Annotated in this window: 111 protein-coding genes, 1 other RNA gene and 1 pseudogene (2 of these 113 only partly in view); 48 read left to right on the top strand and 65 right to left on the bottom strand. The window is 69.9% G+C overall.

Going from position 1 to position 112839, the window contains the following annotated elements; translation table 11 throughout:
• The 6 genes from ABS78_RS07740 to purL form a co-directional block, all read left to right on the top strand.
• Nucleotides 1-655, top strand: the 3' portion of a protein-coding gene (locus tag ABS78_RS07740) for a flagellin (protein ID WP_293376741.1). It extends 179 nt beyond the left edge of the window; only the last 655 of its 834 coding nucleotides appear in the window; its start codon lies beyond the left edge, outside the window; the stop codon is at nt 653-655.
• Between the two features lie 111 nt (nt 656-766).
• Nucleotides 767-2203 carry an MFS transporter gene (locus tag ABS78_RS07735; protein ID WP_293376739.1) on the top strand — a complete coding sequence of 479 codons (1437 nt, stop codon included), beginning with the start codon at nt 767-769 and terminating at the stop codon, nt 2201-2203.
• A 72-nt stretch (nt 2204-2275) separates the two neighbouring features.
• A complete protein-coding gene (locus ABS78_RS07730) occupies nt 2276-3325 on the top strand; it encodes a phosphotransferase family protein (RefSeq protein WP_293376737.1) in 1050 nt (349 codons plus the stop codon).
• Nucleotides 3326-3406: 81 nt separating this feature from the next.
• On the top strand, nt 3407-4180 hold the full coding sequence (locus tag ABS78_RS07725) for an SDR family oxidoreductase (RefSeq protein ID WP_293376735.1): 774 nt from the start codon (nt 3407-3409) through the stop codon (nt 4178-4180).
• A gap of 200 nt (nt 4181-4380) precedes the next feature.
• On the top strand, nt 4381-5229 hold the full coding sequence (locus ABS78_RS07720) for an endonuclease/exonuclease/phosphatase family protein (protein ID WP_363082887.1): 849 nt from the start codon (nt 4381-4383) through the stop codon (nt 5227-5229).
• Between the two features lie 51 nt (nt 5230-5280).
• Nucleotides 5281-7500, top strand: a complete 2220-nt coding sequence (gene purL / locus ABS78_RS07715; RefSeq protein ID WP_293376731.1) for a phosphoribosylformylglycinamidine synthase subunit PurL — start codon at nt 5281-5283, stop codon at nt 7498-7500.
• A gap of 6 nt (nt 7501-7506) precedes the next feature.
• Here the strand turns inward: purL and ABS78_RS07710 are convergent, their stop codons facing one another.
• Nucleotides 7507-8163, bottom strand: a complete 657-nt coding sequence (locus ABS78_RS07710) for a hypothetical protein (RefSeq protein WP_293376729.1) — start codon at nt 8161-8163, stop codon at nt 7507-7509.
• A gap of 341 nt (nt 8164-8504) precedes the next feature.
• On the opposite strand from ABS78_RS07710, the gene ahpC reads away from it, so the two are divergent.
• Nucleotides 8505-9068 (top strand): alkyl hydroperoxide reductase subunit C, encoded by a 564-nt coding sequence (gene ahpC, locus ABS78_RS07705; RefSeq protein ID WP_293376727.1) that lies wholly within the window; start codon nt 8505-8507, stop codon nt 9066-9068.
• A 184-nt stretch (nt 9069-9252) separates the two neighbouring features.
• Nucleotides 9253-10845, top strand: a complete 1593-nt coding sequence (gene ahpF, locus ABS78_RS07700) for an alkyl hydroperoxide reductase subunit F (protein WP_293376725.1) — start codon at nt 9253-9255, stop codon at nt 10843-10845.
• A gap of 14 nt (nt 10846-10859) precedes the next feature.
• On the opposite strand, the gene ABS78_RS07695 is transcribed toward ahpF, so the two are convergent.
• Both ABS78_RS07695 and ABS78_RS07690 read right to left on the bottom strand, forming a co-directional pair.
• Nucleotides 10860-11669 carry an SDR family oxidoreductase gene (locus ABS78_RS07695; RefSeq protein ID WP_293376723.1) on the bottom strand — a complete coding sequence of 270 codons (810 nt, stop codon included), beginning with the start codon at nt 11667-11669 and terminating at the stop codon, nt 10860-10862.
• Nucleotides 11670-11738: 69 nt separating this feature from the next.
• On the bottom strand, nt 11739-12305 hold the full coding sequence (locus ABS78_RS07690) for a TetR/AcrR family transcriptional regulator (RefSeq protein ID WP_293376721.1): 567 nt from the start codon (nt 12303-12305) through the stop codon (nt 11739-11741).
• An 87-nt stretch (nt 12306-12392) separates the two neighbouring features.
• Between ABS78_RS07690 and ABS78_RS07685 the strand changes: the two genes are divergently transcribed.
• The 3 genes from ABS78_RS07685 (at nt 12393) to ABS78_RS07675 (ending at nt 15117) form a co-directional block, all read left to right on the top strand.
• Complete coding sequence (locus ABS78_RS07685; protein ID WP_293376719.1) at nt 12393-13571, top strand: alanine racemase; 1179 nt, start codon at nt 12393-12395, stop codon at nt 13569-13571.
• Nucleotides 13572-13663: 92 nt separating this feature from the next.
• Nucleotides 13664-14089 carry a globin gene (locus ABS78_RS07680; RefSeq protein WP_293376717.1) on the top strand — a complete coding sequence of 142 codons (426 nt, stop codon included), beginning with the start codon at nt 13664-13666 and terminating at the stop codon, nt 14087-14089.
• The gene (locus tag ABS78_RS07675; RefSeq protein ID WP_293376715.1) at nt 14086-15117 is read left to right on the top strand and encodes an NADP-dependent oxidoreductase; all 1032 of its coding nucleotides are present in this window, start codon (nt 14086-14088) and stop codon (nt 15115-15117) included. The genes ABS78_RS07680 and ABS78_RS07675 overlap by 4 nt, the downstream gene beginning before the upstream one ends.
• Before the next feature lie 29 nt (nt 15118-15146).
• Here the strand turns inward: ABS78_RS07675 and ABS78_RS07670 are convergent, their stop codons facing one another.
• On the bottom strand, nt 15147-15626 hold the full coding sequence (locus ABS78_RS07670; protein WP_293376713.1) for a CinA family protein: 480 nt from the start codon (nt 15624-15626) through the stop codon (nt 15147-15149).
• Nucleotides 15627-15711: 85 nt separating this feature from the next.
• Here ABS78_RS07670 and ABS78_RS07665 point away from each other — a divergent pair, with 85 nt between their 5' ends.
• From ABS78_RS07665 to ABS78_RS07645, 5 genes are read left to right on the top strand one after another with little or no spacing between them, the layout of a single operon-like run.
• A complete protein-coding gene (locus ABS78_RS07665) occupies nt 15712-16944 on the top strand; it encodes a serine hydrolase domain-containing protein (RefSeq protein WP_293376711.1) in 1233 nt (410 codons plus the stop codon).
• 54 nt (nt 16945-16998) lie between these two features.
• Nucleotides 16999-17232 (top strand): BolA family transcriptional regulator, encoded by a 234-nt coding sequence (locus ABS78_RS07660; protein WP_293376709.1) that lies wholly within the window; start codon nt 16999-17001, stop codon nt 17230-17232.
• 59 nt (nt 17233-17291) lie between these two features.
• Entirely contained in the window at nt 17292-17636 is a 345-nt protein-coding gene (gene grxD / locus ABS78_RS07655; protein ID WP_293376707.1) for a Grx4 family monothiol glutaredoxin, read from the top strand.
• Nucleotides 17633-18052: a thioesterase family protein gene (locus tag ABS78_RS07650; RefSeq protein ID WP_293376705.1), complete on the top strand. Its 420-nt coding sequence runs from the start codon at nt 17633-17635 to the stop codon at nt 18050-18052. Before grxD ends, ABS78_RS07650 begins: the two co-directional genes overlap by 4 nt.
• Nucleotides 18053-18092: 40 nt before the next feature.
• Nucleotides 18093-19238, top strand: coding sequence for a mechanosensitive ion channel domain-containing protein (locus tag ABS78_RS07645; RefSeq protein ID WP_293376703.1), 1146 nt, complete (start codon nt 18093-18095; stop codon nt 19236-19238).
• On the opposite strand, the gene ABS78_RS07640 is transcribed toward ABS78_RS07645, so the two are convergent.
• The 7 genes from ABS78_RS07640 to ABS78_RS07610 form a co-directional block, all read right to left on the bottom strand.
• Nucleotides 19173-19538: a hypothetical protein gene (locus ABS78_RS07640; RefSeq protein WP_293376701.1), complete on the bottom strand. Its 366-nt coding sequence runs from the start codon at nt 19536-19538 to the stop codon at nt 19173-19175. The genes ABS78_RS07645 and ABS78_RS07640 overlap by 66 nt on opposite strands.
• A gap of 88 nt (nt 19539-19626) precedes the next feature.
• Nucleotides 19627-20244 carry a 30S ribosomal protein S4 gene (rpsD, locus tag ABS78_RS07635; protein WP_293376699.1) on the bottom strand — a complete coding sequence of 206 codons (618 nt, stop codon included), beginning with the start codon at nt 20242-20244 and terminating at the stop codon, nt 19627-19629.
• Between the two features lie 177 nt (nt 20245-20421).
• Entirely contained in the window at nt 20422-21897 is a 1476-nt protein-coding gene (locus tag ABS78_RS07630; RefSeq protein WP_293376697.1) for a serine hydrolase domain-containing protein, read from the bottom strand.
• 61 nt (nt 21898-21958) lie between these two features.
• Nucleotides 21959-23281 carry a DUF1254 domain-containing protein gene (locus ABS78_RS07625; RefSeq protein WP_293376695.1) on the bottom strand — a complete coding sequence of 441 codons (1323 nt, stop codon included), beginning with the start codon at nt 23279-23281 and terminating at the stop codon, nt 21959-21961.
• Nucleotides 23282-23328: 47 nt separating this feature from the next.
• A complete protein-coding gene (locus tag ABS78_RS07620; RefSeq protein WP_293376693.1) occupies nt 23329-24570 on the bottom strand; it encodes a DUF1254 domain-containing protein in 1242 nt (413 codons plus the stop codon).
• Entirely contained in the window at nt 24567-25613 is a 1047-nt protein-coding gene (locus tag ABS78_RS07615; protein WP_293376856.1) for a nitronate monooxygenase, read from the bottom strand. The genes ABS78_RS07620 and ABS78_RS07615 overlap by 4 nt, the downstream gene beginning before the upstream one ends.
• 110 nt (nt 25614-25723) lie before the next feature.
• On the bottom strand, nt 25724-26521 hold the full coding sequence (locus tag ABS78_RS07610) for an RNA methyltransferase (RefSeq protein ID WP_293376691.1): 798 nt from the start codon (nt 26519-26521) through the stop codon (nt 25724-25726).
• 252 nt (nt 26522-26773) lie between these two features.
• Here ABS78_RS07610 and ABS78_RS07605 point away from each other — a divergent pair, with 252 nt between their 5' ends.
• The gene (locus ABS78_RS07605; RefSeq protein WP_293376689.1) at nt 26774-27988 is read left to right on the top strand and encodes an NADP-dependent isocitrate dehydrogenase; all 1215 of its coding nucleotides are present in this window, start codon (nt 26774-26776) and stop codon (nt 27986-27988) included.
• Between the two features lie 78 nt (nt 27989-28066).
• Here ABS78_RS07605 and ABS78_RS07600 read toward each other — a convergent pair whose 3' ends face one another.
• Nucleotides 28067-28327: a hypothetical protein gene (locus ABS78_RS07600; RefSeq protein ID WP_293376687.1), complete on the bottom strand. Its 261-nt coding sequence runs from the start codon at nt 28325-28327 to the stop codon at nt 28067-28069.
• A 120-nt stretch (nt 28328-28447) separates the two neighbouring features.
• Between ABS78_RS07600 and ABS78_RS07595 the strand changes: the two genes are divergently transcribed.
• A complete protein-coding gene (locus tag ABS78_RS07595; protein WP_293376685.1) occupies nt 28448-28831 on the top strand; it encodes a VOC family protein in 384 nt (127 codons plus the stop codon).
• An 89-nt stretch (nt 28832-28920) separates the two neighbouring features.
• On the opposite strand, the gene ABS78_RS07590 is transcribed toward ABS78_RS07595, so the two are convergent.
• From ABS78_RS07590 to recA, 3 genes are all read right to left on the bottom strand, one after another.
• A complete protein-coding gene (locus ABS78_RS07590; RefSeq protein ID WP_293376683.1) occupies nt 28921-29583 on the bottom strand; it encodes a PEPxxWA-CTERM sorting domain-containing protein in 663 nt (220 codons plus the stop codon).
• Between the two features lie 108 nt (nt 29584-29691).
• Nucleotides 29692-32337, bottom strand: a complete 2646-nt coding sequence (gene alaS, locus ABS78_RS07585; protein ID WP_293376681.1) for an alanine--tRNA ligase — start codon at nt 32335-32337, stop codon at nt 29692-29694.
• Between the two features lie 430 nt (nt 32338-32767).
• Nucleotides 32768-33850 carry a recombinase RecA gene (recA, locus tag ABS78_RS07580; RefSeq protein ID WP_293376655.1) on the bottom strand — a complete coding sequence of 361 codons (1083 nt, stop codon included), beginning with the start codon at nt 33848-33850 and terminating at the stop codon, nt 32768-32770.
• Nucleotides 33851-34269: 419 nt separating this feature from the next.
• On the opposite strand from recA, the gene ABS78_RS07575 reads away from it, so the two are divergent.
• The gene (locus tag ABS78_RS07575; RefSeq protein ID WP_293376653.1) at nt 34270-36039 is read left to right on the top strand and encodes a tetratricopeptide repeat-containing protein; all 1770 of its coding nucleotides are present in this window, start codon (nt 34270-34272) and stop codon (nt 36037-36039) included.
• A gap of 51 nt (nt 36040-36090) precedes the next feature.
• On the opposite strand, the gene ABS78_RS07570 is transcribed toward ABS78_RS07575, so the two are convergent.
• Both ABS78_RS07570 and ABS78_RS07565 read right to left on the bottom strand, forming a co-directional pair.
• Nucleotides 36091-38049, bottom strand: a complete 1959-nt coding sequence (locus tag ABS78_RS07570; protein WP_293376651.1) for a toll/interleukin-1 receptor domain-containing protein — start codon at nt 38047-38049, stop codon at nt 36091-36093.
• Nucleotides 38050-38053: 4 nt separating this feature from the next.
• On the bottom strand, nt 38054-39139 hold the full coding sequence (locus ABS78_RS07565) for a PEPxxWA-CTERM sorting domain-containing protein (RefSeq protein WP_293376649.1): 1086 nt from the start codon (nt 39137-39139) through the stop codon (nt 38054-38056).
• A 275-nt stretch (nt 39140-39414) separates the two neighbouring features.
• Here ABS78_RS07565 and ABS78_RS07560 point away from each other — a divergent pair, with 275 nt between their 5' ends.
• From ABS78_RS07560 to ABS78_RS07500, 13 genes are all read left to right on the top strand, one after another.
• Nucleotides 39415-39990, top strand: a complete 576-nt coding sequence (locus ABS78_RS07560; protein ID WP_293376647.1) for an XRE family transcriptional regulator — start codon at nt 39415-39417, stop codon at nt 39988-39990.
• Nucleotides 39991-40320: 330 nt separating this feature from the next.
• On the top strand, nt 40321-42234 hold the full coding sequence (locus ABS78_RS07555) for a methyl-accepting chemotaxis protein (RefSeq protein WP_293376645.1): 1914 nt from the start codon (nt 40321-40323) through the stop codon (nt 42232-42234).
• Nucleotides 42235-42236: 2 nt separating this feature from the next.
• A complete protein-coding gene (locus tag ABS78_RS07550) occupies nt 42237-42533 on the top strand; it encodes an STAS domain-containing protein (RefSeq protein ID WP_293376643.1) in 297 nt (98 codons plus the stop codon).
• Between the two features lie 4 nt (nt 42534-42537).
• Nucleotides 42538-42909 (top strand): response regulator, encoded by a 372-nt coding sequence (locus tag ABS78_RS07545; protein WP_293376641.1) that lies wholly within the window; start codon nt 42538-42540, stop codon nt 42907-42909.
• Between the two features lie 41 nt (nt 42910-42950).
• Nucleotides 42951-45155, top strand: coding sequence for a chemotaxis protein CheA (locus tag ABS78_RS07540; protein WP_293376639.1), 2205 nt, complete (start codon nt 42951-42953; stop codon nt 45153-45155).
• A gap of 2 nt (nt 45156-45157) precedes the next feature.
• On the top strand, nt 45158-45634 hold the full coding sequence (locus ABS78_RS07535) for a chemotaxis protein CheW (protein ID WP_293376637.1): 477 nt from the start codon (nt 45158-45160) through the stop codon (nt 45632-45634).
• Entirely contained in the window at nt 45634-46530 is an 897-nt protein-coding gene (locus ABS78_RS07530; protein ID WP_293376635.1) for a protein-glutamate O-methyltransferase, read from the top strand. The genes ABS78_RS07535 and ABS78_RS07530 overlap by 1 nt, the downstream gene beginning before the upstream one ends.
• The gene (locus ABS78_RS07525; protein WP_293376633.1) at nt 46527-47561 is read left to right on the top strand and encodes a chemotaxis response regulator protein-glutamate methylesterase; all 1035 of its coding nucleotides are present in this window, start codon (nt 46527-46529) and stop codon (nt 47559-47561) included. The genes ABS78_RS07530 and ABS78_RS07525 overlap by 4 nt, the downstream gene beginning before the upstream one ends.
• A 1-nt stretch (nt 47562) precedes the next feature.
• Nucleotides 47563-47952 carry a response regulator gene (locus ABS78_RS07520; RefSeq protein WP_293376631.1) on the top strand — a complete coding sequence of 130 codons (390 nt, stop codon included), beginning with the start codon at nt 47563-47565 and terminating at the stop codon, nt 47950-47952.
• Nucleotides 47949-48512: a chemotaxis protein CheD gene (locus ABS78_RS07515; RefSeq protein ID WP_363082848.1), complete on the top strand. Its 564-nt coding sequence runs from the start codon at nt 47949-47951 to the stop codon at nt 48510-48512. The genes ABS78_RS07520 and ABS78_RS07515 overlap by 4 nt, the downstream gene beginning before the upstream one ends.
• On the top strand, nt 48512-48889 hold the full coding sequence (locus ABS78_RS07510) for a hypothetical protein (protein ID WP_293376629.1): 378 nt from the start codon (nt 48512-48514) through the stop codon (nt 48887-48889). Before ABS78_RS07515 ends, ABS78_RS07510 begins: the two co-directional genes overlap by 1 nt.
• Before the next feature lie 4 nt (nt 48890-48893).
• Nucleotides 48894-49496, top strand: a complete 603-nt coding sequence (locus tag ABS78_RS07505) for a response regulator (RefSeq protein ID WP_293376627.1) — start codon at nt 48894-48896, stop codon at nt 49494-49496.
• The gene (locus tag ABS78_RS07500; RefSeq protein WP_293376625.1) at nt 49493-49969 is read left to right on the top strand and encodes a hypothetical protein; all 477 of its coding nucleotides are present in this window, start codon (nt 49493-49495) and stop codon (nt 49967-49969) included. The genes ABS78_RS07505 and ABS78_RS07500 overlap by 4 nt, the downstream gene beginning before the upstream one ends.
• On the opposite strand, the gene ABS78_RS07495 is transcribed toward ABS78_RS07500, so the two are convergent.
• Nucleotides 49952-50317, bottom strand: coding sequence for a hypothetical protein (locus ABS78_RS07495; protein WP_293376623.1), 366 nt, complete (start codon nt 50315-50317; stop codon nt 49952-49954). The two genes, ABS78_RS07500 and ABS78_RS07495, sit on opposite strands and share 18 nt — an antisense overlap.
• 553 nt (nt 50318-50870) lie before the next feature.
• The gene (locus ABS78_RS07490; RefSeq protein ID WP_293376621.1) at nt 50871-52106 is read right to left on the bottom strand and encodes an acyl-CoA dehydrogenase family protein; all 1236 of its coding nucleotides are present in this window, start codon (nt 52104-52106) and stop codon (nt 50871-50873) included.
• Between the two features lie 122 nt (nt 52107-52228).
• Here ABS78_RS07490 and tauD point away from each other — a divergent pair, with 122 nt between their 5' ends.
• Nucleotides 52229-53101 carry a taurine dioxygenase gene (gene tauD, locus ABS78_RS07485; RefSeq protein ID WP_293376619.1) on the top strand — a complete coding sequence of 291 codons (873 nt, stop codon included), beginning with the start codon at nt 52229-52231 and terminating at the stop codon, nt 53099-53101.
• Between the two features lie 3 nt (nt 53102-53104).
• On the opposite strand, the gene ABS78_RS07480 is transcribed toward tauD, so the two are convergent.
• The gene (locus ABS78_RS07480) at nt 53105-53323 is read right to left on the bottom strand and encodes a hypothetical protein (protein WP_293376617.1); all 219 of its coding nucleotides are present in this window, start codon (nt 53321-53323) and stop codon (nt 53105-53107) included.
• Between the two features lie 72 nt (nt 53324-53395).
• Complete coding sequence (locus tag ABS78_RS07475; protein ID WP_293376615.1) at nt 53396-53830, bottom strand: nuclear transport factor 2 family protein; 435 nt, start codon at nt 53828-53830, stop codon at nt 53396-53398.
• Nucleotides 53831-53992: 162 nt separating this feature from the next.
• Here ABS78_RS07475 and ABS78_RS07470 point away from each other — a divergent pair, with 162 nt between their 5' ends.
• The 6 genes from ABS78_RS07470 to ABS78_RS07445 all read left to right on the top strand — a co-directional run bounded on the left by ABS78_RS07470 (nt 53993) and on the right by ABS78_RS07445 (nt 60392).
• The gene (locus ABS78_RS07470; protein ID WP_293376613.1) at nt 53993-54367 is read left to right on the top strand and encodes a BlaI/MecI/CopY family transcriptional regulator; all 375 of its coding nucleotides are present in this window, start codon (nt 53993-53995) and stop codon (nt 54365-54367) included.
• Nucleotides 54357-55292, top strand: coding sequence for a M56 family metallopeptidase (locus ABS78_RS07465; protein WP_293376611.1), 936 nt, complete (start codon nt 54357-54359; stop codon nt 55290-55292). Before ABS78_RS07470 ends, ABS78_RS07465 begins: the two co-directional genes overlap by 11 nt.
• 139 nt (nt 55293-55431) lie before the next feature.
• A complete protein-coding gene (locus ABS78_RS07460; protein ID WP_293376609.1) occupies nt 55432-56463 on the top strand; it encodes an amidohydrolase family protein in 1032 nt (343 codons plus the stop codon).
• Between the two features lie 75 nt (nt 56464-56538).
• Nucleotides 56539-58881 (top strand): UvrD-helicase domain-containing protein, encoded by a 2343-nt coding sequence (locus tag ABS78_RS07455; RefSeq protein ID WP_293376607.1) that lies wholly within the window; start codon nt 56539-56541, stop codon nt 58879-58881.
• Between the two features lie 108 nt (nt 58882-58989).
• Entirely contained in the window at nt 58990-59481 is a 492-nt protein-coding gene (locus ABS78_RS07450) for a hypothetical protein (protein ID WP_293376604.1), read from the top strand.
• A gap of 44 nt (nt 59482-59525) precedes the next feature.
• Nucleotides 59526-60392, top strand: a complete 867-nt coding sequence (locus ABS78_RS07445; protein WP_293376602.1) for a 50S ribosomal protein L11 methyltransferase — start codon at nt 59526-59528, stop codon at nt 60390-60392.
• 16 nt (nt 60393-60408) lie between these two features.
• Here ABS78_RS07445 and ABS78_RS07440 read toward each other — a convergent pair whose 3' ends face one another.
• Nucleotides 60409-60753: a GIY-YIG nuclease family protein gene (locus ABS78_RS07440; RefSeq protein WP_293376600.1), complete on the bottom strand. Its 345-nt coding sequence runs from the start codon at nt 60751-60753 to the stop codon at nt 60409-60411.
• 89 nt (nt 60754-60842) lie between these two features.
• On the opposite strand from ABS78_RS07440, the gene ABS78_RS07435 reads away from it, so the two are divergent.
• The gene (locus ABS78_RS07435; protein ID WP_293376854.1) at nt 60843-62657 is read left to right on the top strand and encodes an aminopeptidase P family protein; all 1815 of its coding nucleotides are present in this window, start codon (nt 60843-60845) and stop codon (nt 62655-62657) included.
• Nucleotides 62657-63496, top strand: a complete 840-nt coding sequence (locus ABS78_RS07430; RefSeq protein ID WP_293376598.1) for a methyltransferase domain-containing protein — start codon at nt 62657-62659, stop codon at nt 63494-63496. Before ABS78_RS07435 ends, ABS78_RS07430 begins: the two co-directional genes overlap by 1 nt.
• Here the strand turns inward: ABS78_RS07430 and ABS78_RS07425 are convergent, their stop codons facing one another.
• The 14 genes and pseudogenes from ABS78_RS07425 to ABS78_RS07360 form a co-directional block, all read right to left on the bottom strand.
• On the bottom strand, nt 63497-64672 hold the full coding sequence (locus ABS78_RS07425; RefSeq protein WP_293376596.1) for a class I SAM-dependent methyltransferase: 1176 nt from the start codon (nt 64670-64672) through the stop codon (nt 63497-63499). It lies immediately after the preceding gene.
• A gap of 4 nt (nt 64673-64676) precedes the next feature.
• Nucleotides 64677-67010: an NAD-dependent DNA ligase LigA gene (gene ligA, locus ABS78_RS07420; RefSeq protein WP_293376594.1), complete on the bottom strand. Its 2334-nt coding sequence runs from the start codon at nt 67008-67010 to the stop codon at nt 64677-64679.
• A gap of 108 nt (nt 67011-67118) precedes the next feature.
• Nucleotides 67119-68834 carry a DNA repair protein RecN gene (recN, locus tag ABS78_RS07415; RefSeq protein ID WP_293376592.1) on the bottom strand — a complete coding sequence of 572 codons (1716 nt, stop codon included), beginning with the start codon at nt 68832-68834 and terminating at the stop codon, nt 67119-67121.
• Nucleotides 68835-69021: 187 nt separating this feature from the next.
• Nucleotides 69022-69891 (bottom strand): annotated as a pseudogene (locus ABS78_RS07410) (outer membrane protein assembly factor BamD); the annotation flags it as partial.
• Between the two features lie 84 nt (nt 69892-69975).
• Nucleotides 69976-70587 carry an MSMEG_1061 family FMN-dependent PPOX-type flavoprotein gene (locus ABS78_RS07405; protein ID WP_293376590.1) on the bottom strand — a complete coding sequence of 204 codons (612 nt, stop codon included), beginning with the start codon at nt 70585-70587 and terminating at the stop codon, nt 69976-69978.
• Nucleotides 70588-70690: 103 nt separating this feature from the next.
• Complete coding sequence (lpxC, locus tag ABS78_RS07400; RefSeq protein WP_293376588.1) at nt 70691-71578, bottom strand: UDP-3-O-acyl-N-acetylglucosamine deacetylase; 888 nt, start codon at nt 71576-71578, stop codon at nt 70691-70693.
• A 277-nt stretch (nt 71579-71855) separates the two neighbouring features.
• A complete protein-coding gene (locus ABS78_RS07395; protein ID WP_293376586.1) occupies nt 71856-72074 on the bottom strand; it encodes a hypothetical protein in 219 nt (72 codons plus the stop codon).
• Between the two features lie 145 nt (nt 72075-72219).
• Nucleotides 72220-73995, bottom strand: a complete 1776-nt coding sequence (locus tag ABS78_RS07390) for a hypothetical protein (RefSeq protein ID WP_293376584.1) — start codon at nt 73993-73995, stop codon at nt 72220-72222.
• A 160-nt stretch (nt 73996-74155) separates the two neighbouring features.
• Nucleotides 74156-75670: a cell division protein FtsZ gene (gene ftsZ, locus ABS78_RS07385; RefSeq protein WP_293376582.1), complete on the bottom strand. Its 1515-nt coding sequence runs from the start codon at nt 75668-75670 to the stop codon at nt 74156-74158.
• A gap of 306 nt (nt 75671-75976) precedes the next feature.
• Nucleotides 75977-76381: a hypothetical protein gene (locus tag ABS78_RS07380; protein WP_293376580.1), complete on the bottom strand. Its 405-nt coding sequence runs from the start codon at nt 76379-76381 to the stop codon at nt 75977-75979.
• A 157-nt stretch (nt 76382-76538) separates the two neighbouring features.
• Complete coding sequence (ftsA, locus tag ABS78_RS07375; RefSeq protein WP_293376578.1) at nt 76539-77990, bottom strand: cell division protein FtsA; 1452 nt, start codon at nt 77988-77990, stop codon at nt 76539-76541.
• 19 nt (nt 77991-78009) lie between these two features.
• Nucleotides 78010-78957, bottom strand: a complete 948-nt coding sequence (locus tag ABS78_RS07370; protein ID WP_293376576.1) for a cell division protein FtsQ/DivIB — start codon at nt 78955-78957, stop codon at nt 78010-78012.
• A gap of 13 nt (nt 78958-78970) precedes the next feature.
• Complete coding sequence (locus tag ABS78_RS07365; RefSeq protein ID WP_293376574.1) at nt 78971-79945, bottom strand: D-alanine--D-alanine ligase; 975 nt, start codon at nt 79943-79945, stop codon at nt 78971-78973.
• Nucleotides 79946-80003: 58 nt separating this feature from the next.
• Nucleotides 80004-81284, bottom strand: coding sequence for a SulP family inorganic anion transporter (locus ABS78_RS07360; RefSeq protein ID WP_293376572.1), 1281 nt, complete (start codon nt 81282-81284; stop codon nt 80004-80006).
• A 143-nt stretch (nt 81285-81427) separates the two neighbouring features.
• Here ABS78_RS07360 and ABS78_RS07355 point away from each other — a divergent pair, with 143 nt between their 5' ends.
• Nucleotides 81428-81853, top strand: coding sequence for a PaaI family thioesterase (locus ABS78_RS07355; protein WP_293376570.1), 426 nt, complete (start codon nt 81428-81430; stop codon nt 81851-81853).
• Between the two features lie 27 nt (nt 81854-81880).
• Here ABS78_RS07355 and ABS78_RS07350 read toward each other — a convergent pair whose 3' ends face one another.
• The 23 genes from ABS78_RS07350 to ABS78_RS07240 form a co-directional block, all read right to left on the bottom strand.
• Nucleotides 81881-82426, bottom strand: a complete 546-nt coding sequence (locus tag ABS78_RS07350; protein ID WP_293376568.1) for a histidine phosphatase family protein — start codon at nt 82424-82426, stop codon at nt 81881-81883.
• Between the two features lie 2 nt (nt 82427-82428).
• Entirely contained in the window at nt 82429-83325 is an 897-nt protein-coding gene (gene murB, locus ABS78_RS07345; protein WP_293376566.1) for a UDP-N-acetylmuramate dehydrogenase, read from the bottom strand.
• Between the two features lie 337 nt (nt 83326-83662).
• Complete coding sequence (gene murC / locus ABS78_RS07340) at nt 83663-85072, bottom strand: UDP-N-acetylmuramate--L-alanine ligase (RefSeq protein ID WP_293376564.1); 1410 nt, start codon at nt 85070-85072, stop codon at nt 83663-83665.
• A 163-nt stretch (nt 85073-85235) separates the two neighbouring features.
• Nucleotides 85236-85586, bottom strand: coding sequence for a HepT-like ribonuclease domain-containing protein (locus ABS78_RS07335; protein ID WP_293376562.1), 351 nt, complete (start codon nt 85584-85586; stop codon nt 85236-85238).
• A 36-nt stretch (nt 85587-85622) separates the two neighbouring features.
• The gene (locus ABS78_RS07330) at nt 85623-85889 is read right to left on the bottom strand and encodes a nucleotidyltransferase domain-containing protein (RefSeq protein ID WP_293376560.1); all 267 of its coding nucleotides are present in this window, start codon (nt 85887-85889) and stop codon (nt 85623-85625) included.
• Nucleotides 85890-85931: 42 nt separating this feature from the next.
• Nucleotides 85932-87032: an undecaprenyldiphospho-muramoylpentapeptide beta-N-acetylglucosaminyltransferase gene (gene murG, locus ABS78_RS07325; RefSeq protein WP_293376558.1), complete on the bottom strand. Its 1101-nt coding sequence runs from the start codon at nt 87030-87032 to the stop codon at nt 85932-85934.
• A gap of 24 nt (nt 87033-87056) precedes the next feature.
• Entirely contained in the window at nt 87057-88238 is a 1182-nt protein-coding gene (gene ftsW, locus ABS78_RS07320) for a putative lipid II flippase FtsW (RefSeq protein ID WP_293376556.1), read from the bottom strand.
• A gap of 145 nt (nt 88239-88383) precedes the next feature.
• Complete coding sequence (gene murD / locus ABS78_RS07315) at nt 88384-89799, bottom strand: UDP-N-acetylmuramoyl-L-alanine--D-glutamate ligase (RefSeq protein ID WP_293376554.1); 1416 nt, start codon at nt 89797-89799, stop codon at nt 88384-88386.
• Nucleotides 89800-89817: 18 nt separating this feature from the next.
• The gene (mraY, locus tag ABS78_RS07310; RefSeq protein ID WP_293376552.1) at nt 89818-90927 is read right to left on the bottom strand and encodes a phospho-N-acetylmuramoyl-pentapeptide-transferase; all 1110 of its coding nucleotides are present in this window, start codon (nt 90925-90927) and stop codon (nt 89818-89820) included.
• Nucleotides 90927-92330, bottom strand: a complete 1404-nt coding sequence (gene murF / locus ABS78_RS07305) for a UDP-N-acetylmuramoyl-tripeptide--D-alanyl-D-alanine ligase (RefSeq protein ID WP_293376550.1) — start codon at nt 92328-92330, stop codon at nt 90927-90929. The genes mraY and murF overlap by 1 nt, the downstream gene beginning before the upstream one ends.
• Nucleotides 92323-93777, bottom strand: coding sequence for a UDP-N-acetylmuramoyl-L-alanyl-D-glutamate--2,6-diaminopimelate ligase (locus ABS78_RS07300; protein ID WP_293376548.1), 1455 nt, complete (start codon nt 93775-93777; stop codon nt 92323-92325). Before ABS78_RS07300 ends, murF begins: the two co-directional genes overlap by 8 nt.
• A complete protein-coding gene (locus ABS78_RS07295) occupies nt 93774-95525 on the bottom strand; it encodes a penicillin-binding protein 2 (protein ID WP_293376852.1) in 1752 nt (583 codons plus the stop codon). Before ABS78_RS07295 ends, ABS78_RS07300 begins: the two co-directional genes overlap by 4 nt.
• Before the next feature lie 2 nt (nt 95526-95527).
• Complete coding sequence (locus ABS78_RS07290) at nt 95528-95986, bottom strand: cell division protein (RefSeq protein ID WP_293376546.1); 459 nt, start codon at nt 95984-95986, stop codon at nt 95528-95530.
• Nucleotides 95983-96927 carry a 16S rRNA (cytosine(1402)-N(4))-methyltransferase RsmH gene (rsmH, locus tag ABS78_RS07285; protein WP_293376544.1) on the bottom strand — a complete coding sequence of 315 codons (945 nt, stop codon included), beginning with the start codon at nt 96925-96927 and terminating at the stop codon, nt 95983-95985. Before rsmH ends, ABS78_RS07290 begins: the two co-directional genes overlap by 4 nt.
• Nucleotides 96924-97391 (bottom strand): division/cell wall cluster transcriptional repressor MraZ, encoded by a 468-nt coding sequence (locus tag ABS78_RS07280; protein WP_293376542.1) that lies wholly within the window; start codon nt 97389-97391, stop codon nt 96924-96926. The genes rsmH and ABS78_RS07280 overlap by 4 nt, the downstream gene beginning before the upstream one ends.
• A 387-nt stretch (nt 97392-97778) precedes the next feature.
• Nucleotides 97779-98174, bottom strand: an RNA gene (rnpB, locus tag ABS78_RS07275) — RNase P RNA component class A.
• 51 nt (nt 98175-98225) lie between these two features.
• Nucleotides 98226-98954: an N-acetylmuramoyl-L-alanine amidase gene (locus ABS78_RS07270; protein WP_293376540.1), complete on the bottom strand. Its 729-nt coding sequence runs from the start codon at nt 98952-98954 to the stop codon at nt 98226-98228.
• Nucleotides 98951-99844, bottom strand: coding sequence for a DMT family transporter (locus ABS78_RS07265; RefSeq protein ID WP_293376538.1), 894 nt, complete (start codon nt 99842-99844; stop codon nt 98951-98953). Before ABS78_RS07265 ends, ABS78_RS07270 begins: the two co-directional genes overlap by 4 nt.
• 193 nt (nt 99845-100037) lie before the next feature.
• Nucleotides 100038-101180 (bottom strand): acyl-CoA dehydrogenase family protein, encoded by a 1143-nt coding sequence (locus tag ABS78_RS07260; RefSeq protein ID WP_293376536.1) that lies wholly within the window; start codon nt 101178-101180, stop codon nt 100038-100040.
• Between the two features lie 7 nt (nt 101181-101187).
• Nucleotides 101188-101598 carry an endonuclease domain-containing protein gene (locus ABS78_RS07255; RefSeq protein WP_293376534.1) on the bottom strand — a complete coding sequence of 137 codons (411 nt, stop codon included), beginning with the start codon at nt 101596-101598 and terminating at the stop codon, nt 101188-101190.
• 146 nt (nt 101599-101744) lie between these two features.
• On the bottom strand, nt 101745-102950 hold the full coding sequence (locus ABS78_RS07250; RefSeq protein ID WP_293376532.1) for an acyl-CoA dehydrogenase family protein: 1206 nt from the start codon (nt 102948-102950) through the stop codon (nt 101745-101747).
• 330 nt (nt 102951-103280) lie between these two features.
• The gene (locus ABS78_RS07245) at nt 103281-103967 is read right to left on the bottom strand and encodes an energy transducer TonB (RefSeq protein ID WP_293376530.1); all 687 of its coding nucleotides are present in this window, start codon (nt 103965-103967) and stop codon (nt 103281-103283) included.
• 111 nt (nt 103968-104078) lie between these two features.
• Nucleotides 104079-104732, bottom strand: a complete 654-nt coding sequence (locus tag ABS78_RS07240) for a hypothetical protein (protein ID WP_293376528.1) — start codon at nt 104730-104732, stop codon at nt 104079-104081.
• Nucleotides 104733-104886: 154 nt separating this feature from the next.
• On the opposite strand from ABS78_RS07240, the gene ABS78_RS07235 reads away from it, so the two are divergent.
• Both ABS78_RS07235 and ABS78_RS07230 read left to right on the top strand, forming a co-directional pair.
• A complete protein-coding gene (locus ABS78_RS07235) occupies nt 104887-105546 on the top strand; it encodes a hypothetical protein (RefSeq protein ID WP_293376526.1) in 660 nt (219 codons plus the stop codon).
• A gap of 283 nt (nt 105547-105829) precedes the next feature.
• A complete protein-coding gene (locus ABS78_RS07230) occupies nt 105830-106561 on the top strand; it encodes an endonuclease/exonuclease/phosphatase family protein (RefSeq protein ID WP_293376524.1) in 732 nt (243 codons plus the stop codon).
• Here the strand turns inward: ABS78_RS07230 and ABS78_RS07225 are convergent.
• Together ABS78_RS07225 and ABS78_RS07220 are read right to left on the bottom strand one after the other, a co-directional pair.
• A complete protein-coding gene (locus ABS78_RS07225) occupies nt 106525-108003 on the bottom strand; it encodes a phospholipase D-like domain-containing protein (protein ID WP_293376522.1) in 1479 nt (492 codons plus the stop codon). The two genes, ABS78_RS07230 and ABS78_RS07225, sit on opposite strands and share 37 nt — an antisense overlap.
• A gap of 160 nt (nt 108004-108163) precedes the next feature.
• Complete coding sequence (locus ABS78_RS07220; RefSeq protein WP_293376520.1) at nt 108164-108511, bottom strand: hypothetical protein; 348 nt, start codon at nt 108509-108511, stop codon at nt 108164-108166.
• Between the two features lie 171 nt (nt 108512-108682).
• On the opposite strand from ABS78_RS07220, the gene ABS78_RS07215 reads away from it, so the two are divergent.
• The 3 genes from ABS78_RS07215 (at nt 108683) to ABS78_RS07205 (ending at nt 109992) form a co-directional block, all read left to right on the top strand.
• Nucleotides 108683-109111 (top strand): PaaI family thioesterase, encoded by a 429-nt coding sequence (locus ABS78_RS07215; protein ID WP_293376518.1) that lies wholly within the window; start codon nt 108683-108685, stop codon nt 109109-109111.
• Nucleotides 109108-109314, top strand: a complete 207-nt coding sequence (locus ABS78_RS07210) for a DUF1289 domain-containing protein (RefSeq protein ID WP_293376516.1) — start codon at nt 109108-109110, stop codon at nt 109312-109314. The genes ABS78_RS07215 and ABS78_RS07210 overlap by 4 nt, the downstream gene beginning before the upstream one ends.
• Before the next feature lie 129 nt (nt 109315-109443).
• Nucleotides 109444-109992, top strand: coding sequence for a TIGR02281 family clan AA aspartic protease (locus ABS78_RS07205; protein ID WP_293376514.1), 549 nt, complete (start codon nt 109444-109446; stop codon nt 109990-109992).
• Here ABS78_RS07205 and dusA read toward each other — a convergent pair.
• The 4 genes from dusA to ABS78_RS07185 form a co-directional block, all read right to left on the bottom strand.
• Nucleotides 109936-110979, bottom strand: coding sequence for a tRNA dihydrouridine(20/20a) synthase DusA (gene dusA, locus ABS78_RS07200; RefSeq protein WP_293376512.1), 1044 nt, complete (start codon nt 110977-110979; stop codon nt 109936-109938). The genes ABS78_RS07205 and dusA overlap by 57 nt on opposite strands.
• Before the next feature lie 170 nt (nt 110980-111149).
• Nucleotides 111150-111611, bottom strand: a complete 462-nt coding sequence (locus ABS78_RS07195) for a PaaI family thioesterase (RefSeq protein WP_293376510.1) — start codon at nt 111609-111611, stop codon at nt 111150-111152.
• Between the two features lie 3 nt (nt 111612-111614).
• A complete protein-coding gene (locus ABS78_RS07190) occupies nt 111615-111947 on the bottom strand; it encodes a cupin domain-containing protein (protein WP_293376508.1) in 333 nt (110 codons plus the stop codon).
• The gene (locus ABS78_RS07185; protein ID WP_293376506.1) at nt 111944-112540 is read right to left on the bottom strand and encodes a TetR/AcrR family transcriptional regulator; all 597 of its coding nucleotides are present in this window, start codon (nt 112538-112540) and stop codon (nt 111944-111946) included. The genes ABS78_RS07190 and ABS78_RS07185 overlap by 4 nt, the downstream gene beginning before the upstream one ends.
• 126 nt (nt 112541-112666) lie before the next feature.
• On the opposite strand from ABS78_RS07185, the gene ABS78_RS07180 reads away from it, so the two are divergent.
• Nucleotides 112667-112839, top strand: partial view of an alpha/beta hydrolase gene (locus tag ABS78_RS07180; protein WP_293376504.1) — the beginning only. Its footprint extends 745 nt past the window's final position; 173 of the gene's 918 nt are visible here — the first part of the coding sequence; the start codon lies at nt 112667-112669; its stop codon lies beyond the right edge, outside the window.

Here is a 112839-nt window from a genome sequence, read left to right as displayed (position 1 = left end):
CAGCCTCGATGCGGTGAAGGGCTCGCTCCAGCGCGGGCGATCGATCGTCGACGTGGCGATGAGCGCCGCAGAGACGGTGTCCGACCTGCTGAACGAGATACGGGCGCTCGCGGTCTCCGCGGCGGACTTCCCGTTGGGCGATGCGTCGCGAGCGGCCCTCAACGACCAGTACCTGGCGCTCCGCAAGCAGATCGACATCACCGTGGCCAACGCCGGCTTCAACGGCGTCAACCTCCTCGCGGCGGGCGGCGGCGACCGGGTGCGCGCGCTGGCCAACACCTCCGCCACCTCGACCATCGACGTTGATCCCGTGGACATGTCCACGGGCGGCGCATTGCTGGCCGGCCTGCCGGCCGATCTCCTGGGCGGGCTGGGCGCGACCAGCATCGCCGACATCAAGGCCGCCACCGATCGGGTGAACGGCGCCATCGGCAAGCTCGGGACCGGGGCCAAGGCGCTGGACAACCACCTCAAGTTCGTCGTCAAGCAGCAGGACACCCTGGAGGCGGCGATCGGAAATCTGGTCGATGCCGATCTGGCGCGCGAATCAGCGCGCCTCCAAGCTCTCCAGGTGCGCCAGCAGCTGGCTCTGATGGCGATGCAGATCGCCAACCGACAGCCCTCCTACCTGCTGCAGCTCTTCCAATTCCGCTGAGGCATCACCTGGGCGACACGCGCATGGGCATGGCCCGTTGCGGCCCTATCAAAGCGTCAGTAGGTTCGCGCGCCACTCGGGGGCGGAATAATCCGGGGGCTGGAGGACTGCATGACCACGACGACGGGCGCGACGACGGCTACGGACGGCCATATCCACGGTTTCGGCTCGAAGGCCTACCGCAGCTACGTCCTCACCGCCCTGCTGGTCATCTACATCCTCAACTTCGTGGATCGGCAGCTCCTGTCGGTCGTGGCGCCGCAGATGAAGCCCGAACTGGGCATCTCCGACACCGCGTTCGGCCTCCTGACCGGCTTCGGCTTCGCGCTGCTCTACACGGTGGTCGGCATTCCCCTGGCCCAGGTCTCCGAGACCCGGCACAGGGTCTGGATCATGACCATCTGCGTGGCGCTTTGGTCGTTCATGACCGCGCTTTGCGGCCTGGCCGCGCCCATCGTCATCGGCGGCGCGACCATCGGCGCCTTCTGGGTCCTGCTGGCCTGCCGGGTCGGCGTGGGCATCGGCGAAGCGGGCTGCACGCCGCCCGCGAACTCCCTGATCGCGGACTACTTCCCGCCCCAGAACCGCGCGGCGGCGCTGGGCTACTACGCCATGGGTGTGACCCTGGGCGGCGTGCTGGCCAACGTCATCGGCGGGCCGGTGACCGACGCGTTCGGCTGGCGCTGGGCGTTCTTCATCGTCGGCATGCCGGGCGTGCTGATCGCCGTCGTCCTCAAGCTCACCGTCAAGGAGCCGCCGAGGGGCTATACCGACCCGCCCGGCACGATCCGCAGGGCCAAGGCCAGCTTCCGCGACGGACTGGGCGAGATCGCGTCGAAGCCGTCGTTCTGGGCCATGACCGCCGGCGCCACCATCGCCGCCTTCTGCGGCTATGGCATCGCCACCTTCCAGTCACTCTTCCTGAACCGCTCGTTCGGCCTGTCCGCCGGCGACGCCGCGGTCATGATCAACGCGCCGGTGGGCGTCATCTCGGCCTTCGGCACCGTCGCCACCGGCTGGATCGTCCAGCGCCTGACCCCGCGACATCCCAACGCCATCGGCTGGCTGCCGGGCCTGGGCATGATCGTCAGCGTGCCGTTCTACATCCTGGCGTTCACGACCCATAACCTCTGGCTGTGCCTGGTCGGCCTGTGCATCGGCGGCATGTCGAAGTACGGCTACCTCACGGGCCAGTACACGATCGGCCAGGGCGTGGTGAGCGCCCAGTTCCGCGCCGTCTCCATCGCGATCCTGCTGTTCGTGGTGAACCTGTTGGGCTACGGCCTGGGGCCGCTGTTCATCGGCGCGCTGAGCGATTTCCTGTTCCATCTCCAGGCGAACGCGATGGGCGCGGCGGAACTGACCCGCAAGGCCTGCGAAGGTGCGGGACCCGCCTCGCTGTCTGCCGAGCTCCAGGCGGTCTGCAAGGTGGTCCACCCCCAGAGCCTCCAGCGTTCGATGCTGATAACCTCGGCCATGTACGCGGTGGGCGGCGGCTGCTTCATCCTCTCCTGCCGCTGGCTTCAACGCGACATGGTGGCGAAGTAGGTCCGGAAACCGCACGGGGCTTACGCAGGGTCCCCGTTGACCGGGGACGGCGCCTTGGCGGCAATTGGCGTCATGAGCGCCGCCACCGATCCGCCCGTCCGAGACGTCGTCGAGAAACATCGTTTCGACGAAGCGCGCCTGCATGCCTGGCTGAAGGCGGCCGTGCCCGAGGTGGGCGACACTCTGCGGGTCCAGCAGTTCCAGGGCGGAGCGTCTAACCCGACCTTTCTGCTCACCAACGGCGAAGGCCGCCGCTACGTGCTGCGCAAGAAGCCCCCGGGCCAGCTCCTGGCCAGCGCCCACCAGGTTGACCGCGAGTATCGGGTGATGAAGGCCCTCGACGACCTTATCCCCGTCCCCAGGATGCGGGCGCTCTGCGAGGACCCCGAGGTCATCGGCACCGCCTTCTATGTCATGGACTACCTGCAAGGCCGGATCTTCCGCAACGCCGCCCTGCCGGGCCTGGACCCCGCCGAACGCGCGGCGATCTACGACGACCTGAACGCCACGCTCGCCAAGCTTCACAAGGTAGACTTCGAGGCCGTGGGCCTGGGCGACTACGGCCGGCCGGGAAACTACTTCGAGCGCCAGGTCGCGCGATGGACGCGCCAGTATCGGGACGCGGCGACCCAGGACATCCCGGCGATGGACGCCCTGATCGCCAAACTGCCCACCCGCATCCCGGCGGACCAATCGGTTGCGATCGCCCACGGCGACTACCGCCTGGAAAACGTCATGTACCATCCCACCGAACCCCGGATCATCGCGGTTCTGGACTGGGAGTTGTCCACCATCGGCCATCCGCTGGCCGACATCGCCTACAACGGCTTCATCTGGCGCTCGCACTCGCCGCATTGGGGCAGCCTGGACGGCGTCGACTTCGCCACCAGCGGCATTCCGACCGAGGCCGAGTATGTCGCCCGCTACTGCGAGCGTGTGGGCCGCGACACGATCGAGGACTGGCCCTTCCTCATGGCGTTCTCGATCTTCCGCCTCGCCTCGATCGGCCAGGGCGTCTATGCACGCACCCTGGCCGGCGTGCTGGCCAGCGAACGCGAGGCCGTCAACGGATGCCCGCCCCTCGCGGAGCAGGCTCTCGCGATCCTCGAAGGCCGGGAATGACGACCGCGTCCACGCCGGCGCGAGCGTGACGGTCTCCAACCAAGAAGCGAACGCCGCCGCCGTGCGGCCTCTGGGGGTGACATGCATCTGCAACTCGACGGCAAGGTGATCTTCGTGGCCGGCGCCAGCCGGGGTATCGGCATGGGGATCGTGGAAGCCTGCCTCGCCGAGGGCGCCAAGGTGGTCATCACGGCCCGCGGAGCCGAGGCGCTGGAGGAACAGCGCGCCCGCCTCGCCGAGGCCTACGGCGTGGACCGGCTGCTGGCCATCTCGGGCGATCTGCGCGACACGGCCGTCATCGACGCCGCCGTAGCCCGAACCGAGGACACCTTCGGCCCGATCTTCGGCGCGGTGGCCAATGTGGGGCTGCATCCCTGCCCGCCCGGCATCGAGGTGGACGACGCCACCTGGGACGCCGGCTTCACGCAGAATCTCGACTCGGCGTGGCGTCTGTCACGCGCGGTCCTGCGCCGCATGACTCCGCGCGGCGACGGCTCGGTGCTGCTCATCTCGTCCATCGCCGGCCTGGGCGCACTGGGCACGCCCCTGACCTACGGCACGGCCAAGGCGGCGATGAACCACCTGACCAAGGAGTTGGCCCGCATCAGCGGTCCCTCCAACGTGCGCGTGAACGCCATCGCGCCCGGCAACATCATCTTCCCCGGCGGATCCTGGGAAACCAACTCCACGGGGCCCCGCTCGGACGCCTGGGCCCGCTGGATCAAGCGCGAAGTGCCTCTCAACCGCTACGGCCGACCCGAGGAGATCGGCGCCGTGGCGGCCTTCCTGATGAGCCCGCTGGCCAGCTTCGTCACCGGCGCCGTCGTTCCGGTGGACGGCGGCCAGACCCGCTGAACCGCCTGCGCCCTCCGTCCGCTTGCCACAACCTCGGCGCAGGGAGATGCTTCCCTGGGTAGAGGCGAGGAAGCGAACGGATGCCCGACATCACCGATCCGGCGCCTCAGGCCGTGCGGGACGATCTGGCCCGGCTCGATCTCCGCCTCGCCCACGTCCCGGCCCGGGCGGGCGACAATCTGCTTATCGCCACCTAGAACATCCGCGCCTTCGGCGATCTCACCTCGAAATGGGCCAGCGCGGCCGGCGACAGCCCGCGCCGCGACCTCCACGCCGGCGTCCTGATCGCAGAGATCCTGTCGCGGTTCGACGTGATCGCGGTGCAGGAGGTGAAGGCCAACCTCCGCGCCCTGCGCCACGTGCTGAAGAAGCTGGGACCCGACTACAACTTCCTGCTTACCGACGTCACCCTGGGCGATCCGGGCAACGGCGAGCGGCTGGCTTTCCTGTTCGACACCCGCCGCGTGCGCCCCTCGGGCCTCGCCTGCGAACTGGTGGTGCCCGAGATCGGCGATCCGAACCACGCCATCCCGGTGAACCGGCTCCAGCGGCAGTTCGCCCGGACGCCCTACGCCGTCAGCTTCCTCCGAGGCGAGAAGACGTTCGTCCTCGTCACGCTGCACGTGAACTATGGCGGCTCGCCCGCCGATCTCGTGGGCGAACTGGTCGGAATCGCCCGCTGGCTGCGCAACTGGGCCGAGCGCATGGACGACTACGGCCAGAACCTCATCTGCATGGGCGACTTCAATATCGACCGTCGGGGCGATCCGCTCTGGCAGGCCTTCACCTCCACCGGGCTGACGCCTGCGCCCGGCCTGGACCGCTTTCCGCGAACCCTCTTCTCGTCGCTGGAGAAGCCCGACCTGAAGAGCTTCTACGACCAGATCGCCTGGTTCGAAACCGTGCGCGGAAAGCCCTATCTCACGCTGGATTTCCGTGCTTCGGGCCATGTCGATTTCCAGGGCGCCGTGCTGACCGGCCTGGATCGCAACCAGTTGTCCTGGCGGATGAGCGATCATTATCCCCTGTGGGTCGAGTTCGGCGTCTGAACCCGCCCGCGCCTATCGCCCTCTCCCGAGAGTCCCGCTAGAAGGCGCGCCATGAGCGCCCAGCCTTCCAAGACCCTGGCCGAGAAGGCCGCCGAGTACGGCCTGAAGGCCGACGAATACGACCTGATCGTGCGCCGGCTGAACCGCGAGCCGAACGACGTCGAGCTGGGCGTCTTCTCGGTGATGTGGTCCGAGCACTGTTCCTACAAGTCCAGCCGCAAGCACCTCGGCAAGTTCCCCACCACGGGGCCGAAAGTGATCCAGGGACCGGGCGAGAACGCCGGCGTCATCGACATCGGCGACGGCGACGCCTGCATCTTCAAGATGGAGAGCCACAACCACCCGTCCTACATCGAGCCCTACCAGGGCGCGGCCACGGGCGTGGGCGGCATCATGCGCGACGTCTTCACCATGGGCGCGCGGCCCGTCGCGCTGCTGAACGCGCTCCGCTTCGGCGATCCGTCGCACCCGAAGACGAAGCGTCTCGTCTCGGGCGTGGTGGCCGGCATCGGCGGTTACGGCAACTGCGTGGGCGTGCCCACCGTGGCGGGCGAGACCAATTTCCACCGGGGCTACGACGGCAACATCCTGGTCAACGCCATGTGCGTGGGCCTGGCCGACGCAGACAAGATCTTCTATTCGGCCGCCCCGGCGGCGGGCCTGTCGGTCGTCTACTTCGGCTCCAAGACCGGCCGCGACGGCATTCACGGCGCCACCATGGCGTCCGCCGAGTTCACCGAGGACGCCGAGGAGAAGCGCCCCACGGTACAGGTCGGCGACCCCTTCGCCGAGAAGCTTCTGATCGAGGCCACGCTGGAGCTGATGGCCACCGGCGCCGTCGCCGCCATCCAGGACATGGGCGCCGCCGGCCTCACCTCTTCCTCGGTCGAAATGGCCGGCAAGGGCGGCGTAGGCATCGAGCTCGACCTCGATCATGTGCCCCAGCGCGAAGAGGGCATGACCGCCTATGAGATGATGCTCAGCGAAAGCCAGGAGCGGATGCTGGCGATCCTGAAGCCTGGGCGCGAAGCCGACGGCCATCGCGTGTTCGAGAAGTGGGGCCTGGACGCCGCCGTCATCGGCCGGACCACGGACACCGGCCATCTGGTGCTGAAGCACCACGGCGAGGTGGTGGCCGACGTGCCGCTGGCCCCGCTGTTCGACGACGCCCCGCTCTACGACCGCCCCTGGGTCGCGCCGGCGCCTCAGCCCCGGCTCGACCCCGCGGCCGTACCTGCGCCGGGCGACTGGACGGCCGCGATCCTGAAGCTAATGTCGTGCCCCGACATGGCGTCGAAGCGCTGGCTCTGGGAGCAGTACGACCGCCACGTCATGGCCGACACACTGGAGGACTCGGCCACCGGCGCCGACGCCGGCGTGGTCCGCGTGCACGGGAGCCGCAAGGCGCTGGCCATGACCTCCGACGTCACGCCCCGCTACGTCCAGAACGATCCCTACGAAGGCGGCAAGCAGGCCGTCGCCGAGGCCTGGCGCAACCTGACCGCCGTGGGGGCCGACCCCATCGCCATCACCGACAACCTCAACTTCGGCAATCCCGAGCGGCCCGAGATCATGGGCCAGATCGTCCGCGCCATCGACGGCATGGCCGAGGCCTGCGCGGCCCTCGACTTCCCGGTCGTGAGCGGCAACGTCAGCCTCTACAACGAGACCAACGGCGCGGCCATTCCACCCACGCCCACGGTCGGCGGCGTGGGCCTGATCCCCGACTATGCACAGCGCGCCGACTTCGCGGGCCTGAAACCCGGCGACGCCCTGGTCCTGCTCGGAGAGACGGCCGGCGATCTGGGCGCCTCGATGTACCTGCGCGAGATCCTGGGCCGCGAGGACGGCGCACCCCCGCCGGTGGACCTCGCCGTCGAGCGCCGCAACGGCGACCTCGTGCGCGACCTGATCCGGTCGGGCCTCACCTCGACCGTCCACGACCTGTCCGACGGCGGACTGGCTGCCGCCGCCATCGAGATGGCCCTGGCCTCGGGCGTCGGCGCGGCCCTGAACGTCCAACTCGGCCCGCCCGACCACGCCGCCCTCTTCGGCGAGGATCAGGGGCGATATCTCATCGCCCTCCCCGGCGACCGCCTGGACCAGCTCGACGCCCGCGCCACCGCCGCCGGCGTCCCCTACGAAGTGATCGGCCAGGCCGGCGGCGACGAGGTGTCGTTCACCGGCGCCGGCGGCCTGCTGGCGGCGATCCAACTCGACGAACTCCGCGCCGCCAACGAAGGCTGGATGCCGGCCTTCATGGGCGACTGAGCGAGCTTATGGACTGATGCCTCGGCTCAGATAGTCGTTGGCGACCGAAGGCTCCAGCCTTGTCGCGGTCGCCAGGTCAGCGCGTCCATCCGCTTCATTCCCGAGCCGGATGTTGGCGATCCCTCTGCCGAACAGGGAGCTGGCGAGCTTTTTGCGCAAGCTCAGAGCCTTATCGTAGTCAGCTCGTGCGAGTTCGAACTCCGCTCTGCGCAAATGGAGAAAGCCCCGCGCGTCGTAAGCTGCGAACGCACGCTTCCTGGACCTGGAGACGGCTTGATCGCAGTATGTGAGGGCCAAATCTAACTGTGTGCTCGCTATCGCGCGAACCCAGCAAGCATTGGTCAGTGCGCCCGGGTCGTCAGGGGTGATTTTCAGGACCAAATCGTGATCGGCTAACGCCAAATCATATCGACCCAAGTATTGTTGAGCGGTTCCTCTCACGGCCAAGGCAACGGGATCGTTCGGCCTCTCGACTACGGCGGCTTCGCTCTTAGCCAGAGCCTGCTGGTATTCACCCCGCTTGATAAGGATCCAAGCTCGAAGCGACTTTTCGCTGAAGGGATATGGCTGCGCGATGGTTTGGGTCGGACCGAAAGAGCCGATCGCGATGACGCCCGAAATGACCGCTCCGACCGCGCCACGAACCATCGTTCTCGCTTTCATGCCGTCACCAAGCGAGAACCTACGCGATAAACACGCGTGGCACGACGCCGCGAACGTCTGCAACAGATGAAAGCGACATATCTTGCCGCCCTTGCAGGGGTCGCTCTGGACGTAGCGGGGTGGCGGCATCGTGTTCCCACGTTTTCAGCGGTTCTGCCTCCCGACGTTCCCGCGCCCGCCGCGCCTTCCTCCTGTGCGCTGCACCCCAAGCCCGGCCTGGGATTCCGATACCCACGTTCGGCGGCGCGTCATAGATAATTTCGATGCTTCTGCACTGCAAAAATCAATTTTGCTGATGGCGGATCAGGGCCTAGATGGAGCGTCTCATTCAGGAGTGCTCCATGTCCCTCATCAACACCACGGTGAAGCCGTTTTCCGCCCAGGCCTACAAGGAAGGCAAGTTCGTCGCCGTCAGCGACGCCGACCTGAAGGGCAAGTGGTCGGTCGTCTTCTTCTATCCCGCCGACTTCACCTTCGTCTGCCCGACCGAGCTCGAGGATCTGGCCGACACCTATGCCGAATTCCAGAAGCTGGGCGTGGAAGTCTATTCGGTGTCCACCGACACCCACTTCTCGCACAAGGCATGGGCCGACACCTCGCCGGCCATTGGCAAGATCAAGTACTTCATGGTGGGCGACCCCTCGGGCGACATCACCAACAACTTCGGCGTCATGCGTGAAGGCCAGGGCCTGGCCGACCGCGGCACCTTCCTGGTCGATCCGGACGGCGTGATCCAGTTCACGGAAGTCACCGCCGAGGGCATCGGCCGCAACGCCGCCGAACTGCTGCGCAAGGTCAAGGCCGCCCAGTACGTCCGCAACCATCCCGGCGAAGTCTGCCCGGCGAAGTGGGAAGAAGGCGAGAAGACCCTGGCCCCGTCGCTGGACCTCGTCGGCAAGATCTGAGGCCTTTCACGCCCCCTCCGCCTCGGCCCTGCGGGCCGATCCACCTCCCCCGTTTCACGGGGGAGGAGCCAGAATCCTCGCTCCTCCCCTGCTTGCGGGGGAGGAGCGCCCCGGACCCGATCCGGGGTGACGGAGGGGGCGCAAGCCCCTGCGTAAACCCTCCCCCCAGTCCCCCGGAGCCGTCATGCTGGACGCGAACCTGAAATCCCAGTTGCAGGGCTACCTACAGAACGTCAGAGAGCCGGTCGAACTGGTCGCCTCGCTCGACGAGGGCGCGAAGTCGCGTGAGCTCCTGGCCCTTCTGGAAGACATCGCCTCGGTCTCGGATGGCAAGGTCACGGTCTCCACGGCCGGCGACGACGCGCGCCGCCCCTCTTTCGAGATCCGCCGCAGGGGTTCGGACGTCGGCGTGACCTTCGCCGGCATTCCCCTGGGCCACGAGTTCACCTCGCTGGTGCTCGCTCTGCTCCAGGTGGGCGGCCACCCGCCCCGGGTCGAGCCCGAGGTGATCGAGCAGATCCGCAGCCTCGACGGCGACTTCCGCTTCGAGACCTATTTCTCGCTCTCGTGCCAGAACTGCCCCGACGTGGTGCAGGCGCTGAACCTGATGAGCGTGGTCAATCCGAGGATCCGCCACATCTCCATCGACGGCGCCCTGTTCCAGGACGAGGTCGAGGCGCGCCAGGTCATGGCCGTGCCCACCACCCTGCTGAACGGCCAGCCCTTCGCCCAGGGCCGGATGACCGTGGAACAGATCCTGGCCCAGCTCGACACCGGCGCCGCGGCGCGCGCGGCCGAAAAGATCAAGGCCAAGGACGCCTTCGACGTCCTGGTGATCGGCGGCGGCCCCGCCGGCGCCGCGGCGGCCATCTACGCCGCGCGGAAGGGGATCCGCACCGGCCTCGCCGCCGAGCGCTTCGGCGGACAGGTGCTGGACACCATGTCCATCGAGAACTTCATCTCGGTCCCCCACACCGAGGGGCCGAAGCTGGTCTCGGGCCTGGAGCAGCACGTCAAGGACTACGATGTCGACGTGATGAACCTCCAGCGCGCCGCCAGACTGATCCCCGCCGCCGCGCCGGGCGGCCTGATCGAGGTCGAACTCGAGAACGGCGCCAGTCTGAAGTCGCGCACCGTCATCCTGGCCACCGGCGCCCGCTGGCGGCAGATGGGCGTGCCGGGCGAGGACGATTACCGCAACAAGGGCGTGGCCTACTGCCCCCACTGCGACGGCCCCCTCTTCAAGGGAAAGCGCGTCGCGGTGATCGGCGGCGGCAACTCGGGCGTCGAGGCCGCCATCGACCTGGCGGGCATCGTCGCCCATGTGACCCTGATCGAATACGACAGCCAGCTCCGCGCCGACGCGGTGCTTCAGCGCAAGCTGGCCAGCCTGCCCAACGTCCGCATCGTCACCTCGGCGCTGACCACCGAAGTGCACGGCGACGGCGTCCGGGTCACCGGCCTCACCTACAAGGACCGGAACAGCGACGATGTTCATCGCGTCGATCTGGAAGGTGTGTTCGTGCAGATCGGCTTGGTCCCGAACACGGAGTGGCTCAAGGATTCGGTGACGCTCAGCCGGCATGGCGAGATCGAGACCGACCATCGCGGCGCGACCTCCTTGCCCGGGGTCTTCGCCGGCGGCGACGCCACGACCACGCCCTACAAGCAGATCGTCATCGCCATGGGCGAAGGCTCGAAGGCCGCGCTGTCGGCCTTCGACTACCTTATCCGCCTGCCAGCGGCGGATTCCGCCGAGGCCCAGGCCGCCGCCTGACCCTTCGACGGCGGCTATCCGCCCAGGAACTGCGTCCGGACGGCCTTGCGGAAGGCGTCGATCCCGTCCGCGAGACGGCGGGCGTAGAGCGCGCGTGCGTCGTCGCCCGCCACGTGCGTGACGCCGTCACCCTCGTCATTCACCGCCGCCCACACCTCTTCGGCGATCTGTTCGGCCGTCGAGCCGCCCGAGCGACGGCCGGGGTCCGAGAAGGTCGCCATGACCTTGCCGATCGCATCCATGTAGGCGGGATGCAGGGTGCGCACGATCGAACGGCCGGCGAAGTCGGTGTGGATCAGGCCGGGCGCGACGGTCTTCACCTTGACCCCGAACGGCGCGAGTTCGAAGGCGAGGCTCTCGCTCCATCCTTCGAGGCCCCACTTCGTGGCGTGATAGACGGAGTTGAACGGGAAGGTGACCAGGCCGCCGATCGACGTCGTGGTGACGATGGTCCCCTTCCTGCGCTCGCGCATCGCCGGCAGGAACGCCTGGGTCACACGCATCACACCCAGCAGGTTGGTGGCGAGCTGGTCCTGAAGCTGGTCGTCGGTCGCCCCCTCGAACGCCCCGGCGAGGCCATAGCCGGCGTTGTTGAACAGGACGTCCACCGGACCCAGCGCCAGCGCCGCCCTCGCCGCCTCGCCGATCTGGACGGGGTCGGTCACGTCCAGGGGCATCACGGTGACACCATGGCCCTGCAGCTCGGTATCGGCCGCGGGATTGCGCATGGTGGCGATCGCGTTCCAACCCTTCTGGGCGAACAGCAGCGCTGTAGCGCGGCCCAGGCCCGTGGAACTTCCGGTGATGAAGATGGTCTTGCTCATATCCGCCTCCTCTAAAATGAATTAGAAATCACCTTTGGCCCGTGACGCGGCCAAACTAGGTGTCGCCGGTCAGGCTTTCAGCGCATCCCAGCAGAGGGTCGCCACCGTGTCCTGGAACGCCAAGCGCTGATCCATCGGCATATTTGCCGCCAGGGCGGCCATCGCCTTCAAGGTTTCGCTCAGGAACGTCATCATCCAGGTCGTGTCGAGGTCCTTCAGCAATTGCTCGGCCTTGCCGCGTTCCAGCAGAGCCGTCACGGGACGGGCCCCAAGCGCCGAGACCTCGCGCGACGCGTCGGTCATGTATGGCGAGTTCGCCAACTGCCGGACGAAGACAATTTCTGCATTATTTTGAATGACATAATCCATATAGGATTTGCTCATTCGGAAGAACGTGGCCTTGAGGGGCAGCCCGTCGTCACGCAGCACAAAGTCGGAGAACGCCAGTTTCACCTGACGGTACAGCGCCTCCAGAAGGGCCTCCTTGCCTTTGAAGTAGATATAGACGGTGCCGGTGGCCACGCCGGCGCGCCGCGCCACCGCCTCGATCGACAGCCCGGCGAGCCCGACCGACTGGATCTCGTCCAGCGCCGCCCGAAGGATGTCGTGCGCCTTGGCCTCGTCCTTTTGCCTCATCCTGATATAGTGAATTCATATTCATTATCCTGCAAGCCTAACAGCGGCCCTTTTCTTCCGGGCGATCTTCCCGGAGTTTGGCGCGCCATGAGCCGAACGCCAGACGAGATCCGCGCCGACCTGGGCCCACTCGCCGAGAGGCCTCACATCGCCTTCGCCCTGTCGAGCCTGGGCCACCCCGGCTCCGCCGCCCTCATCCCGACGCCGGCGGTCACCATCGACCTGGACGCCTTCGACCGGAACGTCGCCAAGATGGCCGACCGAGCGCAGTCCGCCGGACTGGCGCTTCGCCCGCACGCCAAATCCCATAAGTGCGCCGCCCTGGCGCTGCGTCAGGTCCAGGCCGGCGCCGTCGGCGTCTGCTGCGCCAAGCTGGCCGAGGCAGAGGCGCTGGCCGCGCGAGGGATCGGCCACATCCTGATCACGTCGCCCGTCGCGGGAGCCGGGAAAGCCGCCCGCGCCGCGCGCCTGGCGGCCGCCCTTCCCGACTTCCGCATCGTTCTGGACCATCCGGACGGCGCCGCCGAACTGGCCGCCGCGACCACCGCGCCCCTGCAGGTGCTGATCGACATCGACGTCGGGCTGGGACGCACGGGTTGCCACGACCCCGCCCAGGCGGCGGAGACGGCGCGCGCGATTCTCGCCCATCCGAACCTCCGACTGCTGGGGGTCCAGGGCTATGGCGGCGCATGGCAGCACATGGAAGGCGCGAACACCCGCGCCGCCGCTGTGGCCGACGGCATGGCGAAACTCACCGCCGCCATCGCCGCGATCCGCGCCGTCGGGGGAACCGTGGAGGTCGTGACCGGCGGCGGCACCGGCACGTTCACCGCCGATGCAGCCCAGGGCGTGCTGACCGAGATCCAGCCCGGCTCCTACGCCTTCATGGATAAGGAGTACCGCGACGCGCTCGGGGAAGATCCCGAAGGCGCCTTCGAGCAGAGCGCCACGGTGGTCACCACCGTGATTTCCGCCAATCATCCCAAGTGGGTGTCCACCGATGCGGGCCTTAAGGCGTTCAACACCGACGGGCCGCTCCCCCAGCCCCTGACCCCGAAGTTCGGCGGTTGCGCCTATCGCTTCTTCGGGGACGAGCAGGGCCTCCTGATGCGACCCAAGGCGGAATCCGTGCTCCGGGGCGAACGGCTCGCACTGGCCCCCGGGCACATCGACCCGACCCTGGACCGTTACGACGTCTTCCACCTGGTGCGGGGCGATGTGCTGGTCGACATCGTCCGCGTCGACGCCCGCGGCGCGTCGCAATAGCCGCCCCCCGCGTCCCGCCGCTTGCCTCGGCGATCCGCCCCGCCGATGGTGAGGGGACGCCCGCGGCAGACCGGGCGAGAGGAGGACGTCGAATGGCCTACAGCTATTCCGCCGCCGTCGAGGCCAGTCTTGAGCGGATCGCCGAATTGGGGATCGATCCCACCTCGCACGTCTACGATCGCCTGTTCGCCACGCATCCCGACATGAAGCCCCATTTCTGGCGCGACCAGGACGGCGCGATCCGCGGCGAGATGCTGGCCAAGGTGTTCGAGGCGATCCTCGATTTCATCGGCGAGCGCCGCTACGCCAGCCACATGATCCGCAACGAGATCATCACCCACGAAGGCTACGACGTGCCGCGCGACATCTTCGCCACCTTCTTCGCCACGGTGGGCCGGACGCTGAAAGATCTGCTGGGCGACGACTGGACCGCGGAGACCGACCACGCCTGGTCCGCCATGCTGAACGACATCGACGCCTACGTCCGCGCCACGCCTCGCGTGGGGGCCGCCGCATGAGCGGAACCTACCGGTACTGGACCCAGGCGAAGCGCCCACCCCCGCCCTGGCCCGACGACGGGACCTTCGAAATGCGCATCGCCCCGATCCCCACGCCGGGACCGGGCCAGGCGCTGACCCGGACGATCTACGTCTCTCTCGATCCCTACCAGTGGGGCTACAAGCGCCGCGGCGTCGAACCCGAGGGCGCGCCCTGCCACGCCCGCACGGTGGCTCAGATCGTCGAAAGCCGGATCGACGGCCTGTCGCCGGGCGACTTCGTCTTCAACACCAACGGCTGGGCCGAGTATGGGCTGATGGGCGAAGGGGTCCCCAGGCCGGGCTACATGATTCCGCGAAGGCTCGACCCCGCCCGGGGGAAGATCAGCCATGCGGTCGGCGTCCTGGGCATGCTGGGGCTCACGGCCTACGCCGGCATGATCCTCCAGTGCCAGCCAAAGCCGGGTGAGACGGTCGTGGTCTCGGCGGCCTCGGGCGGCGTGGGCCAGATCGCCGGCCAACTCGCGCGCCAGCGTGGCGCCCGGGTGGTGGGGATCGCCGGCAAGCCCGAGAAATGCCGCTTCGTCCTGGAAAACCTGCGCTTCGACGCCTGCGTCAGCCACCTGTCGCCCACCTTCGCCGACGACCTGCGCGCCGCCTGTCCCGACGGCGTGGACGCCTACTTCGAGAACGTGGGAGGCGCCGTGTTCCAGGCGGTGCTGCCGCTGTTCCGTCCGGGCGCCCGCATGACCATCTGCGGCCTGATCTCCCACTACGGCGATGAGTCCGGCGACGCCGGCGCGGCCGAGCGCGCCGCCGCCGAAGCCCGCGGCGTCCAGGTCTCGAACCTGTTCGTAGGCGAGTATGTGGAAGGCCATCACGACGCCTTCCTCACCGAGGTGGCCCCCTGGGTGGCCGAGGGAAAGGTGCGCTATCTGGAAGACATCCGCGAAGGCTTCGACGCCGTTCCCGCTGCTTTCGCGCAGATGCTGAAGGGCGGAAATTTCGGGAAGACCCTGGTCAGGATCGCGCCCGACCCGACGCTCTGAACCTTTCCCCGCCCCCCTCGCGAGCCCTCCTATCCCAGCGCCTTGTCGAACAGCCTCAGGCAGGCCGCTGCGAACGCGCGCATGTTGGCGCTGCGATCCTCCGAACCCGTCTCGACCGTCAGCACGGCCTCGACCGGCCCCGACACCGCCACGCAGGTATGGCCGGGGGCGTCGCCGTAGCCGTTGCCCGTCGGTCCCGCCGCCCCGGTCTCCGAGATTCCCCAGGTCGCGCCGTAACGCTCGCAGGCGTTTCGGGCCAGGAGCAGGGCGTAGGGCTCGCTGGACGATCGTATCCCCTCCAGCGCCTCGCGGGGGATGTCGGTCAGCAGCACCCGCGCCTTGGGCGTGTAAACCACCGCCCCACCCAGGAAGTAGGCGCTGGCGCCCGGCACGCTCAGCAGCGCCGCCGACACCAGTCCGCCCGACGAGCTTTCGTTGATCGCGACCTTCTCCCCGCGCGCCTTGAGCTTCTCGCCGATCTCCGCCGCCAGGGCCTCGAGTTCGTCCATACCCGTCCTTCCACTTGGCCAAACGCCCGTTCGGCGCCCATGATGCCGTCATTCAAGCAAGACGCCATACTGTCGGGAGGATTTCATGGACGCCCAGTCGCAATGGACCGGCCTGGACGCCGGACGCCTGGAACGGATCGGCGAACACCTGGAGCGAAACTACATCGGCCCCGGCAAGATCGCCGGCTGTCAGGTCAGCGTCGCCCGCCACGGCCACCTGGCCTATTTCAAGTCGTTCGGCGCGATGGATCTGGAGCGCGGCAAGACCACCCGCGACGACACCATCTATCGCATCTATTCGATGACCAAGCCGGTCACCTCGGTGGCGCTGATGACGCTGTACGAGCGGGGCTATTTTCAGCTCAACGACCCGGTCAGCCGCTACGTCCCCTCGTGGAAGAATCACCGCGTCTGGGTGTCGGGCGAGGGCGAGGCCATGCAGACCGAGGCGCCGCATCGGCCCATCACTTTCCGCGACGTGCTGAGCCACACCGCCGGCCTGACCTATGGCGGCGGCCTGCCGGGCGTGGGCATCCAGCATCCGATCGACAAGGTCTACCGCGAACTGAAGATCCGCTCGTTCGACGCGCCCGACACGATGGACGGCTTCATGGAGAAGCTTTCGAAGGTGCCGCTCCGCTACCAGCCGGGTACGGCCTGGATGTACTCCCTGGCCACCGACGTCTGCGGCGCCCTGGTCGAGATCATCTCCGGCAAGCCCTTCGCCCAGTATCTCCAGGAGGAGATCTTCGAGCCCCTGGGCATGAAGGACACCGCCTTCCAGGTCGCGCCCGAGAAGGTGGATCGTTTCGCCGCCAACTATCAGCGCGGCCCCGACAAGACGCTGAAGCTCATCGACGACCCGGCCAACAGCGCCTTCGCGAAGGAGCCGGGCTTCAAGTCGGGCGGCGGCGGGCTCACCGGCACGTCCGCAGACTACCTCCGCTTCTGCGAGATGCTGCGCCGGGGCGGCGAACTGGATGGGGCCCGCATCCTGGGGCCGCGCACCGTCGCCCTGATGCACATGAACCACCTGCCCGGCGGCAAGCAGCTCACCGACCTGGCCATCGGCGGCTTCTCCGAGACCGCCTACGACGGCGTGGGTTTCGGCCTGGGCTTCGCCTCGACGCTGGGCGAGGTGGAGTCCGGCGGCCTGGGCGCCGGGGACTACTATTGGGGCGGCGCGGCCTCGACCATCTTCTGGGTCGATCCGAAGGAAGACCTGTGCGTCGTCTTCATGACCCAGCTCATGCCGTCGGGCACCTTCAACTTCCGAGGGCAGCTCAAGAGCATCATCTATTCGGCGATCATCGATTGAGCCGTGCGGCCCGCGCCGCTTGAGGCGCGGGCCCGTTCGTCCTAAGCCCTCCCCATGCCGATGTCCCAGCCCGATCTCGAAGCCGCCCTGCGCGAGGGTTTTCCCGACGCCGAGATCGAGATCACCGACCTCGCCGGCGACGGAGACCACTACAAGGCCAGGATCGTATCGACCGCCTTCTCCGGCCTGCCGCGCGTCCGCCAGCACCAGCTCGTCTACGCCGCGCTCAAGGGCAAGATGGGCGGGGAACTCCACGCGCTGGCGCTGGAGACCAGCGCGCCCGCTTGACCCGGGAACCCGGCGTCCCTAGCTCTTGGCCTGCACCTCTTCGCCGAAAGGGCGACCCGATGTCCGAAGCCGCCGCCGCCAACCCCGTCCATGACTGGATCGCCAAGTCCGTGGCCGAGCATCCTGTGATCCTGTTCATGAAGGGCGCGCCGGAACAGCCCCGCTGCGGCTTCTCGGCCGTGACGGTCCAGGTGCTCGATCATCTGGGCGTGGACTTCGTCGGCGTCGATGTCCTCCAGAGCGACGCGCTGCGCGATGGCATCAAGACCTTCTCCGACTGGCCGACCATCCCTCAGCTCTATGTGAAGGGCGAGTTCGTGGGCGGGTGCGACATCGTCCGCGAGATGTTCGAGTCCGGCGAACTGAAGACCTTCCTGCAGGAACAGGGCGTCCTGGACGCGTGAGCCGTCAGCTCGAACCGCCGGAGGGCCGGCAGGTCTTCCGCCTGACGTTCGAGCCGTCCCCCGAGGACATCGACGAGAACGGCCACGTCAACAACGTGGTCTATCTGCGCTGGGCTCAGGACCTCGGCGTCGCCCACTGGCAAAGCCGCGCCAGCGCCGAGACGCAGGCGACGTGGGCCTGGGTCGCGCTGCGCCACGAGATCGATTATCGCCGCGAACTCAAGCTGGGCGAGACCGCCCAAGGGCGCACCTGGGTGGCGGATGCGCCCGAAGGCCCGCGCTTCGACCGCTTCATCCGCATCGACGGACCGGACGGCGCCATGTGCGCCCAGGTCCGCACGACCTGGGTCCTGATCGAACAGGCCACGGGCCGCCCGCGCCGCGTCCCCGACTGGATCCCGGAAGTTTTCACATAGGCGCGGAACCGCTCGTTCTTTTGCGCGTTAAAACGCGCTCATGCCCATCGATACTTTTCTGGCCGCCGCGCGGCAGCATCTGGGCTGGGCGCCATCCTGGCTGCTCGGCCTCATCCTCATCGCACTTGCCCTGGCCGCAGCGCTGGCGGCGTACGGCGGCATCGTGCGGGTTCTCCGAAAGCGGCTGACGGCAGAGGATTCGTTCTGGCGCCCGCTTCTGCTACGCACGCGCCGTACGGCTCGGCTGGCGCTCTGCATCGGCGCCGTCGCCTGGGCGGTGCATGTCGCGCCCATGCCCGAGCGGCAGGAGGCGCTGGCGCATCACGGCCTGCTGGTCGCCTTCATCGTTCTGGTCGGCATGGCCGCCATGTCGGCCCTCGACATCGCTTCGACGCTCTACCTCGACCGCTACCGGATCGACGTCAGCGACAATCTGGAAGCCCGCAAGCACCAGACCCAGGTGCGCATCCTGCGCCGCGCCGCCGCGACGCTGGTCGTGATGCTCACCATCGCCTTCGCCCTCATGACCGTGCCAGGCGTTCGCCAGCTGGGCGTCAGCCTGCTGGCTGCGGGCGGCGCGGCCGGCATCATCGTGGGCCTCGCCCTCCAGCCGGTGCTGTCGAACCTGCTGGCCGGGGTGCAGATCGCGCTGACCCAGCCCATCCGCATCGACGACGCCCTGATCGTCGAGGGCGAGTGGGGGCGCGTCGAGGAGATCACCTCGACCTATGTCGTCATCCGCATCTGGGACCTGCGCCGCCTGATCGTGCCGCTGAAGTACTTCATGGAGAAGCCGTTCCAGAACTGGACGCGGGAGTCGGCCGAGCTTCTGGGGGTGGTGATGCTCTATCTCGACTATCGCGCGCCGGTGGAGGCGATCCGCGAGCGACTGGCCGAAATTCTGTCGGGGACGGAACTCTGGGACGGCAAGGTCTCGGTCGTGCAGGTGACCGACGCGCGCGAACGGGTCATGGAGGTGCGCATCCTGGCCAGCGCCCGCAGTTCGGGCGAGGCGTTCGACCTGCGCTGCCTGGTCCGCGAGAAGATGATCGGCTGGCTCCGCGAGGCCCATCCCGAAGCGCTGCCGCACACGCGGCTCCAGCTCTCTCCGGTCGAATCCCTATCGAAGGGCCGCGATCGGGTTGAGCAGGAGGATCGACTCGTCCGGGCGCAGGCCGAGGCCTGACCAGGGGAAGGTGACGGTGAGTTCGCCCCGTCCCGCGCCCGGCGGACAGGGTCGCACACGCCGGCGAGCGATCGACAGCGTGGCTGGCCGCCGGCTCCGATCCACGTAGGGGACATAGTCCTCGGCCGGCGTGCACCCATCGGCCTCGACACGCACCACCAGGCCCTGCCGCATGGCCTGGAAGCCGTAAAGGGTCTCCAGTTCGGCGAACGGCTTGGCCGCCGCCCGAACCTTCGGCGTCCGCAGCGTCGCGCAGGCGCCGAGCGACAGTCCGGCGAGGAGGAAGACGCGGCGGTCCATGCCGGCCACTTCGCCACACCCGGCGCCCAAGCAAAAGGCCCCGGATCGCTCCGGGGCCTTCGCACAGATCTTCGATGATCGGCGTCGCTTACGACGCGTAGAATTCGACCACGAGGTTCGGCTCCATCTTCACCGGGTACGGCACTTCGGCCAGTTCCGGCGCGCGGACGAAGGTGGCGGACATGCTCTTCGCGTCCACGGTGATGTAGTCGGGGGTGTCGCGCTCGGACGACCCCAGGGCTTCCAGCACCAGGGCCATGTGGCGCGAACGCTCGCGCACCGACACGACGTCGCCCGGCTTCACGCGGTACGACGCGATGTTCACGCGCTTGCCGTTCACCAGCACATGGCCGTGGTTGACGAACTGACGGGCGGCGAAGGGCGTCGGCACGAACTTGGAACGATAGACCACCGCATCCAGGCGCGACTCGAGCAGCGCGATCAGGTTCTCCGAAGTGTTGCCCTTGCGGCGCGCGGCTTCGGTATAGATGCGGACGAACTGCTTTTCGGTGATGTTGCCGTAGTAGCCCTTGAGCTTCTGCTTGGCGCGAAGCTGGAGGCCGAAGTCCGAAACCTTGGACTTGCGGCGCTGGCCGTGCTGACCGGGGCCGTAGGCGCGGCTGTTGATGGGAGACTTCGGGCGACCCCAGACGTTTTCGCCCATCCGGCGGTCGAGTTTGTACTTGGCGCTATGGCGCTTCGACATGATCCACTCTCTTGCGACGCGGGCCGGCGACCTCTCGAAAAGGAGATCGCGATTTCAACGGCGGCCTTGCATCAACCCGTCATAGGCTTCCGGCCACACGGGCAGGCCCGGCGGCTGGAAGGCGCGGTGTATGGCGGCCGAGAACCGCCGAGTCAAGCTGCGGCCCCGCGGCGGCGCCTACGGCAGCTTCGGGCGCACGTTGCTGAACGTGAGCATGCCCGTGACCTTGCCGGCCTTGTCGCGCTGGAAGATCACCTCCTCGGCCTCGCCGCCGTCCTGGCGGACCCGGACGAAGACATCGCCGCCCTTGGCCTTCAGGATCTGCAGGTCGTCGGATGGCGTGCGCGACGGCAGGCGCAGCACCGCCAGCCCGCCCGCCCACGGCGAGACCAGGATCTCGGCCGCGAACGGCTGGCCGCCATAGCGCCCGGCGTAGTCCTCCAGCGGAACGCCCCTGGCCGCCGCCGGCGCCTTGAACGCGAAGCCCTCCCGTTTCTGCAACAGGCCGAACACGCCCGCCCCCAGGTCGCCAGGCCGATCGGGCGTGTTCTGCATCACGATCACAGCCGTCTGGCTGTCCATGTGCAGCCGGAGCAGAGTCTCATAGCCGGGGCATGAGCCACCGTGGCCCACGTAGGTGCGATTGCCAGCCCGTCCCACCTGGAAGCCCAGGCCCCAGTAGGTGCGCCAGTCGGGATCGACGAACTGCACCCGCTGCATCTCGTGCAAGGTGGACGCCTTCAGGATCTCAGGTGTCTCGGTGCGCGCCAGCCGGAACTGCCACGAGGCGAACCGGCCCAGATCCTCCACCGTCGACGTGAAGCCCGCGGCGGGAGCGATCCCGCGGGTGTCGAAGGTGTTCAGCAGGTCCCGGGTCCCGTCGCGCTTCCGCGCCCCCCAGCCCACCGCCATGTCCTTGCCCAGCCGCGCGGTCGGGAAGCTGGGCTGCGTATCCTTCAGCCCCAGCGGCCCCAGGATCGAGGCCTGAACATACGCCGCGTAGGACTGACCCGACGTGGCCTCGACGGCCTCGCCGGCCAGTGTGATCCCGAGATTGGAGTACTGGAACCACCGTCCGGGCGGGAACAGCGCAGCCTGCTCAGGCGTCTTCGCCCGCATCTGGGCCTGGGTGGGAAACGGATAGGTTTCGCCGATCCAGTAGGGGAAGTCGCTTTCCCGCGGCAGGCCGGCCGAATGGGTCAGCAGACCGCGCAGGGTGACCGGCCCGCTGTCGCCCTGCGCCGGCTTCAGGGTCGCCCAGGAAAGGTAGCTGGTGAGCGGCTGGTCGATGGAGAGCCGCCCGGCCTCCTGCTCGCGCATCACCGCCACAGCGGTGAAAACCTTGGAGATCGAGCAGATGGAGTAGACGGTCTTCGGCGTCGCCGGGATCTTCCGGGCGGCGTCCAGCGTTCCGTAGCCCTTCGCCCAGATGAGGTCGTCGCCCACCACCACGCCGGCGGTCAGGGCGGGGATATCCTCGAAATCGCGCACACCCGCGAGCCAGCCATCGACCACGCGCAGCGCCTCCGTACGAGCCGCCTTGCGGGCGGCCTCGGCCGAGGCCGGAGGCTGCGCCAGCGCCGTCACTGGAGCCCAGCCAACTGTCGCCGCCAGCCCGATGGCGACAGCCCGCCGCATCCGGATCGTGTCCATCTCGTCTCACCCCCTCTGCAGGGAGACGACCCTAGCGGTGCGGGCTCGGGCGCGCCAAGACCTACGCCGTCTCCAGCGCAGGCAGCCGGTAGCGACCGTCGCGGAATTCGTCGTTGGGCAGATAGGCGCGGAAGCTCAGGCTGAACGGTCCCTGGGGCGGGGCGGGCAGCCAGTTGGGCGACCGGTCGCCGCCGGGATCGCTGCGGGCGATCCACAGCGTCAGCGATCCGTCGGCGTTCTTACGCAGGCCGGGCGTCCGGTCGCCGATCGAATAGCGCCGGATCGGGTTCTCCACGAGGAAGAACTGCCCATCGGGCGTGGCCTCGTACATGGTCAGCGACCAGAAGGCGTCGACGGCGGGCAGTCTGTCGGCGGGGAAGTGCAGGCGATACGGCCCCGCCCCCGTGATCATTCGCCCCTGCTCGGCCACGGGCTGCATGTACATCGCCTCGGCCGGCGGCAGGGCGGCCAGCCCGCCCAGCGCCACCGCCGCGCGGAACAGATAGTCCTGGTTGAAGTCGCCGAGCGTCGTCCGGGGATAGCTCCAGCCCTGGACCGCCGCGCCAGGCCGCATGCCCCTCAAGGCGCGCTGCGCCTCGGCCACGCCCGCTGCGATCTCGGCCATCGCCGCCGCGTCGAAGCGCTTGGGATCGAATCCGCCTCGCGCCGTCAGGCCCAGGGCCGCCGTACGGCCGAACAGCGCCCCATCGGTGGCGGGCGGCGGGTTGGCCTTCAGCAGCCGGGCCACCGAGGCGAAATACTCCAGGGGCGGCGCCGCGCGCTCGGCGAAGGCGGCGAGGGCCGCCGCGGCCGGACCGCTCATGCGAAGGCCGTCCTGAAGCTTGTGGACGGCGGGCAGGTCGTCTGGACCATCGACGAGAATCCGCACCAGCACCCAGCCCTCCGGCGTCTTCAGTCTTACGACGTCCGGCCCCTCGCCGGCCTGTCCCGGCCCGACGATGGTGTAGCGCCCGCCGGCGCCGCCCGTGGTCCGCGTGCCCAGGACGAAGTCGTTGTCGGTGAACATGTTCATGCCCGCCACCGAGATGTAGCGATCCCCTGTGGGCGGAATCTCCATCGTCACCGGCCCGCGGCTCAGGTCTACCCACGCCCGCGAATAGAGGGTGTCGTTGTTGGGTGTGGTGACGCTCCGCGACTGCGGCCCGGCGAGATGGCGGCCATGTCCGAACGTGTTGAGGCGCTTCAGCACCGCGTCCGGGCCGGCCAGCGCGCGGGCCCGCGCGGTGGCCATCTCGATGAGCGGCAGTCCGTAGAGCCACGCCTCGCGAGCCGCCGACCTCAGGTCGCCGCTCGCCGCATGCGCCCGCGCCGCCGGGATCGCCCCGATCACCGCCAGCGCCGCCAAAATCTCACGCCTGTTCACCGTGCCGCCTCCATCAACGCGGAGCCTGATTGGCGGCCACGCGCGCGTCAGACAACCTCCAGCGGAGGCATACGGTAATAGCCCTGGAGCAACTCGGCGCGCGGCAGGTAGGCCCGCATGAACACGGCGAACGGCGCAGGCGGCGCGGGCAGCCAGTTGGCCTCGCGCTCGGCCCCGGGGCTCTCGTTCCCGATCCAGATGTCCAGCGAACCGTCCGCGTTGGCCACGAGGCCCGGCGAGCGGTCGCCGATGGCGTAGCGGTTCAACGGATTGTCCCAGAAGAAGTACTGCCCGTCGTCGGTCGCCTCGTAGAGGCTGAGGGACCAGAAGGAATCCACCGGCAGGTGGCCGTCCGCCGGAAAGTGCAGCCGCCAGGCCTTGCGGCCGTCGAACAGCTTGCCGGGCTCGGGCCCCTGCCCCTGAAGGTACATGGCCTCGGTCGGCGGAAGGGCGGCCAGGCCGCCCAGGGCGACCGCGGCGCGCAGCCCGTAGTCCTGCTCGAAATCGCCCAGCTTGGCGCTGGGATACGACCAGCCCTGGATGGACGCCCCGCCGCCCAGGCCGCCGCCGCCGCGCACCGCCTTGCGGCCGTCCTCGAGCCCGGCGGCGATCTCCGCCGCCTCGTCGGCCGAGAAGCGGCCAGGGTCGAAGCCTTCCAGGAGCCCGAGCGGCGCCAGCCCCTGGAGATAGCCCAGGTCGGTCACCGGCGGCGGATTGGCGGCCATCAGCTTGGCGGCGCTCGCGAAATATTCCGCCCAGTCCGCCTTGCGCCCCGCGTAGGGCCCGGGCGGCGCCGCGGCCGGCGCCTGGAGAGAGACGCCCGCCTGGACCTGGCGCGCGGCGTCCAGGTCGTGCGGCCCCTCCACCAGGACTCGGGCCAGCGCCCAGACGTGATCTGTCGGCGAACGGATGAGGTTCCACCCCTCGGCCGCCTCGCGCGGCCCCACCAGTCGGAACGTCCCGCCGTCGGGCCCGGTGGTCCGCGTGCCCAGGACGGCGAAGTTATTGGTGTAGGCGTCCATCAGCGCCAGCGAGAGATAGCGCTCGCCGGCGGGCGGCAGGGTGATCGTCACCGGCCCCGCCGAGAGGTCGATGTGGGCGGTGGAATAAAGCGTGTCGGTGTTGGGCGTCGTCACGGCGCGATGCTTGGGCGTCGCCAGGTTCCGGACATGGGTGATGGTCCCCATCGTCTGTCCCAGTCCCAGGCCCCGCTGGCGCGTCGTCGCCACCTCGATCAGCGGCAAGGTGTAGATGTAGGCGTCCCGCGCCGCCGTCCTCAGGTCGCTCAAGATCCGTCCTTCCGCTCCGTCCGGCTCGCCAGCATCCGGGCGGCCTCGCCGGCCTCGTCCCACCACGCTCGCAGCATCCCGGCCGCCTGGCCGGGCCGCGCGAGGGCCACGCCCTGACCGGCCCAGAGCGAAATCATCTCGGGCTCGTCGGCCTGGGCGGCGGCGGCGCGCAGCGGCTGGGTCAGCCTGTTCTGGACAGGATAGGCTGGGACCTCGTCCTGGACCCCATGCATCAGACGCATGAACCTGTTCTCGATGCCGCGGGCGTGACGGCCGGTGAACGCCCGCGTCAGGCGCGTGGCGTCGTCGCCCGCCCTCTCGATCGCCCCTCGCCAGGGCCTGGACGTCGTGGCCTCGTCCGCGAGCAGGAACGCCGTCCCCATCTGCGCCGCCGCCGCCCCCAGGGCGAGCACCGCCGCCACCCCCCGCCCGTCCATGATTCCCCCGGCGGCGATGACCGGCAGGTCCACGGCCGACCGGATCGTCGCCACCAGGGCCAGCGTCCCCACGAGGCTGGCCTCCGGATCGGCCAGGAAGTGCCCGCGATGCCCCCCGGCCTCGAAACCCTGAGCGCAGATTCCGTCGGCGCCCGCCTCGGCCCAGGCCCGCGCCTCGGCGACCGTTGTCGCCGTCCCGATGACGAGGGTTCCTCGCGCCCGGAGACGCGCCACCCGCGGCCGGTCCAGAATGCCGAAGGTGAACGATGCGGCGGGCGGCGACGCCGCGATGACCGCCTCCAGCTGGGCGTCGAAGTCCGGCGCGAAACTGTTCGGAGCCTCGGGAGGCTCCAGGCCCAGTTGAGCGTACCACGGCGTCAGCTGCGCCAGGGCCGCGGCCACCTCGCCGGGCGCCGGATCGCCCCGCGGCGCCATGAGCAGATTGACCGCGAACGGGGCGTCGGTCGCCGCCCGCACGCGCGCCACCGCCGGTCCGATCGCCTCGGGCGCCAGGGCGCCCGCCGCGAGGGCGCCCATCCCGCCGGCCGCGCTCACCGCCGCCGCCAGGCCGTCCAGGGACGCGCCCACCATCGGCGCCTGGAGAATCGGAATCGGCAGCGCCGCCAGCAGACGCGCCAGACCTTCTCCCGGCCTTCCTGCGCCAGGTATTCCTTCGCCGGGCCCTCCTTCGCCGGCCCCTCCTTCACCGGACGGCGTCACGCCTCGCCCTCGCCCCGCTTGCGGGCGATCTTCTCCAGCACCTTGCCCCGTCCCCGGCTGAGGGCGGTGATCACCCCGCGAAGCGTGCGCACCTCCTGATCGGTGAAGCGCGCCTTGCCCAGCGCGGACCGCAGGTTCTGGACCATGTTCGGCGTCTTCTCGGGCGGATGGAAGAAGCCCGCGGTCTCCAGTTCGCGCTCGAGGTGCTGGTAGAGGCCCAGCAGGGCCTCGCCCGAGGCTGGCTCCGGTCCCTCGCGGAAGGCGGGCGGCGCAGCGTCGGCGACCGTCGTGCGCCACTCATAGGCGTTGATGGCCACCGCCTGGGCGAGATTCAGCGAGCGAAAACGCGGATCGATCGGAATGGTCACCACCGCCTGGCAAAGCGCGATGTCGGCGGTCTCGAGCCCCGCGCGTTCCCCGCCGAACAACAGGCCCACGCGCCGCCCTTCGGCGGCCGCGCCCGCCAGTTCCGCCGCGGCGGCCCGCGGCGTCAGCACCGGCAGGGTCAGCTCTCGCGGACGCGCGGTCGTGGCGAAGACGAGTTGCAGGTCTGCGACCGCCTCGGCCACGGTGTCGTGCACCCGGGCGGCGTTCAGCGGCCATTCCGCCCCCGAAGCCAGGGCCCAAGCACGCTCCTGGGGCCAGCCGTCGCGAGGATTCACCAGGCGAAGATCCGACAGGCCGAAGTTGGCCATGATGCGCGCAACGGCCCCGATGTTCTCGGCGAGCTGGGGCGTGGTCAGGATGACGGCCGGCGCGGAAAGGGTGGGTGCGGAGAGGGCGGCGTTGGCCATGCCCCGTCTTAGAGGCGCCCGCCCGCCGGAAGGCAACCCTCGCCGATGGAAACGCCACCGCGACGGAACCTCCAGACGACGCGTCCGACGGCGCCGATCGCTCGCGTCGCACAGCCTCCGGCCGTCGCCTGCCTGTTGCGAAGCCGGAGAGGCGTCCGTGCCGTAAGGTGACCCCTCGCGAGCCTTTGCGTTGGCGCTCCCGGCGGCTATACGGCCCTTAAGACATTCTATCGCCCGGAGCCCCCGCCCCTCATGGCCAAGATCAAAGTCACCAACCCCGTCGTAGACCTCGACGGGGACGAGATGACCCGCATCATCTGGAAACTGATCAAGGAAAAGCTGATCCTCCCCTACCTCGACCTGAAGATCGAGTACTACGACCTGGGGATGGAGCACCGCGACGCCACCGACGACAAGGTGACGGTCGAAGCGGCCGAGGCGATCAAGAAGTACGGCGTCGGCATCAAGTGCGCGACCATCACGCCCGACGAAGCCCGGGTGAAGGAATTCGGCCTCAAGAAGATGTGGAAGTCGCCGAACGGCACGATCCGCAACATCCTGGGCGGCGTCGTCTTCCGCGAGCCGATCATCTGCAAGAACGTGCCGCGCCTCATCCCCGGCTGGACCCAGCCGATCATCGTCGGCCGCCACGCCTTCGGCGACCAGTACAAGGCCACCGACTTCCTGGTGCCGGGCAAGGGCAAGCTCACGATCAAGTGGGAAGGCGAGAACGGCGACACGATCGAGCACGAGGTGTTCGACTTCCCCGCGAGCGGGGTGGCCATGGGCATGTACAACCTCGACGAGTCGATCCGCGAGTTCGCCCGCGCCTCGATGGCCTACGGGCTGAACCGCAACTATCCGGTCTATCTCTCGACCAAGAACACGATCCTCAAGGCCTATGACGGCCGCTTCAAGGACATCTTCGCCGAAGTCTACGAGGCCGAGTTCGCCGACCGGTTCAAGGCCGCGGGCCTCGTCTACGAGCACCGCCTGATCGACGACATGGTCGCCTCGGCGCTGAAGTGGTCGGGCGCCTTCATCTGGGCCTGCAAGAACTACGACGGCGACGTCCAGTCGGATCAGGTCGCCCAGGGCTTCGGCTCGCTGGGCCTGATGACCTCGGTGCTGATCACGCCGGACGGCAAGATCATGGAAGCCGAGGCCGCCCACGGCACCGTGACCCGCCACTTCCGCCAGCATCAGCGAGGCGAGTCGACGTCGACGAACTCGATCGCCTCGATCTTCGCCTGGACCCAGGGCCTCAGCCACCGCGCCAAGCTCGACGACAACGAGGAACTGGCCCGCTTCGCCAAGACCCTGGAACAGGTGTGCGTCTCCACCGTCGAAAGCGGCTCGATGACGAAGGACCTCGCCCTGCTGGTGGGCGACACTCAGGGGTGGCTCACCACCGAAGGCTTCATCGACAAGGTGGCCGACAACCTGGACAAGGCGCTGGCCGCCTGATCGGCGCCGCCTCCGAGGGGGGCGGAAACATCGATTTCAGAGCGCCGCCCGCGGACCCCGCGGGCGGCGCTTTTATCTTCAGCGCCCTTCGGCCCAGACGTCGAGCGGCTGCTTCTCCTCGTGCCGGACGAGGAAGAGGTAGCCCAACAGGAACGTCACCGCGCCCACGATCGTCGCGCCCCAGAACCCGGCGGGCGACGCGAACCACAGAGTCAGCCACAGGATCGCATTGCCGATCAGCAGCATCGACCACCGGACCAGGACGCTGAAGGCGTGATAGGTGCGCTCGTGCGCGACGACATCGGTCGTCTGCCCGCCAAAGTGACCACGGTCTTCCATCTCGGAACCTCCCGAAGAAACGGCGTTCTTCGAGAAGACGCCCGACACGCGCCCGCGTCAATTCATGTTCTTGATTTGTTCGAATCTGCGCATAGGATGCCGACAGACAGGAGACCACGCATGAGCATCGGATACGTCACCCTGGGCGCCCACGACGTGGAGGCCGCCCTGCCCTTCTTCGACGCCGTCCTGGGCGCGCTGGACTACGAGCGCAAGGATCCCTTCCCCGGCTGGGCGTTCTACGGACCGCTCGGCGGTGAACCCTGCCTCGGAATCTGCCGGCCGTACGACGGCGGCGACCCACGCGCCGGCAACGGGATCATGGTCGCCCTCAAGGCGGCCTCCAAGGCGCAGGTCGACGCCGTGCATGCCGCGGCCCTGGCCGCCGGCGGCGCCGACGAAGGCGGGGCGGGCTATCGTCCGCCCGAAGCCACCAGCGGCTTCTACGCCGCCTATTTCCGCGATCCGGTGGGCAACAAGCTGTGCGTCTACCTCACCGATTGATCGCGCGAGATCGCCACGACGGAAGCCAGCCGCAACAAAAAACGGCCGGGGTCACCCCCCGGCCGTTCGCGTGTCGTATCGGACAGAAGCTAGGCGTAAGCCAGCGAACGACGGCGACGCAGAGTCGCGCCGGCCATGCCGAAGCCGCCGATCATCAGCGCCCAGGTGGCGGGCTCCGGAACGGCGCCGAAGGTGGGGTTGTTGTCCCAGTGGAACTCGGCCGCGACCTTGAGGCCGTGCTTCTTGCCTTCGTTGAGGCCGAACAGGCCCTCGTTGAAGGTCCCGCCGTTGACCGTGATGGTCATGCGGCCCGGATCTTCCAGGCCGGGCTCGCCGTGGCCCCAGGTCAGAAGCGCCTGACCGCCCTGGTCCCAGACCAGCTGGCCGGCCTGATAGATGCCGAAGAAGGTGTAGCCGTTGGTGTCGCCGTTGACGAAGATCGGGCCGTTGTTGTTGCTCGGCGAATCGAACGTGAACTTCAGCGAGATGGCCGACCATGCCGTGTCGTCGCCGTTGACGTTCGTCTCGTTGGTGTAGAGCTTGAACAGGTCGAAGCTCTGGACCGGGTCGGATCCCAGATCGAGATCGAAGGTGTCGGTCAGCGGACCGTTGATCTTGAGCACCAGCCCCGGATCGGCGCTGTTGTAGGCCGTCAGTTCCCAGTTGCCCGCGAAGACGGTGGCTTGCGCCTGAGTGGCGGCGAACGCCAGCCCGGCGGTGGCGGCGAGCGCCGCGACAAATTTCCGTGTCATTCCGAAGTCCCCATGTAGCTCCGGATTCGGAGCCCCGACGCGCCATCAGACGCCACAACCGGGACGCGCGCAGCTTCATTCCCCTGAGGCGCGACGCCCACTCGCCTCTCAGCCGGTGAGAGCCGCCTTCACCGCCGCCAGCCCATCGGCCGCGCGCGATCCGTCGGGTGCGCCGCCCTGGGCGAAATCGGGCCGGCCGCCGGCTCCCTGTCCGCCCATGGCCAGCACCGCCGCCTTCGCCAGCTCGGCCGCGTTGAACCGCGACTGGGCGGCGCCCGTGATGGCGACCGTCGCGGCCGCCTTGCCATCGGCCGTGCCGATGAGCGCGATCACGCCGTCGGGAAGCTGCTTCTTGAATTCCTCGGCGATCGGCCGCAGGTCCTTGCCGCCCACGCCGTCCATGACGCGCGCGATCACCTGCACCCCACCGATGTCCTCGGGGCCCGAGGCCGCGCCGGCGCCGCCACCGCCCATGGCGAGCTGACGCTTGGCCTCGGCCAGGTCCTTCTCCAGCTTGCGGGCCTGGGCCTGCAGCGCCTCCACACGCCCGGTCACCTCGACGACCGGAACCTTGAACTGGTCGGCCAGGCCCTTGGCCACCGCCGCCTGCTCCAGAAGCCAGCGCCGCGCCGCCTCGCCGGTCAGGGCCTCGATCCGGCGTACGCCGGCGGCCACCCCCTGCTCCGACACGATCTTGAACAATGCGATGTCGCCCGTCCGCGCCACATGCGTGCCGCCGCACAGCTCCACCGAATAGTTCCCCTCCCCGCTCAGCGCCCGGCCCAGGGTCAGCACGCGCACGCTGTCGCCGTACTTCTCGCCGAACAGCGCCATGGCGCCCGCCTCCATGGCGGCCTCCGGCGCCATCTCGCGCGTGTCCGCGGCCAGGTTCTGTCGCACCACCGCGTTCACCTCGGCCTCGATCCTGTCGATCTCCTCCGGCGTCACCGGCTGGCCGTGGCTGAAGTCGAAGCGGATGCGCTCGCCGTCCACCATCTGGCCCTTCTGGGTCACATGGCGGCCCAGCACGTTCCGCAGCGCCGAATGCAGCAGATGGGTGGCCGAGTGATTGGCCCGCGTCGACGCCCGGCGTTCCGCATCGACCGCCAGCCGCACCCGAGCGCCGGGCGCGAGTTCGCCCTCCACCACCTCGATGTCGTGGACGTGGAGGTCGCCCGCCTGCTTCTGGACGTCGAGGACGCGCGCGCGGCCGCCGGTCCATTCGATCTCGCCACGGTCGCCCGCCTGGCCGCCGCTCTCGGCGTAGAACGGGGTGCGGTCGAACAGCGCCTGCGCCCGGCCGCCCGAGCCGACTCGGTCGGCTTCCTGGCCATCGACCACCAGGGTCAGAAGCTCGCCGGTCGCCTCCGTCTCGTCGTAGCCCACGAACACCGTCGGCCCCAGCCGGTCGCGGATCGCAAACCACTCGGCCGCCGCCGTCGCCTGCCCCGAGCCCTTCCAGGCCTCGCGCGCCATCTCGCGTTGGCGCGTCATGGCGGCGTCGAAACCCTCGAGGTCCACGGTGACGCCCCGCGCCCGCACCGCGTCCTGGGTGAGGTCCAGCGGAAAGCCGTAGGTGTCGTAGAGCTGGAAGGCCGTCTCGCCCGGCAGCACGCCGCCGTCCGTCAGGCCAGCGGTCGCCTGGTCCAGCAGCGCCATCCCCCGACCCAGCGTCGTGCGGAAGCGCACCTCCTCCTGACGCAACGTGTCGACGATGGCGTCCTCGGCCCGGCGCAGCTCGGGATAGGCGTCGCCCATCTCGGCCACCAGGGTGGGCGCCAGCCTGTGCATCAGGGGCTCCTCGGCGCCCAGCAGGTGCGCATGGCGCATGGCCCGGCGCATGATCCGGCGCAGCACATAGCCTCGGCCCTCGTTCGACGGCGTCACGCCGTCTGCGATCAGGAAGCTGGTCGCCCTGAGATGGTCGGCGATCACCCGGTGCGATGGGGCCGCCTCGCCCTCGGCCTTCACCCCGGTCGCCTCGACGCTGCCGGCGATCAGCGTGCGGAAGAGGTCGGTGTCGTAGTTCGAATGCACCCCCTGAAGGATCGCGGTGATCCGTTCCAGGCCCATGCCGGTGTCGATCTGCGGCTTGGGCAGCGGACGCTCGGTTCCGTCGGCGAAACGCTCGAACTGCATGAAGACGAGGTTCCAGAACTCCAGGAACCGGTCGCCGTCCTCGTCCGGGCTGCCGGGCGGGCCCCCGGCCAGTTCCGGGCCCTGGTCGATGAAGATCTCAGAGCACGGGCCGCAGGGTCCCGTGTCGCCCATGGACCAGAAGTTGTCCGCCGTGGCGATGCGGATGATGCGGTCGTCGGAGAAGCCCGCGATCTTCTTCCACAGCGACGCCGCCTCGTCGTCGGTGTGATAGACGGTGACCAGCAGCCTGTCCTTCGAGAGGCCGAAGTCGCGGATCAGCGCCCAGGCCTGCTCGATCGCGCCGTCCTTGAAATAGTCGCCGAACGAGAAGTTGCCGAGCATCTCGAAAAAGGTGTGGTGGCGCGCGGTGTATCCGACGTTGTCGAGATCGTTGTGCTTGCCGCCCGCGCGAACGCATTTCTGCGAACTCGTCGCCCGCGGCCACGGCGCGGTTTCGGCGCCGGTGAAGTAGTTCTTGAACGGCACCATCCCGGCGTTGACGAACAGCAGCGTCGGGTCGTTCTGCGGGACGAGCGGCGCCGAGGCCACGACCTCGTGGTCGTTCCGCTTGAAGTGGTCCAGGAAGTGCGTCCGGATCTCGTTCAGGCTGGGCATCGTGCTACTGTCGTCAGGTCGTGGAGAGGGATCGGATCGCGGCGGACCGCGACCCATTCAGGTGGGAACTCCGGACCCTTTACGAAACCTGCGACGCCCCGCCAAAGGAAAAGGTCGGTCCCGCCAGGTCCGCCTGACCGGCTGAGGTCGGCCTGGCGGGGTGGGGGCGGCCTGGCGAGCGTTCGCCACGACACGACCGCCCGAAGGGCCGACACCGAACGCCGGCGAACGCCGCAAGTCTGTAAGGACGATGGATTACGCCCGGATACGCTCCGGGCATGAGGAAGCCCGGCGCGGGCGGCCACGCCGGGCTTCGAGCCCCGAAAGATGCGAAGGGCCGCCGCCGGCGGAAGGCGGCGCAGGCAGGCCCCGTTGGCGGAGAGGCTAGCCCGGCTCGGGAACGCCTCGCCCTTTCGAGGAACCGCTCGGCTCAGAGCGACCCGTCCTCGTCGTCCGCGCCCTCGGCCGGCCCCACCAGCATCTGGTCCTCTACGGCGTCCTTGGCCCCGCGGACCTGACGCTCGATCTGGCCCGCCATGTCGGGGTTGGCCTTCAGGAATTCGCGGACGTTGTCACGTCCCTGACCGATGCGTTGCGAGTTCCACGAGAACCAGGAGCCCGACTTCTCGATCACCCCGGCCTTCACGCCCAGGTCGATGATCTCGCCCAGCTTCGAGATGCCCTCGCCGTACATGATGTCGAACTCGACCTCGCGGAACGGCGGGGCCACCTTGTTCTTCACCACCTTCACGCGGACGTTGTTGCCGACGATCTCGTCCCGCTGCTTCACCGAGCCGGTGCGGCGGATGTCCAGGCGCACCGAGGCGTAGAACTTCAGGGCGTTGCCGCCCGTCGTGGTCTCGGGGCTGCCGTACATCACCCCGATCTTCATGCGGATCTGGTTGATGAAGATGACCAGCGTCTTGGCCTTGGAGATCGAGGCGGTCAGCTTCCGCAGCGCCTGGCTCATCAGTCGCGCCTGCAGGCCGGGCAGGCTGTCGCCCATGTCGCCCTCGATCTCGGCCCGCGGCGTCAGCGCCGCCACCGAATCGATCACGATCACGTCCACGGCGTTCGAGCGCACAAGGGTGTCGGTGATCTCCAGCGCCTGTTCGCCGGTGTCGGGCTGCGCCACCAGGAGGTCGTCCAGGTTCACGCCCAGCTTGTGGGCGTAGGACGGGTCCAGCGCGTGCTCGGCGTCGACGAACGCCGCCGTGCCGCCCGCCTTCTGGACCTCGGCCACCACATGCAGCGCCAGGGTGGTCTTGCCCGAGCTTTCGGGACCGTAGATCTCGACGATCCGGCCCTTGGGCAGGCCACCGATGCCCAGCGCGAGGTCCAGCCCGAGCGAACCGGTGGACACGGATTCGATCTCGACGACCTTGCCCTTGTCGCCCAGCTTCATCACCGAGCCCTTGCCGAAGGCCCGGTCGATCTGCGTCAGCGCCGCCTCGAGCGCGCGCTGCTTTTCCGAATCGTCTTTGCCCACGAGCCTCAACGCCGATTGCGACATGTCATCCGCCCTCTATCCCACGATTCCGCCAACCGGACGGCCACGCCGCGCCGATGACTCAAGATGTACCGCCTTTGTTCCATGTTCGCAAGATGTTCCTTGGCCAACATTCGCCTCTCTACCGGCCTGGGGTGGCGACAAGGCCACGCCGGCTGCCTCGCGCGGCTCGGGATCGCCGCCCTCGGAGCCGAACACGCCGGCGATGGGGCCCGGCCACTCGCCTCCCGCGGGTGGAGGCGTGGACGTCCGGCGCGACGCGGGCTAGCGTCGAAGCCACGACACTTGGGATGTGACGCCGGATCGGGGGACCGGCGCCTTTGCGGGCCACATCCGAGGGCGTTTCGGCGGAGGGGCTTTTCGCGGGTGCATGACATGAAGGCCAGGGCCTCGGGACGGGCCGTCGACGCCGGAGGCCGCCCGTGTCGCTGAAGACGCCCCCAGCCCCTCCCACGCCTGAGAGGCGGGCGGCCTACGTGCGCGCCGCCCTGGCGCGGGGCGACCTTCTGGGCGCCTACGACGAAGTGGCGCGACGGGGCGACACCAGCCATGCCGAACTGAACTATCTCGAGGTGCTGACCCTCGCGCGCCTGGGCGACACCGAACGGGCGCTTCGCCTGTACGAGGACTACGGCCTCGCCGACCTGGGCGATGTGGACACCCTGTCGCTCAAGGCGCGTCTGCTCAAGGATCTGGCCTTCGCCGGCGGCGCGCCCCATCGCAGGCGCCTGCTGGAAGCGTGCGACCTCTACGAGGCGATCCATCGGCGCACGCGGTCCAGCTACCCGGCCATCAACGCCGCGAGCCTGGCCCTGATCGCCGGCAAGACCGAACTGGCCGAGCGACTGGCCCGGGAGGTGGTGGTGGAGTCCCCGCCCGCGGAGCGCTCCGGCTACTTCTCGCTGGCCACCCTGGCCGAGGCGCTGGTCGTCCTGGGCGATGCGGACGGGGCCCGCGACGCGCTCGCCCGCGCCCTGTCCGCGCCGGACGCCGACGTGGGCGCCCGCTCCACCACGGTCCTGCAGCTCCAGAGGCTGGTGGCGGCCAGGAGCGTCAAAGCCGAGATGGGCGCCCTGCTGGAACTGATCCAGCCGCCGAAGGTGGCGATGTTCTGCGGCAACATCTTCGTGGGCGGCCCCGAACTGGAGGACGACCTCGCCGCGCGCATGCGCGACCTGATCGCGCGCGAGAACGTGGGCTTCGGCTACGGGGCGCTGGCCGCCGGCAGCGACATCCTGATCGCCGAACAGCTCCTCGCCGCCGGCGCGGAGCTGCACGTCGTCCTGCCCTTCGCCGAGGCCGACTTCCTGGAACAATCGGTCGCGCCGGCCGGCGAAGGCTGGGTCCGCCGCTACGAGGCGTGCCGCGATCGCGCCGCCTCGGTGACCTTCTGCAGCAACATGGTCTTCATGGGCGGGATGGAGCAGTTCGCCTACGGCTCCAAGGTCACCATGGGCATGACGCGCCTGCGCGCCCGGCAGCTTCACGCCGAACCGTTGCAACTGGTGATCGTGGAGGCGCGCGGCGACCGCACGCTCAGCGGCTCGGACATCACCGCCTGGAAGGCGACGGGCGGCCGGTCCGAGGTGATCATCGCGCCGCCCCTCGTGCGTCCGGTCATGCCGCCGCCGCCCGAGAAGTCGGAGGTGGAGCGCGGCGTCTACGGCCTGATGTTCACCGACTACCCCGGCTTCTCGAAGCTGGACGAACGCGTGCTGCCGCTCTTCTGGGAAGAGGTCATGGTGCGCGCGGCGCACATACTGGAGGGCTATGGCGAGGTGATCCGCCAGGGCAACACCTGGGGCGACGCCATCTTCGCCGTCTTCAGCGACGCGCCGACCGCGGCCGCAGCGGCGCTCGATCTCTGCGAGGGCCTGGCCAAGGTCGACTGCCGGCGCCTCGGTGTCCGCGAAGGCACGGCCATGCGCATCGCCCTGCACTACGGCTCGACCTACTCGGGCTACGATCCCGTCACCAAGCGCACGAACTACTACGGCAGCGAGGTGTCGCGCGCCGCGCGGATCGAACCGGTCACGCCGTCTGGAAGCGTGTACGTCACCGAGCCGTTCGCCGCGGTGCTGGAGATGCAGGACGATCATCCGTTCGACTGCAACTACGTCGGCAAGGTCGCGCTTCCCAAGGGCTTTGGCGTCTATCCGCTCTATCGCCTCAGCCGCCGACCGAAGGACTGACGCCGCCAGGCGGCGGCCCTGGATCGTCGCCCCAGGAACAGCGTCCCGGGATCAGCGACCGGTCGCGACGGCGGGAGCCTGGCCGAGCGCCCGGCACTCGGCGGCCATGCTCTTGGTGAAACGGGCGTCAGCCCCCAGCGTCTGGTCGAGGATCGCCATGCCGGCGGCGCAGTCGGACCGGGCCTCGGCCATCCGGCCCGCCCGCGCCAGTACCTTGGCGCGATTGACCAGCAGGTCGCCGTGGTTGGGATGGGTCCTGCCGTAGCCGACGTCATAGTTGCGCTTGGCGTCGTCCAGCGCTTCGAGCGCCCCGCGGGAATCGCCTCGGTCCGAGGCGATCAGGGCCAGGTACACATCGGCGATGCCGATGAGGTAGTGCGGCCCGCCAAAAGCCTGGCGGTAGATGACGATGGCTTCGCGCAGGGCCTGTTCTCCCTCGGGCAACCGCCCCAGGCCGTGCAGGATCTGGCCCTGCATCGACAGGGTGTCGGCGAGGATCGGATTGTCGTCGTCCAGCACCGCGCGTTCGATCCGGAGCGCGTTGGCGATCTCGACCTGGGCGCGCTTCAGGTCACCGGCGTTGAACGAGTTCTGGGCCAGCGCGAACCACGCCTTGCCCGTCGAGAGATGGGTTTCGCCGAGAGAGGCCTGGAACAGCTTCAGCGACTCTGCGAGCGAGGACCGCGCCTCGTCGAACTGGCCGTCGTCCGAGAGGAGCAGGCCACGATTGTTCAGCGCCATCGCCAGCGCGCCGCGCGACGCATCGGCCCCGGCCGCGCGATAGTGGGCCAGGGCGCGGTCGAAGGCGGCGACCCCCGCCTTGACGTTCGAGGCCGACGTGTGGATCCGCCCCTCGGTCAGGGCCGCCAGAGCCCGCAGGTTCGCATTCTGAGGACCATCGCCGGTCAGCCGCTCCTCGGCGCGCCGCACTGTGGCGAGCGCCAGCTCCAGCTGCCCCTCCCGCGCATAGGTGGTGGCCAGGACCAGCAGCGCCTCCGCGCCGTCGGGACCGGAGCGGTCGATCACCGGCAGGGCCGCCTCCACCGCCGTGCGCGCCTCGCCCAACAGGCCGAGGTTGTTGTAGGCCCGTCCCAAGGTGGCCAGCAGCCGGGCCTGGATGGCCGGCTGGTCCGCCAGTTCGGCCCGCGCCCGCTCCACGCTGCGGCCCAGGATGGTCAGGGCCGTGATGGTGCGGGGATTCTCGGTCGCCGGGTTCGACAGCTCGAAGGTGCCGACCAGATAGTCGGCGGCCGCGCGGGCGGCGGCGGCCTCGTGCTGGGCGATGGTCCGCTGGTGGTTCGCCTCGATCCGCAGCGAGTTGGCGTAGAACGCGAGTCCGCCCGTCACCAGCATCCCGACGACCGCGCCGGACGCGATGGCCGTCATCTGGGCGATGCGCCGCTGGGTCTCGCGCTGGACCAGCTCGTCCAGCTTGAGGCCCGTGAGGCCGGCGATCAGCTTCTGGGTGGCCAGTCGCGGACCATCCGCCTCGCGCCGGAAATCGGCGGCGATCGGCTCGGCCGGTGTCGAGGACAGGGCGCCGTCGGGCCCGATCCGGAATCGCAGCGCGTGCGGAAAGCACTCGCGCTCCTCCGCGCCCGGCATGGCCGATGCGTTCGGTTCACCGTCCACGACCAGGGCCAGAACCCGGCCCTCGCCGTGGTGCCGCTTGAACTGGAGAATCTCCTCGTTGACCCACCGGGACCTGGCCGCCGCCGGAGAGCAGATCACCACCAGGAACATCGACCCGCGCAGCGCCGAGGTCAGTTCGGCGCTGAGATCGCCGGAAGCCGGGAGCTCCTCGCGGTCGCGGAAGATCGGGCGGAGACGCCGGGGAACCTCGCCCACGGCGGTGACCTTGCCGATCAGCTTGCCGGGAAGGCGATAGCCCTCGACCTCGCGGTGCAGGCGTTGGGCGAAGTCACGGTCGCGGTGGCTGTAGCTTATGAACGCCCGATAGGCGAAAGCGCCTTCTCGCCGCGTATCAGGTGCCCCGTCGCCGTCCCCCATGCCCTCAAATGTACGACAGCGTACGCCGGCGCCGCAACGCCGCTCCCGCAAAGCCGAAGCCAAAGATCATGAAGGCCCAGGTCGAGGGTTCGGGCACGACGCCGCCGCCATCCGTCAGCCGGACGGGATCGATGAACTGAGGCGAGAAGTTGATGCCCGTGATGTATTTGGGCTCGGGGGCGTCCAGGGCGCCGAAGCCCCGCATGGCGGCGAACGACTCGAACTCGACGCCGCCGCCGCGGCCGATGGGATCGCCGAAGCCCGAATACGCCACGAGGCAGGTGGTCGCCGTGATGCAATCCGAGCGCGTGTAGGCCGTGACGCTGGTCCGGTACTGGATCACCTGGCTCTGTCCGGTTTCCAGCAGCGCGCTCAGCGGCAGCACGATGTTCGTGGAATCCCACGCATAGGCCCACGCGAGCTGGTTCGGCAAGGTCTCGCTCCCGAACGCCAGGACGAAGCCGTTCAGCGCCGCCGACGCCGCGTCGAGGTTGTAGTTCGGGATGACGTTGCCCTCGGAATCGAAGGCGAGGCTGATCGAGCCGCTGAGCGAATAGAGCGTCACGTCATTGCTGACGACCGAGAAGTCGAAGTCGGCGTAGGCGAACGGCGAGTACGCCTCCGCATGCGTGCTGAGGTCCTCGAACGTCAGGCCCGAAAACGTCTGGCCATAGCCGGTGAAGATGTTGTTGTCGGTCGCCGGCCCCACGCGCTCCTGAAGGTAGAAGCCCATGCCGGCGGGGATGATGGTCGACTCGAATTCAGAGATCGACAGCAGGTTGTCAGACATGTTCGTGATCGTGACATCGACGCCGGAATACGAGGTGGCCGTCGAGAAGGCGCCCGAAACCGCGACGCCGCTCTCGAAGCTGATCTGGCTGGCGCTGATCTCGACGATCGACTCCACGCTGCCGCCTCGGCCGCCCAGATTGATGACATTGTAGCCACGCGGCAGCGTCGTCGAGAACGGCACGACCGACGTTTCGGAAATCTCGCCATAACCCGTCGGCGTCGCCTCGATCGACTGGGCCTGGGCGGCGTTCGTCGCGAGCAGGAAGAGCCCCGCAGCCAGATACTTCACGCTTCGCATCAGCCCCTCCGGCTACAACGCCGAGGACCCGCCCCCGCGAGTCCCTATCCTTCCCGTTAACCGTAGCATGCACGCCGGCGCGTGCGATCTCGTTCTTGTGTGGGTTGAAAATCCGAGGATACAACTCGCCTTACGCAGCGCACCGCTCTGGCGGAGACCACGAACCGCCTCCTCAATCTGAGCGACCCGCCGAAGACGTCCGTGCATGCCGATATGTGAATCACCTTAACCTGGACCCATCCAGGTGAAGGGCTCTCCGCGCTATGCGCACCCGCATGTCAGAAAGGACCGGCGCGGCCATCCGCAAGCTGCGTCTTGCACGCGGCTGGAACCTGGCCACCTTGTCGGCCCACAGCGGCGTGCCGATCTCGACCATCTCGCGGGTCGAACTGGGTCAGAACGCCCTGAACTACGAGAAGCTCATGCGCCTCTGCCGGGCGCTCGAAGTGGACCTGGAGGGCTTGGTCGCGCGGGAGGCCGAGACGGCGCCGGCCGCTTCGGGTCGCCGCGCCGTCATCCGGGCGGGGGAAGGTCCGCCCGCGCGGATCGGAGGCGCCACGGGGCGCCGAGCCGGCGCCGACCTTCTGTCCAAGAGCCTTTCGCCGGTGGTGCTCGACGTCACAGCGACCAGCCTCGATCTCCACGGGCCGATGGCGGCTCATGAAGGCGAGGCCTACGCCTACGTCGTCGCCGGCGAGGTGGAATTGCACAGCCACCTTTACGCGCCGCTCACCCTGGGCGCGGGCGACGCGGTGTATTTCGACGCCGCCGCGGGATATGCGCTGATCGCGCCGACGGCGCCGGCCAAGGTGCTGCTGGTGGCGTCGGGCGAAAGCACTTTCGGGACCTGACCACCGCCCAGCCACGGTCTCCTCGCTCCAAACTCAACCTAAGATTTGCAAGTCTCGGTGCGAACTCTCGCTTGGCGACGTTTTGGCGACGTTTGATTCCCGATCTTCCCGGATAATTCCCACAATTTACCAATAATCAAACCACGTTTGAGATGTTCTCAAAGGCGGGACTTGTCGGTCGCCGCCCAACTTCAACGGCATGAGGGCGAACCCGGGATGCGATCGATCAGGACCCCCGCCGCCGCACGCCACGCCCTTGCGGTCGCATAGACACCCCGCCCGTCGGCCGCCCGATTTCCACGCCCGATCCTTCCCGCCCCCGAGATCCCGATGAACGCCCTGCGCAACATGAACATCTCCAGCAAACTCGCCGGAAGCTTTGCGGTCGTGGTGGCGGTCGTGGCGGTCATGTGCGCGGCCGTCTTCGCCAGCCTGCTGAGCATCCGGGAGGCGGTGCGCCTCAACGACGAGAGCGTGGCCCGGCTCGAACTGGCCGACCGGGCGCTGATGGCGCGCATCGAGCGCCAGAACGCCATCCGCGGCCTCGTCGCCAGCGGCGATCCTGCGTTCCTGGCGCAGGTCGAAAACGCCCGGAAGGATTTCGATCGCTCTCTCGCCGGGTGGGAGAAGGCCTCTCCCGAGGACGGCGCGCGGATCGGCGCGGTCAGGGACGCCGCCCGCAGGCTCGAGGCCGAGGAAGCGGATCTGGTCGCGGCGGGCCAGGACCCGATCCGCCGCGCCGAAGCCATGACGCAGCTCTCGACCAAGGGCGGCCTGACCGAGTTCCGCGAGGCCATGGAGGTCGCCGTCGGCCGGGAGCAGGCCCAGCTCAAGGCGCGCGCCGAATCTCAGACCACGTCGCAGACGTTCGCCATGATCCTGCTGGCCATCGGCGCCCTGCTGTCGGTCGCGTTCTCGGTGACGATGGGTGCGATCCTGTCGGCCGCCATCGCCAGACCCGTCTCCAGGATGGCCGACGTCATGGGCAGGCTGGCCGGCGGCGACACCACTGTCGAGGTGCCCGCGCGGGATCGTCGGGACGAGGTGGGGCGCATGGCCGCCGCCGTCCAGCACTTCAAGGACACCGCCGCCGAGAAGGTCCGCATCGAGGCCCAGGCCGCCGAGCAGCGCCGCGCCGCCGAGACGGCCCGCGCCGCGAACGACGCCGATCGCGCAGCCAGCGCCGCCGAGCAGTCGAAGGTGGTCGACGATCTGGCCCAGGGACTGAGCCGTCTGGCCGCCGGGATCCTCACCTTCCGCATCGCCGAGCCCTTCCCGCCCCACTACGAGCAGCTCCGCGCCGACTTCAACCGCGCGATGGACACGCTCCAGTCGACCCTGCGCGAGGTGGCGGTCAACGCCACCGCCGTCCGCTCGGGCGCCGGCGAGATCAGCCAGGCCTCCGACGACCTCTCGCGTCGCACCGAACAGCAGGCCGCCAGCCTGGAGGAGACCGCCGCCGCCCTCGACCAGATCACCGCCACGGTCCGCAAGACGGCCGATGGCGCCGGTTCGGCCCGGGATGCGGTCTCCGAGGCGCGCGACGACGCCGAACGCTCGGGCGTGGTGGTCCGGGACGCCGTCTCGGCCATGAGCGAGATCGAGGCTTCCTCGCAGCAGATCAGCCAGATCATCGGGGTGATCGACGAGATCGCGTTCCAGACGAACCTGCTGGCGCTGAACGCCGGCGTGGAGGCGGCTCGCGCCGGCGAGGCGGGCAAAGGCTTCGCCGTCGTCGCCTCCGAGGTGCGCGCCCTGGCGCAGCGCTCGGCCGGAGCCGCCAAGGAGATCAAGGCGCTCATCTCGGCGTCGTCCCAGCAGGTCGACCGCGGCGTCGGCCTCGTGGGCGAGACCGGGAAGGTCCTGGAGCGGATCCTGGAGCAGGTGACCCACATCAACGGCTCGGTGACCGAGATCGCCGCCTCGGCCCAGGAGCAAGCGACCGGCCTCCAGCAGGTGAACACCGCCATCAACCAGATGGATCAGGTCACCCAGCAGAATGCGGCCATGGTCGAGGAGGCCACCGCCGCGAGCCACGCCCTGACCGGGGAGTCCGAAGCCCTGTCTCGCCTGATCGCCCGCTTCGACCTGGGCGCCGGTGGCGCCGCCCAGGGGCCGACTCCGGCGTCCCGCGCCCAAGCCCCCGCGGTTCCGGCGCCCGCCATGAAGACCATCGGCCGTGGCGGCGCCGCGCCGAAGCCTGCCCTTCCCGCCACTCAAGAAGACGACTGGGACGAGTTCTGAGCATGAGCACCGACCCCCTGGCGCTGGCCGAGAGCCTGGAGATGACCGCCGCCGCGCCCCTCGCCAAGGCGCTGATCGGCCGCCGCGGCCAGCCGCTGGTCCTGGATGCGTCCGATGTGCGGCGTCTCGGCGGCCAGTGCCTGCAGGTGCTGTTGTCGGCCCAGGCCGCCTGGGCCGCCGACGGCGCGGACTTCCAGGTCTGCTCGCCCTCTCCCGAGTTTCTCGATGGCCTCGCCCTGATGGGCGCGACCCGGCTCTGCCTGCCTGCCGAGGCTTCCATTTCACCCGTTCAGGACTGATCCCATGAGCTTGACCGTCCTTACCGTCGACGACTCGCGGACCATGCGCGAGATGCTGCGCCTGGCGCTCTGCGACGCCGGCTACCGAGTCGTCCAGGCCGAGGACGGCCTGCACGGCCTCGAGGTCCTCGCCGCCGAGAGCGACGCCCCGCAGGTCATCGTCACCGACATCAACATGCCGCGCATGGACGGCTTCGGCTTCATCGAGGAAGTCCGCAGCGACCAGCGCTGGCGCGGCATCCCGATCCTGGTCCTGACGACCGAGAGCGACGCCGAGAAGAAGAGCCGGGCCCGCAACGCGGGCGCCACCGGCTGGATCGTCAAGCCGTTCAACCCGGTCAAGCTGGTCGACGCCATCCGCCGCGTCGCCGCCTGACCCCGACAGCCCCCAGATCAGCCAGAACAGGGAACGCGCCCGTGGACGCCCTAGCCGCCATCCGGGAGACCTTCTTCCAGGAATGCGAGGAACAGCTCGCCGAGCTGGAATCCGGCCTGCTCGCCATGGAGGGCGGGGACCAGGATCCCGAGACCATCAACGCCGTCTTCCGGGCGGTGCATTCCATCAAGGGCGGCGCGGGGGCCTTCAGCCTGGAGGCTCTGATCCGCTTCGCCCACGTCTTCGAGACGGCGCTGGACGAGATGCGTTCGGGCCGCCTGGCCGTCGGCGCCGAAGTGCTGAAGACCATGCTGCGGGCGGCCGATGTCCTGGCCGATCTGGTCCGCGCGGCGCACTCGGGCTCGGAGGACGAACACCCGTCGCAAGCCGCGCTGTCGGAAGAACTCAAGGCCATGAGCGGCGGCGCCCACGATGAGTCCGAAGCGGGCGAGGACGACTGGGGCGACTTCGAATTCAAGCCCATGACGGTGGACATGGATCCGGCCGCAGAGGCTCCGGGAACGTCCGGCTTCGTGATCCGGTTCAAGCCGCGCGCCGACCTGTACGCCAAGGCGAACGAAGCCGCCCTGCTGCTACGGGAGCTGGCGCGCATAGGCCAGGTCGCGGTCGAACTGGACGCCAGCGGCCTGCCGGCCCTCGCCGATCTGGATCCCGAAGCCGCCTACCTGGCCTGGACCGTCACCCTGACGGGCGAAGCCGACGAAGCCGCGATCCGCGAGGTCTTCGAATGGGTCGACGGCGACTGCGAGCTGGAGATCATGCCGCTCGGCGGCAGCGAATCCTCCGCCGACGGCTTCGATCTCGCCGCCCTCATGGCCCGCGTGTCGGACGACGGGCCCGCACGGGTCTCCGACCCTGCGGCCGACATCGATGTCGGCTCGCTGATCGCCGCCCTTTCGCCGGACGCCGAGGTCCCGGCCGTCGCGGTCGCTCCGGAGATCGTCGACGCCCCGGCGAAGCCCGCCCTCAGCGTCGTGTCGTCCGCCCCTGAGCCCGCGGCCGATGCGCAGGGGGCGGCCCATATGCGCAAGACAGAAGCCGGCGCGACCATCCGCGTAGACCTGGATCGCGTCGATCGCCTGATCGACCTTGTCGGCGAGCTGGTCATCAACCAGGCCGTGCTGTCGCAGCGCGTCATGGAGGCGGGCCTGGCCCGCGCCAGCGCCGTCGCCATGGGCCTGGACGAGCTGGAGCAGCTCACCCGCGAGATCCAGGACAGCGTCATGGCCATCCGCGCCCAGCCGGTGAAATCGGTGTTCCAGCGGATGCCGCGCCTGGTGCGCGAGGTGGCGGCCATGACCGGCAAGCCCGTGCGCCTGGTGACCGAGGGCGAGGGCACCGAGGTCGACAAGACCGTCATCGAGCGCCTGGCCGACCCGCTGACCCACATGATCCGCAACGCCATCGACCACGGCCTCGAAAGCCCCGAGAAGCGCGCCGCCGCCGGAAAGCCGGCCGAGGGCGTGGTCAGGCTCGCGGCGTTCCACCGCTCGGGGCGTATCGTGATCGAGGTGTCGGACGACGGCGGCGGCATCAACCGGGAACGCGTCAAGGGCATCGCCACCGAAAAGGGTCTGATTTCGGCCGAGGCCGCGCTGTCGGACGAGGAGATCGACAACCTGATCTTCATGCCCGGCTTCTCGACCGCCGCCGAGGTCAGCGACATCTCGGGCCGCGGCGTCGGCATGGACGTCGTCCGCCGCTCGATCCAGGCGCTCGGCGGACGTATCACCATCGCCTCGCGTCCCGGCCAGGGCTCGACCTTCACCATGAGCCTGCCGCTCACCCTCGCGGTGCTGGACGGCATGGTGGTCTCGGCCCACGGTCAGACCCTGGTCGCCCCGATCACCGCCATCGTCGAGACGCTCCAGCCCAAGGCGGAGGACGTCCACAGCCTGGGCGGACATGCCCGGGTCATCTCGATCCGCGGCGGCTTCGTACCCCTGATCGATGTGGGCATGGCGCTGGGCTACCGGCGCGAGCCCCTGGAGGCGACCCAGGGCGTCGCCCTGCTGATCGAGAGCGAAGGCGGCGCGCGCGCCGCCCTCCTGGTCGACGCGATCCAGGGTCAGCGCCAGGTGGTCATCAAGTCTCTGGAGGCCAACTACCGGCAGGTGCCCGGCGTCGCCGCGGCCACCATCCTGGGCGACGGCCGCGTCGCTCTCATCCTCGACATCGACACCATCGTCTCGGTCTCCCGGGGCGACATGCGGAAGGCGTCTTGAACATGAACCAGATCGCATCCCCCACCGCCGCCGGCGCCTCCGGCATGAAGGAACTGATTTCGTTCCGGATCGGCGCGCAGGAGTTCTGCGTCGACATCATGGCCATCCGCGAGATTCGCGGCTGGACCGCGGCCACCGCCCTGCCCCAGTCACCGTCCTTCGTGAAGGGCGTCATAAACCTGCGCGGCGCCGTGCTCCCCATCGTGGACCTGGCGTCCCGCCTGGGCTTCGAGAGCACCGAGGCCAGCGACCGCAACGTCATCATCGTCGCCGACATCGGCGGACAGGTGGTGGGCCTGCTGGTCGACGCCGTCAGCGACATCCTCACCGTCACCGACGACGTGATCCAGCCCACGCCCGACGTGGCCTCGGACGCCGCCCGACAGTTCGTCCGCGGCCTGATCGCCATGGACGGCCGCATGATCAGCCTGATCGGCCTCGAGCGGGTGCTGCCCGACCTGGAGACGGAAGCCGCCTGATGACCGCCTCGGCGACGACATCCTCGGGTCCGGCCCAGCGCCCGGGCGCCAACATGGTGGAAGGCGAGTTCGCCTTCACCGAAGCCGATTTCCGCAGGATCTCGGCGATGGTCCACGGCGACGCCGGCATCCATCTGCCCGACGCGAAGGCCACGCTGGTCTATTCGCGCCTGGCCAAGCGGCTGCGGGCGTTGGGCCTGACCAGCTTCAAGGACTACTGCGCCCTCGTCGCCGGCTCGGACGGCCTGGACGAGCGGCAGAAGATGCTGGCGGCGCTGACCACCAACGTCACGCGCTTCTTCCGCGAGCCGCACCACTTCGACCACCTGCGCGAAAAGGTGCTGCCGCCCCTGCTGGACGCGGCGCGCCGGGGTGGCCGTGTACGGATCTGGTCGTCGGCCTGCTCCAGCGGGCAGGAGCCGTTCTCGATCGCCATGACGATCCTGTCGCTCATGCCCGAGGCCGCCGAGCGGGACGTCAGGATCCTGGCCACCGACATCGACCCCAACATGGTCGCCGAAGGCCGCTCGGGCGCCTACGCCCCGCACCTGCTGGAGGGCGTGCCCGACGCCTTCCGCAAACGCTGGGTCAGCCCGGGCGCGGACGGTCGGATGCGGATGGCCGACGAGTTGCGAGCGCTCATCACCTTCAACGAGCTGAACCTCATCGGAGACTGGCCGATGAAGGGGAGGTTCGACGCCATCTTCTGCCGCAACGTCGCAATCTATTTCGAGGACGAGACCCAGGCTCGCCTCTGGAGCCGTTTCGCCCCGCTCATTCCCGTGGGCGGCTGCCTCTACATCGGCCACTCCGAGCGCATCCAGGGTCCGGCCGCCGACCTCTTCAAACCCGACGGCGTGACCACCTACCGCCGTATCCCGGAGGCTGCGCGATGACCCGCGTCCTCGTCGTGGACGACTCCGCGGTGATGCGGAAGCTGATCGGCGCCGCCCTGTCGGCCGATCCCGAGCTGGAGGTGGTCGGCGAGGCCGGCGACCCGCTCCAGGCCCGCGAAGCCATCAAGGCCCTGAACCCGGACGTCATCACCCTCGACGTCGAGATGCCCAACATGAACGGCATCGAGTTCCTGGACCGGATCATGCGGCTGCGGCCGATGCCCGTGGTCATGGTCTCGACGCTGACCGCACGCGGGGCCGAGGCCACGCTCACCGCGCTCGAACTGGGCGCCGTCGACTGCATCGAAAAGCCGCGCGGGTCGGACCTCGAAGGCTTCCGCATCATCGCCGAGAAGGTGAAGATGGCGGGGCGCGCGCGGGTCCGCCAGCGCATCCAGCGCCCAGAATCCGCGCCACCCAACGCCCAACCTTCGGAGGCGTTCTCGCCCGCCGACATGGTCGTGGCCATCGGCTCGTCCACCGGCGGCGTCGAGGCCCTCATCACGATCGTCGAACGGTTGCCCGCCAACTGCGCGCCGACGGTCATCACCCAGCACATGCCGGCGACCTTCACCCGGAGCTTCTCGGAACGCCTGAACCGCCTCTCCCCGGCGACCGTCACCGAGGCCCGCAACGGCGATCCCCTGCGTCCCGGCCACATCTATGTGGCCCCCGGCGGCGACTTCCACCTCGAGGTCGAGGGGACGCGCCACCTTCGCTGCAAGGTCACCCAGGGGCCGCCGGTGAGCGGCCACTGCCCCTCGGTGGACGTGCTCTTCGAGTCCGTGGCGCGCTGCGCCAAGGATCGCGCCGTCGGCGCGATCCTCACCGGAATGGGCCGGGACGGCGCGCGCGGCCTGCTGGCCATGCGCCAGGCCGGGGCCCGGACCCTCGGCCAGGACGAAGCCAGCTGCGTCGTCTACGGCATGCCCCGGGCCGCCTTCGAAATGGGCGCGGTCGAGCGCCAGCTTCCGCTGGAGAAACTCGGCCCCGCCATCCGCAACCTGACCAACTCGGAAATGGGACGCTGACATGCCCGCCAGCTCTTCTCTCGCCTGTCTCGTCGTGGACGACCAGCAGACCATGCGCTCGCTCGTCCGGACGGGTCTTCAGCAACTCGGCTTCCGCACGATCTACGAGGCCCCCGACGGCGAGGAGGGGCTGCGCCACATGCTGTCGCGGCCGGTCCACCTCGTGATCTCGGACTACAACATGCCCAAGCTGGACGGCCTGGGCCTGCTGCGGGCCATCCGCTCGCATCCGCCGATCCAGAAGACGGCCTTCATCATGCTGACCGGCCGCGCCGACAAGGAACTGGTGCAGCGCGCCGTGCAGTTCGGCGTGAACAACTATCTGGTGAAGCCCTTCACCGTGCAGACCCTCAAGGAGAAGATCGAAGCGATCTTCGGCGTCCTCGCGTGACGTTCGGCCAGGCCGCCTCTGTTCCCGCGTATGAGCCGGAACCGCGCAAGATCCATGTGATCCAGGGCGAGTTCCACGTGGCCAGCGGAGAGGACGTCGTCCTGACGACGATCCTGGGGTCGTGCGTGGCGGCCTGCATCCGCGATCCTGCCCTCGGAATCGGCGGCATGAACCACTTCCTGCTACCCGGTGAAGCCGGCGACGAGGGCATGCGTTACGGCGTCCAGTCGATGGAGCTGCTGATGAACGCCCTGCTCCGCCGGGGCTCCCGCCGCGAACGGCTTGAGGTGAAGCTCTTCGGTGGCGCGCATCTGTTCGACGGCCTCTCGGACGTGGGCGGGCAGAATGCGGCCTTCGCCGAACGCTTCGTCCGCGCCGAGGGTCTTCAGTACGTGGGCGGCTCCCTGCGCGGCGATCGCGCGCGACGCATCCAGTACTGGCCCTCCAGCGGGCGCGCCCGCCAGATCCTCCTGGCCCCCACCGAGTCCAGGGTCTTCGCCGCCGAACGCCGGGCCCCCGCCGTCAAGGCCGACGACGCCGGCGCGCTGGAGCTGTTCTGATGCCCGGCGCCAAGGCCGCCCGGTCCATGCGCGAGTCCCTGGATCTCGCGGCTCGCGAGGCCCACGATCTCGTGGACCTTGGGGACCACGTCCAGGGCGTCATCTCACGTCTCGTCGCCGCAGCGCTGCCGACCGACCCGTCCGTCATGATGGACGCTCAGACGGCCGACCTCCTGAGCCAGCGGCTGGAGGGCCTTGCGCGCTTCGTCCGGGCGCTGGCGGAGGTGGCCCCACACGACCTGGCCGCCGACGTCGACGCCGCCATCGACACCCTCACCCTCGCCGAACAGGCCCGACGCCTGTCCGGCCAGGACATCGGATCTCCGTCCGCCACCTTCGACGTCGAGGCTGGCGAGCCCGAAACCTTCTGGGACTGACGCCGTGGGCGCGAACCAAAGCAAGTACGAGCGGGTCAACCTCTCCACGGCCGAAGTGCTGCTGGCCTGTGGCGACACCGAAGGCCTGAACATCCTGGCCGAGATGTTCGCCGGCTTCGGCGTCCATACCCCGCGCCGCTGTCTCACCGGCGCCGAGGCCCGCACAGCGGTGCAGGAGCGCGTGCTGAACCTCATGGTCGTCGACGCCGCGCTGGCCGACGAAGAAGGCTACGATTTCATCTCGTGGCTGCGCCGCTCCGAGACCGCGCCCAACTGCTACGCGCCCGTCATCCTGGTCACCGGCCACACCAAGCCGTCGCAGATCTTCCGCGGCCGAGACGCCGGCGCCAGCTTCGTGGTTCGCAAGCCCGTCGCCCCGACGGTGATGATGCAGCGGATCCTTTGGCTGCTGAACGACCAGCGCAAGTTCGTGACCTCGCCCGGCTATTGCGGTCCCGACCGCCGGTTGAAGGCCATCGGGCCGCCCGCAGGTGAAAAGGGACGTCGCCACGACGATCTCTCCGCGGAAGTCGGCGCGGCCACTACGCCCAATCTCGATCAGGACATGATCGACGCCATGTTCAGCCCAAAGGCCGTTTCCCTATGAGCACCGTCCGTATCTTCGCCGTGGAGAACCAACTCGCCAGGGTGGTCGAGGCGCCGGGCGGCAAGACCGTGGACGAACACGTCCGGGCCGCCACAGCCCGGATCGAGGGCGTACGTGACGCCTCTCTCGCCTCCCTCGTCCAGAAATCCGAGGCGCTGGCGGCCCTCGCCGCAGAAGGCCGCGCGGCAGGCAGCGGCGATGCGCTGGGCCGGATCTACGACCTCAGCAATGCGATCTTCGGCATTGCCGGCGCATTCGACCTGCAGCCGCTCGCGGAAGCAACCTTCAGCCTCTGCGACCTGGCGGACGGTTTCCGGAGCGGCGGCTCGGCGAACTGGGCGGCCATCGACGTACACGTCGATGGAATCCGCCTGCTGGCGATTCTCGGCGACAGGGCGGGGGAAGCCGGCGCCGCTTCGATCCTCGAAGGCCTGCGCCGGGTGCGCCAGCGGGTGCTACCCGCCTCGGGCTGAAGCCGCCGCCTCGGCGGCGTCCAGATCGAAGGTCGGCAGCGCGTCGGCGGCGGCGATCAGCGCCCGTTCCAGCGCCGCCAGTCGGGGATCCTGGTCGTCGGCCGCTTCGGCGAGCGCCGCCTGCGCCGCCTCGATCCGCTCGGCGGCGCGCGAGGACCGTGCGGCGCCGCGAGCCTGCAGCATCTCGCTTTCGAGCGCGTCACGCGCCGCCGCACGGAACGCCGGCGACAGCGCCGCTGCGGCTTGGAGAGCTACGCGGTTCAGAGCGAGGGCGGCCTTCATGTCGGCGCTGAGGGCGCGCATGAGATGGCGGACATCGTGGTTGGCCAGGGGAAGGGTCGGGCGCAACTCTGAGTTTCCTGATTGTCACCTTTCACGCTCTGGAAGTGTTAGGTCGCGACGGTTAACAGCTGTCTACCGACTTACGGCCAAGCCTGTTGCATGCGAGATCGCCGCAGCCGATTGCGAGATGGCCGGTTCTTGCCGGACGCCCGCTCCCGCCACGGCTCCATACAGGACTGCACCCATTGCTGCGCAGCGCCAGGACCGATGCGGTAACCACCCAAGTCTCTTGAAAGAATTGGCGTCCAGCGCCGACGCGGCGGTCTTGGGTCCGCAGTTCTCGCCGCGAAGCGCCGAAAGCCTCCCTTCGGCGTCCCCCCCCTCTCCGAACGCGGCCAGGCCTGGGGCATGGAAGGTCCCTTGCGATCATTCGTCGCATCGAGACCTTCACCATGGAGACGGTGGTGTTCCACGCGGCCGCCGCCCGTTCCTGAAACGGACCGCAGACTCACGTGTCGCGCAGGCCCGGCCAACGCCCGGCGCCAGGCCCGCGCCGCCGCTCACGCGAAGCGACTGGCGCGCGGCGTCCCAGCGGAACAGGGAAACGCCGCGCCACCCGTCAGAGCAGGTCGCCGCCGCAGGCGCCCGCCGTCGTGCCGGTCTGCTGGAACGCCTTGATCACGTTGCGCCCCGTGGTCCAGCGGTGCACCTCGTCCGGCCCGTCCACCAGCCGCTGCGATCGGATATGGGTGTACCAGGCCGCCAGCGGCGTATCGCGGCTGTAGCCCAGCGCCCCGTGGAGCTGGATCGCGGTGTCCACCACGTGGTGCACCATGTGGGCGAGGTAGACCTTGGCGATGCCGTTCTCCTGGCGCAGGTCCAGGCCCTTCTCCGCCTTGTAGGCGATGTGCAGCAGCATCAGGCGCGCGATGTAGAGCTGGCTCGCGCACTCGGCCATCATGAACTGCACCGCCTGCCGCTTGTGCAGCGGGCCGCCGAAGGTCTCGCGGTTGGTGATGTGCGCGGCCGCCAGGTCCAGCGCCCGCTGCGCCATGGCCACATTGTGCATCCCGTGCCGCAGGCGGCCGTAGGCCAGACGGTGCTGGCCCATGTTGAAACCCTGGCCCTCGCCGCCCAGCAGGTTCTCGGCCGGCACCACCAAGTCCTTGATCTCGATCTCGGAGTGGCCGCCGCCCATGATGTGGCTCAGCGGCCCCTCGGCGGCCATCGTCGGGATGTCGCGCTTGATCCGGTAGCCGGGGTTGGGCAGCTCCACGATGAAGGTCGAGAACTGCTGGTGCCGCGGCGCGTCCGGGTCGGTCCGGGCCATCACCAGCGCCAGGTCCGCCGCCGAGGCCGCCGAGCTGAACCACTTCTCGCCGTTCAGCACATAGTTCTCGTTGCCGTCCTTGACGGCCGTGGTGCGCATGCCGGTGGCGTCCGCGCCCGCCGCCTTCTCGGTCATCGAGTAGCAGACGCGCTTCTCGCCGTTCAGCAGCGGCTTGAGGAACTTCTCCTTCTGGTACGGCGTGCCGTGGGCCAGCAAGGTCAGGATCGTGGCGTCGTCCGGCCCCTGGCTGTTCAGGCTGAGCGCGCCCAGGTAGCTCTCGCCCAGCTCCATCTGCACCAGCGCGTTGGCCAGCGGCCCCAGCCCCATCCCGCCGTGCTCCTTGGGCACGAAGGGCATCCACAGACCCTGCGCGCGGGCCTTGGTCCGCAGCTCGTCCAGAACCGCCTTGTAGCTGGCCTTGTCCGTGACCCGTTCCTGAGCCGGGATACACTCGTCGTGCACCCACTGGCGGACCTTCTCCCGGACCTTCCTGGCTTCCTCGGGGATCTCGAAATCGATGGCCATGACGGCGTCTCCCTACTGTCTTTTCGAAATTTGTCTCAAGGTGCGGCGGCGCCGTGGGGGTATGCAAGGGCTTTGACGCGGAGGCCCGAGTGATCTCCTATGGCGCGACAGGGAGTTGAGCCATGCCCATGCACGTCCGTCCGCTGACGCCCACGATCGGGGCCGTGATCGAGGGGGTCGATCTCGCCCAGGGCGTGTCGGCCGACCTCGCCGCCGCCCTGCGCCAGGAACTGCTGAAGCATCAGGTGCTGTTCTTCGAGGGCCAGGACCTGACGCCGGTCCAGCACCGCGACTTCGCCGCCCGGTTCGGCGCGCTGCACACCCACCCGCTCTATCCCGGCGTGCCCGAGGCGCCCGAACTGTTCACCCTCGACAACCACGCGGGCAATCCCACCGACAACGACGCCTGGCACACCGACGTGACCTTCATCGAGACCCCGCCGATGGGCTCGATCCTGCACGCGCGCCTTTTGCCGCCCAACGGGGGCGACACCATCTGGGCCAGCATGAAGGCCGCCTACGAGGCGCTGTCGCCCACCCTGCGCAGCTTCCTGGAGACGCTGGACGCGGTCCACGACTTCGCCCGCGGCTTTCCCCAGCGCGGGATCGTGGCCAACGCGGCCGGCGCCGACAAGCACGCCCAGGCGCTGGCCGAGCATCCCCCGGTGCTGCATCCGGTGGTCCGCACCCATCCCGAGACCGGCGAGGACGCCCTGTTCGTGAACTTCGGCTTCACCGAGCGGATCAAGGGCCTGCGCCGCAAGGAGAGCGACGCGATCCTGCACATGCTGTTCGAGCATGTGACCAGGCCCGAGTTCCAGGTCCGCTGGCGCTGGACGCCCAACGCCATCGCCTTCTGGGACAACCGGATCACCCAGCACTACGCCGTCAACGACTACCTGCCCGCCCGCCGGGTGATGATCCGCGCCACGATCCTCGGCGAGCGGCCCTATCACCGCTCGCGCAGACCCGCCGAAGCGCTGGCGGCGGAGTAGGCCCTACGCGTTCAGCGCCGCCTCGGTGGCTTCCATCTCGTCGCGGATCCAGTCGTGGCCGGTGGTCACCATCACCCCCTCCAGGGCGGTGATGTGGCCCCGCAGGCGGTCCCGGATGTCCTTGGGCACGTCGTCCCGCGTGGCGAGCCAGCGGGAAATCTGATGCACCGCGAAGGCCGTGTGCAGGGCGAGCCGGTCGCGGTCGTCGTCGGAGAGCTTCATGGCGGGCTCCGTGCTGAGATGCGCCCGACCATAGCACGTCAGGACGCGGGTGGGTTCCGCTCAGGCCTGCGATCAGGCCAACTCCAGCGCCCGCGCCACCGCGCCCTGGTCGAAATAGGGCCGCTCGCAGAGGATGCGGTCCGAGCCGGGTGCGAACTCGAAACCCGCCGCCATCCGCACCCGGAACGCCCGGCCCGTCGCCTCCACCGTGCGCCCGGGCAGCCTCAGCGGCCCCAGATGGGTGCCCGTCAGCCAGAACTCCACCAGCACCGTGTCCCCGTCGTGGGCGATGGCGATGATCTCGTTGCCCTGGTCGGGGAACGGCACGCGTGAGGCGGCGAAATAGCGCCGCACCGACTCCTCGCCGTCGAACACCGCGCCGCCGCCGTGCAGTTCGTAGCGAGGGTGCGCGAAGGTGGCGATCACCGCATCCCAGTCGTGAGTGATCTCCAGCGCCATGTGGTCCCGGACCACGGCGATGCGTCGGGCGGCGAGATCGTCGGTCATGTCGGGTCGGCCTTTCGTGAACGGCGCGGGTCGTGGGCGGTGTGGGCCGGCGGCGGACACGCCACAAAACCGCCTCCGCCCCGGCGCGACTATGAACGCGGGGCGCTGTGCTTGACAGCCTGTCTTACAGGCGTAACGTCCACTTGAAGCTACGGGTGTAAGATGTCGCGGATCTCGGGCGCCGAAAGCCAGGTGATGGAAGCCCTCTGGGATCGGGGGCCGCTGACGGCCGAGGAGATCATCCAGACGGTCGGTCCCGCCCAGGACTGGGGCGAGGCGACGGTCAAGACGCTCATCAACCGCCTGCTCAAGAAGAAGGCCCTGGCCTCGGAACGGGCGGGCGGCCGCGCCCTCTATCGCCCGCTCGTCACCCGCGAGGCCTACGTCACCGGCGAAAGCCAGGGTCTGCTCGACCGCCTGTTCGGCGGCCAGCTCGCGCCGCTGGTGGCTCACTACGCCCAGCACCGGCCGCTGTCGCCCGACGAGGTGGCCCGGCTGAAGGCGCTGATCGACGGGCTCGACGGCGATGACCGGTGACGTCCTGGCCGGCGACATCCTGACGGCCGCCCTGCGGGCCAATCTCGCGCTCGCCGTCGCGGTCGTCTTGGTCCTGGCCGCCCGCATCCCGATGCGCCGCCTCTTCGGCGCCCAGATCGCCTACGGCCTATGGGCCCTGCCGCCGATCGTCTTCCTGGCCAGCCTGATGCCGCCGCCCGTGGTGCTGGACGCGCCGCCGGCCGACCCGTTCGCCCTGGCGCGGAGCCATTCCGCCTTGGTTCTGGCCGCCTGGGCCATCGGTACAGGGCTCGTCGCGGGCGGCTTGGCGAGGGCCCAGGCCCGCTACATGGCCGCGGCCCGCCGCGGACGAGTCGGTCCTTCTGTGGTGGGCGTCTTCGCCCCGCGCATCCTGATGCCGGCCGACGACGGAACCTACACCGCCGTCGAACGCGACCTCATCCGCGCGCATGAGCGCGAGCATGTCCGCCGGGGCGACCCCCGCGCCCGCGCCCTGGCCGCCGCCTTCCAGGCCCTGTGCTGGTTCAATCCGCTGGTCCACCTGGCGGCGCATCTGATGCGGACCGACCAGGAACTGGCCTGCGACGCCGCCGTCCTGCGGCGCCGCCCGAACGACCGGGCGCTCTACGCCCGCACCCTGCTCAAGAGCCAGCTCGCCGCCCAGGCCCTGCCCTTCGGCTGCCACTGGCCCGCCCGCGGCCGCCATCCGCTGGAGACACGCGTCGCCGCCATGAGCGCGCCGGCCCCGCACGACGGCCTGACCGGCCCTCTCCTTCTCGGCGCGGCCATGATCTCGGCCGCCTTCACCGCCTGGGCCAGCCAGCCGCCGGGCGAGAAGCATCCGCCGCCGGTCATCGCCTTCTTCGACGACACCCGCGAACGCGCGGTCTCGGTCCTGCTGATCCGCACCCCGCCCCGCGAGGCCCCGCCGGCGCCGGCGTGCTGAGAGTGCGTCTTCGATCGGTTCGGGGCGCATAGCCCCCACGCATAGCCCCCGCGCATCGCGCCAGTCCCGCCCCGCGGTTGAGGGTCGGGCCGCCACCCTCTAAGCCTGTCGCCAACGATCAGAACCGTTGGGAAGCGCCATGCCGGAAGCCATCCTCGAACCCGAACTGCCGATCATCGACCCCCACCACCACCTGTGGAACCAGCGCACCTATGCGACGCCGACGGTGGCGAAGCATGCGTTCATGACCGCGATCGAGCGTACGCCCCGCTACCTGCTGGACGAGCTGCTGGCCGACACCGGCGGCGGCCACAACGTCATCGCCACGGTCTTCCTGGAATGCGGGGCCTTCTACAAGGCCGACGGTCCCGAGGCCTTCCGGCCCGTCGGCGAGACCGAATTCGTCAACGGCGTCGCCGCCATGAGCGCCAGCGGCATGTACGGCGACGTCCGCGCCTGCGCCGGCATCGTGGGCAAGGCCGACCTTCTCCTGGGCGACGGAGCCAAGGCGGTGCTGGAGGCTCATATCCGCGCCGGCGGCGGTCGCTTCCGCGGCATCCGCAACAGCGCCTCCTGGGACGCGGACAAGGATGTGCTGGGGCCGCTCAACCGGGTCGAACAGGGCCTCTACCTCGACAGCACGTTCCGGGAAGGCTTCCGCCACCTCGGCCCTATGGACCTGAGCTTCGACGCCTGGCTGCTGGAGCCCCAGCTTCCCGACCTCGTAGACCTCGCCCGCGCCTTCCCCGGCACGACCATCGTCCTGGATCACGTCGGCACGCCCCTCGGCCGCGGCGTCTACGAGGGACGGCTGTCCGAGCGTTTCCCCATCTGGCGCGACAGCATCCGCGAACTGGCGAAGTCCGAGAACGTGTCCGTGAAGCTGGGCGGCCTGGCGATGGCCTTCTGCAACTTCCCCTCGTTCCTGGCCGAGCCCCGCGCGCCCTCGCAGCAACTCGCCGACGAGTGGCGCCCCTATATCGAGACCTGCATCGAGGCCTTCGGCGCGGACCGCTGCATGTTCGAGTCGAACTTCCCGGTCGACATCGGGGCCTGCGACTACCCCACGCTCTGGAACGCCTTCAAGCGCCTGGCCGCCGGCGCGTCGGCCGAGGAGAAGGCCGCCCTGTTCGCCGGCACGGCCCGCCGCGTCTACCGTCTGGACGTGTAGGCGGAGCACGCCGGATCGCGCCGGCCGGCTCGGAAGCCCCTTAAGCCGGCCGCGCGCTGTGCTACATATGTTCCGATGCCCGACACTGACTCGACGGACCTGTTCGGCGGCCCACCCGCCCCGCGTATCTCGGACCTCGCGCGCGTGGACGCGCGCCCGGCCGACTATCTGGACGGCCTGAATCCGGAACAGCGCGAGGCGGTCGAGGCCGTCGAGGGGCCCGTTCTCGTCCTCGCGGGGGCCGGCACGGGAAAGACGCGCGTGCTCACCACCCGCCTGGCCCACATCCTGGCCACCGGCCGGGCCCGGCCGTGGGAGCTTCTGGCCGTCACCTTCACCAACAAGGCCGCGCGCGAGATGCGCGAGCGGATCGCGCACATCATCGGCCCGTCGGCCGAGGGGTTGCGCTGGCTGGGCACCTTCCATTCCATCGCCGCCCAGATTCTGCGCCGCCACGCCGAGCTGGTGGGCCTGAAGTCGAACTACACCATCCTCGACACCGACGATCAGGAGCGCCTGATCAAGCAGGTTCTGGAGGCCGAGAACATCGACGCCAAGCGCTGGACGCCCAAGGCGCTGGCCGGCCTGATCGACCACTGGAAGAACCGCGGCTGGCGGCCCGACCAGCTTCCGCCGGCCGAAGCCCAGGCCTTCGCGAACGGCAAGGGCCAGGCGCTGTACCGCCTCTACCAGGAGCGCCTGCGCATCCTGAACGCCTGCGACTTCGGCGACCTCCTGCTGCACAACATCACGATCTTCACCGGCCATCCCGACGTCCTGGCCGAGTACCACGGCCGCTTCCGCTACCTGCTGGTGGACGAGTACCAGGACACCAACGTCGCCCAGTACCTGTGGCTGCGCCTGCTGGCCCAGAAGAGCCGCAACCTGTGCTGCGTGGGCGACGACGACCAGTCGATCTACGGCTGGAGAGGCGCCGAGGTGGACAACATCCTGCGCTTCGAGCGCGACTTCCCGGGCGCCAAGGTCGTGCGCCTCGAACGCAACTACCGCTCCACCAGCCACATCCTGGCCGCCGCCGCGGGCCTGATCGCCACCAACAAGGGCCGCCTAGGCAAGACCCTGTGGACCGAGGCCGAGGGCGGGGAAAAGGTGGTCGTCCGAGGCGTCTGGGACGGCGAGGCCGAGAGCCGCCTGATCGCCGAGGAGGTGGAGCGCGCGCATCGCAAGAACCGCCGCTATCGCGACATGGCCATCCTGGTCCGGGCCTCGTTCCAGATGCGGGCGTTCGAAGAGCGGTTCGTCCTGCTCCAGATCCCCTATGTGGTCATCGGCGGCCCGCGCTTCTTCGAACGGGCCGAGATCCGCGACGCCATCGCCTATCTGCGGCTGATCCAGTCCGAGGACGACGACCTCGCCTTCGAACGCATCGTCAACCAGCCCAAGCGCGGCATCGGCGACACCTCGGTTCAGAAGCTGTTGCAGATCGCCCGCCTGAACGGCGTGCCCGCCACGAACGCCGCGCGCCAGCTCGTGCTCACCGACGAGCTTCCCGCCCGCACCCGAACGGCGCTGTCCAACTTCCTGCGCGACCTCGACCGCTGGCGCGTCCAGAGCGGCGAAATCCACCACGCCCGCCTGATGGAGGCGGTGCTGGAGGAGAGCGGCTACACCGACATGCTCAAGCTGGACCGCTCGCCCCAGGCCCAGGGCCGGCTCGAGAACCTCAAGGAACTGGTCCAGTCGATGGGCGGCTACGACGACCTCCAGGCCTACCTGGAACACGTCTCCCTGGTGATGGACCTGGAGCGCGGACCCCAGGCCGACAGCGTCCAGATCATGACCCTGCACCAGGCGAAAGGCCTCGAATTCCCCCTCGTCTTCCTGCCCGGCTGGGAAGAGGGCGTCTTCCCCTCCCAGCGCAGCATGGACGAGAAGGGCGAGAAGGGCCTGGAGGAGGAACGGCGCCTGGCCTACGTCGGCATCACCCGGGCCCGCGAAGAGGCGCGGATCAGCTTCGCCGCCAACCGCCAGGTCTACGGCCGCTGGACCAGCCAGCTCCCCAGCCGCTTCGTCGACGAACTGCCCCAGGCCAACGTCGAGGCCAGTTCCGAGACCGGCTACTACGGCGGCGGCCCGGGCATGCAGCAGCACGGCAGCCGCTGGGACGAGGACCCCAGCTTCGGCGGCGGCTATTCCTCGCCCGGCTGGCGGCGCGCCCAGGCCAATCAGTACCGAGGCAGCCATCCCGGACGCCAGGCGGTGATCGAAGGCGACGGCCGCCTCGTCGCCACCTCCGACAGCTCGGCCGCCAGCGACTACAAGCGGGGCGACCGCGTCTTCCACATCAAGTTCGGCTACGGCGCGGTCCGCAGCGTCGATGGTAACAAGCTCACCGTCGCCTTCGACAAGGCCGGCGAAAAGAAGGTGCTGGACAGCTTCGTGGAGAAGCAGGGGTGAAGCCGGTCTCTGGTCGTCCGCGCGCCCGGACATCTGGGACAAGCCCGGCCAGGACGAGCTAGGAGAAGAATGGCGCAACCATCTGCCGCCTCGCACGTATCTCCGCTGATGCCCCCGCTTCTCCGCAGCCCTGATACGCGCCGCCTGCTCGCCGGGGTCGCCCTGGCCGCGGCGGCGGGGCTGGCGCTCGGCGCGACCCTCAAGCCCAATCTGGACGAAGAGCCCCTGGAAGGCCCCCAGCAACTCATCTCGGGCGGCGGTCCCCGCAGCTATGTGCAAGCCCCCGATCCCGGCGTGGCGGTCTATCGTGGGACGCTTCCCGATCACGTGGTCGGCACCGACAGCCTGAAGCCGCCGGCCGACACCTTCCTGGCCCTCGACGGTCACGACGACGCGGCGCCGGGCGATCCGGATGCCGAGGCCGCGAGCGAATACGCCTCGGACGTGATGGCCTACGAGGCCCCCGCCGTCGCCCGCGCGCGCTGGGCCGACGAGCCGAGGCCGGCGCCCCACTACCCCTCCCGGGAGGGCGGCGCCTGGAACACGGCCGACCTGCCCGCGCCGCCGTCACCGCCCGAAAGCGACGTCTCGCCGCTCTGAACGGTCTCGCCTTCGCGCCGCTTCCCCGCTAGAGCCTCGCGCCCATGAGCGACGACGCCATCCAGATCATCGCCCGCGGACCCCGCGCGATCGCCGAGACCGCCGCGGCCGTCCTCGAGGCGACGCCCGAGACCGAAGCGCTGACCTTCTCCATCCTGGAAGAGGACGAGGACCGCGACGTCTGGCGCATCGACGCCTTCCCCACGCTCGACTCGGAAGCAGAGGCGGTGCGCGCCGTGCTCGCCGGCCATCCCGGCCTGCGCGTGACGACCGAGGTCCTGGCCGACGCCGACTGGCTGGCCCTCGCCCTGTCGGGCCTGCCGCCGGTGCGTGCGGGCCGCTTCTTCGTGTACGGCGCCCACGACCGCGGGCTGGCCCCCGCCAGCACGGTGAATCTGCGAATCGAGGCCGGCGCCGCCTTCGGCACGGGCCACCACGGCACCACCGTCGGCTGCCTCCTGGCCTTCGACGAACTGCTCAAGCGCCGGCGCTTTCCGCGCGTGCTCGACGTGGGCTGCGGCACCGGCGTCCTGGCCATCGCCGCCGCGCGCACCGGCTCGACCGTCGCCGTCGGCACCGACATCGACCGGGTCTCGGTCCGCATCGCCAACGAGAACGCCACGCTGAACACCGCCGACGCCCGCTTCGTCCACGCCTTCGGCCTGAACGACCCGCGGGTCCGGCTGGACGGCCCCTACGACCTCGTCTTCGCCAACATCCTGGCCCCGCCGCTGGTGGCCCTCTCGCAGGACATCAAGCAGGCGCTGAAGCCCGGCGGCCTGACCATCCTCTCGGGCCTGCTGCGCACCCAGGAACGCCGGGTGCTGGCCGCCTATACGTCGAAAGGCTTCCGCCTGGTGCGTCGCCTCCATCGCGACGCCTGGGCCACGCTGGTGCTGCGCCGGCCCTGAACCGGACCTGTCTCGATCAGCCGACCGCCTTCTTCGCGTCCAGGTCCGCCAGCCAGTGACGCTCTCGCGCCTTCACGTGGTCGGCAAGACCCAGGGCGGTGAAGTCTCCGGCCTCGATCCGCTCCAGCACCTCGAAGGCGAAGGCCTCGGCGCCGTGGGCGTTCCAGGCCTGCTGCATGGCCTTGTTGGGATGGCCGCCGGACCTCAGCCCGAACCAGAGGCTGTTCTGCTGGGCGTCGATGTTGCGGCTGCCCGCCACCCACGTCTCCCCCGTCGGCCCGCACCGGACGGCGTAGATTCCCGCGTCGGTCCTGCGCTCCTTGAAGTCGCGGACGGCCTGGCGGCGATCGGTCTTGTCCATGCGCCCCGCTACGCCCTCCGCCGCCGAGGGTCAAACCGCACGCGCCGGCGCCCTTTGCCGCACGGGACGGAAGCGCTTACATGCGCCCCATGCGCCAGACCTTCGATGAGACCACCGACCGCTCGTTCGGCCCGCGCCACGTCCCCCTGATCCGCGAGGCGATGGCCCGCCAGGGCCTGGACGGCTTCCTCGTCCCCCACGAGGACGAGCACCAGAACGAGTACCTGCCCGCCGCCAACGACCGCCTGGCCTGGGCCACCGGCTTCACCGGATCGGCCGGCGCGGCGGTGATCCTGAAGGACAAGGCCGCGGTCTTCGTCGACGGCCGCTACACCCTCCAGGTCCGCGACCAGGTCGACGCCGGCCTGTTCGAGATTCGCGACCTGGTGGAGGGCGGCGTGCCGGCCTATCTCGAAGCCGCGACCGCCCGCGGACAGAAGATCGGCTACGACCCGCGCCTGCACAGCCCCGACGCCCTGGCCCAGCTCAGGGCCGCGGCCGCCAAGGCCGGCGCGGAGCTGACCCCCGTGAACGACAATCCGCTCGACCTCGCCTGGGGCGCCGAGCGTCCGGCTCAGCCGGCCGCCGCCGTGGTTCCCCATCCGGCCGAGTTCTCGGGCGAGGACTCCGCCGCCAAGCGCGCCCGCGTGGGCGCCGCTGTCGCCGGCCGGGGCGCGGACGCCGCGGTGCTGACCGCGCCCGCCTCCATCGCCTGGCTGTTCAACGTGCGCGGCGGCGACGTTATCCGCTCGCCCCTGCCGCTGGGCCAGGCCATCCTCTCGAAGGACGGCTCGGCCCGCCTCTTCCTCGACCCCGCCAAGGTCACGCCCGAGCTGCCCGCCTGGCTGGGCAACCAGGTCCGTCTCGAAACGCCCGAAGACCTTCCCGCCGCCCTGGCGGAATTGAAGGGCCGCTCGGTGCTGGTCGATCCGGCCCAGTCCTCGGCCTGGTACTTCGACACGCTCCAGGCGGCCGGGGCGAAGGTGATCCGGGGCGAGGACCCCTGCGCCCTGCCCCGCGCCTGCAAGAACACCGTCGAGATCGAGGGGACCCGGCGCGCCCACGCCCGCGACGGCGCGGCGCTGACCCGCTTCCTCCATTGGCTGGCCACCGAGGGCCAGACCAACCCGCCCGACGAGATCTCGGCGGTCCGCAAGCTGGAAGGCTTCCGCGAGGCCACCGGGGCGCTGAAGGACCTGTCGTTCGACACCATCGCGGGCGCCGCCGCGAACGGCGCCATCGTTCACTACCGGCCCACCGAGCGTCTGAACAAGCGGGCCGAAGCGGGCTCCCTGCTGCTGGTGGACTCGGGCGCCCAGTACCTGGACGGCACCACCGACGTCACCCGCACCGTCGCCATCGGGCAGCCGACGGCCGAGATGCGTCAACGCTTCACGCTGGTGCTCAAGGGGCACCTGGCCCTGGCCGCCGTTCGGTTTCCCGCCGGCACGACCGGCTCGGCCCTGGACGCCCTGGCCCGTCATGCGCTCTGGATGCACGGCCTAGACTACGATCACGGCACCGGCCACGGCGTCGGCAGCTATCTGGGCGTCCACGAAGGCCCGCAGCGGATCTCGAAGGCGCCCAACAGCGTGGCCCTGAAGCCCGGCATGATCCTATCGAACGAGCCCGGCTACTACAAGGAAGGCGCCTACGGCATCCGCATCGAGAACCTCCAGGTGGTGACGCCGGCCGAACCGATCCCGGGCGGCGAGCGCCCCATGCACGGCTTCGAGACGTTGACGCTGGCGCCGATCGACCGTCGCCTGATCGACCGCGATCTGCTCAGCGCCGACGAGCGCGCCCAGCTCGACGCCTATCACGCCCGGGTCCGCGAGGTGATCGGCCCGCAGCTCGAACCCGATGTGCGGGCCTGGCTCGACCAGGTCACGGAGGCGATCTGATGTCGGAGATCGCCAACGTCCAGCAGGCGGCCTACTGGAACGAACAGGCCGGCCCCACCTGGGCGGCCATGCAGAGCCCGATGGACCGCCAGCTCGAACCGCTCGGCCGGCGCGTCATGGCCGCCCTCGCGCTCCGGCCGGGCGAGCGGGTCCTGGACGTGGGCTGCGGCGCGGGCGCGACCACGCTGGCGCTCGCCGACGCCGTGGCCCCCGAAGGCTCGGTGCTGGGCGTTGATATCTCCATGCCGCTGCTCGACGTCGCCCGCGCCCGGTCGGCGGGCCACGCCGGCGTCGCGTTCCTGGAGGCCGACGCCCAGACACATCCGCTGGAGACGGCCGGCTTCGACGTCGTCTTCTCGCGGTTCGGCGTGATGTTCTTCTCCGATCCGCCGCGCGCCTTCGCCAACCTGCGGCGCGCGCTCGGACCCGGCGGGCGGCTGGGCTTCGTCTGCTGGCGCGCGCCGGCCGAGAACCCGGCCTTCACCCTGCCGATGGCGTCGGTGCAGCACCTCTTTCCCCCGCCCCAGCCGCCTCAGCCCGGCGCGCCGGGTCCCTTCGCCTTCGCCGATCCCGAGCGGGTGCGCGGCATCCTGGATTCGGCCGGCTTCGCGGACGTCGCCGTCACGCCGCATGACGAGAAGATCGGCGCCGGCGACCTGGACGCCGCGCTGGAGGTCGCCCTGAAGATCGGGGTCCTGGGCGGCGCCCTGCGCGAGCATCCCGAGAAGCGCGAGGCCGTCATCGACGCCGTGCGCGCCGCCCTGGCCGCCCACGACGGCCCCGACGGGGTCAAGCTCGACTCCGCCACCTGGATCGTGACAGCCCGCAATCCGGGCTGACTACCGCATCCGCAGCCAGAACGAGGCGCCGTAGGGATCGAGGCCGGCCAACGGCCCATGCCCCACCGCCGCCCTCGCCTGGGCCCGCAGGTCGGGGTCGCGCCCCACCCACCAGGCCGGAAACAGCACCTCGAACCGGTCGGGGCCGAACAGCAGCGCCGTCGCCAGCAGGTACTGTTCGTTCCAGAGCTGCCGCAGGTGGCCCGAGATGTAGTCCTCGGGCAGGTAGACGTCGTGAACCTGCACGATCACGCCGGGCTTCAGGCGCGGCAGGATCTCGGTGAAGAACACGGTCACGTCCGACCCCTGGAAGGCGCGATGCGAGCTGTCGAGGAAGAGGATGTCCCCCGGCTGCAACACGTCGAACAGCGCCGGGTCGCACTGTTCCAGCGGCTTGCGGATCACCTGATCGCACAGTCGGTCGATCTGGTTGCGCGGCTGGGGGTCGATCGAGATCAGCCGGGTGCGCAGGCCGAGGTGGCGAACCGCCCGCCGGGCGAACTTGGTCGAGACGCCCGACCCGATCTCGACGAACCGGGCAGGCGCATGGGCCTTGAGCATGGCGGTCAGGGCCATCCCGTCCAGCGCCGGGAACCAGGCGTTCAGCCAGAACGGATCGTCCGACTCGTAGCGCCCGCCCATCGGGACCTCGCCGAAGTACGGCGCGAGTTCGCCGATGGCGGCGAGCAGTCCGGCGTAGCGCGCCCGCCCGGCTTCCAGGATCGCGGTCAGGGCGGCGTGCGGCGGCCGGCCCGCGCCGTGGCGTACGGTCGCCACATACGGATAGTCGGCCAGCTCGAACCTGTGCGCGTCGCGCTCGGCGGCGAACGACAGCGTGGCCAGCGGCGGAAGGGTCCCGGCGGCCGGGTCGCGGAGCGCCAGCGTCCGAGCGTAGGCCTCGGCGGCGCCCGCCGCGTCACCGGTGTCACGCAGCGCCACGGCTAGGTCGCTCCAGATCACCTCGACATCCGGCGCGGCGGCCGCAGCCGCCTTCAGATGGTCCACGGCGCCCGGCCGCCCCATCTTCGCCCGGGTCACGCCCAGCAGGCGCAGCGCCGTGGGCTCGTCCGGAGCCTCGGCCAGGACGCCCAGGAAGATCAGTTCGGCCAGGTTCAGCAGGTTGCAGCGCAGCCGGTCGAAGCCGATCCGCAGCCGGTCCGACGCCGGAACGCCCAACGGCTCAGTCCCCTACCATCGCGAGCCATTCGTCCTCGGTCATCACCTGGACGCCCAGTTCGGTGGCGGTCTTCAGCTTCGAGCCCGCGCCGGGGCCGGCCACGACGATGTCGGTCTTCTTCGACACCGAGCCCGAAACCTTGGCGCCCAGCCGCTCGGCCTGGGCCTTGGCCTCGTCGCGGGTCATCCGTTCCAGGGCGCCGGTGAAGACGATCGTCTTGCCCGCCACCGCGGTGTCGGTTTTGGGCCGCTCGGCCGGGATGATGGTCAGTTCGCCCAGCAGATCGTCGACCAGGGCGCGGTTATGGTCCTCGCCGAAGAACTCGGCGATCATCCGCGCGGCCACCACGCCCACGGCGTCGACCGACGCCACCTCCAGCAGGGCCTCGCCCGGCGTCTCGGCCGCCGCCTGACGCGCCGCGGCTTCGAAGGTGGGCCAGTCACCATAGCGGGCGTCCAGCGCCGCGCGGGCCCGGGCGTTCAGCTTCGGGATCGCCAGCCGCAGATGGCCGTCCAACGAGATGTCGGGCGGAACCAGCACCCCCTGGCCCGCGCGCGCGAAGTCCAGCACCGCCGCCACCGCCGTCGGCCCCAGGCCGTCGAGGTCCGAAAGCTCGGCGTAGACCGGCCCCGCCGTCTGCTCGGCCGCCAGCTTCGAGATCTCCACGAACCGCTCGACGGTTTCGAAGTGCCGCGCCAGAGCCAGGGACGTGGTCTCGCCCACATGGCGGATGCCCAGACCATAGATGAAGCGATCCAGGTCGATCCGGCGGCGGTCCTCGATGCTGGCCAGCAGGTTGCCGACGCTGGTCTCGCCGAAGCGGTCCAGATCCAGCATCTCCTCGCGCTTGGTCTTCAGACGGAAGATGTCGGCCGGCGAATTCAACCATCCCCGTTCGCTGAAGATGGTGAGTTGCTTCTCGCCCAGCCCCTCGATGTCGAAGGCCCGCCGGCTCACGAAGTGGCGCAGGTGCGCCAGCCGCTGGAACGGACAGGCGAATTCGCCGGAGCAGCGGCGCACCACCGTCTCGGCGCCCGCCGCCGTCGTCTCGCGCACCAGCTCGGTGCGCAGCGGGCACGGGCAATGGGTCGGGAATTCGAACGGCTGCGCGCCCTCCGGCCGTTCCTCGGGCACGACCGCGACGATCTGGGGAATCACGTCGCCGGCCCGCTGGAGGATCACCGTGTCCCCCACACGGACGTCCTTGCGGGCGATCTCGTCGGCGTTGTGCAGGGTGGCGTTGACGACCACGACGCCGCCGACGGTCACCGGATGCAGCCGCGCCACCGGCGTGATCGCGCCGGTCCGGCCCACCTGGATGTCGATGGCCTCCAGGATCGTGCGGGCCTGCTGGGCCGGAAACTTCCGCGCGATCCCCCAGCGCGGCGCGCGGCTGACGAAGCCCAGCCTCTGCTGCCAGTCCAGGCGGTCCACCTTGTAGACCACGCCGTCGATGTCGTAGCCGAGGCGCGGCCGCACCCGCTCCATCCCGGCATAGGCGGCCAGAAGCCCCTGGGCGTTCTCCACCCGCACGCTCTCCGGCGTGGTCGGAAATCCCCAGGCCCGGAGCTTGCCCAGCGCCTCCCATTGGGTCTCCGCGAAGGGCTCCGAGTGATAGCCCCAGGCGTAGGCGAAGAAACGCAGCGGGCGCGAGGCCGTGACGGCCGCATCGATCTGGCGCAGCGAGCCGGCCGCGGCGTTCCGCGGATTGGCGTAGGTCTTCTGCCCCGCCTCGGCGGCGGCGGCGTTGAGGGCGGCGAACTCCTCGTGGCCCAGATAGATCTCGCCACGCACCTCGATGACGTCGGGCCAGCCTGCGCCCAGAAGCCTGTGGGGAATCTCGGCGATGGTGCGGACGTTGGCAGTGACGTCCTCGCCGACTTTCCCGTCTCCGCGGGTGGCGGCCTGGATCAGTACGCCCTTTTCGTAGCGGATCGAGCACGACAGACCGTCGATCTTGGGCTCGGCCGTATAGCCCACCGTCTCGTCGGCCGGGAGGCGCAGGAATCGGCGGATGCGCGCGTCGAACTCCACCGCCTCGTCGTCGGCGAAGGCGTTGTCCAGGCTCAGCATGGGCACGCCGTGCTGGATCGCCCGGAACTTCTCCGACCGCGCCGCCCCCACGCGCATCGAGGGCGAATTCTCGCGGACAAGGTGCGGAAAGCGGGCCTCGATCTCGCCGTTGCGGCGCTTGAGATCGTCGTACTCGGCGTCCGAGATCGTGGGCGCGTCCTCGGCGTGATAACGGATGTCGTGCGCCGAGATCTCGTCGGCCAGCCGCGTCAGTTCCTCGACCGCCTGAGCTTCGCTGAGTTGATCGACGGGGATCTGGGCCATGCCGCTGGTCTTAGCCTGTGCGCCCGCCGACGCGGAACCCTTCCTTCCCCACGAAGTGGGAAAGGAAAGAACAAATAAAGAACAAATCGGTTGGCGTAAAGTGTTTCCTCACGCCTCCATCAGCGCGCGGGCGGCGGCGCGGGCGGCGTCGGTGATCTGGGCGCCGGCGAGCATGCGGGCGATCTCCTCCTCGCGCTCGGCGGACGACAGGGTCTCGACGGCGGTGCGTGTCCGGTCGGCGTCGCCGGCCTTGGAGATGCGCCAATGGGCCTCGGCGCGGGCCGCCACCTGCGGGCTGTGGGTCACCACCAGGACCTGAGCCCCCATCTTCCCCCCTTCGGACGATGCGAGGCGTTTGAGGCGCAGGCCGACGGCGTCGGCGACGGCGCCGCCCACGCCCTGGTCCACCTCGTCGAAGATCATCAAAGGCTGCGCCGCGCCGCCGCGGGCGGCCAGGGCCGCCTTCAGCGCCAGGGCGAAGCGCGCCAGCTCTCCGCCCGAGGCGATGGCGCCCAGATCGCCGAAGGGCGCCCCGGGATTGGTGGCGATCTCGAAGGCCACCCGATCCTGGCCGGCCGGGCCGGCCCGGTCCTCGGCCAGCGGCTCGACGGCGACGCGGAACCGCGCCTTGTCCAGCCTGAGCGGCGCGAGTTCGGCCATCACCGCAGCGGCCAGGGCCTCCCCGGCCTCCCGCCGGGCGGACGACAGCGCGGCGGCGGCGGCGGCGTAGGCGTCGCGGGCCGCCGCCAGGTCGGCGCGGGCGGCCTTCAGGGTCTCGTCCGCCGACTCGATGGCGCGCAGTCGCGCCGCGAACTCGACCCGCAGGCCGGGCAGCGCCTCGACCGCCACGCCCAGCTTGCGGGCTAGGCCGCGCAGGTCGAACAGGCGTTCCTCGGCCTTTTCCAGCCGGTCGGGCTCGAAATCGAAGGCGGCGGCGGCGGCGTCGACGGCGGCCTCGGCCTCGCCCGCCTCGACCAGCACCCGGTCGAGGGCCTCGGCGGCGGCGGCCAGGCGGGTCACGGCCGGGCCGTCCGCGGCGGCGCCGGCGGTCGTCGCGCGCTCGCGCGCCCGCTCCAGGGCGCGGATCGCCTGGGCGGTTCGCCCGCCCAGGCCGTCGAAGGCCTCGCGCGCGGCGGCGATGTCGGCCAGCGCCTTTTCGGCGGCGCCCAGGATCGCACGCTCCTCGGCCAGCCGCGTCTCCTCGCCCTCCCGCGGGTCCAGACGGTCCAGTTCGGAGAGGCGGAAGGTCAGGTCCTCGATCTCGGCGGCCGAGCGGGCGGCGTCGGCCTCCAGCCCTTCGACCCGCGAACGGGCCTCACGCCAGCCGCGCCAGGCCGCGGCGACGGCCGCCGCCTCGGTCGCCAGGCCGCCATGGGCGTCGAGCAGCGGCCGATGCGTGCGCGCATCCAGCAGCCCCACCGTCTCGTGCTGGCCGTGGACCTCGAGCAGCGCCTCGCCCAGTTCCTTCAGCACCCCCACCCCCGTCGCCTGGTCGTTGACGAAGGCGCGGCTGCGGCCGTCGGCGCTCAGCGTGCGGCGCAGGACCAGATCCTCGTCGCGGGCGTAGGCCAGGCCCTTGTCGTCCAGGATCGCCCATACGGGATGGCTGGGCGCGGGCGCAAAGACGGCCGTGGCCGCCGCCTGGGCCGCGCCGCGCCGTACGAGGCCGGCGTCGCCCCTCGCCCCGGTGGCGAGGCCCAGCGCGTCCAGGATGATCGACTTGCCCGCGCCGGTCTCCCCGGTCAGCGCGGTCAGGCCCGGACCGACGGACAGGTCCAGGCTTTCGATCAGCACCACGTCGCGGATCTGGAGTCCGATCAACATCGGCCGGAGGATCGCCGGGAATCAGCCCCGAAAGAAGAGGCCACCGCGGGCCGCCCCATCCTCAGGGTTCGGGCGTGGGCTCAGGCGCCGGGCGCGGCTCGTCCTTCCGGCCGAACGGCAGCCGGAAGATCGAACGCATCTCGGACTTCTGGCTGGCCTCCACCGCCACGTTCGGGTCCGACGCCTGCGGAGGTTGGATCGTCCGCTCCTTGTCGCGCGTGAACGGCATGCGGAAAATTCCCCGCCGGCCGCCGGGCTCGGGCTCGGTCGCCGGACGCAGCCCCCGGGAGGTCAGGAGCTTGTAGGCGTCGGCGTACCACTGGTCGCCCGGATAGTTGTGCCCCAGCACCGCGCCGTTGCGCCCCGCCTCCTCCATCAGCCCCAGCGTCAGATAGGTCTCGACGAGGCGATAGAGCGCCTCGGGCGTATGGCTGGTGGTCTGATAGCGGTCGATGACGGTCTTGAACCGGTTGGCGGCGGCCAGGGTGTCCCCGTTGCGCAGGTACCAGCGGCCGATGGTCATCTCCTTGCCGGCGAGCTGGTCGTTGACCATGTCGATCTTCAGTCGGGCGTCCGAGGCGTACTCGGTGCGCGGATAGCGCTGCACCACGTCGCGCAGCGCCCCCAGGGCCTGGCCCGTGGCGGCCTGGTCACGGTTCACGTCGACGATCTGCTCGAAGTAGCAGATGGCCTTGATGTAGTGCGCGTAGGCCGCGCTGGGGTTGCCCGGATAGAGCTGGATGAACCGCTCGGCGTCGCCGATGGCCTCGGCGTAATCGTTGCCCTGGTAGTGGGCGTAGGCCTGCATCAGGATCGCGCGACGCGACCACTCCGAATAGGGATGCTGCCGCTCCACTTCCTGGAAGTAGTTCACCGCCTGATTCCACTGGCGGCGATCCAGCCGATCGGCGCCGGTCGAGTAGAGCAGCTCGACCGGCCGCTCCTCGTACGCCAGGCGATTCCTGTTCTTCTTGTTGTTTCCGGCGCAGGCGGAAAGGGCGAGCGCGCAGGCGGCCGTGACGAGAACCACCTTGGCAGACGTGCGAACCGAAGACACCTTCACCTCAAGACCAGCGCGCGCCCCCACGCGGAGAGTCGCTTCTACACCACCACTTGTGGCGAGCAAACGGCGCCCGAAGGCTCAGAGCGTCTGACGCAGGCCCTCGACCTGCTGCTCGTGGGTCGCCTTGGGCCGCTCCAGCTTGAGCTGGTCGCTGATCATGTCCGAAAGCGACGGCAGGCTGGCGCGGTCCACCCTGTGGCTGTCGCCCCACAGGTCGGCGCGCATCAAGGCCTTGGGACAGTGGAGATAGGCTTCGCGCACGTCGACCTTCAGCAGGCTCTTCGGCAGCTTGCCGAACTCCTCGAAGGTCTTCGCCAGCTCGTCGTCCACCACCAGGCTGGCCGGCCCGTTCACGCGGTAGATGTCGTCCACGCCGGGGATCATGAACATCAGCCCCACCTCGCCGGACCCTTCGGCGATGTTCCGCAGCGTATCCAGGCGGTTGTTGCCCGGCCGGTCCGGCATCAGCAGGCTCAGACCGTCTTCCGACACCCGGATGAAGCCGGGCCCGCCGCCGCGGGGCGAGACGTCCACCGTCCCGTCCGGCCCGACGCTGGCCAGGGCGACGAAGGGCGAGAGTTCGATGAAGCGGCGACCGTGGGCGTCGATCACCCCGATATCCTTGGCCACGGTCAGCGGGTGCGGACGGTGGTAGAGCGCGTCGAGCTGGGTGCTGGCGTCGTCGGCCATGGCGAAATCTCCCTGCCCGGAATTAGGACACGATTGCAAACGGTTCGCAACTTTCCCGTCTCTTTGCGACGGGAGCCGCGGGCGCTCTGCGGGAGAGAAGCGGCTAAACCGCTTCCTTGAGATCCTCGACGAGGGTGCGCACACGCCACGCGTCCGGCCGGGCCAGGAGCGCACGGACCAGGGCGTTGTTCAGAGCGTGGCCCGCCAGTTCGCCTTCGAACCGGCCCAGGATGGGTCCGCCCAGCACATAGAGGTCGCCGATGGCGTCCAGCGCCTTGTGTCGAACGAACTCGTCCGGCCGACGCAGGCCTTCCGGGTTCAGCACCCGGTCGCCGTCGACGACGATGCAATTGTCCATCGAGCCGCCCCGGGCCAGCCCCATGGCGCGCAGGGCCTCGACCTCGTGCGCGAAGCCGAAGGTGCGGCAATCGGCCAGTTCGGCGCGGAACGCCGCCTCGTCCATCGGCATGTCGATGGCCTGACGGCCGATCGCGGCGCTGCCGAATCGGATCTCGAACGCCACCTCGAAGCCGTCGGCCGGCTTGAGCGCGGCGCGCTTGTCGCCGTCGACCACCTCGACGGTCTCCAGGATCTCGATGAAGCGGCGCGGCGTCTCCTGCGGGCGCAGACCCGCCCGATCCAGCACGCGGACGAACGGCGCGGACGAACCGTCCATGATCGGCATTTCCGGCCCGTCCAGCTCCACCACGGCGTTGTCGACGCCCAGCATCGCGAAGGCGGCCATCAGGTGCTCGATGGTCGAGACGGTGACGCCGGCCGCGTTGGTGATCACGGTGCCCAACTGGGTGCGGCACACGGCCTCGCCGCTCACGGGGACCCGGTTGTCGGCGTCCCGGACGTCGGTGCGCACGAAGACCACGCCCGCATCGGGGGCCGCCGGGCGGACCGAAACGCGGACATAGGCGCCCGTATGCACGCCGATCCCGGCGAACAGTGCGGGAGACCGGAGGGTATGTTGAAACGCGGCCAAGGCGGACCTTCCTGCAACGATACGCGGTGCGACGACCGAACCTTTGCCCCAACGTCTGGCTAAGCCGATTGATGCACCGCAGCAAAGCACTTCGTGTTTCGCAATGTTTCGCGCCGAAATCCGCATGGAATCCGAGACTTGGCGATCGCCGCCAAACCCTCCGGAAGCCGCGCAGGCGTACGGTCTGTCCGCCCGAAGGCCCTGCCTTCGCGCCTTCGGGCGACCGCTCAGGCCCCGAAGGGACACCGGTCGCCGGCCCGACCCGGAACGGATCGGTTCAGTTCACAGGATAGAGTTGGGCGCCCACGAGGTTCTGCGACCGGTCCAGGATGCGCACCTGAGCCGCCCGGCCCAGGCGGGCGAGGCAGGCGGCGAGCCGGCGCGCCTGGGCTTCGGCCCGGCCGCCCGAGCGGAACAGCAGAGGCTGCAACCCTGCGCACAGCACGGCCCATCCGCCGGCGACGGGCGAAACCCAGATGATGCGCTGACCGGTCACGACAAAACTCTCCCGGAGGTGGCTTGGCCCCGAGTCTAGTCGATGCGGCCGCCGGGCGGCGTGACCCTTTCGTGACGATCCTGAGGCGCGTTCGCGCCCAATGCGCCCCCCGATGCGCGCGCCACCGCCCTCCGTCCGCCTCGCCTCAGTTCGGCCCCGCGGCCCGGGCCAGCTCCGCCGCCAGGCCCAGGAGGCGGTTGGCCGGGATCGCCCCCACCACGCCATAGGCCTGGCCGCCGTCTTCCCAGTAGGCCACGCGTTCGCCTTTATGGGTGCGCAGGATGGGCGCCCGGTCCGCCGTCACGTCGATCCTCATGGCGACCAGCGAAACGGGCTCGCCCCGCTCTGTGACCGCCGCGACCTGGACGATGGGTCCCCAGTCCGAGGGATAGATCTGCACGTCGGTCAGAGCCCATCGGGTGGAAAGCGGCGGCACGCGCAGTCCCGTCGCGGCGCGAATCTCCACTGGATCGAGCACGTGGGCCTCGGGCTGCGACTTCATGGACGCCCGGATCAGCGTGGTGCGGTGAGAAGCCACCGCCTCTTCCACGAACTCGGGATCGCCCCGCCTGTGGTCCACGGCTTCGTTGGCGCTCCAGCCCCCCACGGCGGCTACGACGGCCAGCGCTGCGGCCTGCGGCAGGTGGCGCTGTGTTCCTCTGACCGGCTTGGGCGCCGACGTCGCGGCTTCGGCTTCGAGATAGCCCGCGATGGCCTCGGCGGCGCGACGAGAGGCGGGCGCCTCGCCCTGCGAGAAGGTGGCGGCGAAACCGTCGATCTGGGCGTCGAGGAACCTCCAATGGCCGCTGACGGCGGAGTCGACGGCGTCCAGCACGCCCGACGGTGATTGGACGACCGGGCCGAACCGCCAATGGGCGTAGTTCTCGTCGACGGCCCAGTCGATGTTCCGCCCGTCGAGAAAGACGCAGGGCCTGGGCGTGCGCAGGAATTCGTAGACCTGGCTGCTCACGTCACCCAGGTAGATGTCCGCAAGGGTGGTGTAGGTCATGTCGATGCACCGGTCGCTCCCGGTGTCGATGTGGATGCGCCCGCACGCCGCATACGTCGCCGCAAGGGCGCTCCAGCGCGCCTGCGGGCCACGGGCGTCCAGCATCCTCACGTGAGGCGCCACCACGAGGTTGTAGCGATCCTGGCCGGCGAACGCCCGCAGCACCGGCTCGCCGAACCGCTCCCACGAGCCCAGGGTCGAGAAGTGAGGATTGTAGAGCACCACCGGCCGTCGGTCGGCGAAGGGGCTCCAGTGCGGGTCGCGCACCGCATCGGCCGCTTCGAACTTGGGGTACCCCGCCACCGCGTGCCGGCCCGGATGGATCAGGCCTTCGCGCGCAAGCCGCATGCGGTGCTTCTCACCCGCCATCAGGACGAAGTCGAACGCGCCGATCCGCTTGTCGAACCCCGCCGCCCGGTCGCCGGCTCCGTGATCGAGGTGGATATACCGGGGCGCGCCCACACCCATCCGCTTCAGGGCGATGGAGGTCCGTTCGGGCACGGCGATGGCGTCGAACCCGTTCAGGCGCCGCGCCAGCACGCCGAGGCTCAGCACCTTGGGGGGCACCGAACCGCCCGTCGCGCGCTGAAGCGCCGTCAGCAGCGCCGACCCGGCTCCGGAGAAGACGATGGGCGCGCCGCCGAGCTTCGCCGCCGTCTGCTCCGCATAGGCCACGTGCGCCATGCTGGGCGACATCACATGGACCTCGAAGCCCGGTCGGCGCGACAGCGCCACGGCGGTCGAGACGCCGTGCAAAATCTGATGCCGCTGGGCGTTGAAGAAGAAGCACACCCGGATCGGCCGCGCAGGGCGCAGGCCCCCCTCATCGTGACCGCGATGATCGCGACCGACCGCATCGCGGCCGCCTGGAACATGGCGGACGACGTCGCGGCCGTTCATCGCGTCGAACATGGCGTCACCTTCCGGGGGCGACGACGCGCAGGCTGGCGGCGCGCCACGCTGGTGACGTCGGCGTTAGCACGGCCATCTGTCGGCAGGGCGCCGGGAATATTTGCCTGCGCCCATCTTCGTGCGGGCTGCCCGATCGCGCGCAGGCCGCCCCGCCCGGCGGTCAGTTGGCCAGGCGACGCAGGAAGGACGGGATCTCCAGGTCCTCGGCCGGATCGGCCGCCTCGGGCTGAACCGCCTCCAGGGGCTGGGCGCCGCCACGGCTGGGCGCGGGGGCCGGAGCCGGCGCGGGCCGGGGCGCGGGGGCCGCCGTCGCGCCGGGCGCGTCGTAGCGGGGACGCCCGCCGAAGATGCTGAGGAAGCCGCCTCGCGGACGCCGGGCCTCGAAGGCCGGCTCGGCGAACAGCGGCGCGTCACGCTCGTCGCCCGGTTCGACCGCGTCCGGATCGACGATCCGCGAGACGGGCGCCGGCGTCGCCGGTTCCGCCGCCACGCCGGCCGGCGCTGTCGCGACGGCCTGCGGCTGACCGAAGATGTCGGGCTGCTCGACCTCGTCCGCCGCCGCTTCGAGAGCGGCTTCGGCCGCCATCGCCGTCGCCGCGACGGGCTCGGCCTGTGCGGTCGTCGGTTCGGCCCGGGGCGTGACCGTCGCGCGCAGCGGCTCGACCGAGAGCGATCGGCGTTCGATCTTGGGCTCGATGGCGGCGATCGAGGCGCCGTCCATGCCGGTGGCGACCACCGACACGCGGATCATGCCCTCCAGGGTCGGATCGAACGCGGCGCCGAAGATGATGTTGGCCTCCGGGTCCACCTGTTCGGCGATGGCGTTGGCCGCTTCGTCGACCTCCAGCAGGGTCATGTCCAGGCCGCCGGTCACGTTGACCAGAACAGCCTTGGCGCCCTTCAGCGAGACCTCGTCCAGCAGCGGGTTCTGGATGGCGTTCTGAGCCGCCATCAGCGCCCGGTCGTCGCCGGTCGCCTCTCCGGTGCCCATCATCGCCTTGCCCATCTCGGTCATCACCGTGCGCACGTCGGCGAAGTCGAGGTTGATCAGGCCCGGCAGGACCATCAGGTCGGTGATCGAACGGACGCCCGAGTGCAGCACCTGGTCGGCCATGCCGAAGGCCTCGGCGAAGGTGGTGCGCTCGTTGGCCACGCGGAACAGGTTCTGGTTCGGGATGACGATCAGGGTGTCGACATAGCGTTGCAGCTCGCTGATCCCGGCGTCGGCCAGCCGCATCCGGTGACGTCCCTCGAAGTGGAACGGCTTGGTCACCACCCCCACCGTCAGGATGCCGCGCTCGCGGGCGCATTTGGCGATGATCGGGGCCGCGCCCGTGCCGGTGCCGCCGCCCATGCCGGCGGTGATGAACACCATGTGCGCGCCGTCCAGGTGCTCGCCGATCTCGGGAATGCTCTCTTCGGCCGCGCTCATGCCCACCTCGGGATGGGCGCCGGCGCCGAGGCCCTGGGTGACCTGCACGCCGAGCTGGATGCGACGCTCGGTCTTGGCGAACTGGAGCTGTTGGGCGTCTGTGTTGCCGACGACGAACTCGACCCCCTCCAGGCCCGCTTCGATCATGTTGTTGACGGCGTTTCCGCCGGCCCCGCCGATGCCGAACACGACGATCCTGGGCTTCAGTTCGGTCGCGCGCGGCGCGGAGAGAGAAATGGCCATGGACGTCCTGTCCTTCCCGTTTTTCCGGTCTGGCGCGCCCGGACACCCCTGGACCGACGCACCCGAGTAACGATGCGTTAAGTACGCGCCGACACTCTTAATCGAGTGTTAACCGCATACTCTGAGTCGGAACCCGGTCGAGCTTGGCCGAACAGGATTTTCCGCTTTGTCCTCAAGGAAAGAACGGCGGGATAGACAGTAACGCTACGGACGGCCGACAGCCGGCCGCACATGGCGGCGCGGACGCCCCGCAGGGCGCCCGCCGAGGCCCGCGCCGCGCGGGCCGTCTCCGAACGAACGGAGCTGTCAGTGGGTCGCTGCGTCGCCCTTGCCGCGGACCTGGCGACCGGCCTTGACGGCGCGAAGGGCGCGCAGGCCGCCCGAGCGTCCGCTGCGGAGCAGGTAGCCCGCACCGAAGAAACCGATGATCATCATGGCCCAGGAGGCCGGATCGGGCAGTGGGCTGGATTTGTCGAGACCCAGCATGGCCAGAGGACCGTCGGTCGGCTTCTCGCGGGCGGCGAACGGGTCGCCCGCCTCGTCGCCCGGCAAGGTCGCCTCGGGCGCGACCAGCGCGGTCTCACTCGGCGCGGTCTGGGTCGACGAAACCTCAACTGGCGCGACCGCGGGAACCGTGGTGTCCACCGTCGCACTCAAGGCCGCACCGCCGAACAACGCCAGCGCCAGGCCCATCCCCAAAGCCGCCTTCATACCCCGCTCCGAAACTGAGGGACCGGCCCGCGTCGCCGATCCTTGGGTGTCGAGGGAAACTGGGCCTTCGGGTCCCCAATGCCAAGCCGGTTCGCGTATCAGGCGATCACGGCGCGCCTTACGTGGAAAGGCCCGGGCGTCGCAGCGGAGCCGACGTTCAGAGATTGTCACGCAGCCAGACCGCCGCCTTGGCCAGAGGATTGGCCCGGGGGTCTAGCGGCTCCCGGCGGAGCTTCGATGAGGCGAGTTGCTTGGTCGACACGGCCTCGCGCGGCCCGAACGCCGAGCGGTGCAGGATGCCGGCGGCGGCGGTGAAAGCCGGGCCGGACGCCGCATCCGCCAGGTGCGGCACGCGGCGCGGGCGCCCCAGGCGCACGGGCCGGTCGAAGACGCGGACGGCCACTTCGCGCACGCCGGCGAGTTGGCTGGCGCCGCCGGTCAGAACCAGGCCGGCGCCGGGCTCGATGGGCGCGCCGGCGGCCTTCAGACGGTCGCGGAGCAGCTCCAGCGTCTCCTCCACGCGCGGGGCGATGATGCCCTTCAGCAGGCTGCGCGGGGCTACGACCGGGCCGGCGCCCGGATCGTCGCCGCGCGGCGGAGCCTCGATCATCTCGCGGTCCTCGTTGGCCGATGCGATGGCGCTGCCGTGCAGCGTCTTGATCCGCTCGGCGCCGGCGATGGAGGTGGAGAGGCCCCGGGCGATGTCCTGGGTCACGTGCTGGCCGCCGACCGGCACCGTCTCGACATGCACCAGGCTGCCTCCGCGGAACACCGACGCCGATGTGGAGCCCCCGCCCATGTCGATGCAGACCGACCCCAGGTCCATCTCGTCCTCCTCCAGCGCGGCCAGGGCCGAGACGAAAGGCGCGGCGACCACGCCCTCGAGCTGAAGGTGGGCGCGCTCGACGCAGGCGCCCAGGGTGTTGAAGACCGTCTCGGCCACCGAGACGACCAGCAGCTCCACGCCCAGAGTCTTTCCGTACATGGCGCGCGGATCGCGCACGCCGCCCTGTCCGTCGACGGCCCAGGCGATGGGCAGGATATGGATGGCCCGGCGGCCGGGCAGCTTGATCTGGGCCAGGGCGTTCTGGATCGCCCGCACGAGGTCGTTGTCGGCGATGGGCCTGGCGCCGACGGACACGCGGCCGATCACCCGCGAAGAACTGAGCTGGCCGCCGGCGGTGGCGATGGTGACGCCCTGGACGTTGACGCCCGCCACGTTCTCGGCCCGCTCCACCGCCTGGGCGATCGCCTCGGACGCCTCGTCGAGGTTGACGATCGCGCCGCCGCGCACCCCGCGCGACTGGACGTACCCGACACCGCAGGTGGTGAGCGTGCGGTCGCCCCGGCGCACGCCGTCGGGCTTCATGATGAAACAGGTCACCTTGGCGGCGCCCAGGTCGACGGCGGCCACCACTTTGGGCGGGGCCAGCGCCGCCTTCAGCCCGTCGCGGCCGTCACGCCGCGGCTCGGCCTTGCGCCGCCCCTCGCCCCGGTTGTCTCGGCCCGAGCCGCCCTGATCCGCGTGACCCGAGGGGCCGTCGGTCGGGAGCCGGCCCTTCTGGGCTGCTTCCTGGGTCTCGGGTGCGCGTTCGGCGAACTTGAGCATCGGCGGCGGAGGTCTCTGGCTAGACGCCCTGAACAGGCGAATGGGGGACGGGCGAAGCGGCGGCGGACGGGTCGGAGGGCGAAGGCGCGGCGGCGGCGAGGCCGGCCGGGGCCTGGGGCGCCCGCGGACGGACCGCGATGGTGTCGGGGTTGCGCAGGTCGATGCGCTCGAAGCCCAGCTCCAGGATGCGCGAGCGCATGTCGAGCTGCTCCAGCTTCATCAGCGCCTGCTCCTCCTCGGCGGCGGGGAGCTGGACCAGGGCGCCGTCCTTCATGCGGAGATCCCAGCGGCGGTTGTCGACCCGGACCAGCGCCTCCAGGCGCGCCATCAGCTTGGGGCGCTGAACCAGGATGGGCAGGATGCCGCTGGCGTGCTCGGCGCCGCCGGCGCCCACCACCAGCGGCAGGTCGGCGAAACGCGCCGGATCGGCTTCCGGAATCACCCGCCCCTGGGCGTCGACCACCACCGTGCGACCGCCGTGCTGCCAGACGGCGAGCTGGCCGCGTTCCTTGACGGCGATGACCAGGGTGTCGGGCAGGAGGCGGATGACGCGCGCCTCCTGAACCCAGCCCACGGCCTCGACACGCGCGCGGACCTGATCCAGGTCGAGCCCCAGCAGCGGCGCCCCCTCGCCTACGCCGGCGGCCCGCAGGATGTCGGGACGGGCCATTTCGGACGCGCCCTCGACGTGGACGTCCTTCAGCCGGAAGCCGGCGGCGGCGAACTTGCGGTCGATGCCCAGGCCGACGGTCTGGGCGATGTGGGCGCCGCGTCCCCCGGTCGCCAGGGTGGCGGCCACGGCCAGGGTCAGGACGGCTGCGGCGAGGCCCAGGACATGCCGGGGCGCCAGGCGCGGACCGCCGGCTTCGGCCTTGGCCGCCGCACGTCGGGTCGACGCCGCCTTTGAAGCAGCCCCCTTGGGCGCGCCGGCCCTTGCGCCGCCCTTGGATACGCCGTCCCGGGACACGCCGGCGGACGCCCTACCCTTCGCTGCGCCTGGCGATCCCCCCCGCGCCGCGGGCATACCCGTCCTCCGTGATCCAAAGCACCAGCCGGTCGAAATCCACCCCGCCCGCCGCCGCCTGCTCGGGTACGAGCGAGGTGGGCGTCATCCCCGGCTGGGTGTTCACCTCCAACAGGACCAAAACATCGTTAATGTCGTCATAACGAAGGTCCGACCGGGTAACGCCTCGGCAACCCAGGGCCTCGTGCGCAAGCTCTGAGAGTTTCTTCGCCTTTTCCGCCACATGGGACGGAATTCTGGCCGGGACGATATGCTCCGACCCCCCGTCGCCATACTTGGCTTCGTAGTCGTAGAAGCCCGTCTTCGGCACGATCTCCGTCACGGTCATGGCCTTGCCGTCCATGACGCCGACCGCCAGCTCCAGGCCGCGGACATAGGGCTCGACCATCACCTGCTCGCCATAGGTCCAGTCGGGGGCAACCACCTCCTGGGGGGGACGGTTCGCGCCGTCGAAGACCAGAAACACGCCGACCGACGACCCCTCGGCGTTGGGCTTCACCACATAGGGCGGCGGGATCACGTGATCCCGGGCCACCTCGAAGCGGTCGAAGAGGCCGCCGCCGGGCACGACGACGCCGGCCGCGGCCAGCACGGCCTTGGACTTGGCCTTGTCCATCGCCAGCGCCGAGGCCAGCACGCCGCTGTGGGTGTACGCCACGCCCAATGTCTCCAGCACGCCCTGGACGCAGCCGTCCTCGCCCCACGCCCCGTGCAGGGCGTTGAAGCAGACGTCCGGCTTCAGGGCCGTCAGGACCTGGGCCAGGTCGCGGCCGGCGTCCACGCGGCTGACCCTGGCGCCCAGCCGCTCCAGCGCGTCGGCGCAGGCGCGTCCCGACACGAGGCTGACCTCGCGCTCGGACGACAGCCCGCCCAGGAGGACGGCGACATGGCGCCCGGACAGGGGGAGATTCCCGGACGGGGAGAGATTCATGGGCGCCTCGCGAAGGCTCGGGAAATGGAGACCGCGGTGGCGTGCGTCGCGGACGGGGTCAAGAGCCGAGGCGGCGCGCGATCCTCGACCCCAGCCAGAGCAGCGCCGCGACGGCGCAGCCCGCGATGATCCCGGACATCAGGTCGTGCAGCACGGTCACGCCGAAGGTGGCCAGCAACACGGCGGCGGCCCGCCATTGTCCCAGCAGGCTCGCGAACTCCCGCTTCTCGGCCATGTTCCAGGCCACGACCACCAGGATGCCGGCCAGCGCCGAGAGCGGCACGTAGCTGGCCAGGGGCGCGGCCACGAGCATGAACGCCAGCAGGAAGACGGCGTGCAGCATCCCCGACACCGGGGTCCGGGCGCCGGCGCGGATGTTCGTCGCCGTGCGGGCGATGGTACCGGTCACCGCGATGCCGCCGAAGACGGCCGAACCCACGTTCGCCAGCCCCTGGGCCACCAGCTCCATGTTCGAGCGATGGACCCGTCCCGTCATCCCGTCCGCGACCTTGGCCGACAGCAGGCTCTCGAGGCCGCCCAGGAGGGTGAAGCCCAGCGCCGCCGGCAGGCAGCGCACGATCAGATCCCACGACACCACAGGCAGGGCCGGCGCCGGAAGGCTGTGCGGAATGCCGCCGAAACGGCTGCCGATCGTCTCCACCGGCAGGTGGACGAACCGCGCGAGGATGGTCGCCGCCACCAGCGCCAGCAGCATGCCCGGCCAGGCGGGCCGCACGCGCCGCAGCCAGAGGATGAGCCCCGCCACGCCGATCCCCAACCCGAGCGCCGCCGGGTTGAACGTGGATGCGGCCTCGGCCAGCGCCAGCAGCTTGAGGCCCACCGGTCCCGGCTCGGCGCCGCTGAGGGTGAGCCCCGCGAGGTCCTTGATCTGGCTGGCCAGGATGGTCAGGGCGATGCCCGCGGTGAACCCGACCGTGACGGCGTGCGGCATGTAGCGGATGAGGCCGCCGAGGCGGAACAGCCCCAGGGCCGCCAGCATCAGCCCCGACAGGAAGACCGTCAGCAACAGGCCGGGCAGGCCCACGTCGGCCACCGTCGCCGCGACCAGCACGATGAACGCCCCGGCCGGACCGCCGATCTGGTGGCGGCTGCCGCCCAGCGCCGAGACGAGAAAGCCGCCCACGATGGCCGTGTACAGCCCCCGCTCCGGGGAAACGCCCGAAGCCACCGCGATGGCCATCGACAGCGGCAGCGCCAGCACGGCCACCGTCAGCCCCGCCACCGCATCCCGGCGCAGGTCGCCCAGCCCGTAGCCCTCGGACAGGATCGTCGCGAGCTTCGGCCGGTAGAGGTTCGATGTGGCGGCGCCGTCCGGCATGGCGGTCAGGATCTCCGATCCCGCTTAAGTTAGCCTTGATCCCTCTCAATCTTCAGCCGTCCCTCGCGTCAACTACCTGCGACCTGTCGCCACCATGCTGGCAGCAGGCCATCGGCAGGATGTGCAGGCCGGAAGGAGACCCGATGCCTGTTCCGACCGCCCTGGATGGCCTGCCTCTCCCGCCTTGCGCCGAACTGCTGGGCTTCGAACTGATCGACGCCCGGCCGGCCGACGGCTGGCTGCGCGCGCGCTTCGAAGGGCGACCCACGTTCTGCAACCCCGCGGGCTTCATCCAGGGCGGTTTCCTGGCCGCCATGCTGGACGACGTCATGGGGCCCGCCATGTTCGTCTTCTCCGAAGGCCGGATGTTCACGCCCACGATCGACCTGCACGTGAGCTTCCTGGCGCCGGCGCGGCCCGGGCCGGTGTACGCCGAGGGACAGGTGGTCCAGGCCGGCAAGAGCATCGCCTTCCTGGAAGGCCGGCTCATGGATCTGTCGGGCGCCCTGCTCGCCCGCGGCCACGCCAGCGCCCGCCTGGTCCCGGCCGGCCGGGCCCTCGCCGCCTGAGGGATGCGGCGTTCCCGGAGGGAAGCGTCAGAGCCGCTCGATCAGGCTCCCGTCCGCGTCCAGGACGAAGGCGTCGGGCAGGTGCAGGCTGCGCCAGAGGTCGTGGGCGTCGAGGCCCAGGAGCCGGGCCACGTAGACACTGAGCACCGTGCCGTGGGTGACCGCGACCAGCGGGCGACTCCTGTGCTGGGCCAGCGCCGCCGACAGCCGCTCGCAGGCCGCGTCCGCCGTCTCGATGCCGCCCACCGGCTGGCCGGGCGCCTCGAAGATGCGGGCGATCTTTTCGCGGAACGCCTCCTCGGTTCCGAACGACAGGGACTGGCGCTTGTGCTCGTGCAGGCCCGGGTCGAGGCCGACCGGCAGGCCCAGGCGCCCCGCGATGATCTCGGCCGTCTCGCGGGCCTTGGGCTCGGGGCTGGTCGCCACGGCGACGGGACGATAGGCGGCGATCTTCTCCGCCAGCGCCTCCACCGCCTCGCGCCCCTCGGGGCACAGGGGCCAGGTCGTGGACGGCCTGTCCGGATCGATCAGCGGCCGCCCGTGACGCACCAGGATCAGCGACGCGCCGGCCATGCTCAAGGCCTCCCGATCCGCTTGATCTCCCAATGGAGATCGACGCCGGTTTTCGCCTTCACATCGGCCCGCACGGCCTCGCCCAACCCCTCGAGATCGGCGGCCGTCGCCGCGCCGGTGTTGATCATGAAGTTGGAATGCAGGGGCGAGAACATCGCGCCGCCATAGGGCTTCCCCCGCCAGCCGGCGTCGTCCACCAGCTTCCACGACGAATGGCCGGGCGGGTTCTTGAAGGTCGAGCCGCCGGTCTTCTCGCGGATCGGCTGGGTCTGCTCGCGCCGCGCGGTGATCTCGTCCATGCGAGCCTGGACCGCCTCGGGCGCATCCGGACGGCCCTCGTACACCGCCTCGACCCAGACAATGTCGGCCGGAGCGCCGGAATGGCGGTATGTGTAGCCGAAGTCCGTCACCTCAAGCTCCTGCCGCGCGCCCGAGCGATCGTATCCCCAGGCGGACACCAGCACATCCTTCGTCTCGGAGCCATAGCAACCGGCGTTCATGGTGAGCGCGCCGCCCACCGTGCCGGGGATTCCGGCGTAGAACTCCAGCCCCGCGATCCCGGCCCGGGCCGCCGCCCGCGCCACCGCCGCGTCCAGCGCCGCCGCGCCCGCGGTGATCCGGCGTCCCTCGGCGTGGACCCCGGCGAAGGCGCGCCCCGCCAGCCGGATGACCGCGCCCGGCACGCCGCCGTCGCGGACGATGACGTTCGAGCCCACGCCCAGCACCGTCACCGGGACCTCGGCGGGCAGCGCCTTCAGGAAGGCCGCCAGATCGTCGGCGTCCGCGGGCAGGAACAGCAGCTCGGCCGCGCCGCCCACCCGGAACCAGGTGAACGGCCCCAGGGGCTCGTCGCGCAGGAGCTTGCCGCGCACAGCGGGCGGCGCATCTCGCCAGCTCAACGGACAGCCATAAGACTGCGCCCGTTCCCCGAGGGCGGACTACTGCAAACCGCCCCTCCCCCTTGCGGGGAGGGGCTGGGGTGGGGGTGTGGTCCCGGCGTGCATACAGGGTGCGCGAGAGGGAAGATCGGCGAACTCCCAATTCGGTGGTCCGAGATTCGCCAGGAAGTATAACGTGCTGAAACGCGTCGCGCGGGACGCCCTGCCGAACGCCGGACATCAGGCCGACACCCCCACCCCAACCCCTCCCCGCAAGGGGGAGGGGCGCACCGGGATGGGCGGCGCGTTTTGCAACAGGCCCCGGACGGAGGGGAAGACTCCAGGATCCAGGCGTTCATCATGCCAGCGCGTCCAGTTCGCCCGGCAGGGCATAGGCCCAGTTCGTGATGTCGCCGGCGCCCAGCAGCACCACGAGGTCGCCGCTCGCGGCCTCCTGTCCAACCATCACCGCCAGATCCGCCGGAGCCGCCAGCGGCAGCGCGCGTCGGTGGCCGTAGCGTCGCAATCCTTCCACCAGGCTGTCGCGGCTCACACCCTCGATCGGCGCCTCGCCGGCGGCGTAGACGTCGGCCACCAGCACCACGTCGGCGTCGGCGAAGCAGGCGCAGAAATCGTCGAACAGGTCCCGCAGGCGGGTGTAGCGGTGCGGCTGCACCACCGCGATCACCTTGCCCCCCGTGACGGCGCGCGCCGCCTTGAGCACCGAGGCGATCTCGACCGGGTGGTGGCCGTAGTCGTCCACCACGCGCACGCCGTTCGCCACGCCGGTGGTGGTGAAGCGCCGCTTCACCCCGCCGAACTCCTTCAGGCCCTTGCGTATGGCCGCCTCGTCCAGCCCCAGTTCGCGGGCCACCGCCACGGCGGCCAGGGCGTTGAGCACGTTGTGATGACCGGCCATCGGCAGGTGCAGGCCGGCATAGCGCAGGGGTTCGCCCTCCAGCGGGCGGATCAGGACATCGAAATGCGCGCCGTCCGGCCCCATGGCGATACTCTCCGCGCGCACCTCGGCCTGGGGGTTCACGCCGTAGGTCACCAGCCGGCGGTTCTCCACCCGCGCGGCCATCGCCTGGACCTCGGGATGGTCGGTGCAGACCGCGGCGAAGCCGTAGAACGGGATGTTCTCCACGAAGTCCTGGAAGGCCTTCTTCACCGCCTCGAAGTCGCCGTAGTGGTCCAGGTGCTCGGGGTCGATGTTGGTGACCACGGCGCAGGTCGACTTGAGCTTCAGGAAGGTGCCGTCGCTCTCGTCGGCCTCGACCACGATCCACTCGCCGGCGCCGACCTTGGCGTTGGTGCCATAGGTGTTGATGATGCCGCCGTTGACGACCGTGGGGTCGAGGCCGCCGGCGTCCAGCAGCGAGGCGATCATCGAGGTGGTGGTGGTCTTCCCGTGCGTGCCGCCCACGGCCACCGAGAACTGGAGCCGCATCAGTTCGGCCAGCATCTCGGCCCGGCGGACCAGCGGCAGCCGCCGCTCGCGCGCGGCGACCATCTCGGGATTGTCCGGCTTGACCGCGGTCGAATAGACGACGGCGTAGGCGCCCTCCACGTTGGCCGGATCGTGACCCACGAAGATCTTCGCGCCCAGCTTCGCCAGCCGCTCGGTGTTGGCGCTGGCCCGGGCGTCCGATCCCTGCACCGTATAGCCGGTGCGCATCATGATCTCGGCGATGCCGCTCATGCCGATGCCCCCGATGCCGATGAAATGCACGGGGCCGATCTCGAAGGGGACGGGACGTCGGGTCATGGGCCGAGTCCTAGGACGCTTCCCGGCCCGGCGGAAGGGGCGCGAAGGGACGGCCCTTGAACCTCGCAAGACACGAGAGGACGCGAAAAGGGGCTGGGTCGAGAGAGAACGCCTGCAGCCGCTCCGTGCTCCTCGTCATTGGCAGGACAGCCGCTCCGCGCGGCTATGCAATGTGTATCCGGCGCAACGCCTGCAGCAGGTCTGGAAGGTCTTCCTGGAGGACCTGCCAGACCAGATCCAGGCTGACCTTGTCGTAGCCATGGATCAGACGATGACGCATCCCGATGATTTCGGACCACTGCACATCGTCATGCGCCTGCCGGCATTCCGGTGAAAGTCGCCCGGCAGCCTCTCCCACGACCTCAATGGAACGGATGGTGGCGGCGTTCTGATGGAGCTTGCTACCCGCGAAAGTCTTCACGTCGAACCCCGCCACGAAGCCCAGGGCGTCTTCAGCCGCCAGGATCATGTCGAGGACAAGCGCCCGGTCGCGATCGCCAAGCTCAGGCGGCATAGAGAAGCTCGGCGCCCATCAGGATGCTGCGGCGCCTTATGGGATTGCGGCTTTGTTCGACGGCCTTGCGCTCCACGAGGTCGACTCGCGGCCGATCACCTGTTCGAGCGCCGCCTTCAGGTCGAAGAAATGGCGATACTCGAGGCCCGGGGATGCGAATTCCACAAGCAGGTCGATGTCGCTTCGCGCGGGGTCGAACGCGCCCCCGCCCCCCGCAGAACCGAACACCTCCAGCCTGGCGACGCCGAACTGACGGCACAGTTCAGCGATCCGGGTTGCGTGCTGAGCGACGATCTCATGCATGGCGAGTTCCGACGTGGTCAGCGCACTATAGCCGGTTCAGCTTCACCTCGCAGCGCCCGCCGTCGCCTCGACGACGTCGGCCAGGCGTTCCGCGGCGTCGGGGATGGCGACGGCGCGGGAGGCCGCGGCCATGCGGGCGAGGCGGGCCGGATTGTTCAGGAGGACCTCGAGCGCAGAGGCCAGCGATTCCACCGTGAGCTGGCTCTCGCGCGCGATCTCGGCGCCCCCGGCCTCGGCCAGGAGCCGGGCGTTCTGGCCCTGGTCGTCGTCGATGGCGATGGCCAGCGGGACGAGGATGGCCGGCTTTCCCGCGACGGCGAACTCGCAGACGCTGCCGGCTCCCGACCGCCCGATCACCAGGTGGGCGTCGCGCAGGCGGCCGGCCATGTCGCGGAAGAACGGCGCGATCTCGGCGTCGACCAGGGCGTCGCGATAGGCCCGGCGCGCGGTGTTCATGCTCTCGGCGCGGGTCTGCTGCTGGACCACCAGACGGCGGCGCAGGTCCTCGGGCAGCGCCTTCACCGCTTCGGGCACAAGCTCGGACAGGAGGCGCGCGCCCTGGCTGCCGCCGGTTACCAGAAGTCGCACGGGGCCGTTCGGCTCGGGCGGGATGTAGGGGATATCGGCCAGGGCGCGGATCGGCGGGCGCACAGGGTTGCCGACCACTCTGGCCCGCTCGGCCACGCCCTTGGGCGCCTTCTGCAACGTCGGGAAGGCGCAGGCGATGGTCTTCACGTGGGGCGCGAGCATCCGGTTGGTCCGGCCCATGACGGCGTTCTGCTCGTGGATCACGGTCGGCAGCCGGTCCAGCCGGGCCGCCACCAGCGCCGGCGCCGAGGGATAGCCGCCGAAACCGACCACGACGTGCGGCCTGATCTCGCGGAAGACGCTCCGCGCCTGCAGCACGCCGCGCATCACGGCCAGGCCGGCGCGGACCATGCCGATGGGGTCGCCTCGCCGGAAGGTGGCCGCCGACAGCCCGATGCGACGCTCGGCCGGGAAGTCCTGGGCCAGCCCCGCCACCCGCTCGTCGGAGGCCAGAACCACGCCCCAGCCACGCGCGATCAGCGTCTCGGCCAGCGCCTGAGCCGGAAACAGGTGGCCGCCGGTGCCCCCGGCGGCGACGACCGCGATCCTACGCATGGGCACCTCTCCTCGCGTGCGCGGTCAACCGAACGTCCCGGCCTTGGCGAGGCCTTCGCTCTGCGCATAGGCGCCCGGCCGGCGGCGCGTGAGCGCCAGGGCCAGTCCCATCGTCAGGCCCATCGCCAGCATCGAGGACCCTCCGTAGCTGATGAAGGGCAAGGTCATGCCCTTGGTCGGCATCATGTTCAGGTTGACCGCCAGATTGATGATCGCCTGCTGGCCGACCAGCACGAACAGCGCCGCGGCCGCGATCTGCTCGAAAGGATCCGACAGCTTCATGGCCCTCATGAGGCCGCGCACCACCACGAAGGCGAAAAGCGAGATCACCAGCAGCAGGAACACCAGCCCGAACTCCTCGGCGCCGACCGAGGCGGCGAAGTCGGTGTGCAGGTCGGGCACCCGGCGCTTCATCACACCCTCGCCCGGGCCGCGGCCGAACAGCCCGCCGGCCGCCTGAGCGATGGCGGCGGCGTCGACCTGATGCGTGTCGGCCTTCTCGGGCGAGAAGAAGCGGTCCACGCGGCTCTGGACGTGCGGGAACATGAAGTAGGTGGACGAGAGTCCCGCGAGCGCCGTCGCGCCCAGCAGCATCACCCAGCTCATCGGCACGCCCGCCATCCAGAAGGCGGCGCCGAACGCCACCGTGATGAGGACCGTCTGGCCGACGTCGGGCTGGATCAGCAGCAGCCCCACCGAGACCGCGAACAGTCCGAAGGCGATCGAGACGCCGGGCACGCCGTTGCCCTTCTGCCCCTCGGCGAACATCCAGGCGACCAGGATCACCAGGGCCGGCTTCATGTACTCGGACGGCTGGAAGGTGAAGCCGCCGAACTCGATCCACCGGGTGGCGCCCTTGGCGCTGTGGCCGATGAACGGCAGGGCGATCATCACCGCGATGGCGGCCAGCCAGATGACGAAGGCCGCCCGCCTCACGCCCTTCACGTCCAGCATCGAGACGGCCATCATCAGGATCATGGACGCCACGGCGAAGACGCACTGGCGGACGGCGAAGTGGAACGGGTCGCCGATGTTCATGCGCGCCGCCGCCGCCGGGCTGGCGGCGAACGACACCACGACACCGATGGCGATGAGGATGGCCACCACCCCCAGCATCCAGCGGTCGACGGTCCACCACCAGACGCCCAGCGGCGATCGGTCGGACCGGGCGAAGGCGTGGGCGTTGTTGCTGCCGACGGTCGTCATACGGGGAATCTCCGCCCCCCTCGGGGGAGGGGGACCGCGAAGCGGTGGAGGGGGCCTGCTTTGGCGATGCGCGGGCGGGTCGCCCCCCTTCCCGGCTTCGCCGACGCTCCTCCCGACGGGAGGAGAATGTGGCTGACGGCGGCGCTCATGGGGCGCCCTCCCGGACCCGGCCGGCGGCGATCGCGCCGGCGGCCGCGCGGAAGGCCTCCCCGCGCTGCTCGAAGTCGGCGAACTGGTCGAACGAGGCGCAGGCCGGCGAAAGCAGGACGATCGCGTCCTTGCCGCTGGCCGCGGCGTCGGCGTAGGCCGCGCGCGCCGCCGCCTCGATGGTCCCGCATTTCAGGGCCGGCGTCCGGCCTTCCAGGGTGGCGGCGAACGCCGTCTCGGCCTCGCCCACGAGATAGGCCTTGATCACGCGCGGGAACAGGTCGGCCAGTTCGTCGATGCCGCCCGTCTTGGGCTGGCCGCCGGCGATCCAGTAGACCTCGGGATAGCTCGACAGGGCCTGGCGCGCGGCGTCGGCGTTGGTGGCCTTGCTGTCGTTGACGAAGCGCACCTTGCCGATCAGCGCCACGGTCTCCATCCGGTGCGCGAGGCCGGGAAAGGTCATCAGAGCGCGCGCGGCCAGCTCGGGCGAAACCCCCAGCCCGCGCGCCGCGGCGTAGGCCGCCGCCGCGTTCTGCCAGTTGTGCCGGCCCGGCAGCGACCGCGCGCGCTTCAGGTCCGCCACCTGGGCCGCGCGCTCGCCCGCGGCGTCGTAGAGCAGACCGTCCAGGGCGTAGACCCCGCGGCTGATCGCCTTGCTGGCCGAGATGGGAACGATGGTGCGCCGATTGGCGGCCGTGATCTCGGTGCAGATCTGCTGGCCCCAGGCGTCGTCCACCCCGATGACAGCGGTGTCGCCGTTGTCCTGGTTGAGCAGAATCCGGCGCTTGGCGGCGACGTAGTTCTCCATCGTCCCGTGCCGCTCCAGGTGGTCGGGCGAGACGTTGAGGATGATCGCCACGTCGGCCTTCAGGCTGGACGTCAGGTCGAGCTGGTAGGACGAGAGTTCCAGCACATAGACCGCGCCGCCGTGCATGTCGTCGAGGCCCAGGACGCCGGCCCCGATGTTGCCGCCGATGCGGGTGTCCCGGCCGGCCTCGGCGCAGATGTGACCGATCAGGGCGGTCGTCGTCGACTTGCCGTTGGTGCCGGTGATGGCGACCACCTTCGGCCGCCGGTGCTCGGGCGCGGCGTTCACGGTGCGCGCGAACAGCTCGATGTCGCCCAGGATCTCGACGCCCGCCGCACGGGCCTTCTCCACCGTCCAGTGCGGCTTCGGATGCGTCAGGGGCACGCCCGGCGAAAGCATGACTGCGGCGAAGCCCGACCAGTCGGCCGCGGCCAGGTCGGTCAGTTCGAAGCCTTCGGCCGCGGCGGCTTCCCGGGCCTTGGGGTTGTCGTCCCAGAGCGCTGCCTCGGCCCCTCCGGCGACGAGGGCGCGCGCGGCCGCCAGCCCCGTGCGGGCCAGGCCGAACACGGCCACCGTCCTGCCTTCGAAGCCACGGACCGGGATCATGCCGCCTGCACGCGCCTCCTACCTGAGCTTCAGGGTGGCGAGGCCCACCAGCGCCAGCATCACCGCCACGATCCAGAACCGGATCACGACGGTGGATTCCGACCAGCCCAGCTTCTCGAAGTGGTGGTGGACCGGCGCCATCAGGAAGATTCGCCGGCCGGTGCGCTTGAACCACGCCACCTGGATCATCACCGACAGGGTCTCGGCCACGAACAGGCCGCCGATGATTCCCAGCACGATCTCGTGGCGGGTGGCCACCGCGATGGCGCCCACCGCGCCGCCCAGGGCCAGCGAGCCGGTGTCGCCCATGAAGATCTTGGCCGGCGGGGCGTTATACCAGAGGAAGCCCAGCCCCGCCCCGATCAGCGCCCCGCAGAACACCGCCAGTTCGCCCACGCCGGGGACGAAGTGGAGCTGGAGGTAGTTGGCGAAGACGTAGTTGCCGACGATGTAGGCGATCAGGCCATAGGCCGCCGCCGCGATCATGACCGGAACCGTGGCCAGCCCGTCGAGGCCGTCGGTGAAGTTCACGGCGTTGGCCGCCCCCACGATGATGAAGGCCCCGAACAGCAGATAGCCCCACGAGAGGTCGATGAAGTACTGCTTGAAGATCGGGAACGTCACCGAGGTGAGCAGTTCGGCGTTCTCGGGTGGTTTGGGCGCGAGCGTGATGATCAGCGCGATGGCCGCCATCGCGATGCCGGCCTCGACCGCCAGGCGCGCCTTGCCCGAGACGCCCGCCGTCGTCTGCCGCGTGACCTTGGCGTAGTCGTCCATGAAACCCAGCAGGCCATAGCCGCCGGTGACGATCAGCACCGCCCAGACATAGACGTTCGTCAGGTCCGCCCACAGCAGGGTGCCGGCGAACAGCCCGGCCAGGATCATCACCCCGCCCATCGTGGGCGTGCCGGCCTTCTCGATGATGTGGCGCTCGATGCCCTCGGCGCGGATCGGCTGGCCCTTGCCCTGCTTGGCCTGCATCCAGCGGATGAAGCGCGAGCCCATGGCCACGACCACGAACTGCGCCGTGAAGATCGCCAGCCCCGTGCGGAAGGTCTGGTACTTCAGCAGGTTCAGGACCGGCACATAGTCGGTCGAAGCGAACTGGACGTAGAGCCAGTAGAACATCAGCCGGCCTCCCCTGGGCCCTGTCGGGGGGAGTCGCCCGCCAGCAGCGCCTGGACGACCTGCCCGGCCCTGGACCCGTTCGACCCCTTCACCATCACCACGTCGCCGGCCCGCACCGCCTCGGAGAGCTGTGGCGCGAGGGCGGCGGCCGTTTCGGCGTAGCCGCCGCGGCGAGTCGGCGGAAGGGCGTCCCAGAGCGATTTCATCAGAGGACCCGCGCAGAAGACGAGGTCGATCGTCGCAGCCTCGATAGGTTCGGCGAGGCCGGCGTGAAACGCCGGGGCGTCCGGCCCCAGCTCCAGCATGTCGGTGAGCGCCACGATCCGCCGTCCGGCCGCGCTGCGCTGGCCCAGGGTGGCGATCGCCGACGCCATCGACACCGGATTGGCGTTGTAGCTCTCGTCGATCAGCGTGAAGGCGCCGCGGGGCCCCTCCACGCGGTGCTCGGCGCCCCGCCCGGTCAACGGCGCAAAGCCCGACAGCGCCGTCAGCGCCAGGTCCAGGCGCACGTCCAGCGCCTCCAGCATCAGGATCACCGCCAGGCTGTTCAGCCCCCAGTGCAGGCCGGTCTGCAACAACGGGAAGTCCACCCCCCGGCCGTCCAGTTCGGCGCGCACCTGGGCCATCCCGTCGGCGGCCTGGAAGTCCAGCAGCCGCGCGTCGCAGCCGGCCGCGCGGCCGAACCTGCGCACCTTCGCCCCCGCCGCCACCGCGCGCGCCTCCAGCAGGCCGAAATGCGCGTTGTCGGCGTTCAGCACCGCCACGCCGCCGAACTGCAGGCCGTCGAAGATCTCGGCCTTGGCCATCGCCACGCCGGCCTCGCCGTCCGCGAAGTTCTCGGTGTGCACCGGGCCGACGGTCGTCACCACCGCCGCGTGGGGCCGCACCATCTCGCTCAGCGGACGGATCTCGTCCGCGTGGTTCATGCCGATCTCGAACACCGCGCGTTCGGTGTCGGCGGGCATCCGGGCGAGCGTCAGCGGCACGCCGATGTGGTTGTTGTAGCTCTTCACCGACGAATGCGCCGGGCCGGCCAGGGACAGCCCCGCCATCACGGCCTGCGTCACCGACGTCTTGCCCACCGAGCCCGTCACCGCGCCACGGCGCGCGTTCGTCGCCCGGTCCCGGGCCGCGATGCCCAGGGCCTCCAGCGCCCTCAGCGTGTCGCCCGCCCGCACGGACGGCGCCTCCACTTCGCGCGCGGCCAGCACGCCCGCCGCGCCGGCCGCCATCGCCTGGGCCACGAACTCATGGCCGTCGCGCGCGCCCGCCAGAGCGACGAACAGGTCGCCGGGCTCCAGGCTGCGGGTGTCGATCGAGACGCCGGTCGCGCTGAAGCCGCCGGCCTCCACGCCCCCCGTGGCGGCCGCGATGGCGCCGGACGTCCACAGCGGCTCAGCCATGCACCAGCTCCAGCGCCTGAGCCGTCTCCGTCACGTCGTCGAAGGGATGAACCACGTCGCCCACGATCTGGCCCTGCTCGTGCCCCTTGCCGGCCACCACCAGGATGTCGCCGTCGTCCAGCATCGCCGCGGCCGCCCGGATCGCCTCGCGCCGGTCGCCGATCTCCCTGGCGTTCGGCGCCCCGGCCAGGATCTCGGCCCGGATCGCCGCGGGGATCTCGGAACGGGGATTGTCGTCGGTCACGATGGCCACGTCGGCCAGCTCGGCCGCCACCCGGCCCATCAGGGGGCGCTTGCCGCGGTCGCGGTCGCCGCCGGCGCCGAACACCACCACCAGCCGGCCGCGCGTGTGGGGGCGCAGCGCCTCCAGCACCGTCTCCAGCCCGTCCGGCGTATGGGCGTAGTCCACATAGGCCTCGCCGCCCCGCGGCCCAGCGCCCACGCGCTGGAGCCGGCCGGGCGCGCCGGTCAGGGTCTCCAGCCCGGCGAACACCTCGTCCCAGGACAGGCCCGCCGCTCGGCAGAGGCCCGCCGCCACCAGCGCGTTCGAGGCCTGGAAGCCGCCCGCCAGGGGCAGGCGCACGTCGTAGGTCCGGCCGTCGGCGCGCACCTTCAGGCGCTGGCCGTCGGGCAGCAGCGTGCGCTCCAGCAGCTTCAGCGCCTGGCCGCCCTCGCCCACGCTCATCACCCGCTGCCCCGAGACCACCGAGGCCGCCGCGAAGAACGGAAACGCCTCGGAATCGGCGTTCAGCACCGCCGTGGCGCCGCGCGGCATGAGCTGCTCGAACAGCCGGAGCTTCGCCTTCATGTAGGCGTCCATGGTGTGATGGTAGTCGAGGTGGTCCTGGGTCAGGTTCAGGAACCCCGCCGCCGCCAGCCGCACCCCGTCCAGACGGCGCTGGTCGATGCCGTGCGAGCTGGCCTCCAGGGCGAAATGGGTCACGCCGAGCTGGCTGACGCGAGTGAGAAGCTCGGCCACGTCGCCGGCGTCCGGCGTGGTCAGGCCCGGCGGCGTGATCTGGTCGTGCGTGCCGTCCGGCCGGGAGACGGTCAGGCCCAGAGTGCCCATGCTGGCCGAGGCGTGACCCGCGCGGGCGAACATCTGCCGGCAGAAGTTGGCGACCGAGGTCTTGCCGTTGGTGCCCGTCACCGCCACGCACACCTGCGGTTGGCGGCCCCAGAAGTTCGCGGCGGCCAGGGCGTAGCCACGGCGCGGGTCGCGACAGATCACGGTGGGAACCGAAAGGTTCAGATCCTGGTCGGCGATCACCGCCGCCGCCCCGGCTTCGACCGCCTTGGCCGCGAAGGCCGCGCCGTCCGCCTTCGATCCCGGGAGGGCGGCGAACAGGAAGCCCGGCTTCACCTTGCGGCTGTCGGCCGTCACCCCCTTGATCTCGGGGTCCGCGCCGATGTCGCGCTTCACGATCTTCGAGAGGCGCAGGCTCATCGCGCCTCACCCAGGTCTTCGACCGTGGGCGGCAGGACCGGAACCGCCTGGCCCACGTCGGCGCGGCGCTGGACGTCCACGAACGGCGCGATCCGCTCGATCACCCGGCCCACGGCCGGCGCGGCCACCCAGCCGCCGGTGGAATAGCCCGCGCTCCGCGCGGTGCCCTTGGGCTCGTCCAGCAGGATCAGGACGAAATAGCGCTTGGTGTCCACGCCGCCCCAGGTCGGGAAGACGGCCGCGAACGACGAGACCTGCTTGGCCCCGTTGTACCGGCGGATCGCCGGGTCGTACTTCTCGCCCGTCCCCGTCTTGCCCCCCACCGACAGGCCGGGAATGTCGGCCGACTTGCCGCTCCCGCCGGTGACGTTGGCGCGCATGATCGAGAGCATCTGGAGCGAGGTGCGCTCGGACATCACCCGCGGGCCATCCACCTTCGTTCCCGGCTCCAGCTTGTGGATCGTGAGCGGGATCATCCGGCCGCCGTTGTGGATCGCCCCCATCGCCCGGGCGAGCGCCAGGGGGCTGACGTTGATCCCGTGGCCGAACGAGGTCGAGGCGACGGCGTCGTCGTTCCACACCCGGGGCGTCAGCGGCCGGGCGTTCTCGATCAGCTCGACCTTCGCCGCCTTGGTCAGGCCCAGGGCGTCGAAATAGTGGCCCATGCGCTCGGGGCCGACGGCCTGGCCCAGCCGGGCGGTGCCGATGTTGGACGAGTGCTGGAACACCTCCACCAGCGTCAGGATCTTCCGGGCGGCGTGGTAGTCGTGGATGGTCCGGTAGCCCAGCTTGTACGGCTCGCGGGCGTCGAAGGTCGTCTCCGGCGTGGCCACCCCGGCGTCCAGGCCGATGGCGACGGTGAACGCCTTGAACGTCGACCCCATCTCGAACACCGAGGCCGCCGCGCGATTGGTCTGGGCGTAGACGCTGGATTTGCCGGGCGCGTTCGGATCGAAGACGGGCCAGCTCGACAGGGCCAGGATTTCGCCCGTCTGGATATCGGTGACCAGGCCCACCGCGCCCACCGGACGGAATTCGTGGATGGCCTTGTAGAGTTCGTCCTCCAGCGCGCCCTGGACGCGCAGGTCGATGGACAGGGGCACGGGCGCGCCGCTCCGGGCCGCGCCGCGGATCCCCTCGTTCAGGGCGGCCTCCGCGCCCGACAGGCCCTCGCCGCCGGCGTCCGAGAAGCCGATGAAGTGGGCGGCCGTGGTCCCGAGCGGATAGACGCGCCGCTGCTCGGGCTCGAACGTCACGCCGGGCAGCCCCAGGCGGTGGACGCGGTTGCGCGCCTCGGGCGTCAGCGCGCCGGCCACGAAGATCCGGCGGTTCCCGCGCAGCGCGCGCTCCAGGCGATTCATGTCCAGGCTGGGCAGCGCCGCCTTGAGGCCGCGACGGGTCTCGGCCTGGTCCCAGATCTCGCGGGGGTCGATGTAGAGGCCGTAGTGCAGCAGATCGGCCGCCAGCAGCATGCCGTTGCGGTCCACCAGATCGGTGCGCGAAGCGCCCAGCGGCGCGCCCGCGCCGCCCACATGCGCCGCATCCGGGAACAGCGCGGCCCGCGTCGCCCCGAACGCCAGGGCCACGAAGCCCACCCCGAACAGGATCAGCACGAAGAAGATGCGCAGCCGCGTGTCGTCCTCGGCCTTGCCCGACGCCCGCGCCCGCTCGAAGGCGTGCTCCAGGCCCCAGACGCGCTCGATCAGCCAGCGCGGCAGACCCGCCCGACCCAGACTGCTCTGCGACAGGCTCATGGCGCCACGCCCGGTTCGGCGGGCGCCTCGGCCACGCGGACGGGATAGGCCTGGGGCGGCGGGGGCGGAGGCACGCCCGGGATCACGCCCGTCCCGTTGACCATCGCCGCCACCGCCGACACCGCCTTGGCCTTCTTGGGCGGGCCGGCGCGGGCCACGTCCACGATCTGGTCCACGCTGGCCTCGCGGTTCGCGCCGACCGGCTCCATCTTCAGATAGACCACCGACAGGCGCTCCAGGCGGCCCGGCTGCTCCAGGTGCGCCACCTCCGCCTGCAACAGGCGGATGCGGGCGGCCTCGGCCTTGATCTGGCGCTCGATCGTCGCGATCTCGGCGCGCTCGCGACCGGCCATGGTCTTGGCGAGGTAGACGCCCAGGACCACCATCACCAGCAGGCCCACGCCCACGAGGTCGATCAGGCGGAAGCCGCGGACCTTGCGCGTGAACACGCTCATGCCGCCACCCTCCAGACCGGCGCCTCGGTGCGCACGGCGGCTCGCAGCTTGGCCGAGCGGGCGCGGGGATTGGCCTTCACCTCGTCGTCGCCCGGCCCGCGCGCGCCGTTGAACAGCAGCCGGAAGCTGGGTTCGGCGGTCGCCGCCACGGGCGGCGCGTGACGCGAACCGCCGGCCGTCCGCCCCGCCCGCTCGCCCAGGAACGCCTTCACGATGCGATCCTCCAGCGAGTGGAAGGTCACCACCGCCAGCCGCCCGCCCGCCTTGAGCACGCGCTCGGCGGCCGCCAGGCCAGCCTCCAGCTCGCCCAGTTCGTCGTTCACCGCGATCCGGAGACCCTGGAACGTGCGCGTCGCCGGATGGATCTTGGCCCCGCGCCGCCCGCCCAGGGCGCGTTCCACGAACTCGGCCAGCTCGAGCGTTCGGGTGAAGGCCTGCTCATCGCGCCGGCGCACGATGGCGCGGGCGATCCGGCGGCTCTCGCGCTCCTCGCCGTAGACGAAGATGATCCGCGCCAGCTCGGCCTCGTCGGCCGTGTTGACGAGGTCGGCGGCGGTGGGACCGTCGCCGCCCATGCGCATGTCCAGCGGACCGTCGTGCATGAACGAGAAGCCGCGCGCGGCCTCGTCGAGCTGCATCGAACTGACGCCGAGGTCGAGGGCCACGCCGTCGGCATGGCCCTCGCCCAGCACCGCGTCCATTTCCGAGAATCGCGCTTCCACCAGGCGGAAGCGGTCGTCCGGAAATCCCGCGGCGAAGCGACGGACCGTAGGGTCGCGGTCGAAAGCCACGACCTTCGCGCCCGTCGCCAGGATCGCGCGGGCGTAGCCGCCCGCGCCGAAGGTGCCGTCCACGATGGTCTCGCCTGGGGCGGGCGCGAGCGCCTCGACCACCTCGCCGAGCAGGACGGAGACATGGGGGGCGCGGACCTCGGCGCTCATGCCGCGCCTCCGATCCGGGCCTGACGCTGCTGGGCGCGCATCTCGGCCAGCCCGGCGCGGGCGCGCTCGCGGTCGGCCGCGCGCTGGGCGCGATAGGCGTCGCGCTCCCAGATCTCGAAGCGGTCGCGCAGCCCCACCACCGCCACCCAGTCGGTCAGGCCGTACTGCTCGCACAGGCTTTCGGGCAGCGTGATGCGGCCCGCGGTGTCGAAGCTCAGACGCTGCATTTCACCGAACACGTTGCGCTCGATGGAGTCGCGCAGTTCGTCGCCGAATTCCAGCTCGTCGGCCACCGCGCCGTAGCGGTCGAACAGCGCCTGGCCGCCGCCTTCCAGGCAGTCGGAGCGGATCGAGGGGAAGAGGAAGACGCCATCCACCGGCCCCGAGAGCGCGGCGCGGTAGTCCTGCGGCACAACGATGCGCCGCTTCGCGTCCAGCTGCTTCTCGAAGGTCGAGAGAAACATCCCGGCCCAGACCCCCTGCCCCTCGCCAACCCTGCCAGCCAGCGCCCCGACCCGCCGCTTTGGTTAGCGAATGGTTATTGGGTTAACATGGGACCTAATGGGTTTCAATGACACTTGCTGACCTCGAATGGGATTTCGCAGGCGATCCAGCGGGAAATCTTGAAGGTCCAAGATTTATCCACAGAACATACTTGGTACGAATAGTTAACGCCTTCCTTTCCCGCGAAGCGGGAGAGGGGGACCGCGCCCCGAAGAGGGTGTGGTGGAGAGGGGAAGCGGCCGGCAGGGCGGAGAGATCATCGCCCTACACGCTCAGCAGATCAGATCGCAATTTCGTGGAGGAGGCTTTCCCTCCCCCCCCCGCTCTCACTGCGTGGGAAAGGAAAGAAGATCAGACGGCCTGTAAGCCGGGTTCTGTGCCGCCCTGCTTGCGCAGGACGCGGCGGCCATTCCTCTGGACCGACCGTCACCGGCCGGTTCTCGCGACCTACCCGGGTCCCTCGGAGCGGCGACGCTCCTACCCGCCAGTTTCCCGAAGGACCTGGCCGGCGCGGGACCCCTATTCGGTCTTGCTCCTGGCGGGGCTTGCCATGCGGCCCCTGTCACCAGCGGCCCGGTGCGCTCTTACCGCACCCTTTCACCCTTCCCTCCGCCGAAGCGGAGGAGGTCTGCTCTCTGTGGCGCTATCCCTGGGGTCACCCCCGGTGGGCGTTACCCACCGCCATGTCGTCGTGGAGCCCGGACTTTCCTCGAGCTTTCGCCCGCGACCGCCCGGCCGTCTGATCCGTCGCGGAAAGTGGAGAACCGGATGACGGAGTCAACCCTCCCGTCCGACTAAGGGAGCGACGCCAGCCGCAGCAGCGCGATCAGCCGCGCCCGGGTCTCGCCGTCGGCGACCCCGTCCACGCGCTCGGGCCGCCAGTGCCGCTGGAAGGCGCGCACCACCGTCGCGGTGTCGCCGTCGAAGGCCCCCGACGGCGGCAGGTCGTAGCCTAGCCGCGTGAGGCCGGCCTGGAGCGCGAAGACGGCCGCGCCCTCTTCGCCCTCGCCGATCGGCGCGCCCGGCGCGGGCGGGGCCTCGGCCCAGAGGCCGTGCCCCGCTTCCGCCAGCCGCTTCCAGGGGAACAGCTCGCCGGGGTCATCCTTCCGCGCCGGCGCCACGTCGGAGTGGCCCACGATGTCGCGATCCTCGATCGTCCACCGGCTCCGGATGTCCGCCATCAGCGCGATCACCGCCGCCACCTGGACCTCTGGGAAGGGCCGGTACCCCCACTCGTGGCCGGGATTGACGATCTCGATCCCGATGGAGTCGGCGTTCACGTTGCGCCGCCCGCGCCAGTACGAGACGCCGGCGTGCCACGCCCGCCGTTCCTCGGGCGCCAGCCGGAAGACGCGGCCGTCCTCCTCCACGAGGTAGTGCGCCGAGACCTTGGCCTCGGGGTCGCGGAGGCGGGCGAGCGCCGCCTCCCCGCTCTGCATGCCGGTGTAGTGCAGCACGATCATGCTCGGCGGCGCCGTGCGCGCGTCGAAGTTCGGCGAAGGGGCTTCGATGAAGGTCGTCATGAGTCGCGGTTCCGCATCGCCAGCAGCAGGGCCATCATCCGGTTGCCCCGGAGCACGATGATCAGGACGCCGGCCAGGGCCAGCAGCCCGCCGATCGCCATCCGCGGCCCGAACGGGTCGCCCAGCAGCGCCACGCCCAGGGCGATAGTGGCCAGCGGCGTCACCAGGATCAACGCCGAGATCAGGTTCGCCTCGTAGCGCTGGAGCAGCATCACATAGGCGGTGTGGGCGCCCAGCGAGACGATCAGCGCCGAGAAGAGCAGCGCGGCCCAGAACGTCCAGCCCGCGCCCAGCGCGGCCTCCACCTGCCCCGGCTCCAGGATCAGCGAGAGCGCCGCCATCGGGACCACCGAGGTGATCCCCACCCAGGCCTGGAACGTCAGCGGGCGCATGCCCTCGATCTGCTTGGTCAGGATGACACCCACGCTGGACATCAGCGTGGCGCCGGCGACCAGCAGCAGGCCGGTCGAGAGCGCCACGCCGTCGGGATTCCACATCACCGTCAGCACGCCCGCGAAGGTGAGCGCGACCCCCAGGGCGCGGCGCCACCGGATCCGCTCGCCCAGGAACGCCACCGACAGCAGGAGCGTGATCGGCATGCCGAGCTGGAACACCACCGCCGCGGCCGACGGCGTGGAGTACTTCAGGCCCACGAACATCAGGCCGAAATTGCCGCCGCCCATCAGGAAGGCCGCCAGCATCAGACGCCAGAGCGGTCGCGGCGCCGGGCGCAGGAACGGGATCAGCAGCGCCGCCAGGATCGCGAACCGCGCGGCCGCATAGAACAGCGGCGGCACGTCCAGGATGCTGACCACATACTTCGAGACGATGTTGTTGACCGCCCAGACCAGGCACATGGCCATGAGCAGGCCGAAGTCGCGGGGGGCCATGACGTCCAGCTAGGGCGCCGCCCCCCTCGTCCGCAACCTCAGGCCCGGAAGAACCGCCCCGGGCCGGTGTCGAGGCGGTCCATGTGTGTCGCGAACGCCCCATGCGGAGCCCGGGCGAGCCCGCCGGCCCGGAAACGAAGACGGCCGCCCCGCGCGGGCGGGACGGCCGTCATGTCCGAAATCGTGGCGAAGCCTACGCCGCCTGACCCAGGCTCAGGCCCTCGTAGCGGGCCAGATGGTGGTCGACCGACCCGAACGCGCCCTCGATCATGGTGGCGCGCTTGAAGTAGTGGCCGATGGCCATCTCGTCGGTCATGCCCATGCCGCCGTGGAGCTGGATGGCGTTCTGGCCCACGAACTTGCAGGCCTTGCCGATCTGCACCTTGGCCGCGGAGACGGCCTTGGCGCGCTCGGCGTCGTCCGTGACCTTGATATTGGCCATGTAGGTCATCGAGATCGACTGCTCGAGGTTGATGAACATGTCGACCATCCGGTGCTGGAGCACCTGGAACGAGCTGATCGGCACGCCGAACTGCTTGCGCTGCTTGGTGTATTCCAGCGTGCCCTCGTGCAGCTTGCGCAGCACGCCGCAGGCCTCGGCGCAGGTGGCGGCGATCGCCTCGTCCACCACCTTCTCGATCAGCGGCAGGCCGCCGTCGGCCGGGCCGATCAGGGCGTCGGCGCCCACCGACACGTTCTCCAGATACACTTCCGAGGCGCGATTGCCGTCCACGGTCGGATAGTCGCGGGTCGACACGCCCTTGGCGCCCTTCTCGACCAGGAACACCGAAATCCCGCCCGCGTCGCGCGGGCCGCCCGACGTCCGGGCGGTCACGATCAGGTGCGTGGCGAACGGCGCGCCGATCACCACGGCCTTGTGACCGTTCAGAACCCAGCCCGCGCCGTCCTTCTTGGCCGTGGTCTCCAGCGCCGCCAGATTGTAGCGGCCCTTGGGCTCGGCGTAGGCGAAGGCGAGGATGTTCTGGCCCCCGATGATGCCGCCGATCAGGTCGGCCGCGCCGGCATGGCCCGAATGCTTCAGGAAGCCGCCGCCGATCACCACCGTGCCGAGGTAGGGCTCGACGACCAGCGCCTTACCGAACTCCTCCATCACGATCATGTTCTCGATCGGGCCGCCGCCTAGGCCGCCCAGGTCCTCCGAGAACGGCGCGCCCAGGATGCCCAACTCCTCGGCGAAGGCCTTCCACACTTCGGGCCGCCAGCCCGGCTCCTTGGTCACGACGGCGCGACGCTTGTCGAAGTCGTAGTGGTCGGCCAGGTAGCTGGCGACCGTGTCGCGCAGCATCGACTGTTCTTCGGTGAAGCTGAAATCCACGGGGCGCTTACTCCATGAGTTCCCCTCCCCCTTGCGGGGAGGGGTTAGGGGTGGGGGTGTCCGCGCTGATCCGCGCATGGATCACCTGAAGGATCTCATCGGGCTGCTGGCTGTTCCGGAAGCGAATAACCCGATAGCCGCGCCCTGTCAGCCAAGCCTCGCGCGCCGTGTCGCGGGCCGCAACCGAAGGCAGGTCGTGCACGCCGCCATCCAGTTCGACAATGAGCCGGTGGCGATGGCAGACGAAGTCCACGGTGTACGGGCCGAAGGGAGCCTGGCGGCGGAAATGGAGGTCGCTCTTGCGCAGAACCTTCCACAGCGCCCGCTCCGAGTAGGTCGGCTCGCGGCGCATCCGACGCGCGGCTTTTTCAGCGCGATCGGACTTGTGGATCGCTCCCGGCGTGCGCTCCAACCTCATGCCTCCCCTCCCCCCCTGCGGGGAGGGGCCGGGGGTGGGGGTGCAATCGCGGAGGTTGGGGTCGACACCCCCACCCCAACCCCTCCCCGCAAGGGGGAGGGGCTTGGAGGGTGGCATCATCTTCCGCGCCCGCACGACCACCCGCCTTAGAGCCCCAGGACGGCCTTGGCGATGATGTTGCGCTGGATCTCGTTGGACCCACCGTAGATCGAGGTCTTGCGGCCGTTGAACATCTCTCCGGCGAGACCGTCGGCGTAGTCCGGGCCCACGCTCACGTTCGAGCCGCGCAGGTCGCGCAGGAACGGCGCGCCGTAGTGGCTGACCGCCTCCAGCGCCAGCTCCTGGAGCCGCTGCTGGATTTCGGTTCCCTTGATCTTGAGGATCGAGCTTTCCGGGCCGGGCCCCTTGCCGCTCGACTCGCCGGCCAGCGTCCGAAGCTCGGTGAACTCCAGCGCCGAAAGGTCGATCTCCAGCTCGGCCACCTTGCGGCGGAAGAAGGCGTCGGCCAGCAGCGCCGATCCGGTGTCCGACCGCTCGGTGCCGGCGATCTCGCGCACCTTCTCGAGATTGCGCTTCGAGCGCGCCACGCCGGCGATGCCGCTGCGCTCGTGCGCCAGCAGCGCCTTGGCGCAGGTCCAGCCCTGGTTCTCGTGGAAAATGCGGTTCTCGACCGGCACCTTCACATTGTCGAGGAACACGTCGTTGACCTCGTGCCCGCCCTCCAGCGTGATGATCGGGCGTACGGTGATGCCCGGCGTCTTCATGTCGATCAGCAGGAACGAGATGCCCGCCTGCGGCTTGGCGTCGGGATCGGTGCGGACCAGGAAGAAGCCCCAGTCGGCGTGCTGGCCAAGGGTCGTCCACGTCTTCTGGCCGTTGACGATGTAGTATTCCTTGCCGTCGTCGCCCTTCACCCGCTCGGCCCGGGTCTTCAGCGAGGCCAGGTCCGACCCGGCGCCCGGCTCGGAGTAGCCCTGGCACCACCAGACCTCGCCGTTGTAGATGCCCGGCAGGAACCGCTTCTTCTGCTCGTCGGTGCCGAAGGTGTAGAGCACCGGCGCCAGCATCGAGAGGCCGAAGGGCATCAGGCCCAGGCAGTCGGCGCGCGCGGTCTCTTCCGACCAGATGTACTTCTGCGTGGGCGTCCAGTCGGTGCCGCCCAGTTCCTTCGGCCAGCTCGGCGCCACCCAGCCCTTCTTGGCCAGCACCTTGTGCCACAGGAGGTATTCCTCCTTGGTCAGCGCCCGGCCCTCGTCCTGCGCCTTGCGCAGTTCGGCGGGATAGTTGTCCTTGATGAACGTCCGGACCTCGTCGCGGAAGGCGTTCTCTTCGGGGGTGAAGTCGAGGTTCATCGGATCCTCCGGAAGCTTGGGCGGCTTACGCCGTATCGGTTTCGCCGACCCTATACGCATGGACGCGCGGGGAAGAAAAGATGACGCTGACGTCAGCGTCAACAAAATCGGAATCATGACTCCGATTTTTGTTCGCTTCGGCGGATCGAAGTAGATGGGCACGGTGACGATCCCGCCCTCCGACGGCGCCCGCCGAACCCACATCGGCCGGGGGCGCCCCGACCTGAAGCGCTGCGGCGGCCAGGATTGCGATCATGCGAGCCTCCTTCCTGGAGCTTGGGCGACGCGCCGCCGGCGCTCAGTTCGTGTCGATGGCGCGACGAAGCTTGCTCAGCGCACGGGGATCCTGCCCATGACGTCGAGCATCGACCCGAAGCCCGCCGCCATGTTGGACGGCAGCATACCCTCGCAGGCCGCGCGGTCGCTGGCCGTCGGCGGCCTGGCGTCGGACGATAGCGACCGGAGGCGGGCGTCGATCTGCGACGGCGAGAGCTTCTCGGACAAGAGCCTCAGTTCGAGCATCATGCGCCACACGAAGAACGGCGGTTGCAGGGTCTGTTCCGCCGGGGATTTCTCCAGATCTCCAGCGGCGACACGGTAGCATCGCGTTATGGCCTCGACGCTCTGCGGCCCCTCCGCGGATGGACCTTTCGGCAGTATGAACCGGATCGGGATAAGCACGGTCCCGCCGGCCACCGGCTGTCCATCCTTTGTCTGAGGCCCCATCCGGAACAAGGTGCTCAGGCCCATGGCGGCAGCCCCGAAGTCGTGACCGACGGGCTCCTCGGCGACGACGGTGCAACCGACCAGCGTCCCCTCTCCGGAGACACTGCAGGAAATGGTCGCCCGCCCCTCCACCTCTTCCCGCGCGGCCTTCGCCGGGTACAAACGGGCCATGTCCTCGCCCGAGGGCCGCCGGACCCAGTCCACGTTGGCGGTGGCGATGGGCTGAGACGCGGCGCTGGCGGCCGGCGCCGACCCCGCCTGAAGAAGCGCGGCGGCCAGAACTGCGATCATGTTGGTTCTCCCCAAGCTGAAGCTTAGGGCTGAACGACCCGGGGCCTCAATCTCCAATGGCGCCGATGGCGGACGGGTGCGCCGTCCAGCCGGCCTCCGCCGTTCGCAGGCTCACGGCGCCGGCGGCGCGCGGAACGACAGGGTCATTCGCAGGTCCGTCCCGGCCCCCGCCCGCGGCGGCTTGACCAGTATCCGCTTCTGGAGTTCGAGCGCGGCCGCGCCGAAGCCCTGCCCCTCGGGAGCCTCGGCCTCCACCGTGCAGTAGATGCGGCGCGCGCCCTTCTTCCCGCGGCACGCCACCGTGGCGTCGCCCGAAACGCCTGCAGCCAGGGCGGCCTTCGGATACGCGTCGTCCCAGGCGTACGGGTCCTGCAGGATCTCCCAGCCGCCCTCGGCCCGCGCGAAGACGATCGGAGGGTGCATGCGCATGCGGAAGTGGAGGGGCCGCCCCGCCACCGGGCGACCGGACCGATCCACAGGCTTCAGGCGATAGAGGCCGAGGATCTGCAACAGCGCCTCGCCGCCGCCGAGGCCGGGACGGCTGTCCTCCACGATGCGGCAGTCGTTCAGCATCCCGTCCGGGCCGGCGATACAGACGGCCTCCAGACTCGCGCCGCCGCCCTCCTGGGCCAACGCCTTCGGATAGTAGCGGGACGCCACAGCCGGCGGCGGGCGCTTGTCCCAGTCGGGTTCGGTGATCCGGTTGGGGTCGTCGGGCGCCCAGGACGGCGCAGCCGCCTGCACCAGCATAGCCGCCAGCCACATCCGCTTCCGCCCCCATCCCCGCAAACCCGGCCTGAGCTTAAGGTTGGAGGGTCGCTCGCCTCAATCCCTCGCCGTCCGCCCCTCGCCGTCCGAGCAGTGCGACCGCAAGCGGCGCGGCTTGACAGTTGCACGAAATGTTCTATCTTTGTTCTCAATGAGCGCCATCAGCGACATGCAGGGCCTGTCCGACCTCGGCGAATGCGCCTACGCCCTGGGCATGGCGTTCGGCCGCGAGGCCAACGCGGCGACGGACCAGGAGCGGATGCTCCGCTACTTCGACCTCTTCCAGCGCTGCTTCCACGGCTACCGCGTGTCCATCGCGCTGAAGCTGCGGCTGTCGGCGGCCGCCCGGCGCGAGGCGTCGGTCGCAGCTGGTGAAGGCCTGCGCGACCGGGCCGACCCCGCCGAATCCGACCCGACCGAACGCGAGCCCGTCGAGCGTGAACATCCCGAGCGCGAGCGGATGGATTGCGACCGCGACCGCGAGACCGCCAGCCTCCCGCTCCTGCTGAAGACCCTGGACGGCGTGGTCGCCGGGGCCGAGGCCCTCCCAGGTCCCCAGCCGGCCGAGCTTCCGACCCTGCGCGAACTCCTGGCCCGGATGGGCGCCCGATCCTCCCGGCCGCCGTCCGAACCCGTGGCGACGTCGTCCCGGCCAGCGACAGGCTCCATGGCAGGCGTCGCCGTACTCGCCCGGCCTCCTGCCACGGCGCCCGGCGCCCGTGCGCGATGGTTGCGGGGCGCAGGCCTCGCCAGCCTCGCCGGCCCCGGCGACACCCTGCGCCCGGCCACGGGCCCGCCCCGCAGCGGCTGACGACCTTTCCGCGGCCGCGACGACGTCTTCGCGCCCTGTTCCCTAGCGCCCCGCCCCCGATCCAACCCCGACCCCGACTCCTGCTGGGAGCGCGGGCCGCACGCGCTGTCCGCCAAGGCCGCGGACAGCGCTTCGCGTCAGTCGTCGTCGGCGACCCGCGACCACGGGATGGGGATGCTGCGGGTGCGGTCGGCGGCAACCCGATGCGCCCCTCGGGTGTTGCCTGCCTTGCCACCGCGGCGGCGAGCCGCCAAACCTCCGGCCTCCGTAAGCCCAGGCCCGCATGCCCCGCATCGTCACCTACAACGTCCACCGCTGCGTCGGGACCGACCGCCGGCTCGACGTGGCCCGCATCGCCGACGCGCTGGGCCGGCTCGCGCCCGATATCGTGGCCCTTCAGGAGCTGGACGTCGGCCGCCGGCGCACCAATCACGTGGACCAGGCCCACGAGATCGCCGAACGGCTGGAGATGGCGCATCACTTCCATCCCGCCTTCCGCGTGGAGGAGGAGCTGTACGGCGACGCCATCCTGACCGCCTGTCCCGAGCGGCTGGTCAAGGCGGCGGCCCTTCCCGGCCTCCCCCGCGTGCGGGGTCTCGAGCCGCGGGGCGCCGTCTGGGTCGAGGTGACGATCGGGGGCCGCGCGCTTCAGGTCATCAACACCCACCTGGGCCTGGTCCCGCGCGAGCAGCAGGTCCAGGCGGCCGAACTGGCGGGGCCGGCGTGGCTCCAGCATCCCGACTGTCGCGCGCCGACGATCCTGCTGGGCGACTTCAACGCCACCGCCAGCTCGATCGTCTACCGAACCCTGACCCGCCAGCTACAGCCCGCCCGCCGGCTGGCGCCGGTGCGCCAGCCCAGTTCGACCTTTCCCTCGGCGCTGCCGGTGCTGCGCATCGACCATGTGTTCGTGGGCGAGGGCGTCGTGGTGCGCGACGTGTTCGCGCCGTACGACCCGATCTTCCGCGCGGCCTCGGATCATCTGCCGCTGGTGATGGACTTCGACCTTCTCTGAACCCGCGCCGGCAGCGCATCCCGGTACAGGCAGTCCCGCCGCCGCCACGGCCGCCAGGCGTCCTCGGGCGACGCCGGATCGCCCAGGTGGTAGGCGGCCGTGAACACGCCGAAGGCCGAACGCCGGGTGAGTTCGATGGGCCGCAGGCGGCCCTCGCGGTTCAGCGCGTCGATCGCCGGGATCAGGCCGCCGCGCTCGGCCCGCGCCTTCGAGACCGCATCGCCGGTGTATCCCAGGAAGTGCGCCACCAGCCGGTCGCGGAAGGCCGCCACCACGCGACGCGCGCTCTCGTCCTCGGCCTCAAGCGCCACCTCGATCTCGGTGTCGAACCCGAACGAGCGGTTGTTGAGGTTCGCCGAGCCGATCCGCGCCAGCCGGTCGTCGAAGACGCTGACCTTCGAGTGGACGATGATCTTCGAGCCGGCCGCCGTGACCGGATAGAAGGCCCGGAACCGTCCGAAGACGTCGGCGGCGCGCAGGCGCCAGACGGTGTTGGCGCGGGCGTTGTCCATCGTCAGCTTGTCGAACCAGCTCGGCGAGCGGCCGGTCGAGATCAGCACCACCTCGGGGCCCTCGGGCTCGCCCAGCCGGTTGGCCAGGGCCTCGGCGATCAGGGGCGAGGTGAAGTACTGGTTCTCCAGGTAGATCGTCTCGCGCGCCGCCGCGATGCTGGCCAGCGCCAGGTCGCGGATCTCGTGGACGTCGGGCTGGTCCTGCCAGGGCGGCGCGGTGCGGGCGACGCCCACCCGGGTGTCGGTCACATGCGGCGGGATATGGTCGGGCCACGGATCGCCCCCCGCTTCGGGCGGCGGCGACAGGGTCTCGCCGGTGGCGCAGCGCCAGCGCTCGCGGAAGTGGTCGCCGAAGGTCCGCGCCGCCGCGCCGTCCGCCATCACCATCACTTCGTGGCGCGGGTCGTGGCAGTCCTGGTCGGGCATGATCCGGCGCAGGTCGTGCTCCAGGTGACCGGGGGTGTCCCACCGGTCGACCCCGATGTCGCCGCCGCCGCAGAACGCCAGGCGGTCGTCGATCACCACCGCCTTCTGGTGATGGCAGGCGCCCAGCGGCACCTTGTCGTCCAGATGGAACCGCACCCGGCTGTCGCGGAACCAGGCGCGGGCCTTGTGGGGGAAGAACTCCTGGGTGGCGGCGATGGGCAGCGCCGACTTCCAGATCAGCAGCCGGATGTCGAGGTCGGGCCGCTCGCGGGCCAGGTCCAGCAGGACGTGGCCCACCTCGTCCGGGTCGTTGGGGCCGTCGTGCCCGTCGGGAAACAGGCGGGTGCGGGGATCGAAGGCCCAGCCCAGGATCAGGATCGAGCGGCGCGCCTTGCGGAACGCCTCATACAGCGCGGTGAAATAGGCCTCCGTATCGATGAGGAACGCCACCCGGTCGGCCGGCGCGATACGCCAGCAGGTGTCTCCCGGGACCAGCAAACTCATCGACGCCCTCGCTGCACCGCCACCACGGGAGTCAAATCCTACGGCGAAGCCATGGTTCCGGGCAAAAAAGCGAGGTCCCGCGCAAAAAGCCCGCGCAAAAAGAAGGTGCGGCGGCTTTCGCCGTCGCACCTGGCTGGGAGGCCGGAGTTGGGCTTGGGATCTATTGCCGCGCGACGGTGTCCGGGCTGGCCAGGAACGCCTGGCATTCCCCATTGAGCTCGGCGGTCAGGCGCCCTCGCCGATCCTCGCTGCGAGCTTCGCGGCGGGCCTTGGCGAACTCCTCTTCGCCGCGGCCGACGATGTACGCGGCGCGGGTCTTGCGCTCCGACTTCACGAACGCATCGAGCGCGGCGGGATCGACCACGCCCTGGATACTCGCAGCCAGACCCTTGCAGCGGTTGGCCTTCAGGAAGTCGACGTCGGTGACCCGGTCGGCCGCGCTGGCGGCCCCGACACCCAGGCTGGCGACGAAGCCGGCGGCGACGAGTGCGATGGTGGCGGACTTCATTGAGACGTCTCCCTTAAACATGAGCAAATGCTGGAGAAACGAACGCTTCAACTCAAATGAACAAGCCGCAATGTTGAGTATTTCTGGATTAATATTAAGTCATGATACATTGATGTTACGTCTCCGGATAAACAGCTTGTAATGTTACATGCATCCAGGCCAGAACGGCGCATGGTCAAGCCGACACCGAAGCTGGACGCCGCGGGCGTCGACACCCTTCTGCGCCGCGCCTTTCCGCAAGCGTCCGAACACGGCCTCCCGCACGTGCTGGCCGTGGAGCCTGGCCGTGTGCGTCTGGCCTCGACCTACCGCCCGGACATGCTGCGCCCCGGCGGCGTGATCGCGGGGCCGACGCTGATGTCCCTGGCCGACACCGCGGCTTACGCCCTGGTCCTGGCCCATATCGGCGACCAGCTCATGGTGGTCACGTCCCAGCTCAACATGAGCTTCCTGCGCGGGGCCCGGCCGGGCGACCTCCAGGCCGAGGCCGAGTTGCTGCGCCTGGGCCGCCGCCTGGCCGTCTGCGACGTGCGAATCTGGACCGAATCGGCCGACCGGCTGGCGGCGCAGGCCAACGTCACCTACGCTCTGCCGGCATGAGCGGCCCGCCTCCCCCTATCAAGACACCCTGCATCAAGGTCTGCGTCGTCGACGGCGAAAGCGGGCTTTGCATGGGCTGCTATCGCCGGCTGCACGAGGTGGCCGGCTGGTCGCGCCTCACCGACTCCGAGCGCGACGCGATCCTGGCCGAACTGCCGGACCGCCGCGCCCTGATCCGGCCCGAGAAGCTGGCGATGTTCTGAACCGGCGCCCGGCTCGCCCCCACCGTATTCAAGCCTCGTAAACCCTGGGCGTTCACCGGATCAAAAGGCTGTTCGCCTAGGGTCCGCCCAACGAGACGGGCCAGAAGGCCGCAGTCCTGGGTGATACGGGTGTCTTCATTCGCCAAGCTGGCCGTCGTCGCGGCCGCCTCCGCGGCGCTCAGCGCCGGCGCGGTCCAGGCCTTCCAGGCCGAACCGCTGCGGCTCGCGCGGCTCGACGCGCAGGGCTTCGCCGCCGGCCCGCTGAAGCCGGGCGGCGGGGCCGTGGCCAAGGCCGCCGATGGCCACTTCTGGGCCGAGGCCGAGGTCGCCGCCCAGGCCGCTCGGAACGCCCAAGGCGCGGCGCAATCCACCGACACCCGGGTCCGCTTCCTGGTCGACACGGGCGCGACCGCCGTCGCCCTCACGCCCCAGGACGCCGCGCGTCTGGGGTTCCGCCCCCAGGACCTGAAGTACGCCCACAACGTCACCACGGCCGGCGGCTCGGCCCGCGCCGCCGCGGTGACCCTGGCCTCGGTGTCGATCGACGGCGCCCGGCTGGAGAACGTGCAGGCCCTTGTCGTGTCCGACGGCCTCGACGTCTCGCTGCTGGGGATGAGCTACCTAGGCCGCCTCACCCGCTTCGAGGCCACCCGCGAGACGCTGCGCCTCGAGCCCTGACCTCGCGGTCCGGGGCGACGCCTGCGTCACCGCCTCCAGCGCCCGGTCGATCACCTCCAGCCCCGCGCGGGGCTTCACGCCCTCGACGGTCAGGATGCGCCGCCACGCCCGCGCGCCGGGCGCGCCGTGGAACAGGCCCAGCATGTGCCGCGTCATCGCCGCCAGATGCGTCCCGCGCGCGAGCTCCGACGCCACGTACTCCCGATAGGCCGCCACGGCCGCCGCGGCGCCCACGCACGTCCCCTCGCCGAACAGTCGCCGATCGACATCCCCGAGCAGGCCCGGCGTGTGATACGCGGCCCGCCCCAGCATCACGCCGTCCACATGCGCCAGATGCGCCTCGGCCTCGTCCAGCGACCCGATTCCGCCGTTGATGACGATGGTCAGCTCCGGCCGTTCGCGCTTCAGCCGCCACACCAGCGGATAGTCCAGCGGCGGAATATCCCGGTTCTCCTTGGGCGAGAGCCCCTTCAGCCAGGCCTTGCGGGCATGGACGACGAAGTGCGACACGCCCGCCTCGGCGCAGAGGTCCACGAGCCCGAACAGGCTCGCCTCGGGGTCCTGATCGTCGACGCCGATGCGACACTTCACCGTCACAGGAACCGACACGGCCGCGCCCATGGCGCTCATGCAGTCGGCCACCAGTTCGGGCTCGCGCATCAGACAGGCGCCGAAACGGCCCGACTGCACCCGGTCGGACGGACAGCCGACGTTGAGGTTGATCTCGTCGTAGCCCAGGTCGGCGCCGATCCGCGCCGCAGCGGCCAGATCGGCCGGCTCGGACCCGCCGAGTTGCAGCGCCACAGGATGCTCAACGGGCGAATAGGCCAGCAGCCGCTCCCGCTCCCCATGCAGCACCGCACCCGTCGTCAGCATCTCCGTATAGAGCATCGCGCGCGCCGACAGCATCCGATGCAGGACCCGACAATGCCTGTCGGTCCAGTCCATCATGGGGGCCACACAAATCAGATGTTGTTGTTTTTTCAATTATTTCTCGCGATCTTTCAACATCAAGGGCGAACCTCAGGGACCTCCGTTCTACGACGCTCTACCACCCGCTTCGAAATCCCTGCGCCCGATCTGCACACGGAAAGTGGCCTTGATCCGTAAACAAAGGTCCGGCGCCTGGACGAGCGCCGACGGGGCGCCAACGCCATCTAAGGCGTGGCGTCAGGCCGCGCCAGGTTCCCCTCCCCGGCAGGCGCGCCCGGTCTGCGATCCTTGATCAGCTTGGTGGAGGCCGCCTGGGCCAGCAGCTGGCCGTCCTGATCTCGGAGATCGGCCTGCGCGACTGCAAGGGTCCGCGACCGATGCGTTACCTGACCCGTCCCGATGAGGCGGCCCATCTGCGCCGGACGGAGGAACCGCGTGCTGAGTTCGAGCGTCGCAGGCCACTGGCCCGGCGATAGCGTCGCCTTGACGGCGTTACCTAGGGTAGCGTCGAGCATGGCGGCGACCAGTCCGCCCTGCACTGCCCCGTTCTCGTTGCAGAACGCCAGCGCCGCCTCAAACTCCAGCGTGACATTCCCGTCCGCCGTGGCGCTGACGATACGACGACACAGCAACTGGGCGACCGGCGAATCCAACTGCGCCAGACGGCGCGCGACATCTTCGCTCATCGCTCAGGACCTGGTGTCATAGAGAGGGAGTTTCGGCAGCACGACCAGGACGGTCGTATCGCTCAGCGCGATGAGTTCGTGCGCCTCGCCTTCCGGCGTGTGCAGGTAGTCGCCCGGCCCGAGCCGAACCCCGTCCACTTCGCAATCGCCTTCCAGGACGAAGAGCTCCTCTCCGCCAGGATGGCTGTGCCGCCCGCCGCTTGTCCCCGCCGCGAAGCGCGTGAGCAGCGTGGCGCCCTCGCTCTCGCCGTGCGCCCGCAAGACGGCATAGCGTACGCCGGGACGATCCTCACGCCAGGTACGATCCGCCATCCTGGACGCCGTCAATTCGCTCATCTCGTTCCCTTCCCGCCTTCACCACGGACATCTGCGATCGCCGCGGCGATCGCCGCGATAGCCTCCGATCCGTCCACACCCAGATCCTCGAGTTCGCCATCCGCCGCCGCGTCGCAAAGACGCTCGATGGTCAGCAGGGCCGCATAGAGTGACCAGCGCGGTCGGCCCGTGTTGGCGGGGAGACGCTCAAGCGCCTCGACCTGCTGTTCCCGGCTGCCCCGTCTCGCCCTGCGGACGCGGGCGTCCTCCACCGCGAGCAGCCGCAGGCTGCGACGGAAGATCCGCCAGTCGACATGATGCTGTAGTACGCCGCGCGCGATAGCGGCCGCGCCGCCCTGAGACCTCACGGCCTTGCCGACCGCGCCCCGCTCTTGCGCCTGCCAGGCGCCATAGACGGCGATGAAGGCGTCAGTCTTGTCCTCAAAGTGCCTATAGAAGGTCTGCGGCGCGAAGCCCGCCGCCCTGGCGATCTTGTTGGTGTTGGTCCCGTAGAAGCCGACCGTATTGAACTCACGGGCCGCAGCCGCCAGCAGGCGATCGTGGGTTCCCGCCGCGCCAGCCTCGTCCGGAAGCAGTGCCGAAATGCTTGACATGTGATTAGCATATCACCGAATAGATTTCCCCTTGCAACCCCAGAACGCTCGCGCAGAGGCCCGATCTCCAGCGCTTCGCGGATTGGAGGTGATATTTTAATCACTCAGGAGAGCGAAATGAGGATAATGACTCGTCGAGAGAGCCTGGCGGCAGGCGCGGCCGCTGCGACGGCGGCTGGTATCGGGAGTGCGGCGGCGGAGGCCGGCGACGCCCGTGCCGAAGTCGGCGCGCAAGTCCCATTCACCCGGGTTCAAGCTGCCGGTCGGGAGATTGCGGTCACCCGCCGCGGGAAAGGCCG

Source organism: Phenylobacterium sp. SCN 70-31, from assembly GCF_001724605.1.
In the GTDB taxonomy this organism is placed as follows: domain Bacteria; phylum Pseudomonadota; class Alphaproteobacteria; order Caulobacterales; family Caulobacteraceae; genus Phenylobacterium.
Note: the sequence above shows the minus strand (reverse complement) of the source record. Positions and strands in the feature narration are given on the sequence as shown.

Coding starts and splice junctions, on each gene's coding strand:
- ABS78_RS07365 (WP_293376574.1), bottom strand. CDS start 79,945: ATGAATCTCTCCCCGTCCGGGAATCTCCCCCTGTCCGGGCGCCATGTC.
- ABS78_RS07380 (WP_293376580.1), bottom strand. CDS start 76,381: ATGAAGGCGGCTTTGGGGATGGGCCTGGCGCTGGCGTTGTTCGGCGGT.
- ABS78_RS07630 (WP_293376697.1), bottom strand. CDS start 21,897: ATGGACACGATCCGGATGCGGCGGGCTGTCGCCATCGGGCTGGCGGCG.
- rpsD (WP_293376699.1), bottom strand. CDS start 20,244: ATGTCGAAGCGCCATAGCGCCAAGTACAAACTCGACCGCCGGATGGGC.
- ABS78_RS07255 (WP_293376534.1), bottom strand. CDS start 101,598: ATGAGGTTGGAGCGCACGCCGGGAGCGATCCACAAGTCCGATCGCGCT.
- ABS78_RS07680 (WP_293376717.1), top strand. CDS start 13,664: ATGGCCTACAGCTATTCCGCCGCCGTCGAGGCCAGTCTTGAGCGGATC.
- ligA (WP_293376594.1), bottom strand. CDS start 67,010: ATGGCCCAGATCCCCGTCGATCAACTCAGCGAAGCTCAGGCGGTCGAG.
- recN (WP_293376592.1), bottom strand. CDS start 68,834: ATGTTGATCGGACTCCAGATCCGCGACGTGGTGCTGATCGAAAGCCTG.
- ABS78_RS07605 (WP_293376689.1), top strand. CDS start 26,774: ATGGCCAAGATCAAAGTCACCAACCCCGTCGTAGACCTCGACGGGGAC.
- ABS78_RS07610 (WP_293376691.1), bottom strand. CDS start 26,521: ATGGCCAACGCCGCCCTCTCCGCACCCACCCTTTCCGCGCCGGCCGTC.
- ABS78_RS07280 (WP_293376542.1), bottom strand. CDS start 97,391: ATGTTTCTCTCGACCTTCGAGAAGCAGCTGGACGCGAAGCGGCGCATC.
- ABS78_RS07520 (WP_293376631.1), top strand. CDS start 47,563: ATGCCCGCCAGCTCTTCTCTCGCCTGTCTCGTCGTGGACGACCAGCAG.
- tauD (WP_293376619.1), top strand. CDS start 52,229: ATGCCCATGCACGTCCGTCCGCTGACGCCCACGATCGGGGCCGTGATC.
- ABS78_RS07225 (WP_293376522.1), bottom strand. CDS start 108,003: ATGAGTTTGCTGGTCCCGGGAGACACCTGCTGGCGTATCGCGCCGGCC.
- ABS78_RS07460 (WP_293376609.1), top strand. CDS start 55,432: ATGCCGGAAGCCATCCTCGAACCCGAACTGCCGATCATCGACCCCCAC.
- mraY (WP_293376552.1), bottom strand. CDS start 90,927: ATGTTCTACTGGCTCTACGTCCAGTTCGCTTCGACCGACTATGTGCCG.
- ABS78_RS07675 (WP_293376715.1), top strand. CDS start 14,086: ATGAGCGGAACCTACCGGTACTGGACCCAGGCGAAGCGCCCACCCCCG.
- ABS78_RS07465 (WP_293376611.1), top strand. CDS start 54,357: ATGACCGGTGACGTCCTGGCCGGCGACATCCTGACGGCCGCCCTGCGG.
- ABS78_RS07350 (WP_293376568.1), bottom strand. CDS start 82,426: ATGGCCGGCGCGTCGCTGATCCTGGTGCGTCACGGGCGGCCGCTGATC.
- ABS78_RS07525 (WP_293376633.1), top strand. CDS start 46,527: ATGACCCGCGTCCTCGTCGTGGACGACTCCGCGGTGATGCGGAAGCTG.
- ABS78_RS07215 (WP_293376518.1), top strand. CDS start 108,683: ATGGTCAAGCCGACACCGAAGCTGGACGCCGCGGGCGTCGACACCCTT.
- ABS78_RS07565 (WP_293376649.1), bottom strand. CDS start 39,139: ATGCGAAGCGTGAAGTATCTGGCTGCGGGGCTCTTCCTGCTCGCGACG.
- ABS78_RS07590 (WP_293376683.1), bottom strand. CDS start 29,583: ATGACACGGAAATTTGTCGCGGCGCTCGCCGCCACCGCCGGGCTGGCG.
- ABS78_RS07445 (WP_293376602.1), top strand. CDS start 59,526: ATGAGCGACGACGCCATCCAGATCATCGCCCGCGGACCCCGCGCGATC.
- ABS78_RS07730 (WP_293376737.1), top strand. CDS start 2,276: ATGAGCGCCGCCACCGATCCGCCCGTCCGAGACGTCGTCGAGAAACAT.
- ABS78_RS07245 (WP_293376530.1), bottom strand. CDS start 103,967: ATGATCGCAGTTCTGGCCGCCGCGCTTCTTCAGGCGGGGTCGGCGCCG.
- ABS78_RS07235 (WP_293376526.1), top strand. CDS start 104,887: ATGAGCGCCATCAGCGACATGCAGGGCCTGTCCGACCTCGGCGAATGC.
- grxD (WP_293376707.1), top strand. CDS start 17,292: ATGTCCGAAGCCGCCGCCGCCAACCCCGTCCATGACTGGATCGCCAAG.
- ABS78_RS07190 (WP_293376508.1), bottom strand. CDS start 111,947: ATGAGCGAATTGACGGCGTCCAGGATGGCGGATCGTACCTGGCGTGAG.
- ahpF (WP_293376725.1), top strand. CDS start 9,253: ATGCTGGACGCGAACCTGAAATCCCAGTTGCAGGGCTACCTACAGAAC.
- ABS78_RS07490 (WP_293376621.1), bottom strand. CDS start 52,106: ATGGCCATCGATTTCGAGATCCCCGAGGAAGCCAGGAAGGTCCGGGAG.
- ABS78_RS07660 (WP_293376709.1), top strand. CDS start 16,999: ATGCCGATGTCCCAGCCCGATCTCGAAGCCGCCCTGCGCGAGGGTTTT.
- ABS78_RS07250 (WP_293376532.1), bottom strand. CDS start 102,950: ATGAACCTCGACTTCACCCCCGAAGAGAACGCCTTCCGCGACGAGGTC.
- ABS78_RS07545 (WP_293376641.1), top strand. CDS start 42,538: ATGAGCTTGACCGTCCTTACCGTCGACGACTCGCGGACCATGCGCGAG.
- ABS78_RS07195 (WP_293376510.1), bottom strand. CDS start 111,611: ATGAGCGAAGATGTCGCGCGCCGTCTGGCGCAGTTGGATTCGCCGGTC.
- ABS78_RS07230 (WP_293376524.1), top strand. CDS start 105,830: ATGCCCCGCATCGTCACCTACAACGTCCACCGCTGCGTCGGGACCGAC.
- ABS78_RS07595 (WP_293376685.1), top strand. CDS start 28,448: ATGAGCATCGGATACGTCACCCTGGGCGCCCACGACGTGGAGGCCGCC.
- ABS78_RS07550 (WP_293376643.1), top strand. CDS start 42,237: ATGAGCACCGACCCCCTGGCGCTGGCCGAGAGCCTGGAGATGACCGCC.
- ABS78_RS07360 (WP_293376572.1), bottom strand. CDS start 81,284: ATGCCGGACGGCGCCGCCACATCGAACCTCTACCGGCCGAAGCTCGCG.
- ABS78_RS07735 (WP_293376739.1), top strand. CDS start 767: ATGACCACGACGACGGGCGCGACGACGGCTACGGACGGCCATATCCAC.
- alaS (WP_293376681.1), bottom strand. CDS start 32,337: ATGCCCAGCCTGAACGAGATCCGGACGCACTTCCTGGACCACTTCAAG.
- ABS78_RS07560 (WP_293376647.1), top strand. CDS start 39,415: ATGTCAGAAAGGACCGGCGCGGCCATCCGCAAGCTGCGTCTTGCACGC.
- ftsW (WP_293376556.1), bottom strand. CDS start 88,238: ATGACGACCGTCGGCAGCAACAACGCCCACGCCTTCGCCCGGTCCGAC.
- recA (WP_293376655.1), bottom strand. CDS start 33,850: ATGTCGCAATCGGCGTTGAGGCTCGTGGGCAAAGACGATTCGGAAAAG.
- ABS78_RS07355 (WP_293376570.1), top strand. CDS start 81,428: ATGCCTGTTCCGACCGCCCTGGATGGCCTGCCTCTCCCGCCTTGCGCC.
- ABS78_RS07530 (WP_293376635.1), top strand. CDS start 45,634: ATGACCGCCTCGGCGACGACATCCTCGGGTCCGGCCCAGCGCCCGGGC.
- ABS78_RS07570 (WP_293376651.1), bottom strand. CDS start 38,049: ATGGGGGACGGCGACGGGGCACCTGATACGCGGCGAGAAGGCGCTTTC.
- murF (WP_293376550.1), bottom strand. CDS start 92,330: ATGGCTGAGCCGCTGTGGACGTCCGGCGCCATCGCGGCCGCCACGGGG.
- rsmH (WP_293376544.1), bottom strand. CDS start 96,927: ATGAGCGCCGAGGTCCGCGCCCCCCATGTCTCCGTCCTGCTCGGCGAG.
- ftsA (WP_293376578.1), bottom strand. CDS start 77,990: ATGCTCAAGTTCGCCGAACGCGCACCCGAGACCCAGGAAGCAGCCCAG.
- ABS78_RS07480 (WP_293376617.1), bottom strand. CDS start 53,323: ATGAAGCTCTCCGACGACGACCGCGACCGGCTCGCCCTGCACACGGCC.
- ABS78_RS07240 (WP_293376528.1), bottom strand. CDS start 104,732: ATGTGGCTGGCGGCTATGCTGGTGCAGGCGGCTGCGCCGTCCTGGGCG.
- ABS78_RS07600 (WP_293376687.1), bottom strand. CDS start 28,327: ATGGAAGACCGTGGTCACTTTGGCGGGCAGACGACCGATGTCGTCGCG.
- ABS78_RS07475 (WP_293376615.1), bottom strand. CDS start 53,830: ATGACCGACGATCTCGCCGCCCGACGCATCGCCGTGGTCCGGGACCAC.
- ABS78_RS07390 (WP_293376584.1), bottom strand. CDS start 73,995: ATGTTCGACGCGATGAACGGCCGCGACGTCGTCCGCCATGTTCCAGGC.
- ABS78_RS07210 (WP_293376516.1), top strand. CDS start 109,108: ATGAGCGGCCCGCCTCCCCCTATCAAGACACCCTGCATCAAGGTCTGC.
- murC (WP_293376564.1), bottom strand. CDS start 85,072: ATGACCCGACGTCCCGTCCCCTTCGAGATCGGCCCCGTGCATTTCATC.
- ABS78_RS07725 (WP_293376735.1), top strand. CDS start 3,407: ATGCATCTGCAACTCGACGGCAAGGTGATCTTCGTGGCCGGCGCCAGC.
- ABS78_RS07555 (WP_293376645.1), top strand. CDS start 40,321: ATGAACGCCCTGCGCAACATGAACATCTCCAGCAAACTCGCCGGAAGC.
- ABS78_RS07430 (WP_293376598.1), top strand. CDS start 62,657: ATGTCGGAGATCGCCAACGTCCAGCAGGCGGCCTACTGGAACGAACAG.
- ABS78_RS07450 (WP_293376604.1), top strand. CDS start 58,990: ATGCCCCCGCTTCTCCGCAGCCCTGATACGCGCCGCCTGCTCGCCGGG.
- ABS78_RS07695 (WP_293376723.1), bottom strand. CDS start 11,669: ATGAGCAAGACCATCTTCATCACCGGAAGTTCCACGGGCCTGGGCCGC.
- ahpC (WP_293376727.1), top strand. CDS start 8,505: ATGTCCCTCATCAACACCACGGTGAAGCCGTTTTCCGCCCAGGCCTAC.
- ftsZ (WP_293376582.1), bottom strand. CDS start 75,670: ATGGCCATTTCTCTCTCCGCGCCGCGCGCGACCGAACTGAAGCCCAGG.
- ABS78_RS07510 (WP_293376629.1), top strand. CDS start 48,512: ATGCCCGGCGCCAAGGCCGCCCGGTCCATGCGCGAGTCCCTGGATCTC.
- ABS78_RS07455 (WP_293376607.1), top strand. CDS start 56,539: ATGCCCGACACTGACTCGACGGACCTGTTCGGCGGCCCACCCGCCCCG.
- ABS78_RS07645 (WP_293376703.1), top strand. CDS start 18,093: ATGCCCATCGATACTTTTCTGGCCGCCGCGCGGCAGCATCTGGGCTGG.
- ABS78_RS07435 (WP_293376854.1), top strand. CDS start 60,843: ATGCGCCAGACCTTCGATGAGACCACCGACCGCTCGTTCGGCCCGCGC.
- ABS78_RS07665 (WP_293376711.1), top strand. CDS start 15,712: ATGGACGCCCAGTCGCAATGGACCGGCCTGGACGCCGGACGCCTGGAA.
- ABS78_RS07500 (WP_293376625.1), top strand. CDS start 49,493: ATGAGCACCGTCCGTATCTTCGCCGTGGAGAACCAACTCGCCAGGGTG.
- ABS78_RS07220 (WP_293376520.1), bottom strand. CDS start 108,511: ATGAAGTCCGCCACCATCGCACTCGTCGCCGCCGGCTTCGTCGCCAGC.
- ABS78_RS07685 (WP_293376719.1), top strand. CDS start 12,393: ATGAGCCGAACGCCAGACGAGATCCGCGCCGACCTGGGCCCACTCGCC.
- ABS78_RS07670 (WP_293376713.1), bottom strand. CDS start 15,626: ATGGACGAACTCGAGGCCCTGGCGGCGGAGATCGGCGAGAAGCTCAAG.
- ABS78_RS07535 (WP_293376637.1), top strand. CDS start 45,158: ATGAACCAGATCGCATCCCCCACCGCCGCCGGCGCCTCCGGCATGAAG.
- murG (WP_293376558.1), bottom strand. CDS start 87,032: ATGCGTAGGATCGCGGTCGTCGCCGCCGGGGGCACCGGCGGCCACCTG.
- ABS78_RS07690 (WP_293376721.1), bottom strand. CDS start 12,305: ATGAGGCAAAAGGACGAGGCCAAGGCGCACGACATCCTTCGGGCGGCG.
- ABS78_RS07300 (WP_293376548.1), bottom strand. CDS start 93,777: ATGAGCCTGCGCCTCTCGAAGATCGTGAAGCGCGACATCGGCGCGGAC.
- ABS78_RS07270 (WP_293376540.1), bottom strand. CDS start 98,954: ATGACGACCTTCATCGAAGCCCCTTCGCCGAACTTCGACGCGCGCACG.
- ABS78_RS07330 (WP_293376560.1), bottom strand. CDS start 85,889: ATGCATGAGATCGTCGCTCAGCACGCAACCCGGATCGCTGAACTGTGC.
- ABS78_RS07405 (WP_293376590.1), bottom strand. CDS start 70,587: ATGGCCGACGACGCCAGCACCCAGCTCGACGCGCTCTACCACCGTCCG.
- purL (WP_293376731.1), top strand. CDS start 5,281: ATGAGCGCCCAGCCTTCCAAGACCCTGGCCGAGAAGGCCGCCGAGTAC.
- ABS78_RS07335 (WP_293376562.1), bottom strand. CDS start 85,586: ATGCCGCCTGAGCTTGGCGATCGCGACCGGGCGCTTGTCCTCGACATG.
- ABS78_RS07265 (WP_293376538.1), bottom strand. CDS start 99,844: ATGGCCCCCCGCGACTTCGGCCTGCTCATGGCCATGTGCCTGGTCTGG.
- ABS78_RS07640 (WP_293376701.1), bottom strand. CDS start 19,538: ATGGACCGCCGCGTCTTCCTCCTCGCCGGACTGTCGCTCGGCGCCTGC.
- ABS78_RS07185 (WP_293376506.1), bottom strand. CDS start 112,540: ATGTCAAGCATTTCGGCACTGCTTCCGGACGAGGCTGGCGCGGCGGGA.
- ABS78_RS07710 (WP_293376729.1), bottom strand. CDS start 8,163: ATGAAAGCGAGAACGATGGTTCGTGGCGCGGTCGGAGCGGTCATTTCG.
- ABS78_RS07470 (WP_293376613.1), top strand. CDS start 53,993: ATGTCGCGGATCTCGGGCGCCGAAAGCCAGGTGATGGAAGCCCTCTGG.
- ABS78_RS07440 (WP_293376600.1), bottom strand. CDS start 60,753: ATGGACAAGACCGATCGCCGCCAGGCCGTCCGCGACTTCAAGGAGCGC.
- ABS78_RS07290 (WP_293376546.1), bottom strand. CDS start 95,986: ATGAGCGTGTTCACGCGCAAGGTCCGCGGCTTCCGCCTGATCGACCTC.
- murD (WP_293376554.1), bottom strand. CDS start 89,799: ATGATCCCGGTCCGTGGCTTCGAAGGCAGGACGGTGGCCGTGTTCGGC.